Source organism: Pseudomonas sp. NY15435 (assembly GCF_048068295.1).
Lineage (GTDB): Bacteria > Pseudomonadota > Gammaproteobacteria > Pseudomonadales > Pseudomonadaceae > Pseudomonas.
Genome location: NZ_JBLUQA010000001.1, coordinates 389,485 through 500,989, shown reverse-complemented (window position 1 = coordinate 500,989; position 111,505 = coordinate 389,485). Strand labels below are relative to the sequence as shown.

108 protein-coding genes and 1 pseudogene (2 of these 109 running past the window's edge) are annotated in these 111,505 nt (G+C 65.8%); 45 read left to right on the top strand and 64 right to left on the bottom strand.

Annotated elements, in window-relative coordinates; translation table 11 throughout:
- The 21 genes from ACNFH5_RS02380 to ACNFH5_RS02280 all read right to left on the bottom strand — a co-directional run.
- Positions 1-100 carry the 5' end (the start) of a GNAT family N-acetyltransferase gene (locus ACNFH5_RS02380; protein ID WP_416743942.1) on the bottom strand. The gene continues 326 nt to the left of window position 1, outside the view, so only the first 100 of its 426 coding nucleotides appear in the window; the start codon lies at positions 98-100; its stop codon lies off the left edge, out of view.
- Positions 101-205: 105 nt separating this feature from the next.
- The gene (locus ACNFH5_RS02375; protein ID WP_416743940.1) at positions 206-520 is read right to left on the bottom strand and encodes a DUF2845 domain-containing protein; all 315 of its coding nucleotides are present in this window, start codon (positions 518-520) and stop codon (positions 206-208) included.
- An 85-nt stretch (positions 521-605) separates the two neighbouring features.
- Positions 606-1,412 carry an NYN domain-containing protein gene (locus tag ACNFH5_RS02370; protein ID WP_416743938.1) on the bottom strand — a complete coding sequence of 269 codons (807 nt, stop codon included), beginning with the start codon at positions 1,410-1,412 and terminating at the stop codon, positions 606-608.
- Positions 1,413-1,493: 81 nt separating this feature from the next.
- Positions 1,494-2,282: a biofilm regulation diguanylate cyclase SiaD gene (siaD, locus tag ACNFH5_RS02365; RefSeq protein WP_416743936.1), complete on the bottom strand. Its 789-nt coding sequence runs from the start codon at positions 2,280-2,282 to the stop codon at positions 1,494-1,496.
- A 5-nt stretch (positions 2,283-2,287) separates the two neighbouring features.
- Positions 2,288-2,668, bottom strand: a complete 381-nt coding sequence (gene siaC, locus ACNFH5_RS02360; RefSeq protein WP_416743934.1) for a biofilm regulation phosphoprotein SiaC — start codon at positions 2,666-2,668, stop codon at positions 2,288-2,290.
- 24 nt (positions 2,669-2,692) lie between these two features.
- Positions 2,693-3,235 carry a biofilm regulation protein kinase SiaB gene (gene siaB, locus ACNFH5_RS02355; RefSeq protein ID WP_416743932.1) on the bottom strand — a complete coding sequence of 181 codons (543 nt, stop codon included), beginning with the start codon at positions 3,233-3,235 and terminating at the stop codon, positions 2,693-2,695.
- A gap of 10 nt (positions 3,236-3,245) precedes the next feature.
- Positions 3,246-5,234: a biofilm regulation protein phosphatase SiaA gene (gene siaA / locus ACNFH5_RS02350; RefSeq protein WP_416743930.1), complete on the bottom strand. Its 1,989-nt coding sequence runs from the start codon at positions 5,232-5,234 to the stop codon at positions 3,246-3,248.
- A gap of 190 nt (positions 5,235-5,424) precedes the next feature.
- Positions 5,425-6,480, bottom strand: coding sequence for a protein-glutamate methylesterase/protein-glutamine glutaminase (locus ACNFH5_RS02345; protein ID WP_416743928.1), 1,056 nt, complete (start codon positions 6,478-6,480; stop codon positions 5,425-5,427).
- A gap of 15 nt (positions 6,481-6,495) precedes the next feature.
- The gene (gene cheD, locus ACNFH5_RS02340; protein WP_416743926.1) at positions 6,496-7,089 is read right to left on the bottom strand and encodes a chemoreceptor glutamine deamidase CheD; all 594 of its coding nucleotides are present in this window, start codon (positions 7,087-7,089) and stop codon (positions 6,496-6,498) included.
- A complete protein-coding gene (locus tag ACNFH5_RS02335) occupies positions 7,089-7,931 on the bottom strand; it encodes a CheR family methyltransferase (RefSeq protein ID WP_416743924.1) in 843 nt (280 codons plus the stop codon). Before ACNFH5_RS02335 ends, cheD begins: the two co-directional genes overlap by 1 nt.
- A 763-nt stretch (positions 7,932-8,694) precedes the next feature.
- Complete coding sequence (locus tag ACNFH5_RS02330) at positions 8,695-10,719, bottom strand: methyl-accepting chemotaxis protein (protein WP_416743922.1); 2,025 nt, start codon at positions 10,717-10,719, stop codon at positions 8,695-8,697.
- A gap of 21 nt (positions 10,720-10,740) precedes the next feature.
- Complete coding sequence (locus tag ACNFH5_RS02325; protein WP_416743920.1) at positions 10,741-11,226, bottom strand: chemotaxis protein CheW; 486 nt, start codon at positions 11,224-11,226, stop codon at positions 10,741-10,743.
- A complete protein-coding gene (locus ACNFH5_RS02320; RefSeq protein ID WP_416743918.1) occupies positions 11,213-13,117 on the bottom strand; it encodes a chemotaxis protein CheW in 1,905 nt (634 codons plus the stop codon). The genes ACNFH5_RS02325 and ACNFH5_RS02320 overlap by 14 nt, the downstream gene beginning before the upstream one ends.
- A gap of 11 nt (positions 13,118-13,128) precedes the next feature.
- The gene (locus ACNFH5_RS02315; RefSeq protein WP_045213473.1) at positions 13,129-13,494 is read right to left on the bottom strand and encodes a response regulator; all 366 of its coding nucleotides are present in this window, start codon (positions 13,492-13,494) and stop codon (positions 13,129-13,131) included.
- A 184-nt stretch (positions 13,495-13,678) separates the two neighbouring features.
- Positions 13,679-14,431, bottom strand: a complete 753-nt coding sequence (locus ACNFH5_RS02310) for a methyl-accepting chemotaxis protein (RefSeq protein WP_416744381.1) — start codon at positions 14,429-14,431, stop codon at positions 13,679-13,681.
- 1,046 nt (positions 14,432-15,477) lie between these two features.
- Positions 15,478-16,836 carry an 8-oxoguanine deaminase gene (locus ACNFH5_RS02305; RefSeq protein WP_416743915.1) on the bottom strand — a complete coding sequence of 453 codons (1,359 nt, stop codon included), beginning with the start codon at positions 16,834-16,836 and terminating at the stop codon, positions 15,478-15,480.
- A gap of 151 nt (positions 16,837-16,987) precedes the next feature.
- Entirely contained in the window at positions 16,988-17,671 is a 684-nt protein-coding gene (locus ACNFH5_RS02300) for an SDR family oxidoreductase (RefSeq protein WP_416743913.1), read from the bottom strand.
- Between the two features lie 48 nt (positions 17,672-17,719).
- A complete protein-coding gene (locus ACNFH5_RS02295) occupies positions 17,720-18,520 on the bottom strand; it encodes an ABC transporter permease (RefSeq protein ID WP_416743912.1) in 801 nt (266 codons plus the stop codon).
- A complete protein-coding gene (locus tag ACNFH5_RS02290; protein WP_416743910.1) occupies positions 18,517-19,110 on the bottom strand; it encodes an ABC transporter ATP-binding protein in 594 nt (197 codons plus the stop codon). Before ACNFH5_RS02290 ends, ACNFH5_RS02295 begins: the two co-directional genes overlap by 4 nt.
- A 173-nt stretch (positions 19,111-19,283) precedes the next feature.
- Positions 19,284-20,591 (bottom strand): MFS transporter, encoded by a 1,308-nt coding sequence (locus ACNFH5_RS02285; protein WP_416743909.1) that lies wholly within the window; start codon positions 20,589-20,591, stop codon positions 19,284-19,286.
- A gap of 414 nt (positions 20,592-21,005) precedes the next feature.
- Positions 21,006-21,803, bottom strand: a complete 798-nt coding sequence (locus ACNFH5_RS02280; RefSeq protein WP_416743907.1) for an AraC family transcriptional regulator — start codon at positions 21,801-21,803, stop codon at positions 21,006-21,008.
- Positions 21,804-22,374: 571 nt separating this feature from the next.
- Between ACNFH5_RS02280 and ACNFH5_RS02275 the strand changes: the two genes are divergently transcribed.
- The 4 genes from ACNFH5_RS02275 to ACNFH5_RS02260 all read left to right on the top strand — a co-directional run bounded on the left by ACNFH5_RS02275 (position 22,375) and on the right by ACNFH5_RS02260 (position 25,298).
- The gene (locus ACNFH5_RS02275) at positions 22,375-23,211 is read left to right on the top strand and encodes an outer membrane protein OmpK (protein WP_416743905.1); all 837 of its coding nucleotides are present in this window, start codon (positions 22,375-22,377) and stop codon (positions 23,209-23,211) included.
- Between the two features lie 186 nt (positions 23,212-23,397).
- Positions 23,398-23,880 carry a hypothetical protein gene (locus ACNFH5_RS02270; protein ID WP_416743904.1) on the top strand — a complete coding sequence of 161 codons (483 nt, stop codon included), beginning with the start codon at positions 23,398-23,400 and terminating at the stop codon, positions 23,878-23,880.
- Positions 23,881-24,039: 159 nt separating this feature from the next.
- Positions 24,040-24,711 (top strand): TetR/AcrR family transcriptional regulator, encoded by a 672-nt coding sequence (locus tag ACNFH5_RS02265; RefSeq protein ID WP_017517837.1) that lies wholly within the window; start codon positions 24,040-24,042, stop codon positions 24,709-24,711.
- Positions 24,708-25,298, top strand: coding sequence for an IMPACT family protein (locus ACNFH5_RS02260; protein WP_416743903.1), 591 nt, complete (start codon positions 24,708-24,710; stop codon positions 25,296-25,298). The genes ACNFH5_RS02265 and ACNFH5_RS02260 overlap by 4 nt, the downstream gene beginning before the upstream one ends.
- Positions 25,299-25,770: 472 nt before the next feature.
- Here ACNFH5_RS02260 and ACNFH5_RS02255 read toward each other — a convergent pair whose 3' ends face one another.
- The 5 genes and pseudogenes from ACNFH5_RS02255 to xdhA form a co-directional block, all read right to left on the bottom strand.
- Positions 25,771-26,499 carry a methyl-accepting chemotaxis protein gene (locus tag ACNFH5_RS02255; RefSeq protein WP_416744380.1) on the bottom strand — a complete coding sequence of 243 codons (729 nt, stop codon included), beginning with the start codon at positions 26,497-26,499 and terminating at the stop codon, positions 25,771-25,773.
- Between the two features lie 138 nt (positions 26,500-26,637).
- Positions 26,638-27,660: pseudogene (locus tag ACNFH5_RS02250) on the bottom strand (cache domain-containing protein); the annotation flags it as partial.
- A 146-nt stretch (positions 27,661-27,806) separates the two neighbouring features.
- Positions 27,807-28,661 (bottom strand): xanthine dehydrogenase accessory protein XdhC, encoded by an 855-nt coding sequence (gene xdhC, locus ACNFH5_RS02245; protein WP_416743901.1) that lies wholly within the window; start codon positions 28,659-28,661, stop codon positions 27,807-27,809.
- Entirely contained in the window at positions 28,658-31,213 is a 2,556-nt protein-coding gene (gene xdhB, locus ACNFH5_RS02240) for a xanthine dehydrogenase molybdopterin binding subunit (protein ID WP_416743900.1), read from the bottom strand. Before xdhB ends, xdhC begins: the two co-directional genes overlap by 4 nt.
- Positions 31,206-32,630 carry a xanthine dehydrogenase small subunit gene (xdhA, locus tag ACNFH5_RS02235; RefSeq protein ID WP_416743899.1) on the bottom strand — a complete coding sequence of 475 codons (1,425 nt, stop codon included), beginning with the start codon at positions 32,628-32,630 and terminating at the stop codon, positions 31,206-31,208. The genes xdhB and xdhA overlap by 8 nt, the downstream gene beginning before the upstream one ends.
- 467 nt (positions 32,631-33,097) lie before the next feature.
- Between xdhA and ahpC the strand changes: the two genes are divergently transcribed.
- Both ahpC and ahpF read left to right on the top strand, forming a co-directional pair.
- Positions 33,098-33,661, top strand: coding sequence for an alkyl hydroperoxide reductase subunit C (gene ahpC, locus ACNFH5_RS02230; RefSeq protein ID WP_037016170.1), 564 nt, complete (start codon positions 33,098-33,100; stop codon positions 33,659-33,661).
- A gap of 196 nt (positions 33,662-33,857) precedes the next feature.
- The gene (gene ahpF / locus ACNFH5_RS02225; protein ID WP_416743897.1) at positions 33,858-35,423 is read left to right on the top strand and encodes an alkyl hydroperoxide reductase subunit F; all 1,566 of its coding nucleotides are present in this window, start codon (positions 33,858-33,860) and stop codon (positions 35,421-35,423) included.
- A 163-nt stretch (positions 35,424-35,586) separates the two neighbouring features.
- Here the strand turns inward: ahpF and cls are convergent, their stop codons facing one another.
- The 14 genes from cls to zur form a co-directional block, all read right to left on the bottom strand.
- Positions 35,587-37,020 (bottom strand): cardiolipin synthase, encoded by a 1,434-nt coding sequence (gene cls, locus ACNFH5_RS02220; RefSeq protein WP_416743895.1) that lies wholly within the window; start codon positions 37,018-37,020, stop codon positions 35,587-35,589.
- A gap of 42 nt (positions 37,021-37,062) precedes the next feature.
- Positions 37,063-38,460 (bottom strand): amidase, encoded by a 1,398-nt coding sequence (locus ACNFH5_RS02215; protein WP_416743894.1) that lies wholly within the window; start codon positions 38,458-38,460, stop codon positions 37,063-37,065.
- A gap of 108 nt (positions 38,461-38,568) precedes the next feature.
- Entirely contained in the window at positions 38,569-39,150 is a 582-nt protein-coding gene (locus tag ACNFH5_RS02210) for an alpha/beta hydrolase (RefSeq protein ID WP_416743892.1), read from the bottom strand.
- Positions 39,151-39,268: 118 nt separating this feature from the next.
- The gene (locus ACNFH5_RS02205; RefSeq protein ID WP_416743891.1) at positions 39,269-39,922 is read right to left on the bottom strand and encodes a gamma-glutamylcyclotransferase; all 654 of its coding nucleotides are present in this window, start codon (positions 39,920-39,922) and stop codon (positions 39,269-39,271) included.
- Positions 39,923-40,254: 332 nt separating this feature from the next.
- Positions 40,255-40,656 (bottom strand): ExbD/TolR family protein, encoded by a 402-nt coding sequence (locus tag ACNFH5_RS02200; protein ID WP_024766994.1) that lies wholly within the window; start codon positions 40,654-40,656, stop codon positions 40,255-40,257.
- A gap of 1 nt (position 40,657) precedes the next feature.
- The gene (locus ACNFH5_RS02195) at positions 40,658-41,374 is read right to left on the bottom strand and encodes a MotA/TolQ/ExbB proton channel family protein (protein ID WP_343576229.1); all 717 of its coding nucleotides are present in this window, start codon (positions 41,372-41,374) and stop codon (positions 40,658-40,660) included.
- Between the two features lie 49 nt (positions 41,375-41,423).
- Positions 41,424-42,239, bottom strand: coding sequence for an energy transducer TonB (locus tag ACNFH5_RS02190; RefSeq protein WP_416743888.1), 816 nt, complete (start codon positions 42,237-42,239; stop codon positions 41,424-41,426).
- 406 nt (positions 42,240-42,645) lie between these two features.
- Entirely contained in the window at positions 42,646-43,428 is a 783-nt protein-coding gene (locus ACNFH5_RS02185) for a MetQ/NlpA family ABC transporter substrate-binding protein (protein ID WP_416743887.1), read from the bottom strand.
- 41 nt (positions 43,429-43,469) lie between these two features.
- Positions 43,470-44,135 carry a methionine ABC transporter permease gene (locus ACNFH5_RS02180; protein ID WP_024766991.1) on the bottom strand — a complete coding sequence of 222 codons (666 nt, stop codon included), beginning with the start codon at positions 44,133-44,135 and terminating at the stop codon, positions 43,470-43,472.
- On the bottom strand, positions 44,132-45,142 hold the full coding sequence (locus ACNFH5_RS02175) for a methionine ABC transporter ATP-binding protein (protein WP_416743886.1): 1,011 nt from the start codon (positions 45,140-45,142) through the stop codon (positions 44,132-44,134). Before ACNFH5_RS02175 ends, ACNFH5_RS02180 begins: the two co-directional genes overlap by 4 nt.
- A 323-nt stretch (positions 45,143-45,465) precedes the next feature.
- The gene (locus tag ACNFH5_RS02170; protein WP_416743885.1) at positions 45,466-45,852 is read right to left on the bottom strand and encodes a hypothetical protein; all 387 of its coding nucleotides are present in this window, start codon (positions 45,850-45,852) and stop codon (positions 45,466-45,468) included.
- A 37-nt stretch (positions 45,853-45,889) separates the two neighbouring features.
- On the bottom strand, positions 45,890-46,678 hold the full coding sequence (znuB, locus tag ACNFH5_RS02165) for a zinc ABC transporter permease subunit ZnuB (RefSeq protein ID WP_169935180.1): 789 nt from the start codon (positions 46,676-46,678) through the stop codon (positions 45,890-45,892).
- Entirely contained in the window at positions 46,671-47,471 is an 801-nt protein-coding gene (gene znuC, locus ACNFH5_RS02160) for a zinc ABC transporter ATP-binding protein ZnuC (protein WP_416743884.1), read from the bottom strand. The genes znuB and znuC overlap by 8 nt, the downstream gene beginning before the upstream one ends.
- A complete protein-coding gene (gene zur / locus ACNFH5_RS02155; protein WP_416743882.1) occupies positions 47,471-47,977 on the bottom strand; it encodes a zinc uptake transcriptional repressor Zur in 507 nt (168 codons plus the stop codon). The genes znuC and zur overlap by 1 nt, the downstream gene beginning before the upstream one ends.
- Before the next feature lie 70 nt (positions 47,978-48,047).
- On the opposite strand from zur, the gene znuA reads away from it, so the two are divergent.
- The 3 genes from znuA to ACNFH5_RS02140 all read left to right on the top strand — a co-directional run bounded on the left by znuA (position 48,048) and on the right by ACNFH5_RS02140 (position 52,262).
- On the top strand, positions 48,048-48,995 hold the full coding sequence (gene znuA, locus ACNFH5_RS02150; RefSeq protein WP_416743881.1) for a zinc ABC transporter substrate-binding protein ZnuA: 948 nt from the start codon (positions 48,048-48,050) through the stop codon (positions 48,993-48,995).
- Between the two features lie 415 nt (positions 48,996-49,410).
- Positions 49,411-51,558: an adenosylcobalamin-dependent ribonucleoside-diphosphate reductase gene (locus tag ACNFH5_RS02145; RefSeq protein WP_416743879.1), complete on the top strand. Its 2,148-nt coding sequence runs from the start codon at positions 49,411-49,413 to the stop codon at positions 51,556-51,558.
- A 14-nt stretch (positions 51,559-51,572) separates the two neighbouring features.
- Positions 51,573-52,262 (top strand): NrdJb, encoded by a 690-nt coding sequence (locus tag ACNFH5_RS02140; RefSeq protein WP_416743878.1) that lies wholly within the window; start codon positions 51,573-51,575, stop codon positions 52,260-52,262.
- A 245-nt stretch (positions 52,263-52,507) separates the two neighbouring features.
- Here ACNFH5_RS02140 and ACNFH5_RS02135 read toward each other — a convergent pair whose 3' ends face one another.
- Together ACNFH5_RS02135 and ACNFH5_RS02130 are read right to left on the bottom strand one after the other, a co-directional pair.
- Complete coding sequence (locus ACNFH5_RS02135) at positions 52,508-53,458, bottom strand: homoserine kinase (protein WP_416743876.1); 951 nt, start codon at positions 53,456-53,458, stop codon at positions 52,508-52,510.
- Positions 53,459-53,492: 34 nt separating this feature from the next.
- Entirely contained in the window at positions 53,493-53,780 is a 288-nt protein-coding gene (locus ACNFH5_RS02130) for a DUF2782 domain-containing protein (protein ID WP_024766803.1), read from the bottom strand.
- A gap of 74 nt (positions 53,781-53,854) precedes the next feature.
- Here ACNFH5_RS02130 and polA point away from each other — a divergent pair, with 74 nt between their 5' ends.
- A complete protein-coding gene (gene polA / locus ACNFH5_RS02125) occupies positions 53,855-56,605 on the top strand; it encodes a DNA polymerase I (RefSeq protein ID WP_416743875.1) in 2,751 nt (916 codons plus the stop codon).
- 277 nt (positions 56,606-56,882) lie between these two features.
- Here polA and yihA read toward each other — a convergent pair whose 3' ends face one another.
- Entirely contained in the window at positions 56,883-57,545 is a 663-nt protein-coding gene (gene yihA, locus ACNFH5_RS02120) for a ribosome biogenesis GTP-binding protein YihA/YsxC (protein ID WP_416743873.1), read from the bottom strand.
- Positions 57,546-57,725: 180 nt separating this feature from the next.
- On the opposite strand from yihA, the gene ACNFH5_RS02115 reads away from it, so the two are divergent.
- From ACNFH5_RS02115 to ACNFH5_RS02080, 8 genes are all read left to right on the top strand, one after another.
- Positions 57,726-58,016, top strand: coding sequence for a c-type cytochrome (locus ACNFH5_RS02115; protein ID WP_024766806.1), 291 nt, complete (start codon positions 57,726-57,728; stop codon positions 58,014-58,016).
- Positions 58,017-58,063: 47 nt separating this feature from the next.
- On the top strand, positions 58,064-58,669 hold the full coding sequence (locus tag ACNFH5_RS02110) for a c-type cytochrome (protein ID WP_017521245.1): 606 nt from the start codon (positions 58,064-58,066) through the stop codon (positions 58,667-58,669).
- Positions 58,670-58,847: 178 nt separating this feature from the next.
- Positions 58,848-59,489: a thiol:disulfide interchange protein DsbA/DsbL gene (locus ACNFH5_RS02105; RefSeq protein ID WP_416743871.1), complete on the top strand. Its 642-nt coding sequence runs from the start codon at positions 58,848-58,850 to the stop codon at positions 59,487-59,489.
- Positions 59,490-59,501: 12 nt separating this feature from the next.
- Positions 59,502-60,374: an endonuclease/exonuclease/phosphatase family protein gene (locus ACNFH5_RS02100; protein ID WP_416743869.1), complete on the top strand. Its 873-nt coding sequence runs from the start codon at positions 59,502-59,504 to the stop codon at positions 60,372-60,374.
- Positions 60,371-62,395, top strand: coding sequence for a GGDEF domain-containing protein (locus ACNFH5_RS02095; RefSeq protein WP_416743867.1), 2,025 nt, complete (start codon positions 60,371-60,373; stop codon positions 62,393-62,395). The genes ACNFH5_RS02100 and ACNFH5_RS02095 overlap by 4 nt, the downstream gene beginning before the upstream one ends.
- 248 nt (positions 62,396-62,643) lie before the next feature.
- The gene (locus ACNFH5_RS02090; protein ID WP_416743865.1) at positions 62,644-63,414 is read left to right on the top strand and encodes a DeoR/GlpR family DNA-binding transcription regulator; all 771 of its coding nucleotides are present in this window, start codon (positions 62,644-62,646) and stop codon (positions 63,412-63,414) included.
- Between the two features lie 15 nt (positions 63,415-63,429).
- A complete protein-coding gene (glmS, locus tag ACNFH5_RS02085; protein WP_416743863.1) occupies positions 63,430-65,265 on the top strand; it encodes a glutamine--fructose-6-phosphate transaminase (isomerizing) in 1,836 nt (611 codons plus the stop codon).
- A 523-nt stretch (positions 65,266-65,788) separates the two neighbouring features.
- Positions 65,789-67,093, top strand: coding sequence for an MFS family transporter (locus ACNFH5_RS02080; RefSeq protein WP_416743861.1), 1,305 nt, complete (start codon positions 65,789-65,791; stop codon positions 67,091-67,093).
- A gap of 14 nt (positions 67,094-67,107) precedes the next feature.
- Here the strand turns inward: ACNFH5_RS02080 and ACNFH5_RS02075 are convergent, their stop codons facing one another.
- Positions 67,108-68,580 carry an MDR family MFS transporter gene (locus tag ACNFH5_RS02075; RefSeq protein WP_416743859.1) on the bottom strand — a complete coding sequence of 491 codons (1,473 nt, stop codon included), beginning with the start codon at positions 68,578-68,580 and terminating at the stop codon, positions 67,108-67,110.
- Positions 68,581-68,946: 366 nt separating this feature from the next.
- On the opposite strand from ACNFH5_RS02075, the gene cfaB reads away from it, so the two are divergent.
- On the top strand, positions 68,947-70,131 hold the full coding sequence (cfaB, locus tag ACNFH5_RS02070; protein ID WP_416743857.1) for a C17 cyclopropane fatty acid synthase CfaB: 1,185 nt from the start codon (positions 68,947-68,949) through the stop codon (positions 70,129-70,131).
- Positions 70,132-70,262: 131 nt separating this feature from the next.
- Positions 70,263-70,739, top strand: a complete 477-nt coding sequence (locus tag ACNFH5_RS02065) for a GNAT family N-acetyltransferase (RefSeq protein ID WP_416743856.1) — start codon at positions 70,263-70,265, stop codon at positions 70,737-70,739.
- On the opposite strand, the gene folE2 is transcribed toward ACNFH5_RS02065, so the two are convergent.
- Positions 70,736-71,623 carry a GTP cyclohydrolase FolE2 gene (folE2, locus tag ACNFH5_RS02060; protein WP_416743855.1) on the bottom strand — a complete coding sequence of 296 codons (888 nt, stop codon included), beginning with the start codon at positions 71,621-71,623 and terminating at the stop codon, positions 70,736-70,738. The genes ACNFH5_RS02065 and folE2 overlap by 4 nt on opposite strands.
- 70 nt (positions 71,624-71,693) lie before the next feature.
- Complete coding sequence (locus ACNFH5_RS02055; protein WP_416743854.1) at positions 71,694-72,095, bottom strand: hypothetical protein; 402 nt, start codon at positions 72,093-72,095, stop codon at positions 71,694-71,696.
- 114 nt (positions 72,096-72,209) lie between these two features.
- Here ACNFH5_RS02055 and dksA point away from each other — a divergent pair, with 114 nt between their 5' ends.
- Genes dksA through ACNFH5_RS02040 form a run of 3 tightly spaced genes read left to right on the top strand, consistent with a single transcriptional unit; the run spans position 72,210 to position 74,469 of the window.
- Positions 72,210-72,614 (top strand): RNA polymerase-binding protein DksA, encoded by a 405-nt coding sequence (gene dksA, locus ACNFH5_RS02050; RefSeq protein WP_138519880.1) that lies wholly within the window; start codon positions 72,210-72,212, stop codon positions 72,612-72,614.
- A gap of 20 nt (positions 72,615-72,634) precedes the next feature.
- The gene (zigA, locus tag ACNFH5_RS02045; RefSeq protein ID WP_416743852.1) at positions 72,635-73,837 is read left to right on the top strand and encodes a zinc metallochaperone GTPase ZigA; all 1,203 of its coding nucleotides are present in this window, start codon (positions 72,635-72,637) and stop codon (positions 73,835-73,837) included.
- Positions 73,837-74,469 carry a DUF1826 domain-containing protein gene (locus tag ACNFH5_RS02040; RefSeq protein WP_416743851.1) on the top strand — a complete coding sequence of 211 codons (633 nt, stop codon included), beginning with the start codon at positions 73,837-73,839 and terminating at the stop codon, positions 74,467-74,469. Before zigA ends, ACNFH5_RS02040 begins: the two co-directional genes overlap by 1 nt.
- A gap of 136 nt (positions 74,470-74,605) precedes the next feature.
- Here the strand turns inward: ACNFH5_RS02040 and ACNFH5_RS02035 are convergent, their stop codons facing one another.
- Positions 74,606-74,962, bottom strand: coding sequence for an NADH:ubiquinone oxidoreductase (locus tag ACNFH5_RS02035; RefSeq protein WP_416743850.1), 357 nt, complete (start codon positions 74,960-74,962; stop codon positions 74,606-74,608).
- Positions 74,963-75,039: 77 nt separating this feature from the next.
- On the opposite strand from ACNFH5_RS02035, the gene ACNFH5_RS02030 reads away from it, so the two are divergent.
- Positions 75,040-76,002: a CobW family GTP-binding protein gene (locus ACNFH5_RS02030; RefSeq protein WP_416743848.1), complete on the top strand. Its 963-nt coding sequence runs from the start codon at positions 75,040-75,042 to the stop codon at positions 76,000-76,002.
- An 85-nt stretch (positions 76,003-76,087) separates the two neighbouring features.
- Positions 76,088-77,110, top strand: a complete 1,023-nt coding sequence (locus ACNFH5_RS02025) for an energy transducer TonB (RefSeq protein ID WP_416743846.1) — start codon at positions 76,088-76,090, stop codon at positions 77,108-77,110.
- Between the two features lie 95 nt (positions 77,111-77,205).
- On the opposite strand, the gene ACNFH5_RS02020 is transcribed toward ACNFH5_RS02025, so the two are convergent.
- The 3 genes from ACNFH5_RS02020 to ACNFH5_RS02010 form a co-directional block, all read right to left on the bottom strand.
- Positions 77,206-77,709: a nucleoside 2-deoxyribosyltransferase gene (locus ACNFH5_RS02020; RefSeq protein WP_416743845.1), complete on the bottom strand. Its 504-nt coding sequence runs from the start codon at positions 77,707-77,709 to the stop codon at positions 77,206-77,208.
- Between the two features lie 2 nt (positions 77,710-77,711).
- On the bottom strand, positions 77,712-78,794 hold the full coding sequence (locus ACNFH5_RS02015) for a calcium:proton antiporter (RefSeq protein ID WP_416743843.1): 1,083 nt from the start codon (positions 78,792-78,794) through the stop codon (positions 77,712-77,714).
- A gap of 145 nt (positions 78,795-78,939) precedes the next feature.
- Complete coding sequence (locus ACNFH5_RS02010; protein ID WP_416743841.1) at positions 78,940-79,371, bottom strand: DUF1090 family protein; 432 nt, start codon at positions 79,369-79,371, stop codon at positions 78,940-78,942.
- 261 nt (positions 79,372-79,632) lie between these two features.
- Between ACNFH5_RS02010 and ACNFH5_RS02005 the strand changes: the two genes are divergently transcribed.
- The gene (locus ACNFH5_RS02005) at positions 79,633-80,583 is read left to right on the top strand and encodes an adenosine deaminase (protein ID WP_416743840.1); all 951 of its coding nucleotides are present in this window, start codon (positions 79,633-79,635) and stop codon (positions 80,581-80,583) included.
- A gap of 177 nt (positions 80,584-80,760) precedes the next feature.
- On the top strand, positions 80,761-81,441 hold the full coding sequence (locus ACNFH5_RS02000; protein WP_416743838.1) for an SDR family oxidoreductase: 681 nt from the start codon (positions 80,761-80,763) through the stop codon (positions 81,439-81,441).
- 105 nt (positions 81,442-81,546) lie between these two features.
- On the opposite strand, the gene ACNFH5_RS01995 is transcribed toward ACNFH5_RS02000, so the two are convergent.
- Positions 81,547-82,467 carry a LysR substrate-binding domain-containing protein gene (locus ACNFH5_RS01995; protein WP_416743837.1) on the bottom strand — a complete coding sequence of 307 codons (921 nt, stop codon included), beginning with the start codon at positions 82,465-82,467 and terminating at the stop codon, positions 81,547-81,549.
- 62 nt (positions 82,468-82,529) lie between these two features.
- Here ACNFH5_RS01995 and ACNFH5_RS01990 point away from each other — a divergent pair, with 62 nt between their 5' ends.
- Positions 82,530-83,462, top strand: coding sequence for an AEC family transporter (locus tag ACNFH5_RS01990; protein ID WP_416743835.1), 933 nt, complete (start codon positions 82,530-82,532; stop codon positions 83,460-83,462).
- A gap of 241 nt (positions 83,463-83,703) precedes the next feature.
- Here ACNFH5_RS01990 and ACNFH5_RS01985 read toward each other — a convergent pair whose 3' ends face one another.
- The 6 genes from ACNFH5_RS01985 to ACNFH5_RS01960 all read right to left on the bottom strand — a co-directional run bounded on the left by ACNFH5_RS01985 (position 83,704) and on the right by ACNFH5_RS01960 (position 90,889).
- Positions 83,704-85,233: an APC family permease gene (locus ACNFH5_RS01985; RefSeq protein WP_416743834.1), complete on the bottom strand. Its 1,530-nt coding sequence runs from the start codon at positions 85,231-85,233 to the stop codon at positions 83,704-83,706.
- Between the two features lie 109 nt (positions 85,234-85,342).
- On the bottom strand, positions 85,343-86,359 hold the full coding sequence (locus ACNFH5_RS01980; protein ID WP_416743832.1) for a heme-dependent oxidative N-demethylase family protein: 1,017 nt from the start codon (positions 86,357-86,359) through the stop codon (positions 85,343-85,345).
- Between the two features lie 14 nt (positions 86,360-86,373).
- Entirely contained in the window at positions 86,374-87,342 is a 969-nt protein-coding gene (locus ACNFH5_RS01975; RefSeq protein WP_416743830.1) for a PDR/VanB family oxidoreductase, read from the bottom strand.
- On the bottom strand, positions 87,339-87,938 hold the full coding sequence (locus ACNFH5_RS01970; protein WP_416743829.1) for a dimethylamine monooxygenase subunit DmmA family protein: 600 nt from the start codon (positions 87,936-87,938) through the stop codon (positions 87,339-87,341). The genes ACNFH5_RS01975 and ACNFH5_RS01970 overlap by 4 nt, the downstream gene beginning before the upstream one ends.
- Positions 87,939-88,320: 382 nt before the next feature.
- On the bottom strand, positions 88,321-89,757 hold the full coding sequence (locus tag ACNFH5_RS01965) for a sigma-54 interaction domain-containing protein (RefSeq protein ID WP_416743828.1): 1,437 nt from the start codon (positions 89,755-89,757) through the stop codon (positions 88,321-88,323).
- Between the two features lie 10 nt (positions 89,758-89,767).
- The gene (locus ACNFH5_RS01960; protein ID WP_416743826.1) at positions 89,768-90,889 is read right to left on the bottom strand and encodes a PAS domain-containing protein; all 1,122 of its coding nucleotides are present in this window, start codon (positions 90,887-90,889) and stop codon (positions 89,768-89,770) included.
- A 359-nt stretch (positions 90,890-91,248) separates the two neighbouring features.
- Here ACNFH5_RS01960 and ACNFH5_RS01955 point away from each other — a divergent pair, with 359 nt between their 5' ends.
- Complete coding sequence (locus ACNFH5_RS01955; RefSeq protein ID WP_017521274.1) at positions 91,249-91,611, top strand: PilZ domain-containing protein; 363 nt, start codon at positions 91,249-91,251, stop codon at positions 91,609-91,611.
- A 212-nt stretch (positions 91,612-91,823) separates the two neighbouring features.
- Here ACNFH5_RS01955 and ACNFH5_RS01950 read toward each other — a convergent pair whose 3' ends face one another.
- From ACNFH5_RS01950 to ACNFH5_RS01920, 7 genes are read right to left on the bottom strand one after another with little or no spacing between them, the layout of a single operon-like run.
- Positions 91,824-93,920, bottom strand: coding sequence for a flagellar biosynthesis protein FlhA (locus tag ACNFH5_RS01950; RefSeq protein ID WP_416743825.1), 2,097 nt, complete (start codon positions 93,918-93,920; stop codon positions 91,824-91,826).
- A gap of 2 nt (positions 93,921-93,922) precedes the next feature.
- Positions 93,923-95,056, bottom strand: coding sequence for a flagellar biosynthesis protein FlhB (gene flhB, locus ACNFH5_RS01945; protein ID WP_416743823.1), 1,134 nt, complete (start codon positions 95,054-95,056; stop codon positions 93,923-93,925).
- Positions 95,049-95,849: a flagellar biosynthetic protein FliR gene (gene fliR / locus ACNFH5_RS01940; RefSeq protein WP_416743821.1), complete on the bottom strand. Its 801-nt coding sequence runs from the start codon at positions 95,847-95,849 to the stop codon at positions 95,049-95,051. The genes flhB and fliR overlap by 8 nt, the downstream gene beginning before the upstream one ends.
- Before the next feature lie 4 nt (positions 95,850-95,853).
- Positions 95,854-96,126, bottom strand: a complete 273-nt coding sequence (locus tag ACNFH5_RS01935) for a flagellar biosynthetic protein FliQ (RefSeq protein WP_045213351.1) — start codon at positions 96,124-96,126, stop codon at positions 95,854-95,856.
- A 22-nt stretch (positions 96,127-96,148) separates the two neighbouring features.
- Positions 96,149-96,916 (bottom strand): flagellar type III secretion system pore protein FliP, encoded by a 768-nt coding sequence (fliP, locus tag ACNFH5_RS01930; protein WP_416744378.1) that lies wholly within the window; start codon positions 96,914-96,916, stop codon positions 96,149-96,151.
- A gap of 2 nt (positions 96,917-96,918) precedes the next feature.
- Positions 96,919-97,290, bottom strand: a complete 372-nt coding sequence (locus ACNFH5_RS01925) for a FliM/FliN family flagellar motor switch protein (RefSeq protein WP_416743818.1) — start codon at positions 97,288-97,290, stop codon at positions 96,919-96,921.
- Positions 97,287-98,126 carry a FliM/FliN family flagellar motor switch protein gene (locus ACNFH5_RS01920; protein WP_416743816.1) on the bottom strand — a complete coding sequence of 280 codons (840 nt, stop codon included), beginning with the start codon at positions 98,124-98,126 and terminating at the stop codon, positions 97,287-97,289. The genes ACNFH5_RS01925 and ACNFH5_RS01920 overlap by 4 nt, the downstream gene beginning before the upstream one ends.
- Positions 98,127-98,599: 473 nt before the next feature.
- On the opposite strand from ACNFH5_RS01920, the gene ACNFH5_RS01915 reads away from it, so the two are divergent.
- The 16 genes from ACNFH5_RS01915 to motA all read left to right on the top strand — a co-directional run.
- Positions 98,600-99,979, top strand: coding sequence for a sigma 54-interacting transcriptional regulator (locus ACNFH5_RS01915; RefSeq protein WP_416744376.1), 1,380 nt, complete (start codon positions 98,600-98,602; stop codon positions 99,977-99,979).
- Positions 99,980-100,004: 25 nt separating this feature from the next.
- Positions 100,005-100,343 carry a flagellar hook-basal body complex protein FliE gene (locus ACNFH5_RS01910; RefSeq protein ID WP_416743814.1) on the top strand — a complete coding sequence of 113 codons (339 nt, stop codon included), beginning with the start codon at positions 100,005-100,007 and terminating at the stop codon, positions 100,341-100,343.
- Positions 100,344-100,352: 9 nt separating this feature from the next.
- On the top strand, positions 100,353-102,044 hold the full coding sequence (gene fliF, locus ACNFH5_RS01905; protein ID WP_416743813.1) for a flagellar basal-body MS-ring/collar protein FliF: 1,692 nt from the start codon (positions 100,353-100,355) through the stop codon (positions 102,042-102,044).
- Positions 102,022-103,062: a FliG C-terminal domain-containing protein gene (locus ACNFH5_RS01900; RefSeq protein ID WP_416743811.1), complete on the top strand. Its 1,041-nt coding sequence runs from the start codon at positions 102,022-102,024 to the stop codon at positions 103,060-103,062. The genes fliF and ACNFH5_RS01900 overlap by 23 nt, the downstream gene beginning before the upstream one ends.
- A gap of 6 nt (positions 103,063-103,068) precedes the next feature.
- Positions 103,069-103,767 (top strand): flagellar assembly protein FliH, encoded by a 699-nt coding sequence (fliH, locus tag ACNFH5_RS01895; protein WP_416743809.1) that lies wholly within the window; start codon positions 103,069-103,071, stop codon positions 103,765-103,767.
- A 1-nt stretch (position 103,768) separates the two neighbouring features.
- On the top strand, positions 103,769-105,100 hold the full coding sequence (fliI, locus tag ACNFH5_RS01890; protein ID WP_416743807.1) for a flagellar protein export ATPase FliI: 1,332 nt from the start codon (positions 103,769-103,771) through the stop codon (positions 105,098-105,100).
- On the top strand, positions 105,100-105,522 hold the full coding sequence (locus ACNFH5_RS01885; protein ID WP_416743805.1) for a flagellar export protein FliJ: 423 nt from the start codon (positions 105,100-105,102) through the stop codon (positions 105,520-105,522). The genes fliI and ACNFH5_RS01885 overlap by 1 nt, the downstream gene beginning before the upstream one ends.
- Before the next feature lie 101 nt (positions 105,523-105,623).
- Positions 105,624-105,908: a flagellar biosynthesis anti-sigma factor FlgM gene (flgM, locus tag ACNFH5_RS01880; protein WP_416743803.1), complete on the top strand. Its 285-nt coding sequence runs from the start codon at positions 105,624-105,626 to the stop codon at positions 105,906-105,908.
- Complete coding sequence (gene flgN, locus ACNFH5_RS01875; RefSeq protein WP_416743801.1) at positions 105,905-106,345, top strand: flagellar export chaperone FlgN; 441 nt, start codon at positions 105,905-105,907, stop codon at positions 106,343-106,345. Before flgM ends, flgN begins: the two co-directional genes overlap by 4 nt.
- Positions 106,346-106,737: 392 nt before the next feature.
- Entirely contained in the window at positions 106,738-108,087 is a 1,350-nt protein-coding gene (gene fliD / locus ACNFH5_RS01870) for a flagellar filament capping protein FliD (protein WP_416743799.1), read from the top strand.
- Positions 108,084-108,482: a flagellar export chaperone FliS gene (gene fliS, locus ACNFH5_RS01865; protein ID WP_416743797.1), complete on the top strand. Its 399-nt coding sequence runs from the start codon at positions 108,084-108,086 to the stop codon at positions 108,480-108,482. Before fliD ends, fliS begins: the two co-directional genes overlap by 4 nt.
- Positions 108,466-108,783, top strand: a complete 318-nt coding sequence (locus ACNFH5_RS01860) for a hypothetical protein (protein WP_416743795.1) — start codon at positions 108,466-108,468, stop codon at positions 108,781-108,783. The genes fliS and ACNFH5_RS01860 overlap by 17 nt, the downstream gene beginning before the upstream one ends.
- A gap of 3 nt (positions 108,784-108,786) precedes the next feature.
- Positions 108,787-109,938: a flagellar hook-length control protein FliK gene (locus tag ACNFH5_RS01855; RefSeq protein ID WP_416743793.1), complete on the top strand. Its 1,152-nt coding sequence runs from the start codon at positions 108,787-108,789 to the stop codon at positions 109,936-109,938.
- 44 nt (positions 109,939-109,982) lie between these two features.
- On the top strand, positions 109,983-110,471 hold the full coding sequence (locus tag ACNFH5_RS01850; protein ID WP_416743791.1) for a flagellar basal body-associated FliL family protein: 489 nt from the start codon (positions 109,983-109,985) through the stop codon (positions 110,469-110,471).
- Between the two features lie 6 nt (positions 110,472-110,477).
- Positions 110,478-111,218, top strand: coding sequence for a FliA/WhiG family RNA polymerase sigma factor (locus ACNFH5_RS01845; RefSeq protein ID WP_416743789.1), 741 nt, complete (start codon positions 110,478-110,480; stop codon positions 111,216-111,218).
- Between the two features lie 13 nt (positions 111,219-111,231).
- A protein-coding gene (gene motA / locus ACNFH5_RS01840) for a flagellar motor stator protein MotA (RefSeq protein WP_416743788.1) crosses the window boundary here: on the top strand, positions 111,232-111,505 show its start. Its footprint extends 599 nt past the window's final position; the window shows 274 of its 873 coding nt (coding positions 1-274); it begins with the start codon at positions 111,232-111,234; its stop codon lies off the right edge, out of view.

The window sequence follows — 111,505 nt, the reverse complement described above, 5'->3', positions numbered from 1 at the left end:
TGCGGCCCATCTGCCCGAGGTTGTAGGCGAGCAGGCCCTTGACCACGACGTCGCGGGCTTGTGGGTCGATGCCGAGGGTGAAGTTGAAGGTGGTTTGCATGGTGCCCTCCGGATTGGCGAAGGCGACCAGTCTAGGGAGATGCCGCTGCCATGGGTAGGCGTCTTTGGTAGCGGCGGGCGTGCAGGGATTTTCAGCGCGGCGCGCTTAGAGCAATTCTTTGCGAGTGGTGTTGATCAGCTGGAGCTGCGTGTCGCGGAAGAACAGGTAGCGATAGGCGCCATTGCTGGGGCCGTACATCCAGGTTTCCAATTGCGGCCGCCCGGGGATGAACTTCCCGTCCGGCCCACGACGCGGTTTTGTGGGCGGCGTGACGACACGCTTGTCCGGCTGCCCGCACTTGGCGAGCACCTCGTCCATCGGGTCGCCTTCGTTGATCAGGCTGGTGCCGCAGCGCAGGGTGCCGGCGTGCACGCCTGTCGCAGCAAGGAGGGCCAGCAGGGGGATCAGCAGGTAGCGCATGAGTCGACTCCGCAATAATGCTCACACCCGACTTTAACCGTCAGGCGCGGAGGGGGCGTTGAGCAGGAGCAGTGTCGTGATGCTCTCAGCGCGCGGCGCTCACATTGCGTACGTAAAGGTCCTTGCCGCCGGTACCACTGGTGCCGCGTGCCTGCAGCTCGAAGCGCTTGGGGTGGCCCTTGATCAGGTCGCTGAGTTTCTTGAAGCCGTAAAGGCGCGGATCGAAGGCAGGCTGCAGCTTGCTGATGTTCTGCCCGAGGGCGCCCAGTTGGACCCAGTCGTCATCGTCGCCATCGATGTCATCGAGCACTTTGGCGATGAAGTCCAGTGGGACCTTCTGCGACTTGGGTTTGGCGGCGGGCTTGGGCGTGTCGTTGGCGCTCGGTGCTGAGTTCTTGTCGGTGACGGGCACCGGTTCGACGGTCGCTTCAGGCGCTGCGCGGAGGATTTCGGTGTAGATGAACTTGTCGCAGGCGGAAACGAACGGCTTGGGCGTCTTCTCCTCGCCGAAGCCGTAAACGGTCAGCCCTTCCTCGCGCAGGCGCGCGGCCAGGCGGGTGAAGTCGCTGTCGCTGGAGACCAGGCAGAAGCCGTCGAAGCGACGGGTGTAGAGCAGGTCCATGGCGTCGATGATCAGCGCGCTGTCGGTGGCGTTCTTGCCGCTGGTGTAGGCGAACTGCTGCATGGGCTGGATGGAGTGGTCCAGCAATACCTGCTTCCACTTGCCCAGGTTGGGCTTGGTCCAGTCACCGTAGATGCGTTTGACGCTGGCGACGCCGTACTTGGCGATCTCCTCGAACAGGCCTTCGACAATGGCGGCGGGCGCGTTATCGGCGTCGATCAGGACGGCGAGATGGGTCTGCTGGCGTGGAGTGGAGGTTTTGGTGGCCATGCTGCGTCCTTTCCAGGTGTTCCAGGGACCTTAATCGGATTGGCCGGGAGATGCCACTTGCGTGGGCGCGCCGGTGCGGAGTCAGGCCGTGGCGAACTCGCACTTGTCGCGCCCGCTGCGCTTGGCGTCGAGCAGGGCGGCGTCGGCGCGGCTGAGGGTCTGCGAGTAGCTCTCGCCCGGATGATGCTCGGCGACGCCGAAGCTGGCGGTGACGGAAAGCGCGTTGGTGCCCACGCGCACGGCCAGGCAGCGGATGTCGTTGCGTACGCGCTCGATGATCGCGGCGGCATCGTTCAGGCGGGTGTCGGGGAGGATCAGCAGGAATTCCTCACCGCCCCAGCGGCCGCAAAGGTCGTACTGGCGCAGGGCCGACTCCATCGCGCGGCCGATTTCCACCAGCACGCGGTCGCCGACCTCGTGGCCCCAGGTGTCGTTGACCTGCTTGAAGCGGTCAACGTCGAGCATGGCCAGCACGTAGGACTCGCCGTGGCGCTGGGCGCGTTCGCTTTCCTCGCGCAGGCGCTCCATCAGCAGGCGGCGGTTGGCGATGCCGGTGAGGGTGTCGTGGGTCGAGGCTTCCTTCAGCGCGACGTTGAGGTCGCGCATCATGTCCTGGTAGCGGTCGGAGATGCGCGCGACCTTTTCCAGCTGGCGCAACTGCTTGTGGTATCGCTCGGACAGCGTGCTGTTCTGCTGCCGGGCCATGGACTGGAAGCCGTCGGAAATCCGCGCGATGCGCTCCAGGCGCGCGAGCTGGTCGAGGGATTGCTGGTGCTTCTGGTACAGGGCCTCGCGCAGAGGGTGCCCTTCGTACTGTGGGTCGGCCAGCAGGTCTTCGATCAGCAGGTCCAGCTCGCGCTCGCTAGTCATGGCTCTTACTCGTCGTAGGCTTGGATGACGAACGGGAAGGTACAGTCCTCGCGGAATTCCTCGGCCAGCTCGGCGACGCGCTCGTTGCGTCGGTCGTAGTGCCAGGCGACGCTGGCGCTGCGACCTTCGCGGTGGGCTTCTTCGAGCAGGTCGAAGATGTCCATCATGGCCTTGATCGAGCTGGTGTTGAGGTACAGCAGGCGCAGGTCGAGTTCCAACGGGCGCTGTTCCTGGGTGAGGAAGCGTTCGACCCATTCGATGACCTGGCCGAACAGCTCAAAGGAATTCTCCGGGTAGGAGTCGCCCTGCATCGCGAGGATGCCGGCCTGCCAGTCGCCGTGGATCTGTGGGGTGGATTGGGTACCGTTGACGTGGAGATCGCTCATGTCGGGTCTTCCTGAATTCGCAAATCAGATCACGGCGCGCAGGCTGAAGAAGGCGCGGCCGTCGGGTTGTTCGGTGAGGGAGGTCTTGAGCGGCGCGCTGGACTTGCGGGCGATGTCCAGCAGGCCAAGGCCCGCTCCGGTGGAAGCTTCCGCGTCGCGCGGGCGGCGCAGCTGCTCCTTGTAGGCCGCCTTGAGCTGGGCCTTGTCCAACCCGGCGATGGCTTCGATGCTGCGCACCAGGCCCTGGCCGTCGGCCAGCTCTACCAGGTTGCCGGCGGAGACCACGTAGTGGCCTTCGTCATCGCGGGCGATCGCCACGGTGGCTGAGGCCTCCTGGTCGTTGTAGCCGCGCTGGGTGGCGTAGTGGCGGATGTTCTGGGTCATCTCGATGTAGACGGCGAACACGTCCATCGCTTCGCTGGGATGCGCCTGCTCGGCTTGCAGGTAGTTGCGCAGCGCGTGGCCGATTTCCTCGATCAGGCTGCGCGAAATGGGCCCGTTGAAGCAGAGCAATATGCGTTGCCGGGTGAAGCTCTCGCGCATGGCCAACAGATCTAGCGATTCCATGGATTAACCCCTAGTCGAAGCGGAAAGAGAGAATGGTGATGTCGTCGCGCTGCGGCTGCTCGCCCTGGTACTGGGCGAGGGTAGCGGCAAACACGTCGGCCTGCTCGGCCAGCGGACGGCGCGCGTGGTTGCGCAGCAGGTCGGCGAAGCGGCTGTTGCCGAAGCCGAAGCCGTGCTCGCCGCCGGCCTGATCGAGGAAGCCGTCGGTGCACAGGTAATAGGTCCAGCCGGCTTCCATCGGGATTTCAACGTCCTGATAGTCGCCCTGGCGCTTGTCGCCGATGGCGCGGCGCGCGCCCTTGTATTCGCGCACGTCGTTGCCGTCGCTGGCGAACAGGGAAATCTTCGCGCCGGAGAAGTGCAGCAGCTTGCGCTGGTGGTCGACGCGCACCAGGCCCGCGTCCATGTTGGTGGCCAGCGAGTGGGTGAATTCCTCCTGGCCGAGCATGCCGCGCATCACGTGGTCGGTCTCGCGCAGGATGGCGGCCGGGTCGTGGCTCCTCACGCTGTCGATGGCGTGGTCGATGGCGGCCAGGGCGAGCATGGTCATCAGCGCGCCAGGCACGCCGTGGCCGGCGCAGTCGACCACGCCAATCAGGCTGTCGACGGGGCCTTCGCGGTAGATGTAGAAGTCGCCGCCGACCACGTCGCGCGGTTTCCACAGGACGAAGTGGTGCTCGCCCAGGGATGCCTGCAGCTGGCGGTCGGGAAGGATCGCGCGCTGGATCAGGCTGGCGTAGTCGATGGAGTCGCCGATCTTCTTCTGCGCGGCGGCCATTTCGCGGTTGGCCGCTTCGAGGGCCTGGGTGCGCTGCTGGACCTTGTCTTCGAGCTCTTCGGTGTGTCGGCGGACCTGGTCGGCCATGCTGGCGAAGGCGCTGGAGAGTTCGCCGATCTCGTCCGGGCGGGTGCGCGGCAGCGGGCTGTCGTACTGCCCGGCGGCAATCGCCTTGGCCGACTGCTTGAGGCCGCGCAGCGGGCGCAGTACCAGCAGGTCGACGGTGTAGGCGAAGCCGATCAGCAGGATCGCCAGCAGCCCGGCGAGGGTGCCCGCCAGCGGCCAGATCCAGCGGCTGTCGAGGACCTGGGCGGCATGCAGGTCGATGGCGCTGAGCACGTGCCAGCGCAGTTGCGGGATATAGGCGGTGGCCAGGAGCTGTTCCTTGCCGTCGATGGTGACCCACATCGTCTCGACTTCGCCTGGGTTGGCTTCGGCCTGGCGCAGGGTCTGGCGTAGCGCGGTGCGCTCCTGGTCATTGCCCAGCAGGTCGTAGACGTGGTGCTTGGCCTGGCCGCTGGAGCCTGAGTTGTAGGCGATCAGCCGGGTGTCCGGATGCGCCTGGATGGCGCCCTCGGGGTCGACGATCATCGGTGTCACCCCGGCCTCGCGCCGCGAGATGAACTGGTCGAGGAACTCGGTAAGGTCGAGGCCGCCGCCGGCCAGGCCGACTTTTTCGTTGCCGGCGCGCACCACCATGTTGAACCAGACCTTGGTGACCTTGAGCTTCTCGTTGTAGTCGACGTTGATGTTGTACGGCTCGTCGCGCGCGAGGGTGTCGAAGTACCAGGAGTCCTTGGGGTCGTCCCGGCTCAGGGTGTAGCGCGGGGAGTTGGAGAGCGGCGAGCTGGAGTCGTTGAAGTAGTAGTGGCGCGAGGCGTCCACCACGACGAAGTAGGAGTAGTTGTGCTGGTCCGCGCGGAAGCCTTCGGCTTCACGGAAGAACAGCGAACGGCGCGCCGGGTCGTTCTCGGCCAGCAGCCAGTCCTGCGTCACCACGGACTCGGCGAGGCGCCGCGACAGCGCCAGCTCGCGGATCACCGGTGCGATGATCTTCTGCTGGTTGAGCAGCGTGAAGTTTCTCGCGAAGGCGAGGCCGAAATGCGTGCGGATGTCCTCCATGGCCTTCCAGCCCAGCATCACTGCCGGTACCAGCGCCAGGAGACAGGCGATGAGCAGTGCCACCACCGATTTGCCGCGCAACCCCCATCTTGCCGCCATGGCTATCTTTATTCCCCGTGTCGCCCGCCGTGTGCCGGTCTTTTGGCGAAAGCTCAATTGTGCATTTTGTATACGGGCACAATCAAACCAAATTGATATCGAATCGCCATATTATTGGCGCCGGTCAATTGGCCTGAGTCTAGACTCTGTGTGAAAAGTCGCGCAGCGGTGCGGGATGATTCCCTCATAACTAGACACGGTTCCCACTTCCGCTCTGGCGTGCCTGCTGTAGGAGCGAGCCAGCTATGCGCTCCAGCGGGAGGATTTCCTTGGCCGCGCCCAACTCGACCGCTTCGCGCGGCATGCCGTAGACCACACAGGTGGCTTCGTCCTGGGCGACGGTATGGCCGCCGGCCTGGCGGATTGCCTGCAAGCCGCGGGCCCCATCCTTGCCCATGCCGGTGAGCAGTGCGGCAATGAGATTGCGCCCGGCACAGCGGGCAAGGGAGTTGAACATCACGTCCACCGCCGGGCGGTGGCCGTTCACCGCTGCCTCGCGGTGCAGGCGCACGACATAGTTGGCGCCGCTGCGCTGCACTTCCATGTGGTAATCGCCGGGGGCGAGCAGAACGTGGCCGGGGAGGATGCGGTCGCCGTCGCGGGCTTCGCGCACGGACAGGCGCGTCTGACGGTCGAGCCGATCGGCGTAGGACTTGGTGAAACCCGGCGGCATGTGCAGGGTGACGACGGTACCGGGGGAATCCGGCGGCAGGCCCAGCAGGACTTCCTTGATCGCCTCGGTGCCGCCGGTGGAGGCGCCGATGGCAAAGATCTTTTCGGTGCTCAGCAGCGGCGCGCTGCTCGTTGCCGGTGCGCCGGCGGAGGTGGCGGGGCGGGCGCGGGGCAATCGGGCACGCGCGGCGGTCTTGAGCTTGGCGCAGATTTCCTCGGCGTAGGCCTGCATGCCTTCGGCAATCCCCAGACGCGGCTTGGCGATGAAGTCGATGGCGCCCAGTTCCAGGGCGCGCAGGGTGGCTTCGGAGCCTTTCTCGGTCAGCGAGGAGATCATCAGCACCGGCGTCGGCCGGCCCTTCATCAGCTTGTCGAGGAAGGTCAGGCCATCCATGCGCGGCATCTCGACGTCGAGGGTGATGACGTCCGGCGCGTGCTGCTTGATCAGGTCGCGGGCGACGAAAGCGTCGGGCGCGGCGCCCACCAGTTGCAGCTCCGGATCGTTCTGGATGATGTCCTTGAGCAGGCTGCGAATCAGCGCCGAGTCGTCGACGATCAGGACCTTGACGGCCATCGGGCGTCCCTCCGTTCAGAACAGGTCGATGCTCCCGCCGCGCTCCCGGCGGGACAGTTGCTGGCAGTACTGCTGCTCGCGCTGCAGCACCGTGTCGTTGGCCAGGGTGCGCAACTTGCGCACCAGCACCCGGCCGCTGCCGGGGAAGAAGTAGACCTTGCGCGGGTACACGTCGAGCAGGTCCTGGGCGGCCAGCGGGATGCCCTCATCGTCCAGGTACTGCAGGACGAATTCGACGTTGCGCTGGCCGACGTCGGCGCTGAGGTTCTTCAGAACCGAGCCACCGCCGAACACCTTGGCCTCGAAGTGCCGGCGCTGGCCGCCGCGGCGCATCAGGCCGTTGATCAGCAGGTCCATGGCGTGCACGCCGTAGCGCCCGGAATTGGACATCAGGCCCTGTACGCCGGTGTCGCCGGGCAGCATGAAGTGGTTCATGCCGCCCAGCCCGCTGCTGCGGTCGCGCAGACACACCGAGACGCAGGAGCCCAGCACGGTAACCAGCATCACCGGCTCGGCGGTGACGTAGCACTCGCCGGGCAGCAACTTCACCGCTTCCATGCCGAAGCGCGGGTCGTAGTAGCGATTGGGTTGGTCCAGGGCTGCGCCCATCAGTGATTCCCCACCGCCTGGTAGGTGGTGCGGCCTACCGAACGAACCAGGTGGTTGGCGTGGACGAAGTTTTCCGAGTGCCCGGCGAAGAACAGCCCGCCGGGCCGCAGCAGGCGCACCATGCGTTCGAGCAGCCGGGTCTGGGTCGGCTTGTCGAAATAGATCATCACGTTGCGGCAGAAGATCGCGTCCAGGCTGCCGGGGATGCCCCAGTCACGGTCGAGCAGGTTGATCTGCCGGTAGTCGATCATCTGCCGCAGCTCGCGCACCACCCGTGCCTTGCCGGCGTTGCCGCCGGTGCCACGGAGGAAGAAACGCTTCTTCTGCGCGGGGCTCAGCGCTTCGATGCGCTCCAGCGGGTAGATGCCCTGGCGCGCCTGGCCGAGCACGCCGGTGTCGATGTCCGAGGCGATCAGCTCCACGGGCGGGGCGAAGCTGCCCAGTGCGTCCACCAGGGTCATGGCCATGGAGTAGGGCTCCTCGCCGGTGCTCGAGGCGGTGGACCAGAAGCGCAGCGGCTGGTGGTCCTGCAACTGTTCGGCAGCGAAGCGGCCGAGGTGGTCGAAATGGTGCTTCTCGCGGAAGAAGGCGGTGAGGTTGGTGGTCAGTGCGTTGACGAATTGCTGCCACTCTTCCTCGTGGGCCTCCAGGTAGGCGAAGTACTCGGCGAAGCTGCCCAGGCGCAGGCTGCGCAGGCGCCGAGACAGGCGGCTGTAGACCAGCTGCTGCTTGTTTTCCGAGAGGCTGATGCCGGCATGCCGATACAAGCGCTCACGTACCTGCTGGAAGTCCCGGCGGGTGTAGTGGAATTCGTGCTCGGGGGCGGGCAGGTTGATCGACATCGGGTTGTCTCGGTGGTGAGCGGGTTGCGTAGGGCGGATAACGCTTGTGGTGTTATGCGCCCTACCACATTCGGTGGTTCGGGAAACTTCTGCGCGGGGTCTTACCCTCTCCCCCGCCCTCTCCCTGAAGGGAGAGGGAGCCGTTCGACGTTGCCGGGATCGACGGTGCTCCGCTTGATGCCATACGGTCTTTCTTCCTGAAGGCAGAGGGAGCCGCTCGGCGTTGCCGGGATCGACGGTGCTCCGCTTGATGCCATACGGTTCCTCTTCCTGAAGGGAGAGGGAGTCGTTCGGCGTTGCCGGGATCTAGGGTGCTCTGCTTGATGCCATACGGTTCCTCTTCCTGAAGGCAGAGGGAGTCGTTCGGCGTTGCCGGGATCGACGGTGCTCCGCTTGATGCCATACGGTTCCTCTTCCTGAAGGGAGAGGGAGCCGTTCGGCGTTGCCGGGATCGACGGTGCTCCGCTTGATGCCATACGGTCTTTCTTCCTGAAGGCAGAGGGAGCCGCTCGGCGTTGCCGGGATCTAGGGTGCTCCGCTTGATGCCATACAGTCCCTCTCCCTGAAGGCAGAGGGAGCCGTTCGACGTTGCCGGGACCTACGGTGCTCCGCTTGATGCCATACAGTCCCCTCTCCCTTCAGGGAGAGGGTTAGGGAGAGGGGCTCTGCATGGCACAGAGTCCATCCCAGACCATCCCTGGTCCGCGCGCGGCAACCGGCCCTCCCATTGCTCCGGCCGCCGCCATCCCTCAGCCCCGCCCGATCAGAACTCTTCCCAGTCGTCTTCTTTGCCCTTGGCGCGCACCGCCTTGGCCACGCCGCGGGCGGCGCGCGAGGTGTGCGCGGCCGGTTCGGCGCGGGCCGGGCGGGCGGAAGCCAGCGGCACCACGGTGGCCGCGATGGTTTCCAGCTTGAACACCGCAACCTGCTGGTTGAGCATGCCGGCCTGCTCCTGCAGGGCCTCGGCCGAGGCGGCGGCTTCTTCCACCAGTGCGGCGTTCTGCTGGGTCATCTCGTCCATCTGCGACACGGCGCCGTTCACTTCCTCGATGCCGCTGCTCTGCTCGGCGGAAGCGGCGGCGATCTCGGCCATGATGTCGGTGACGCGCTTGATCGCCACCACGATGTCGCTCATGGTCTGGCCGGCCTGGGCGACCAGGGTGTTGCCGCTCTCGACCTTGTCCACCGAGTCGTTGATCAGCGTCTTGATCTCCTTGGCGGCGGCGGCGGAGCGCTGCGCCAGGGTGCGCACCTCACCGGCCACCACCGCGAAGCCGCGGCCCTGCTCGCCGGCGCGCGCCGCTTCTACCGCGGCGTTGAGCGCGAGGATGTTGGTCTGGAAGGCGATGCCGTCGATCACCCCGATGATGTCGGCGATCTTGCGCGCCGAGTCGTTGATCGCGGACATGGTGCCCACCACCTTCTGCACCACGCTGCCGCCTTCGGTGGCGACTTCGGAGGCGTTCACCGCCAGCGAGTTGGCCTGGCGGGCGTTCTCGGCGTTGAGCTTCACGGTGCTGGTCAGCTCCTCCATGCTCGACGCGGTTTCCTCCAGGCTCGACGCCTGCTGCTCGGTGCGGGTGGAGAGTTCGGCGTTGCCGCTGGCGATCTCGCTGGCGGCGGTGTGGATGGTGTCGGCGGCTTCGCGAATCTGCCCGAGCATGCGCGACAGGCTCTGTGCGGTCTCGTTGGCGTAGTCCTTGAGCTCGCCGAAGGTGCCCTGGTAGTCGGCGTCGATGCGCTGGGTCAGGTCGCCCTGGGCCAGTGCGCCGAGCACGCGGGTGACATCGCGCAGGCCCTTGTCGGCGGTATCCACCAGGTTGTTCAGGCCGGTGGCGATCTTCAGGAAGAAGCCCTCCTTGTTCGAGGCCTCGATGCGCTTGGTGAAGTCGCCGGCAACAGCGGCGTCCACCAGTTGCGAGACTTCCTGCTCGGCGCGGAACTCCTCGGTGCGGTCGGTCCACTGCACGGCCGAACCCAGGCGCTCGCCGGCATCGTTGAACACCGGCACCACGTCCAGGGCGAAGCGGCGGCCACCCAGGTTCAGTTCGGCCTTATGCCGCGCGGTGAGGTGCGCGAGCATGCCGCGCTGGTGCGCCGGGTTCTTGTGGAACATGTCGATGTTGGCGCCCATCAGGCGGCTGGCGTTGAAGTTCGGCAGCTGCTTGCGGATGTCGGCCTCGGCGTTGCCGAGCATCTCGGTCACCGTGCGGTTCATGTAGATGATCTCGAGGTCGTTGTTGGCGATCATCACGTTGGCCGAGACGTTATCCAGCGCGCTCTTGATCCGTGCGTTGTACTCGGCGGCATCGGCGTTGGCCTTGAGGCTGCTGCGCACGCCGTCGATGGCCTCGGTGATGATGGCTTTCTTGCCCGGCAGGCGGTCCATCTCCACCGAGTAGTCGCCCTTGCCGTAGGCGGTGACGGTGGCGACGACCCGCATCTTCACTGCGATGTGCGCGGCGACCAGGTCGTTGATGCCCTTGGCGATGCGCGCCGGGCGGCCGGCGAACTTGTCCACCGGGATCACCTCGTCGATCCAGCCCAGTTCGTGCTGGCGAGTCATCTCCACCAGGCCCGCTTCCAGGGCCTCCACCTGGGCCTGCTCGGCGCGTTGCTCGCGCAGGCTGCGCTGGATGCCGCGCAGCCCGTCGTAGAGGCGCTCATAGCCGGCGGCGGGGGCATCGCCGATGGCGAGGTCGAGGTTGCCGTCCACCAGGCTGTGGAGGATGGCGGTGATGCGGTCGGCGCGTTGCTGCGCCACGGCGTGTGCGTTGAACAGACCCATGTTGATTATCCTCGGTCGCGATCAGGCGGCGGTTTCGTCGACCAGCGCCATTTCACGGCTGGTCATGAGTTTTTCGATGTCCACCAGGATGAGCATTCGCTCACCCAGGGTGGCCAGGCCCAACAGGTACTCGGTGTCGAAGCTGGCGGCGAATTCCGGGCGCGGCTTGATCTCCTCGCCGGCCAGGGCGATCACGTCGGAGACCGAATCCACCACCGCGCCGACGATGCGCCGGCCGACGTTGAGGATGATCACCACGGTGAACTGGTCGTAGCTGATGTCGGCCAGGTTGAACTTGATGCGCAGGTCGACGATGGGAACGATGGCGCCGCGCAGGTTGATCACGCCCTTGATGAAGGCGGGGGCGTTGGCGATCGCTGTGACCTGGTCGTAACCACGGATCTCCTGCACGCGCAGGATGTCGATGGCGTATTCCTCACGGCCCAGGGTGAAGGTCAGGTACTCCTGCACCGGGCTGCTCGCTGCGCTGGCTTCAGCTGCGCTCATGGGTGGATTCTCCTTGTGCTGCCAGACGCGGCAGGGCATCGACATCGAGGATCAGGGCGACGCTGCCGTCGCCCATGATGGTGGCGCCGGCGATCCCGTCGATCCGGCGGAAATTCTGTTCCAGGCTCTTGATCACCACCTGCTGCTGGCCGACCAGTTCGTCCACCTGCAGGGCGAAGCTCCGGCCTTCGGATTCGAGGATCACCACGATCCCCTGCTCCGGTGGCACGGGCGCCGCGCCGATGCGCAGCAACTGGTTGAGGGAGAACAGCGGCAGGTATTCGCCGCGTACGCGGATCACCGTCGATTCCTCGCCGGCCAGGCCGCGCACGTCGTCGGCGCGGGCCTGCAGCGATTCGACGATGTAGGTCAGCGGCACCACATAGTTGACCTGCTCCACGGCGACGATCAGGCCGTCGAGGATGGCCAGGGTCAGCGGCAGGCGGATGCTCATGCGGGTGCCCATGCCGGGCGCCGAATCGATGTCGATGCGCCCGCCCATGGCCTGGATGTTGCGCCGCACCACGTCCATGCCCACGCCCCGACCGGACAGCTCGGTGACTGCTTCGGCGGTGGAGAAGCCCGGCATGAAGATCAGTTGCCAGACGTCCGCATCGGTCATCCCATCGTGCACCGGCAGGCCCTTCTCGCGGGCCTTGGCGAGGATGCGCTCGCGGGACAGGCCGCGACCGTCATCGGAGATTTCTACCACCACGCTGCCGCCCTGGTGGCTGGCGGCGAGCTTCACCGAGCCCTGGGCCGGCTTGCCGGCGGCCAGGCGTTCGGCGGGCGTCTCGATACCGTGGTCGATGCTGTTGCGGACGATGTGGGTGAGTGGGTCGCTGAGCTTCTCGATGACGCTCTTGTCCAACTCGGTGTGCTCGCCCTGCAGGATCAGTTCGACCTGCTTGCCCAGGCGCGCGGAGGTGTCGTGCACCAGGCGCGGGAAGCGGCTGAAAATGAAGCTGATCGGCAGCATGCGGATCGACATCACCGATTCCTGCAGGTCGCGGGTGTTGTGTTCCAGTTGCGCCAGGGCCTGCTGCAGGCGCTCGAAGTGGGTGGGGTCGAGGTCCTCGCTGAGCTGGCTGAGCATGGCCTGGGTGATCACCAGCTCGCCCACCAGGTTGATCAGGCTGTCGATCTTCTCGACGCTGACGCGGATCGAGCTGGATTCGCTGTCGGTGCGGGGTGCGGCAGCGGGTTTGCTGGCAACGGGGGCAGCCTTGGGCGCTTCGCTGGCGACCACCTGAGCCGTCGTGACAGGAGCGCCGGGTGCCTTGTCGAAGATGCCGTAGGGTTCGACGGGCGTGGTGTCCGGGGCGCCGGGTGCGTCGTCGAAGAAGCCGAAGTCATCGTCGCTTCCCGCGCTGGTTTGGCTGGCGCCGGGTGTGCCGGGCGCATCGTCGAAGAAGCCGAATTCCTCGGCGCTGCCAGGGCTGGTTTGAGCTGCCGCGGGAGCCTCCTCGAACAAGCCGAAGCCGTTATCGGCCGCCGCAACAGGCTCCACCAGCCAGGCGCGCAGGCGCTCCACGGTGGTGGCTACCGGTACGTCCGGATCGGGCACCTGGCTGCGGTGCGCATCGAGCAGGCGTTGCAATACGTCGCGGGCTTCGAGGAACACGCCGATCATGTCCACGTGCAGGGCGGTCTGCCCGCAGCGGATGCGGTCGAGCAGGGTCTCCAGCTCGTGGGTCACGGCGGTCAGGTCGTCGAAGCCGAACATGCCGCTGGAGCCCTTGATCGAGTGGGCGGCGCGGAATATGCCATTGAGCGTCTCGGCGTCCGGCTGATCGAGGTCGAGCCCGATCAGCAGGAGTTCGAGAGTCGCCAGGTGCTCATCGGTTTCCTCGAAGAAGACCTGGAGGAATTGCTCCATACCGGTAGCCATTCAGGGTTCCCCTAGGGCAGGACCTTGCGGGTCACTTCCAGCAGTTTCGGCGGGTCGAACGGCTTGACCAGCCAGCCGGTGGCGCCCGCGCTCTTGCCCTGCTGTTTCATGGCATCGCTGGATTCGGTGGTGAGCATGAGGATCGGCGTGCCACGGTAGCCGGCCATGTCGCGCAGGCTGCGGATCAGTGTCAGGCCGTCCATGTTGGGCATGTTCTGGTCGGTGAAGACCAGGTTGTAGGTCTTGCGCTGGGCCTTGCCCAGGCCGTCCTTGCCGTCCACGGCCTCGTCCACTTCGTAGCCGGCGGACTTGAGCGTGAAGCTCAGCATCTGCCGGATCGAGGCCGAGTCATCGACGATCAGAATCTGCTTTCCCATTGCGTTGGTTCTCCTCGGATTGCAATGCGTTTGTTGTCGCCAGGCGCACAGAAACTCGCGCCATCCCGGCGCGCGGAAATGGTGTGTGGGGCTCAGCCGATGAGGGCGAGATTGGCCAGCCAGTGTTCGTTAAAGCGGGCGAAGACGGACTGCAGCATGTCGGGACTCCTGCCTTGCCTTCAGTTCAGAACAGTTCGACCTCGCCAGCGCTGAGGCTGGTCTGGGCGACCGGGTTGCTCAGGGGGCGGCCGAGTTCAGCGACTTCGCCGCGCAGGCGCTCGCCCCACTCGCCGGGCTCGCGGCCATCCAGCGCGCCCAGGCCGACGGCGAGGGCGCCGAGACGGGCGCTATGCTTGCCGATCTGGCCGAGCAGCTGGCTGCTCATGTCCTGGAACTGCAGGGCGGTGACCGCGGCGTTGACGCCGTCGCCCACTTCCAGGGAGATGCGGTCCAGCTCCTGTACCACCTTCACGGTGTGCTGGTTCATGGCGTCGAGGTCATCGAGCATGTGCTGGATCTTCTGCCGCGAATCCAGGGCGAAGGTCATGTCCTTGTCGGCCAGTTGGCTGATGGCGCCTTCGGCATCCTTGATCTCGTGGTAGACCACGTCGACGTGTTCGCGGATGGCCTGGGAGAAGTGCGTGGAGCGGGTCGACAGCGCGCGCACCTCGTCGGCCACCACCGCGAAACCTCGGCCGCTTTCGCCGGCGCGGGCGGCCTCGATGGCGGCGTTGAGGGCCAGCAGGTTGGTCTGCTTGGCGATGGCATCCATGTCCTGGGTGGACTGCAGGATCTCGGCGATCTTGTGGGTCACGCGGTCCATACGCTGCACCAGTTGCTGCGAGGTGCGGCTGGTCTCCAGGGTGGCTTCGACGAACAGCCCGAGGGTTTCCTGGGTGGCGTGGATGAAGCGTTGGAAGTCGATGTCGCCGTCCATGTGGCCACGGCCGTCGTAACGCTCGATCAGCGAGTGGGACAGGCCACGCTGGGTGTCCACGCGATCGGCGAGGGCGTGGAAGCTGTCGGTCAGTTGGCGGATGGCCTGGTGCAGGATGTTGTCGATCTGGTGGGTATGGCCGTTGAGCTGGGCCAGGTGGCTTTCCACGGCTTCCTGCAATGGGTGCCAGTGCGGCAGATCGTCGTTGTGCAGGGTGGTCGCCTTGGCATCGACGGTGGTCTTGCTGGCGCCGCACAGCAGGCTGCTCAATACCAGGCTGGAGAGCCAGCCTACCGGCAGCATCCACCAGAACGGCACGCCGACCGCGCAGAGCACGGCGACCACTGCCCAGGGCAGGGACTGAATGATGAGGCGCCGCGGCCAATCGTGGCCGGTTCCTTGAACCGCCTGGGGGTTCAACTGTGAATCGCGCATGAAGTGCACTCCATTGCCGGGCGCCGGTAACCGGGCCAAACGGCTGCTGACAACGTCTTGAGCAGGAATTCGGCCCAGCGATTTAAAACTAGAGTGCCGCTCGGTGATGTCAAACTGACGGCATATTCCCGTCACCGGGGATAGACCCTTGATCTAGAGGGGTTTTCGCTGAATGGCCGTTCATCGTCGCTGTTCGGAGGGCGACGGGCGGTAGCTCGCAGGCCTTGTGTGACGCGGGCTGTAGCGATTTTTCGATGACAAAACGTGCCGGCTGGAATGGCATCCGGAGCCACTCCGGCTGTGGAGAAAAATGTTCGGCAAGGGGTGCTGGATGTTTGGTGGCCATGAGCGCGATTGCGCAGGTGGCCCGCTCCTGCAGGTGTCGAGGTGTGCGTAGGAGCGGATTCATCCGCGATCGATTTCCGGCCGCTCCGAGCAAGCCGGTTGCACATCGCGGACGGAGTCCGCTCCTACCCAAAGCCCACCCTCGCGTGGGCTGAACCCCGCACCACCGTCTCTGGTGTAGGAGCGAGCTTGCTCGCGAACCGCCCAACCTCGGTGCCGCCGGGAAATTCGTTCGCGAGCAAGCTCGCTCCTACGACGGCTGACGCTTACAGCGTCCCGAGCAGCTTGCGCGCCGCCTGGGTGTGGTCGGCGATCAGGCGCTTGAGGTCGAGGCCTTCCACCTCACCATCCACCACGCGCCAGGTGCCGCCGATCATGATCCGGTCAGCCTTGTCGGCGCCGCACAGCAGCAGGGCCGACAGCGGGTCGTGGCTGCCGGAGAAGCGCAGTTCGTCAAGCTTGAACAGGGCCAGGTCGGCCTGCTTGCCCACGGCCAGCTCACCGATGTCGCTGCGGCCGATGAGCTTCGCCGAACCTCGTGTGGCCCAGCCCAGCGCACGTTCCGGGGTGATCTGTTCGGCGCCGTAGCGCAGGCGTTGGATGTACAGGGCCTGGCGGGCTTCGAGGATCATGTTGGAGGCGTCATTGGAGGCCGAGCCGTCCACGCCGATGCCCACCGGCGCGCCGGCGGCTTCCAGCGCCACGGTCGGGCAGATGCCCGAGGCCAGGCGCATGTTCGAGCTGGGGCAGTGGCAGACGCCGGTGCCGGCTTCGCCCAGGCGGCGGATTTCCTCGTCGTTGAAGTGGATGCCGTGAGCCAGCCAGGTGCGCGGGCCGAGCCAGCCGACGCTGTCCAGGTAATCCACGGTGCGCTGGCCGAAACGCTGCAGGCAGAAGTCTTCTTCGTCGAGGGTTTCGGCCAGGTGGGTGTGCAGGCGCACGTCCTCGCGCTCGGCCAGTTCGGCGCTGGCGCGCATGATTTCCGGGGTGACCGAGAACGGCGAGCAAGGCGCCAGGGCGATCTGCACCTGGGCGCCTTCGCCGCGCTGGTGATACTCGCGGATCAGGCGCTGGCTGTCGTCGAGAATGTCCTCGGCGCTCTGCACGGTCTGTTGCGGCGGCAGGCCGCCATCGGCCTCGCCCAGGCTCATCGAGCCGCGGGTGAGCATGGCGCGCATGCCCAGCTCCTGGACCACGCCGGCCTGTACGTCGATGGCCTGCTCGAGGCCGTCGGGGAACAGGTAGTGGTGGTCGGCAGCGGTGGTGCAGCCCGAGAGCAGCAGCTCGGCCAGCGCCACCTTGGTGGCCACGCCCAGTTGCTCGGGCGTCAGGCGTGCCCACACCGGATAGAGGGTCTTCAGCCAGGGGAACAGCGGCTGGTTCACCACTGGCGCCCAGGCGCGGGTGAGGGTCTGGTAGAAGTGGTGGTGGGTGTTGATCAGGCCGGGCGTCAGCACGTGCTGGCTGGCGTCGAAAGTCTGCTGGACGGGAGTCGAGGGCTGCTGGCCGGCAGCGACCAGTTCGACGATGCGACCGTCCTGGACGACGATGCCGCCACGGGCGTCCTGATCGTTAGCGGTGAAGATGGCCAGCGGGTTGCGCAGCCAGAGACGCGGGGAAGACATGGATGAATTCTCCAAACGGACGGAGCCGTTCGTTCGAGCCGGCTCCATGGGTTCATGGGAAGCCAGCTCAGTGTTCACCCTGTCTGCTGATCCAGGTTCGCTGACTTCGGAGTCAGGCGTGGGCGCATGGTAACGCCCACGAGGCGGATCGTCACCAGTCGATCGTCGTTCCCTGGTAATCCAGGTAGAACTGCCCGCCACGACCGGCGTGGCCTTCGATCTGCTCGGCAAGGCCCTTCACGCTGGTCTGCACGTCCAGCGGCGCGGATTCGCCGCCCATGTCGGTGCGCACCCAGCCCGGGTGCAGGTTGAGCACGGTGATGCCGGTTTCGCCCAGCTCGGCGACGAAGCTGCGGGTCAGCGAATTGAGCGCCGCCTTGCTCGCGCGGTACAGCGCCATGCCGCCGGACTCGTTGCCGGCGACACTGCCCAGTTCGGAGGTCATGAAGGCCAGCACGCCGTTGTCCGCGTTCAGCCGCGGCAGCAGGCGTTCGGCCAGACGCAGCGGGGCGATGGCATTGACCATGAACAATTGGCCGACGTCGGCAAGGCTGGCGTCGATGGCCGACTGGTGCGGCGGGCCGTAGATGCCGGCGTTGATGTAGACGAGGTCGAAGTGCGCGCCGGCCAGGGCTTCGGCGAGGCGGTCCTGGGAGTGGATGTCGTCCAGCAGCAGGGCTTCGACGCGCACCGGCAGGTTGGCCAGCTCGCCGAGATGGACGACGTCGCGCACGGTGGCGGTGACGTCCCAGCCACGGTCCAGCAGCTCGCGCACCAGGCCCAGGCCGAGGCCGCGCGAGGCGCCGATGATCAGGGCGGATTTCGGGGTGGTCATGGCTGGCTCCTGTGGCGGGGAAAGGTGCTCAGCATACGCCAGCGTCGCTCAATCGTCGGCATGCAGACGATCCAGGCGCAGGCGCTCGCGCGGGTCGGTCAGCCGCCACAGCGACAGGTACACCGCGCCCAGCGCGGCGATGAAGCCGGCGCCAGCGAGCAGGAACATCAGCAGGATCTGGTAGCGCGCGGCATCCAGTGGGTCCATGCCGGCGAGGATCTGGCCGGTCATGATGCCCGGCAGGGTGATGATGCCGGCGGCGGCCATCTGGTTCAGCGTGGGAATCAGCCCGGTGTAGAGCGCGCGGCGGATCAGCCCGCTGAGCGCGGTATGGCGGTCCGCGCCCAAGGCCAGGCGCGCTTCAATGGCTGCCCGCTCGCGGGTGACGCTGGCGAATACCTGGTTCAGCGCCAGGCTGGCCGCATTCATCGCCGTGCCAAGGATGATGCCCACCAGCGGAATCGCGTGGCGCGCGTCATACCAAGGGGTTGGCCGCAGGCTGCCGGCCAGGGCAAACAGGGCGATGCCCAGGGTGGCGATGCCGACCGCGCTGCCGCCGATGCCCAGGTGCCAGAGGCCGGTCAGTCGCCGGCGCTGCCGCGAGCCGACTTCGAAGGTCGCAGCGCCAAGCATCACGGCGATTACCAGCGCCGTCAGCCAGGGCGAGGACAGTGCGAACACCTGGCGTAGGAAGAATCCCACCAGCACCAGTTGCACCACCAGGCGCGCGGCGGAGATCAGCAGCGTGCGTTGCAGGCCCAGGCGGAGCGCCCAAGACAGCGCCGCCGCCGCGACGATCAGCAACGCCGCCAGGGCCAGTTCCGGCACGCTCAATTGTAGCGGCGTCATGGGCGCAGCTCCGTCAGTCCGTTGAGGTCCAGGTGCAGCTGCCGCTCGCCGAGGCGCCGCGCCTGCTCGGCATCGTGGGTCACCACCAGCAGGCCCATGCCCTGTGCCTTGGCCGCCAGCAGCAGGCGCTCGACTTGCTCGCGATTGTCCGGGTCCAGTGCGGCGGTGGGCTCGTCCAGCAGCAGGAAATGCGGGCGTTGCACCAGGGCGCGCAGCAGGGCCAGGCGCTGCCGTTCGCCGGTGGACAGGTGCGCGACCTGCGCCTGCAGCCGCGCCGGGTCGAGATTGAGCTGCGGGAGCAGCCGGCGGGCGCCGTCGAGGTCGGAGAAGTGCGCGGCAACGTCGTCTTCCCACCAGCCGGATTCGGCCGGCACGTAGGTCACCCAGCGTCTCCAGACATGGGCCGGCTGGCTCTCGCGGTTCACCCCGCCGAGGCTGACCGCGCCCTGGTTCGGGTCGAGGTCGGCGAGCAGGCGCAGCAGCAGGCTCTTGCCGACCCCCGAAGGGCCGCTGAGCACCGTGCAGTGGCCGGGTTCCAGGTCGAGATCGAACGGCCCGCTGAGGGCGCCGCGCAGAGAGCGCGCGCTCAACGCTCCGACGGGAAAGGGGGAAGGGCTCATGGGATTGGCTATGCGACCGTGACGCTGGCGAGGATAGCGCAGCGTCGCGCGTCACCGCAGAAACGACAAGGCCCGGCATGAGCCGGGCCTTGTGGATAAAAAGCCCCGGAGAGTGTGCGCCGGGGCCTGGGCAAGGAGCCCAATCAGTCGGTGGTGATCTTCGAGTGTTTCTGGGTGTCCTTCATGGTCACGTAGACCAGCAGCGAGCAGGCGATGCACGCGGTGACGTACCAGTAGAAGCCGCTCTCCATGCCGATGCTCTTGAACCACAACGCCACGTACTCGGCGGTGCCGCCGAAGATGGACACGGTCAGTGCGTACGGCAGGCCCACGCCCAGGGCGCGGATCTCGGTGGGGAACAGCTCGGCCTTCACCACGGCGTTGATCGAGGTGTAGCCGCTGACGATGACCAGCGCGGCCATGATCAGGAAGAACGCGCCCCACCAGGTGTCGATGGTGTGCAGGGTGCTGAGGATCGGGTAGGTGAACACGGTGCCCAGCACGCCGAAGGCGATCAGGATCGGGCGACGGCCGATCTTGTCCGAGAGCGCGCCGACGATCGGCTGCAGCAGCATGAACAGGAACAGCGTGGCCGCCGAGATCATGGTCGAGTCGTTCTTGCTCATGCCCACGGTGTTCACCAGGTACTTCTGCATGTACGTGGTGTAGGTGTAGAAGGCCAGGGTACCGCCCATGGTCAGGCCGACCACGGTGAGCACTTCCTTGGGATGGCGCATCAGCGAGCGCATCAGGCTTTCCTTGGGCTCTTCCTTCTTGGTGCTGAAGGACTCGGTCTCTTCCATGCCGCGACGCAGGAACATGGCGACGACCGCGCACAGCGCGCCGATGAAGAACGGAATACGCCAGCCCCAGCTTTCCAGCTGCTCGACGCTCAGCGTCTGTTGCAGGACGATCAGCACCGCCAGGGCAATGAGCTGGCCGGAGATCAGGGTCACGTACTGGAAACTGGAGAAGAAGCCGCGCTGCTCCTTGTTGGCCATCTCGCTCAGGTAGGTCGCGGACGTGCCGTATTCGCCGCCGACCGACAGGCCCTGCAGCAGGCGCGCGAGCACCAGCAGGATCGGGGCGCCGACGCCGATGGTTTCATAGCTGGGGGTCAGGGCGATGATCAGCGAGCCGAAGCACATCAGCAGGACCGAGGCCAGCAGCGCCGCCTTGCGGCCCTTGCGGTCGGCATAGATACCCATCAGCCAGCCGCCGATCGGGCGCATCAGGAAGCCCACGGCGAAGATCGCGGCGGTGTTCAGCAACTGGGCGGTCATGTCGCCCTGGGGGAAGAACGCCTTGGCGAAGTACAGCGAGAAGGCGGCGTAGACGTACCAGTCGTACCACTCGACCAGGTTGCCGACCGAGCCACTGAAGATCGACTTGATGCGCTGGGAAGTCGTGCGGGGTGCGGCAGAAGCGGAGACGGCGCTTGCGCTATCCATGGGTATTCCTCTTGTCGTTGTTGTCGTCAGGCGTGCGGACTACTCGAAAACGTCACGCCGGCGCGCCGCGAGGGCGGCGCAGTGTCGAGGGCGATAGCAGGCAGCGTGCCAAGGCTCGAAAGCCGCGTGGCAGAAGGGTTTCAGTGGTTTTCTGTCGGGTGATGGCAGGCGAAGCGGCGCCGATTGGCGCGGGTCTTGAGCGGAAATCCGCCGATGCATGTATCTGTAGGAGCGAGCTTGCTCGCGAACGAATTTCCCGGCGGCACGAGGTTGGGCGGTTCGCGAGCAAGCTCGCTCCTACACAAGACGCTGCGGCGCGGGAGCCAACCCATCGCGGACGGAGTCCGCTCCTACGCGGGGGTGGGCTTTGGGTAGGAGCGGACTCCGTCCGCGATCGGTACCCACCGGCACGGTCTACCGCTGCCGGAACAGATCGCCGGGCGTAAACCCGAACAACCCCTTGAACGACGCGATATACGCCGAGGTGGAGTCGTACCCGCAATCCAGCGCCGCCGCGGTCACGCTGTCGCCGGCCTCCAGTGAGCCGAGCGAGGCAAGCAGGCGCTGGCGCTGTCGCCACAGGCGGAAGGTCATCCCGGTCTCGCGCTGGAACAGCCGCGACAGGGTCTTCTCCGAGGTGCCGATGCGCTGCGCCCAGTCACCCAGAGTGTGGCTGTCGGTCGGGTGGTCGATCAGCGTCTGGCATAACTGCAGCAGCCGGCCCTCCTGCGGCATCGGCAGGGAGAAGGCGACTTCCGGCAGGTCGCGCAGCTGGTCCAGCAGCACTTCCACCAGCCGCGATTCAGCGCTGTCGCCCTGTGGATAATCCACCGGCAGCTCGCAGAAGCTCTTGATCAGCTCGCGCGCCAGCGGCGTCACCTCCAGCACCCGGCAGCGGTCCGGCGCCCAGCGGCAGGCGTCGTCGCGGATGTACAGGCTGCGCATTTCCGCCTGGGTCGAGGTCACCACTTCATGATCGAGGAAGGCCGGAATCCAGATGGCCCGCTGCGGCGGCGCGAAGAAGCTGCCCTCAGCGGTGTGCACACCCAGTACGCCGGTGATGGCATAGGACAGTTGCACCCAGGCGTGATGATGCCGGCTGGTCCAGGAGCCCGCGCGCAGCCGTTCGGCCCGCGCATAGACCGGCCGCGGCAGGCGCTCTAGCACCGGGATCAGGCGTTGCAGTTCGGGAGCTTGTCCTTTCATCGGCATATCTTGGAAGAGTATCGCTGGTTGGCAAAGTCTGGCAGGCCGCCCCGCTTGTCTCAAGCCGGAGCAGAGGCGCTCGCGGTGGAATCGACTTTTGTTGCAGCGCTGACGGAAACGTCCGGAAGCTCGACCGCCCGGCGGTCCGAGGCACTCTGGCAGGTGTGGTAAATGCCCTTGTCTGGCATTATCCGCGCCCGGAAAAACGCGTGGTGTATTCCGACGGCTGTTGTGTAGATTTCCCACAAGGGAGTTGTATACACAATTTGTGTTGATTCGTTTCAACACAGGTTTGTCATGTATCCAATCTTCTGGTTGGCAATCGCCATTGCGGTGCTTCCTGCTGGGGCCGACGCCCTCTAAACAGGCGAAGTTGTCCTGTGAGTCAGGAAATGGCCCGGCCCGTGCACCTGCGTCTTCTCTGCCAAAGGAGCGAATCCGAAGGGGTTCGTCATAAAAGTGGAACATCTGGTCAGGATTGGCGCCAATCTTGCTTTTCCTCGCCAGGCCTGACCGACCGGACAGGTTCCACCGACAATTAAAAACGCAACACGACTGCACTGATTAGGAGCAACGCATGACTCGCACTCTCGCATCCCTGCTGCTCGCCGGCGGGCTGCTCGCGGCCGGGCAGGCCATGGCTGGCGGTGAAGACCTGGAGCCGGCCAAGGCCGTCAACGATGGCCCGCTGATCTGGCACAACGAAAGCCTGTCCTACCTGTGGGGCAAGAACTTCAAGGTAGACCCGCCGATCCAGCAGACCTTCACCTTCGAGAGCGCGAGCGCCTGGACCTGGGGCGACATCTGGTTCTTCGTCGACCAGATCAACTACAACGGCAAGGAAAGCGCCACCAACGGCAAGAACACCTACTACGGTGAGTTCAGCCCGCGCCTGTCGTTCGGCAAGATCACCGGCACCGACCTGTCCTTCGGCCCGGTCAAGGATGTGCTGCTGGCCACCACCTACGAATTCGGCGAGGGCGACGTCGAGTCCTACCTGGTCGGTCCGGGCTTCGACCTGGCACTGCCGGGCTTCGATTACTTCCAGCTGAACTTCTACTACCGCAAGCCCGATGGCAACCGCGTGCCGTCCGGCGCCTGGCAGATCACCCCGGCCTGGGCCATCACCATCCCGGTGGGCAACTCCGATATCCTGTTCGACGGCTTCATGGACTGGGTCGTGAACAACAAGGACGCCAGCTCCAGCCACCGCAACCAGTCGGACTACCACGCCAACCTGCACTTCAACCCGCAGCTCAAGTACGACCTGGGCAAATCCCTGGGCTACGAGGCCAAGCACCTGTACGTGGGTATCGAGTACGACTACTGGTCCGACAAGTACGGCATCAAGGATTCGCAGTACTTCACCACCGACCAGAACACCGTCAGCGCGCTGGTCAAGTACCACTTCTGACGCTCTTGACGACCCCGCCGCCCGGCGGGGTCGTTGTCTCAGGCACTGCCCCCTTCCTCGCTCCAGTCCCTTTGCTTTCACAAAATTCGGAAATTGCCCACGCTCTATCCCGGCCCCGGCCAATTGGTCGCGGGCGCCCGTGCCTCTAGCGTTGCCTCTCCTTGCTTCACCATGGAGATTCGAGCAATGAAAAGATTGTTGATCGTGGCAATCGCCGTGAGCGTCAGTGCGCCGTTGCTGGCTGCGCCTGTGGCGCAGGACGGCATTCCGCCCACCAGGGTTCACAAAGAAACGCATGCCGGTGGCTTCTACCAGGACGTAGTAGTCCGGTCCCAGCCGGCCGCGCCGCAGGAGCCCGAGAAGGAGCACAAGGCTGTGGTCGCAACCACGGAGTGCGCCCCGCTGTGGGGTGGCGGCAAGTCTGACGAGCAATCGCAGCAGGCACGCAACACCGCAGGAAACGAGGAGGAGAACCGTGATGGTGCGGCCATCGTTCCGGTTCCGGATGGTTGTGCAGGCCTGGGGCTGAGTCGCCCGCTGTACGGCAATATGTCCGTGGGCGCAGCTGTCGGCATCGGTGCCGCGATCGTCGCGGTGGGTGCTGCCATCGGCAACCATGGTGGTGGTGGCCACCACAGCTCGTCCGGTACCACGGGTACCACCAAGTAAGGGGCTTCCCCGGCGCTCGCCGGGGCAGGGCCGCTTGCCGGCGGGGATCGGTTGCCAGGCTGGCACCGGTTCCCGCCCTTTTTCATGCCTTGTGCTTGAATCCCGCCACCCGCCTGGGTTATCCATGCAGCGCCCCCGCTCAATGCACGGACAACCCGCATGACCCTCCAGGTACCCGCCCACACTGCGCCCAACGGCGAAAAGCCCGCCGGCCGTATTCGCCAGAAGAACGAGGAAGCCATCCTCGCCGCCGCCGAGGAGGAGTTCGCCCGCCACGGTTTCAAGGGCACCAGCATGAACACCATCGCTCAGCGCGTTGGCCTGCCCAAGGCCAACCTGCACTACTACTTCAGCAACAAGCTGGGGCTGTACGTGGCGGTGCTGAGCAACATCCTCGAACTGTGGGACAGCACCTTCAACCACCTCACCGTGGACGATGATCCGGCCGCTGCCCTGGCGACCTATATCCGCGCCAAGATGGAGTTCTCCCGTCGTTACCCGCAGGCCTCGCGAGTGTTCGCCATGGAGATCATCAGCGGCGGCGAATGCCTCTCCGAGCATTTCAGCCAAGACTACCGCACCTGGTTCTCCGGCCGTGCCGCGGTGTTCCAGGCCTGGATCGACGCCGGCAAGATGGATGCGGTGGACCCGGTGAACCTGATCTTCCTGATCTGGAGCAGTACCCAGCACTACGCCGACTTCGCCACCCAGATCGGCTTCGTCACCGGCCGCAAACGCCTGTCCAAGCAGGATTTCAGCGACGCCAGCGACAATCTCATCCGCATCATCCTCAAGGGTTGCGGGCTGACGCCGCCACCGGCCTCGGCATGAGTTTCACCCTCGCCGGACCTGCGGTTTACGAGGAAGACATCCGCAAGAGCCGCTTCCACTGCGTCGCCGCCCCGATTGCCAGCGAAGCCGAGGCCCAGGCCTTCCTCGCTAGGCACCGTGACCCCAGCGCCGGGCACAACTGCTGGGCCTGGAAGCTGGGCAACCAGTACCGTTTCAGCGACGACGGCGAGCCCGGCGGCACGGCCGGCCGGCCCATGCTGGTCGCCATCGAGGGGCAGGACATGGACCGCGTCGTGGTCGTGGTCAGCCGTTGGTTCGGTGGCATCAAACTCGGCACTGGCGGCCTGGCCCGCGCTTACGGTGGCTGCGCGGCGAAATGCCTGCAGGACGCCGAGCGCATCGAACTGGTGCCCAGCAGCCGACTGGCTTTCGACTGCAGTTTCGCCGAGCACGCGCTGTTCAAGGCGCGGGTGCTGGCACTTGGCGCCAGCATCGAAGACGAAGCCTTCGGTGCGCAAGGCGTGCGCATGACGCTGAACCTGCCGACTACTCAGGTCGAGCCCTTGCAGAAGCTGCTCAACGACCTCAGCCGTGGTCGTACCCAGGCGCAGTTGCTGGACGCCTGATTCTTCTCCCCAATTGCCGTGGAACCGCCTGTGGATAACCTGTGGCCGGAGCGCTCCTGGCCCCGCCGTCCGCTGCTTGCAGCGCCTCGCTCATTTTCTGATCAATCGGACGCCAGCCTGTTGAGCAAAATATGAACAAGCTGTGGAAAAGATGTGGGTGAAATTTCACCTGAACATCGTCAAGTGCGCCTTCTGACCATTCGGTGAGTTATTCATCGGATTGATGCAGGGCTTGCTGGGCCTGGGCTTGGGATTTTCATCGGTTGTGCGGGTTGCGCCCGGAGGGTTGTGGGTAAGTTTCTGGACAATCTGTGCGCAACGTGTGGGAAAGGTGTCTCGCTGACGAGACACTTCGTGCGCTGATCGGCCGTGATCAGCCACCGGCCATGGCGGAAAGCCTGCCGTTTCGCTTGGAAAATCTGTGGATAACATTGGGGAAAAGGCGCCGGCGCAAGCCCGGCGCTAGAGCCGTTCAAAGTCGGAACTGCGCCATCTGCCGCGCCAGGTCATCGGCCAGGGTGCGCAACGCGCGGCATTGCTCGCGGCCATGCTGCACTTCGCGCGTGGTGGCGTGGGCCAGGTCGGCGATGCCCTGCACGTTGCGGTTGATCTCCTCGGTTACCGCCGACTGCTCTTCGGTGGCCGTGGCGACCTGGTGGTTGATGTCGCTGATGCGCTCCACCTGATCGGCGATAGCGCCCAGCGAGGCGCCGGCCTGTTCGCTGGCAGCCAGGCTCTGCCCGGTGGTCTGCTGGCTGGATTGCATCGAGCGCACCGCTGCCTCCGCGCCGCCCTTCAGGCGCTGGATGATGGTGAGGATTTCGTCGGTCGAGCCCTGGGTGCGGCTGGCCAGCGTGCGCACCTCATCGGCGACCACGGCGAAGCCGCGACCCAGTTCACCGGCGCGCGCTGCTTCGATGGCCGCGTTGAGCGCGAGCAGATTGGTCTGCTCCGAGACGCCACGGATTACCGCCAGCACCTGGTCGATGCTCGCCACCTGTCCGGCCAGCTCGCCCACGGCGCCAGCGGCCTCGCCGATCTCCCCGGACATGCGCTGACCGACCTGCAGCGAACCGCCCACCACGCGGCGTGCTTCGCCGGCTTCCTCGCGGGCCTGCTGCGAGGCACTCGCGGCCTGTTCGGCGTTGCGGGCGATTTCCTGCACCGTGCTGCCCATCTCGTTCACCGCCGTGGCGACCATGTCGGTCATTTCCTGCTGGCGGCCGGCACGCTCGGCGGTGTTGTCCACCACCTGCGCTACCTCGCCTACGGTGCGCAGCAATTGCTGGCTGGTGCCGAGCACGGCGCCGATCAGTGCGCGCTGGCCTTCGAGGAAGCGGTTGAAGCCACGGGCGAGGTCGCCCAGTTCATCCGCGCGGCTGTCGTCCAGGCGGCGGGTGAGGTCGCCGCCGCCGCCGCCGATTTCCAGCAGCGCACCGGTGACCTGGCGGATCGGCCTGGCCAGGCTGCGCGCCATCAATACGACCAGCGCCAGGCAGAGCAGGGCGACCACAGTCCCGGCGAGGCCGGAGAAGGCCAGTGCCTCGCGGGCGTCGGCGTAGATTTCCGCTTCCGGGACTTCACTCACCAGGGTCCAGCCCAGGTCATGCAGCGGCAGGCTGGCGGCCAGGTAGTCCTCGCCGTCGCGCTCGAAACGCGCGCTGTGGAAGCCTTGCTGGCCGAGCAGCGCGCCGGCGGCGCTGGCACCGATCAGGTCGCCAAGGTTGCGCCCCTTGGGCAGCGAGGCATCGGGGTGGATCTGCACCTGGCCGTCGTTCTTCACCAGGTACACGCGGCCGGACTGGCCGAAGCGGAAGTCGCGGATCAGCGTCGACAGCTCGCGCATTTCCAGGCCCAGCCCTGCGATGCCCAGCAGCTTGCCGCCCTTTTCCACGCGCTGGTCGATGAACAGCGCCAGTTCGCCGGTGCTGCCGTCGGTGTCGATGTTCCACATGCGCGGCTTGCCGCTGTCGATGAACTGGAAGTACCAGCTGTCCTTCGGCTCGCTGCGGCTCAGCGTGCGTTCCTTGCCCTTGTCGCTGTAGTAGGCGCCGCTGGCGTTGGAGGTGATCAGCGCGGAGAAGGCCTTCTGGGAGGCACGGATACCGCTCAGATAGCGGGTGAATTCGGCCAGTTTCTCCGGGCTCTCGCCGGCTGCCAGCCAGTCCTGCACCAGGGTGTTGTCGGCGATGCCTGCCGCCGCGGTGATGGGGCCGGTGAGGCGCTTCTCGAAGTCGTTGGCAATCGCCTGGATGCTCGCCGGCAGCGCCTGTTCGAGCAGGTAGCGCTCGCTCAGGCGATTGACCAGCACGGCATACAGGCCGAGGACGATGAGCAGGCTGATGAGCAGGGCAGCGCCCATGCTGAGGATGAGTTGGGTCTGGATACTTCGCAGGCGCATTTTCTTGTTTTCCTCCGAACGCACAACGAAACGCCCGACAGAGGCGGGCGAAGAGACGGGGTCGTTGAGTGTATCGGCGGGGGTAGGAAAAACTGTTGTCCAATCGGTCAGTTTTTTATGTCTGCTGGTGCGTCGCTGCACGAGCCTTCACCACACAGCTCGGCCCATTCCACTCCTTCGCGCGTCTGTCGGGCAGGGGCGTCCTGGTGATAGCGGGCGATGACCTGGGCGGCGACCGAGATGGCCACTTCCAGCGGGCGTTTGCCGGGCACTTCGGACAGGCCGATGGGGCAATGCATTTGCTCGATCACCTCCTGTGGATAACCGTGCTGTTCCAGCCGCATCTGGAAGCGCCGGGCCTTGGTGCGCGAGCCGATCATGCCGAGGAAGCCGGCGTCGCCGCGCTTGAGCACCGCTTCGGCGATGGCGTAGTCCTGCGGGTGGTTGTGGGTCATGACCAGGAAGTAGCTGCCCGGCGATGCCTCGTGCACCGCGTCTTCCGGCTCTTCCAGCAAACGCATGCGTACACCTTCGGGAACGGACTGGGGGAACTGGGCCGCACGACTGTCCACCCATTCCAGGCGCAGCGGCAGCCCCGCCAGCAGTGGCGCGAGCGCACGGCCCACATGGCCGGCACCGAACAGCACGACCTGCGGCCCGCGTGCGGCGAAGCATTCGAACAGCAGGCTGGCGCGGCCGCCGCAGCATTGGCCCAGTCGCGCGCCGAGCGGGAAGTGTTCCAGCGCCTGGCTGTCCTTGCCGGCTAGTAATAGCTGGCGGGCGTGCTCGATGGCGGCGAATTCCAGGTGGCCGCCGCCGATGGTGTCGAAGGTTTCCCCGGCGGTCACCAGCATCTTGCTGCCGGACTCGCGGGGCGTGGAGCCCTGCACGCCGACCACGGTGATCAGCACGTAGCTTTCAGCGCTGTCGCGCAGGCGGGCGATGGCGTCCATCCAGGTCATGGCTTGAACTCCTCTGCTGGCTGTTCACCCTCTCCCCAGCCCTGGCTGCGCGCCCCGCTCCGAAGGGAGAGGGGGCGGTTCGGTGCAGGATAGGAGGATGGTCTTTTCACGGACAGCGCAACTGCCGGCTGAAGACCCGGAGGAGCGTCGCGCCGATCGGTCCCCTCTCCCGCTTGCGGGAGAGGGTCAGGGTGAGGGCGCTCTTGCCCTGCGCAACGCATCGCCTCACAGGCCCAGAGTACCCGCTCCGGCGTCGCCGGCGTATCCAGGTCGGGGCTCAGCCGGTAGTCCGCGAGGCTGGCGATGGCGTCGCGCAGCGCCGACCACACCGAGATCGCCAGCATGAACGGCGGTTCGCCCACCGCCTTGGACAGGTACACGCTGTCCTCCTCGTTGGGCCGCTCGAACAGCGCCACGCGAAAGTCTTCCGGCGCGTCGCTCACCGCCGGGATCTTGTAGGTGGCCGGTCCCACGGTGAGCAGCTTGCCCGAGTCGTCCCAGCGCAACTCCTCGGTGGTCAGCCAGCCCATGCCCTGGACGAAGCCGCCTTCGATCTGGCCAATGTCGATCGCCGGGTTCACGCTGCGGCCGACGTCGTGGAGGATGTCCACGCGAAGCACGCGGTATTCGCCCGTCAGCGTGTCGACTTCCACCTCGGATACCGCCGCGCCATAGGCAAAGTAGAAGAACGGGTGGCCCTGGCTCTTCTCGCGGTCATAGAAGATCTTCGGCGTGCGATAGAAACCGGTGGCGGAGAGTTGGATACGCGCGAAGTAGGCGGCCTGGACGACTTCGGTGAAACCCAGATGCTGCGCCCCGACGCTCACGCCGCCGTGCTCGAAGCGAACCTCCTGCGGTTTCACGCCATCGCGTTCGGCGAGGAAGTCGATGAGGCGCTTCTTCAGCGTGCGCGCGGCATCGCGGGCAGCCATGCCGTTCAGGTCGGTACCACTGGAAGCTGCGGTGGGCGAGGTGTTGGGTACCTTGTCGGTGCGCGTGGCGGTAATCACCACGCGCTCCAGCGGCACCTGGAATTCCTCGGCGACGATCTGCGCAACCTTGGTGTTCAGGCCCTGGCCCATCTCGGTGCCGCCGTGGTTCAACTGGATGCTGCCGTCGGTGTAGAGGTGGATCAGCGCGCCGGCCTGATTCAGGTGCTGCGCGGTGAAGGAAATGCCGAACTTTACCGGCGTCAACGCCAGGCCCTTTTTCAGCACCGGGCTCTGCGCGTTGAACTCGTGGATCGCCGAACGACGCGTGGCGTAGCCGCTGCTCTGCTCCAGCCGCGCGATCAGTTCGCCCAGCAGGTTGTGCTCTACCTTCTGGTGGTAGGGCGTCAGCTCGCGCCCTTTCTCACTTGAAAGTAAGCCGCCGTAGAGGTTCAGCTTGCGCACCTCCAGCGGGTCCTTGCCCACCGCGCGGGCGATGTCGTCCATGGCGCGCTCGATGATCATCATCCCCTGGGGCCCGCCGAAGCCGCGGAAGGCGGTGTGCGAGACGATGTTGGTGAAGCTGCGGTAGCCGGAGATGGCCACGTCGGGGATGAAGTAAGCGTTGTCGGCATGGAACATCGCGCGGTCGACGATGGCGTCGGAGAGGTCCGGCGAATGCCCGCAGTCGCCCACCACTTCGAGCTGCGCCGCGAGCAGTCGGCCCTCGCCGTCGAAGCCGATGCGGTAGCGGTTGTGGAAGGGATGGCGCTTGCCGGTCAGGCGCATGTCGTCAGCGCGCGGCAGGCGCAGCTTCACTGCGCGACCGGTCTTGTGCGCGAGCAGCGCGGCGAGGCAGGCGAAGGGCGCGGCCTGGGTCTCCTTGCCACCGAAACCGCCGCCCATGCGGCGCACTTCCACGGTGACCTTGGCCAGCGGAATCGCCAGTACTTCGGCCACCAGCTTCTGCACTTCGCTGGGGTGCTGGCTGGAGGTGTGCACCAGCATGCCGCCGTCATCGCCGGGCAGGGCGAGCGAGGCCTGGCCTTCGAGGTAGAAGTGCTCCTGGCCGCCGATGAACTGGCGCGCCTCCAGCACGTGCGGAGCGCCCTCCAGTGCAGCCTGCGCATCGCCCCGGCGCATGTGGTGTGGTGGGCGTACGAAGCGTTCCTCGGCCTTGGCCTTCAACGGATCAATCAGCGGGTCTTCCTGCGCGTATTCAACCTTCGCCAGGCGCACCGCGCGGCGCGCCTGGATCAGGCTTTCGGCGGCGACGGCGAACAGCGCCTGGCCGTGGTACTTCACCCGCTCGCCAGCCAGCAGCGGGTCGCCGGGGAACACCGGGCCGATGTCGGTGTGACCGGGCGCGTCGTCCAGGGTCAGCACGGCCACCACGCCGGGCGCGCTGCGCACGGCGTCGAGGTCGAGCGAGCGCACGGCGCCACAGGCGATTTCAGTCAGCCCGACAGCGGCATGCAGCAGGTCGCGTGGCTCCTTCAGGTCATCCACGTAGCGTGCAGCGCCGCTTACGTGCAGCGCGGCGCTATCGTGCTCGCGGGGCTTGCCCGCGCTGTGGGTGGCGACCGTGACGCCATTGCTGGCCAGCGGTGGCAGGCTACGCATGGCGCACCTCCGCAGCATTGTCGGACCACTCCAGTAGTGCGCGCTGCAACAGGTTCTGCGCCACCTTCAGGCGATAGGCGGCGCTGGCGCGCAGGTCGTCGATGGGCTGGAAATCCTGCGGGATCGCCGCTTGTGCGGCGGTCACGGCAGCGGCGTCGAAACGTCTGCCACGCAAGGCCGCTTCGCTCTGTGCGCCGCGCAAAGGCGTAGCGGCCATGCCGCCGCAGGCGAGGCGTGCGTCGGTGACGATGCCGGTGTCGTCCAGGTCCAGTCGCAGGGCCAGGCAGACGGCGGAGATGTCGTCGTCACGCCGCTTGGATACCTTGTCGACGCGGAACCGCTGATTGCTGCGCAAGCGCGGGATCAGCACCGTTTCGATGTATTCGCCGGGCAGCAGGATTGTCTTGCGGTACCCGGTGAAGAACCCGTCGATGGAGACTTCACGCATGCTCCCCGCCCTGCGCAGACGCAACCGGGCGTCCAGTGCCAGTAGCAGCGGGGGCATGTCGCCGATGGGCGAGGCGTTGGCGATATTGCCGCCCAGGGTGCCGCGCTGGCGGATCTGCAGCGAGCCAAGGCGCTCCAGCAGGGCGGCGAGGCCGGGGAATTCCTGCAGTGCTTCGAGGCAGTCGGCATAGGTCCGTGCAGCGCCGATCAGCAGGTGGTCGGGGTGGGCTTCCAGGCGCTGCAATTCGCTCACCCGATCAAGGTGGATCAGCGCCGGGAAGGTCTTAAGATTCTGCGTGGCTTCCAGCGCCAGGTCGGTGCCGCCGGCGATCAGTCGGGCAGTCGGCTGGCTTTGCAGGAGGGCGTCCAGCTCATCCAGCGAGGCGGGTAACCAGGCCTGCGCCTCGCCTTCGCGCAGGGCGCCGGCTGTGGATATCTGCCGTAGGCGGGCAACGGTGAGGGCGGTGTTCTGCTCGAAAAGGTCGTGACAGGGCTGCCCGGCGATCTGTGTGGCAGCATCGAGGATCGGCCGGTAGCCGGTGCAGCGGCACAGGTTGCCGGACAGCGCGGTCAGCGCCGTCTCGCGGTTGTGCGGCGGCGGCGAGTGGTGCCAGGCGAACAGCGACATGACGATGCCTGGCGTGCAGAAGCCGCACTGCGACCCATGGCAGTCCACCATCGCCTGCTGCACCGGGTGCAGCGCGCCGGGTTCGCCGAGGTTCTCCACGGTCAGCACCTGGCGCCCGTGGACCGCTCCCAGCAACGTGATGCAGGCGTTCACTGCGCGGTAGCGCAGGGTTTCGCCCTCGGGTTCGGCGAGCACCACGGTGCAGGCGCCGCAGTCGCCCGAGGCGCAGCCCTCCTTGGTGCCGGTGCGCGCGCGGTGGATGCGCAGGTAGTCGAGCAGGCTGGTCTCGGGTGCCAGGCCGTCGACCTGGATGGCTTCGTCGCCGAGCAGGAACTGGATCATCGGGAGTCCTCGTCGTCAGGCGTGCGGCGTAGCGCTTCGCGAAGGCTGTCCGGATACGCGAGAGCCCCCCGGCAGCAGCCCTCACGCACAAGCATAGGCTCGTAGGCGGGCAGGGCAAAAAGGCGAAGGCTGGGAGAGGGGGCAGAGGACCGTACGTCGCATCCGCCGTTGCCCTCCCGTGGCTTTCGCGCCAAGGTGTCAGGACCGGTGCCAGCCGCCGGACTCAGGGGGGAAGGGCTTGAGGCCGCCAGGCAGAGCCCTCGAAGCAAGCATCCAGCGGTAGGATGCGCCGTTTCGCTTGATAGGAAACTTCTTCCTTCTATAAGCACCCTCATAGAAAGACTCAATATTCCTAATGCCCTAAATCAATGGGCCTTTTCTGTCATCAGACGATAATCTTCTACCTGTCGAATTTCTAACGATCGACCCACTCGATTAAACGACAACTCTCTACGAGGAATTGCCTAATGAACCTGATCAACACCCAAGTCCAACCGTTCAAGGTCAACGCTTTCCACAATGGCAAGTTCATCGAAGTCACCGAGCAGTCCCTGAAGGGCAAGTGGTCGGTACTGATCTTCATGCCGGCAGCCTTCACCTTCAACTGCCCGACCGAGATCGAAGACGCCGCCAACAACTACGCGGCGTTCCGTGACGCTGGTACCGAGGTTTACATCGTGACCACCGACACCCACTTCTCCCACAAGGTGTGGCACGAAACCTCCCCGGCTGTTGGCAAGGCTCAGTTCCCGCTGATCGGCGACCCGACCCACCAGCTGACCAACGCTTTCGGCGTGCACATCCCGGAAGAAGGCCTGGCCCTGCGCGGCACCTTCGTGATCAACCCGGAAGGCGTGATCAAGACCGTCGAAATCCACTCCAACGAGATCGCTCGTGACGTCGGCGAAACCCTGCGCAAGCTGAAAGCTGCCCAGTACACCGCCGCTCACCCGGGCGAAGTCTGCCCGGCCAAGTGGAAAGAAGGCGAGAAGACCCTGGCTCCTTCCCTGGACCTGGTCGGCAAGATCTAAGAACGGCCGGGAAGCGGTTGCGCGGTGGCTCCCGCCGCGCAACCTCCGGGCGCTCGCCCGACGGCTTCCCCCACCGTTTTGCAACACCCCGAGGATGCCTACCGGCATCCTCCCTACCTAAAGCCAAAAGCGTGCGTAGGGTGGGCCCGAGGGCTCGCCGGGGAACCCCTTTGCTCAAATTTCGAGGATCTGGATCATGTTGGACGCCACTCTTAAAACCCAGTTGAAGGCTTACCTGGAAAAGGTTCAGCAGCCGTTCGAGATCGTCGCGTCCCTCGATGACAGCGACAAATCCCGCGAGATGAGCGAACTGCTGCACGAAATCGTCGGCCTGACCGACAAGATCACCCTGCGTGAAGATGGCAGCGACGCTCGCAAGCCTTCCTTCGCGCTGAATCGCCCGGGGGCGAACATCGGCCTGGCTTTCGCCGGCATCCCCATGGGCCACGAATTCACCTCCCTGGTGCTGGCGCTGCTGCAGGTCGGCGGCCACCCGTCCAAGCTCGACGCGCACGTGATCGAGCAGATCAAGGGCATTCAGGGTTCGTTCGAGTTCGAAACCTACTTCTCGCTGTCCTGCCAGAACTGCCCCGACGTGGTGCAGGCGCTAAACCTGATGGCCGTGCTCAACCCGAACATCCGCCACGTCGCCATCGACGGCGCGCTGTTCCAGGAGGAAGTCGAGCGCCGCCAGGTGATGGCTGTCCCGAGCATCTACCTCAACGGTGAAGTGTTCGGCCAGGGCCGCATGGGCGTGGAAGAAATCCTCGCCAAGATCGACACCGGCGCCGCTGCCCGCGAAGCCGAGAAGCTGTCGGCGAAAGAAGAGTTCGACGTGCTGGTCGTCGGCGGTGGCCCGGCCGGCGCTGCGGCTGCCATCTACGCCGCGCGCAAGGGCATCCGCACTGGCGTTGCTGCCGAGCGTTTCGGCGGCCAGGTGCTGGACACCATGGCCATCGAGAACTTCATCTCGGTGACCGAGACCGAAGGCCCGAAACTGGCGCGCCAGCTGGAAGAGCACGTCAAGCACTACGACGTCGACATCATGAACCTGCAGCGCGCCAGTGCGCTGATTCCGGCGAAGAGCGCCGGCGGCCTGCACGAAGTGCAGTTCGAGGGTGGCGGCAGCCTGAAGGCCAAGTCCGTGATCCTGGCCACCGGCGCCCGCTGGCGTGAAATGGGTGTGCCGGGCGAGAAAGAGTACAAGGCCAAGGGTGTGTGCTTCTGCCCGCACTGCGATGGCCCGCTGTTCAAGGGCAAGCGCGTGGCGGTGATCGGCGGCGGTAACTCCGGCGTCGAAGCGGCCATCGACCTGGCCGGTATCGTCTCCCACGTGACCCTGCTGGAGTTCGACAGCAAGCTGCGCGCCGATGCCGTGCTGCAACGCAAGCTGTTCAGCCTGCCGAACGTGGACGTGATCACCAGCGCGCTGACCAGCGAAGTGAAAGGCGATGGCCAGAAGGTCACCGGCCTGGTCTACAAGGACCGCAACTCGGAAGAGTTCAAGTCCATCGACCTGGAAGGCATCTTCGTGCAGATCGGCCTGCTGCCCAACAGCGAATGGCTCAAGGGCACCATCGAGCTGACCCCGCGTGGCGAGATCATCGTCGACGCTCGCGGCGAGACTTCGCTGCCGGGCATCTTCGCCGCCGGTGACGTGACCACCGTACCGTACAAGCAGATCGTGATCGCGGTCGGCGAAGGCGCCAAGGCGTCGCTCTCCGCCTTCGACCACCTGATCCGCTCCTCCGCGCCAGCCTGATGACCTCGCGCTAGAGAAAGAAACGCCCGGTTCACGAGAGTGAGCCGGGCGTTTTCCTTTGTGCGGGGAAAGCGTTCGCGAGCAAGCTCGCTCCTACAGTGGGAGGCGCGATCCGCTCTTCGTAGGAGCGAGCTTGCTCGCGAACATCGCCTCACCCAAAGCTTCAGAGAATCGGCGACACCAGCCGCGCCACCCGCATCCCCAGTTGCTGCAGTCGGTGCACGCGTCTGCGGTCGTCCAGGGTCATCTCCACCGACTGCGCGAAATCCTCTTCCAGCATGTTCTCCACGTCGCGGGCGAAGCCTTCGCCGACGGTGATCACCATGATCTCGAAGTTCAGGCGGAACGAGCGGTTGTCCAGGTTGGCGCTGCCCACCGCGGCGCTGTCGTGGTCGATGAGGATCACCTTCTGGTGCAGGAACCCCGGCTGGTAGCGGAACACCCGCACACCCGCGCGCACGGCCTCCAGCGCGTAGAGGCTGGACGCGGCGTAGACCGTCTTGTGGTCGGGCCGCGAGGGCAACAGGATGCGCACGTCCACGCCGCGCAGCACCGCCAGGCGCAGCGCGGCGGCGACGGCTTCATCCGGCACGAAGTAAGGCGTGGTGATCCACACCCGCTCCACCGCCGCGTTGATCGATTCGACGAAGAACAGCGAGCAGGTCTCCTGGGTGTCTGCCGGGCCGCTGGCCACCACCTGGCAGAGCATCCCGGCGTCGTCGTAGCCATCGGGCAGGATCAGCGTCGGCAGCGCGTGGGTGGCCCAGAACCAGTCCTCGGCAAAGCACTCCTGCAGGCACGCCACCGCCGGGCCGTGCAGTTCGATGTGGGTATCGCGCCAGGGCGCCAGCGGTGGCTTCTCGCCCAGGTACTCGACGCCGACGTTATGCCCACCGACGAAGCCACGCACGCCGTCGACCACCACGATCTTGCGGTGGTTGCGGAAGTTCACCTGGAAGCGGTTGATCATCCCGCTGCCGGTGCTGAAGGCATGCACCTGCACGCCGCCCTGGCGCAGGCGCTCGATGTAGCGGCGGGACAAGGCATGGCTGCCGATGCCGTCATACAGCAGGAACACGTCAACGCCATTCGCCGCGCGCTCCAGCAGCAGTTGCGCAAGGCGCTGGCCGAGGGCGTCGTCGCGGATGATGAAGAACTGCACGAGGATCACTTTCTGCGCGCTGGAGATCGCCTCGAACATCGCGTCGAAAGAGGTCTTGCCGTTCACCAGCAGGCGCACCTTGTTGTTGGCCAGCGTCGGCATGCGCGCCAGCCCGACCATGGCCTTGAGCGACTTGTAGGCGTGGTACTGGCGGGCGGCGAGGGCTTCCTCCACCCAGGGGCGCCAGTCCAGCTCGGCGGCGGCCACGTGCATTTCCTCGTTGGCCTGCCGGCGTGCGCCGATGTAGGCGTCGAAGCGGCTGCGACCGAACACCAGGTAGGGCACCAGGGTCAGCAGCGGCATGAACACCAGGGAAGTCGCCCAGGCAATGGCGCCCTGCGCGGTACGCACGCTGAGTACCGCATGGACGGCGGCGATGATCCCCAGCAGCTGGATGACCACCAGGAAATGGGCGATGTAGGCGGAATACTGCATGGGCGCGCGATCGGTTCCTTGTGGTCGGCGGTGGCTTTGAGCCTAGTTGACTCCCGGCGGCTGCGGCCAGCGGCTGACGGGGCCGCGCCAGTGTTCGTAGGTCTTGCCCAGGCGCAGCACCTCGATGTCGGCGAAGCGCGGGCCGACGATCTGCAGGCCGATGGGCATGCCGGCGCTGGTGAAGCCGCAGTTGATTGAGAGTGCCGGTTGCTCGGACATGTTCCATGGCACGGTAAAGCCGATGTGCTCGAAGGGCAGGGCCGGGTCGTTGGTGGGCGAGGCCCATTCGGCCGGGAAGGCGGCGACCTGGTTGGTCGGCGAGAGCAGGAAGTCTACTTCGTGGAATTGCTCGGCGGCCCGTCGACGCATGTCGAAAGTGCGGTTGTAGCCGCGCACGGCGTCGGCGCCGCTGACCGAGGCGCCACCCTCGGCCCACTGGTAGATGTAGGGCAACACCTTGGCCTGGCGCTCCCGAGGCAGGTTCTCCAGCTCGGCCCACAGCCGCGCGCGCCAGAATTTGTCGAGACCATCGAGCAGCTCGCGGTCGAGGATCGGCTGGACCTCGACGACCTCCGCGCCGGCGTTGGCGAAGCGCCGTGCAACCGCCTCGACGGCGGCACGGACTTCCGCGTCCGGCTGCAGACCGCAGCCAGGGTCGAGCTGCAGGCCGATGCGCAGGCCCTGCACATCCAGCGGTTCGATGTGCCAGTCCAGGTCCGTCGGCGGCAGTGACGTGGCGTCGCGCCAGTCCGGGCGGGCGAGGTGTTTCATCATCAGCGCCGCGTCATCCAGCGTGCGGGTCATGGGGCCGGCGCAGCGCCCGGTGTAGTAAGGGTCGATCGGAATGCGCCCGAAGCTCGGCTTGAAGCCGACCAGACCGCACCAGCCCGCCGGCAGACGTACCGAGCCGCCGATGTCGGTGCCGATGTGCAGCGGCCCGTAGCCGGCCGCGGCGGCCGACGCGGCACCGGCGCTGGAGCCGCCGGGATTCATGCGCAGGTCCCAGGGGTTGCGCGCCAGTTCGTGGAAGCTGGAGAGCCCGGAGGACAGCATGCCGAAGTCCGGCACCGTGGTCTTGCCCAGCAGGATCGCGCCAGCCTCGAACATCCGCGCAGCAGGCGGTGCGTCGCCGGTGGAAGGTTGCAGCAGGGTGGCAGCACTGCCCTGGGGAATCGGGTCGCCACGGGTGGCGATCAGTTCCTTGATGGTCACCGGCACGCCATCGAGTTCGCCGCAGGGCGCGCAGCGAATCCAGCGTGCCTCGGAGCGCCGCGCCTGCTCCATCGCTCGCTGCGGATCGAAGGCGTAGAGCGCGCAGAGCTGCGGCTCCCAGCGGTCGATATGAGCGATCAGGTGTTCGAGGTACTCGACGGGGGAAAGCTGGTGCGAGCGGTACAAGGCCAGCAGTTCGACGGCGGACAGGTCGTGCAACGGGGGCATGGCGGTCTCCGGCGTGGGGCTATGCCTCACCCTAGCCGAATCCACGCCAAGAGGGGATAGGCGCGGTCGTCACACCGCGCTCCATGCTCCGCTAATCAGGAGACGGAATCAGGCGCGCTGGCGCGATTGCTGGTCGATCAGGTACTGCAGGCGATACAGATGACGGTAGCCCGATTCCCAGGCGCCGTGGCCGGATTTCACGTTGATGTGCCCGGCGGACGGCAGGATCACCGTCTCGGCGCCCCAGGTGCGGCCCAGTGCCATGGCGCGTTGCGGGCTGCAGGCGGCGTCATTGTCCGAGCCCACCAGCACCGTCGCGAACGGCAGGGCCTGGACGGCGATGGGCGCGAAATTGCGCAGGGCCTCGTGGCAGGTTTCCCGCTCCACGTCGGCCGGTGCCACCAGCAGGGCGCCGGCAACCTGGGCGAGAGCGCGACGGTCGGCGCGGGAGGCCCAGGAGGCGACGGTGACGCAGCCCAGGCTGTGGGCGATCAGCACCACGCGGCCGGGCTCGCGGCGGATTTCGCGGTCGAGTTCGGCAACCCAGTCATTGTGCTGCGGGGTGATCCAGTCCTGCTGCTGCACCCGCGCGGCGTTCGGCAGGGCGCGCTGCCAGTGGCTCTGCCAGTGGGCATCGTCGGAACCGTGCCAGCCCGGCACGATCAGGTAGCGGATGCGTTCGTTGCGCATGGAGCGGCCCTCTCGAATCGTCATGAGAAGGCATTCTAGGGAGGGTTTTAATATTCGTTAAGGAATAAGAAATTCTTTGCTTATGCAGTATTTCTATCTAACGAATGGCGATAAGGCGTCAGTCCTGCGCCCGGCGCAACGGGCAGCAGCGCGCCAAAATGCCCTCCAGATTGAGGTCGGGCATGGCGTATTCACGCAGCGCGCGGGCAGTCTGCTCGACGTAGTCGCGGGTAGTGCCGAAATGGCCCTGGGCGCTGGCCAGGACGTGCTCGACGACGGTATCGGGCAGGGAGCCGGCATAGCTGGGCAGGTGGCGTTCGAGGACAAAGCCCAGGGCGCGCACGCGGCTGCCGTCGTCCAACCGGCAATTCAGCCATTCCGGGCGGTAGGAGGCGTAGGGCATCTCCCGTTCCCAGAGCGCATAGAGGTTGGCGTCGAGGTGGTCTTCGGGCAGGCGGAAGGCGAAACCGGAGCAGGAGCCGCCACGGTCCAGGCCGAGCACCAGACCCGGCGCTTCCGGGGTGCCGCGGTGGGTGAGGGACCACAGGTAAAGCCCCCGATGGTAGCCGTGCACCCGCGCGCGGCGTGCCTCGGCCACCGGGAACTCCGGGCGCCAGATCAGCGAGCCGTAGGCGAACAGCCACACCGGGCCGGCGCCATGTTCGCTCATGGTGATGTCGAGCGAGGCGCGCAGCTGTTCGGGTGTGAAGCGTTCCGGCACCCCCAGTGTCGGTGGATAGAACGGGCCTTCCGAAGCGGGAGACGATGTCATGCGGTACCCCTCAGGTCTCCAGACTGTCATCAACTTAGTAGAACTGCGGCGGCCACGGAAGGGCCTGAAAGGCATAGGTTTATTGCCGGGGCGGGGATGACGACGAACGGCGGTGGACGGATCAGGGGCGGTTCGCGAGCAAGCTCGCTCCTACAAAGAGCGCTCCCGGCCCAAACCTGCAGGAGCGAGCTTGCTCGCGAACCCCGACGTATGTCGGGAATAAAAAAAGGCCGCTCACCCCTGCCTGAGTATTGGGAGAGCGGCCTTGAAGCTCGGTACGTTGTGGAGGTCCCTTTCTACACCCGCTCTGTTTCAGGTGTCTTACAGGTGCCTCAGCGCGCGGTGATCACCGCCAGCTTGGTAATGCCCGCCTTCTCGATGGAGGCCATGGCCTTGGCCACCTGGCCGTAGTTCACGGTTTCATCCGCCTGAAGCTGCACACGGACCTCGGCGTCCTTGGCCTTGGCCGCCGCCAGATTGCTTTGCAGCAGGTCCGGCTGAATCTCGTCCTTGTTGATGAACCACTTGCCGGCGCCGTCGATGCTCACCACCAGCGGGTCCTTCTGCTCCGGCGGGGCGACTGCCTCGGTCTTGGGCAGGTTGATCGGGATGGCGTTGGTTAGCAGCGGCGCGGTGACGATGAACACCACCAGCAGCACCAGCATCACGTCCACCAGCGGGGTGACGTTGATCTCGGAGAGAACCTCGTCGCTGTCCTGGGTCGAGAAGGCCATGTCAGCTCGCCTCCTTCACGCTGGCGCCGGCAGACGGTTTGCGTGCGGCGGTGGGCAGGGCGACGACGCGGAAGGCGCTCTTCTGCGCGAGGCTGTAGAAGTCGTGGGCGAAGTCGTCGAGGTCGGCCGCCGTGAGCTTCAGGCGACGGAGGAAGTAGTTGTAGACCAGCACCGCCGGCACGGCGACGGCGATACCCACCCCGGTGGCGATCAGTGCGCTGCCGATAGGGCCGGCGACGGTTTCCAGGCTCGCCGAGCCGGCTGCGCTGATGCCCTTGAGCGCTTCCATGATGCCCCACACGGTGCCGAACAGGCCGATGAAGGGCGACGTGGAACCGATGGAGGCGAGCACCGCCAGGCCCGATTCCAGGGAGCGGCGTTCGCGCTGGATCTGCTGGCGCAGGGCGCGTTCGAGGCGGTCCTGGTGGTTGATCGACTGGGCGAGGTCCGGCTGGCCGTTGTCCTGCACCTGGATGGCGGCGAAGCCAGCCTGGGCGACACGGGCGCCGGCGCCGGGCTTGCCGGCGGCCTGGTCACCAGCCGATTCGAGGCTGGTGGCGCTCCAGAACTGCTTCTGGAAGCGCTTGTCCTGGGACTTCTGGCGGGTGAACTGGACGCCTTTCACCAGGGCCAGGGCCCAGGTGACGACGGAGAAGCCGACCAGCAGCCAGATGACTGCGCCTTCGACGGATTCCAGGGGGTTCAGGGGCAGACTCATGGGTGTTCTCCTTCCGCGTTTCTCGTGCGGCTGATCTGGGCAAGTTGAATCAATGCAATTTGAAATCGATGGGTACGCTGACCCAGCCGTCCTGGGCCACGTCGCCGCGCTTGGCGGGGACGAAGCTCCAGCGTTTCACCGCGCGCACCGCCGCATCGTCGAGGGCGTCGCGGCCGCTGCTCTTCTGCACCTGGATCTCGCTCGGGCTACCGCTTGCGAGGACATGCACGCGCAGCAGCACGGTGCCTTCCCAGCCACGGCGCTGGGCCAGTGGTGGGTATTCCGGCGCCGGGTTCTTCAGGTAGCCGGCGTTGGCCGAGGGCGGTGTCAGCGGGGCCGGAGCCGGCGCTGGCGGAGCGGGTGGTGCCGGTTGCGGCGGCGGGGTTTCGGCCTTGGGCGGCGTAGGTTGCTCGACCGGCTTGGGCACGGGCTTGGGCATGGCGACCGGTTTCGGCTTGGGTTTGGGGATCGGCTTGGGCGGCGGCGGTTTCACCGCGTTCTCGTCCACCACCGGGGGCGGTGGTTCCTGCACAACCGGCTCGGGGATCGGCTCGGGTGGCGGCGGTTCGACGACCGGCGGGGTGGGTGCAGTGAATTCGATGGTCATCGGCGGCACCTGCGGTGGCACCTCCGGCAGCTTCGGCGTGGGCTGCTGGCTCAGCCAGTAGATCACCGCGCCGTGCAGCGTCAGGGCGAACAGACCGAGCAGGACGGCTTCGCGGCGGCTCAGCGCACGGGCTTTTGCCGGCACATGGCGGCCCAGCTCCAGCGCGTGGCGCAGCGGGCGGCCGAGATCGACCAGGTCGCCGCCGGGCACGTGGCGCAGGAAGGTATCCGGCGCGAGGGCATGCTGGGGTTGAGCCATGAACGATCTCCTTGCAGGTCTGCGCGGCTCTACGACGCGCTTGAAACGGACCTGCATGATTGGCGGAGCGTCTTAGCTCTTGAAGTGATTGTTTCTCTTATTTAAATAACTTTTGGTGCTATATGTTTTTGACGTATCGCTGCAGGCACCGTCGTTCGTGGCTTTAAGCGAGGTCGAGAAAAATCGATGCCTTTGCGGCATGGAAAATATGCAAGGAAGGTTGGCGAAAAAATGCTCAAACCTGTTCTGTAGGAGCGAGCTTGCTCGCGAACACGCCCAATGTCGGTGCCCTCGGCGTGTCTTGTTCGCGAGCAAGCTCGCTCCTACAAAAGAATTGAAGCCAAAAGCCAGAAACGAAAAAGCCCGGTCATTCGACCGGGCTTTTCAGGGGGATACTTCGCGGCGATCAGAACGCCGGAACGACAGCACCCTTGTACTTCTCGAGGATGAACTGCTTCACCTCGGGGCTGTGCAGGGCGGCGGCCAGCTTCTGCATGGCGGCGCTGTCCTTGTTGTCCGGACGGGCAACCAGGATGTTCACGTAGGGCGAGTCGGCGCCTTCGATGGCCAGTGCGTCCTTGGTGGGGTTCAGCTTGGCTTCCAGGGCGTAGTTGGTGTTGATCAGGGCGAGGTCGACCTGGGTCAGCACGCGCGGCAGGGTGGCCGCTTCCAGCTCACGCACCTTGATGTTCTTCGGGTTCTCGACGATGTCTTTCGGGGTGGCGGTGATGGACTTGTTGTCCTTGAGCTTGATCACGCCGGCCTTGTCCAGCAGCAGCAGCGCGCGGCCGCCGTTGGTGGCGTCGTTGGGGATCACCACGGTGGCGCCCGAGGGCAGCTCGTCGAGCTTCTTGAACTTGGTGGAGTAGGCGCCCAGCGGCTCGATGTGCACGCCGGTGACGGCGATCAGGCTGGTGCCCTTGGTCTTGTTGAACTCATCCAGGTACGGCTGGTGCTGGAAGAAGTTGGCGTCCAGACGCTTCTCGGCGACCTGGGTGTTGGGCTGCACGTAGTCGGTGAATTCCTTCACTTTCAGCTCTACCCCTTCCTTGGCCAGGATGGGTTTGACGAAGTTGAGGATCTCGGCGTGCGGCACCGGGGTAGCGGCGACGGTCAGGCTGTCGGCGGCCTGGGCCAGCGGGGCAGCGATGACGGCGGCGGCAGCGAACGCGGCGAACAGTTTCTTCATGGTTGGCTCCTTGGTCGGCCCGCATCCGGCGGGCCTTGTGGTTATTTGCGCGAGTAATGGACCACCAGCTTGTCGCCGACGGTCTGCAGGATCTGGACGAGTACCACCAGCATCACCACGGTGAGCAGCATCACGTCGTCCTGGAAGCGTTGGTAGCCGTAGCGGATCGCCAGGTCGCCGAGGCCGCCGGCGCCGACCACGCCCGCCATCGCGGTGTAGGACACCAGGGTGATGGCGGTAACGGTAATGGCGGCGATGATGCCCGGACGGGCCTCGGGCAGCAGCGCGTTCCAGATGATCTGGCGGGTGCTGGCGCCCATCGCCTGGGTGGCTTCGATGATGCCCTTGTCCACCTCGCGCAGCGCGGTTTCCACCAGGCGCGCGAAGAACGGCGTGGCACCCACCACCAGCGGCGGGATGGCCCCGGCAACGCCCAGCGAGGTACCGACCAGGATCACCGTGAGCGGGATCAGTACGATCAGCAGGATGATGAACGGCAGCGAGCGCAGCACGTTGACGATGAACGCCAGCACGCCGTAGATGCCGCGGTTGGCGAACATCTGTTTGGGCCCGGTGAGGAACAGCAGCACGCCCAGCGGCAGGCCGAGGATGACGGTGAACAGCAGCGAACCGCCGAGCATCCAGAAGGTGTCGAGGCTGGCCTGGAGAATCTCGGACCAATCGATGTTTACAAAAAAGTCGCTCATGCGCGCAGCACCTCCACATGGACTTCGGCGGCGTTGAGCTGCGCCATGGCGGCCTCGATGTCACCGCCCACTAGGGACAGGGTGAGCTGGCCGTAGGGCTGGTCCTTGATGCGGTCGATGCGGCCGGCGAGGATGCTGTAGTCCACGCCGGTCTGGCGCGCGACGGTGCCCAGCAGCGGCGCGTAGGTCGCCTCGCCACGGAAGGTCAGACGCAGGATGCGGCCCGGCACGTGGGCGAAGTCATCGTGCTGCTCGTCCTCGTCGACGCGCTCGGCCTCGAAGACGAAGCGGCGGGTGGTGTCGTGCTGCGGATGGAGGAATACGTCGGCGACCTCACCCTGTTCGACGATGCGCCCGGCATCCATCACCGCGACCTGATCGCAGACACGGCGGATCACGTCCATCTCGTGGGTGATCAGGACAATGGTCAGCTTCAGCTCGCGGTTGATCTCGGCGAGCAACTGCAGGACCTGGCCGGTGGTCTGCGGGTCGAGCGCACTGGTGGCTTCGTCGCAGAGCAGAATGGTCGGTCGGCAGGCCAGGGCACGGGCGATGCCGACGCGCTGCTTCTGGCCACCGGAGAGCTGCGCCGGGTATTTGCGGGCGTGGTCCTTGAGGCCGACGCGCTCGAGCAATTCATCCACCCGCGCGCTGATTTCGGTGGCGCTGAAGGTGCCGGCGAGTTTCATCGGCATGGCGATGTTGTCGGCGACGGTCTTGGAGGCCAGCAGGTTGAAGTGCTGGAAGATCATCCCGACGCGCTGGCGGAAGCGGCGCAGGCCGTCGGCGTCCAGGGCGGTGATGTCTTCGCCGTCGATGACGATGCGCCCGCCGCTGGGCTCTTCCAGGCGGTTGATCAGGCGCAGCAGGGTACTTTTACCGGCGCCGGAATGGCCGATCAGGCCGAACACCTGGCCACCCTCGATGGACAGGTGGGTCGGCTGCAGGGCCGGGATATCGCGTCCGGCGACGCGATAGGTCTTGTGGACGTCGTGGAATTCGATCACGTAGCAAACCTTGTGGGTACGGCGTATGGGAACCTGTTTATGGCGTGCTGCGCGTCGGCATTACTGCGTTGAAAACAGGCGAGAAATGCTCATTTACGCGTCAGTAGACTTCGCTTTCTCGCCTGTTTTCGCCTTGTACTGCTCTAGCTCGCAAGCCCTAAACAGGTTCGGGACCTACTAAGTTGTCGAGGGATAGACGACAAACGTAGGCGATCAGCCAAAACCGCGCATTTTAACCTGCTTTTTTATGGCTGATTAATCTTTGTTCAGCTAAGCACGGAACAAAAGGAAATAACGAGCGCCGCGGACGGGCGCCCGAGGGCTTAGGGTGTGCAGGTCGGCTGGACGGCCGGGGCTGCTGGCGCGGCGGGCTTCTGCAGGCCGCTCACGTCGGCGGCTACGCCGGGTGCGCGGGGCATCAGCGAGCGGGCGCGGGTCAGGGCGGTGGTGGCGCCGTTGACGTCGCCCTTGGCCAGGGCTTCACGGCTGCGCTCCAGGTACGCGTCGGCCAGGCGCTTGCGGCGCTCGGCGAGCTGGGTGGCGTCTTCCTGCTCGGAACCCAGCGCGAGCTGCGCGGATTCCAGACGGCCGGCGGCCAGTTCGGTCTCGAAGCCACTGCTGGCGGGCGGATTGCTCGCGGTGCTCTGGCAGGCCACAAGGGCCAGCGCCATGGCCATCAGCGCGAACAGGCGGATGACGAACGACTTCATGCGTCAGGGTCTCTTTTGATCAAAAAATCGCCAAATTCTACACCGTCCGGCGCGGCAGGACAAAACTCAGCAGGAACAGGGCCGCCGCGCTGACCACGATGGAGGGACCGGCGGGGGTGTCCTTGAACCAGGACAGCGAGAGCCCGGCGCACACCGCCACCAGACCGATCAGACTCGCGCCGAAGGCCATTTGTTCAGGGCTGCGCGCGTGCCGTTGGGCGGCGGCAGCGGGAATGATCAGCAGCGAGGTGATCAGCAGCACGCCGACGATCTTCATGGCCACGGCGATGACGATGGCGATCAACAGCATCAGCGCCAGGCGGATGGCGGTCACCGGCAAGCCTTCGACCCGCGCCAGTTCCTCGTGCACGGTGATTGCCAGCAGCGGTCGCCACAGCCAGCAGATCAACCCGAGCACCAGGGCGCTGCCGGCAATGATCCACAGCAGGTCGGTCTGGCTGACGGCGAGCAGGTCGCCGAACAGGTAAGCCATCAGGTCGACGCGCACTTCCTTCATGAAGCTCAGGGTCACCAGGCCCAGCGACAGCGTGCTGTGCGCGAGGATGCCCAGCAGGGTGTCGGCGGCCAGTGGCTGGCGCTGCTGCAGGGTGACCAGCAGGACGGCGAGCAGCACGCAGCCGACGGTCACCGCCAGCGTCGGGCTGACGTCCAGCAGGAAGCCGAGGGCCACGCCGAGCAGGGCGGCGTGGGACAGGGTGTCGCCGAAATAGGCCATGCGTCGCCAGACGACGAACGAACCCAGGGGCCCGGCGACCACCGCCAGGGCCAGCCCGGCGAGGAGGGCGTTGAGCAGAAAATCAGCCATGGTTGCAGTCGGGGCCGTGCTGGTGGACCGGAGTGAAGCGGGTGCCGGCGGGGAAGGCGGGTTTCACCACCTCGCCGTGCAGGTCGTGGGAGTGGTCGTGGTGGTGGTGATAGACCGCCAGGCTGCGGGCATCCTGGCCGAACAGCTCGACGAAGGCCGGGTCGCCGCTGACCTGTTCCGGGTGCCCGGAGCAGCAGACGTGACGGTTCAGGCAGACCACCTTGTCGGTGGCGCTCATCACCAGGTGCAGGTCGTGGGAGACCATCAGCACACCGCAGCCGAGGCGGTCGCGCAGGCGGCCGATCAGGCGGTACAGCTCGGCCTGGCCGGCGACGTCGACGCCCTGCACGGGTTCGTCGAGCACCAGCAGTTCCGGCTTGCGCAGCAGGGCGCGGGCCAGCAGCACGCGCTGCAGCTCGCCACCGGAAACGCTCTGCAGCGGCTTGTCGATCACGTGGGCGGCGCCGACTTCCTTCAGCGCGTCGAGCGCCTGGGTGCGCTGCACGCCGGGTACCAGGCGCAGGAAGCGGAAGACTGTCAGCGGCAGGGTCGGGTCGACGTGGAGCTTCTGCGGCATGTAGCCGATGGACAGCTTCGGCTGGCGCCAGACGCTGCCGGTATCGGGCTTGAGCAAGCCGAGCACGCTGCGCACCAGGGTCGTCTTGCCGGCGCCATTGGGGCCGATCAGGGTGACGATTTCGCCCGGAGCGATGGTCAGGTCAACGTTCTGCAGCACTGCCTGGCCGGCGTAGCTGACGCCGACGCCTTGCAGGCGGATCAGGGCGTCGCTCATCACGCCTCTCGCTGGGCGGGGGCGCAGGCGCCGCAGAGGCCGACGATCTCGACGGTCTGGGTTTCCACGGCGAAGCCGACGCCCTTGGCCCCAGCGACAATCGCCTCGCTGATGGCCGGCTGTTCCAGTTCGATGGCGGTGTGGCAGGCGCGGCAGATCAGGAACTGGCCTTCATGGGCGTGTTCCGGGTGCGCGCAGCCGATGAAGGCGTTGAGCGAGGCGATGCGGTGCACCAGACCGTTTTCCAGGAGGAAATCCAGCGCGCGGTAGACCGTCGGCGGGGCTGCCTTGCGGCCGTCTTCCTCGCTCAGCACGGCAAGGATGTCGTAGGCGCCCAGCGGCTTGTGGCTCGCCCAGACCAGCTCCAGCACGCGCCGGCGCAGCTCGGTCAGGCGCACACCCTGGCGCGCGCACAGCGCGTCGGCGTCGGCCAGGGCACTGGCCACGCAGTTGGCGTGGTCGTGCGGGCGGCAGGCGAGGGGAGTCTTGGGGGCGATCTTGTACATGCGCGGCGACGCTCGGGTTCAGAGACGTTATTATATTACTCTTTCATGTCTCCCCTGTGTGAGTGCCGCCGTGTCCTTCCGTCCCGTCGCCCTGCTGACCGCCGCCTGCGCGCTGCTGCTCAGCCTTCCCGTACGTGCTGAGGTCAGCGTGCTGACCAGCATCAAGCCACTGCAACTGATCGCCGCCGCCATCCAGGACGGCGAGGGCACGCCGGACGTGTTGCTGCCGCCGGGCGCCTCGCCGCACAGCTACTCGCTGCGCCCGTCCGACATCCGCCGCGTGCGCGATGCGCAGCTGTTCTACTGGGTTGGCCCGGACCTTGAGAACTTCCTGCCCAAAGTCCTGGACAGCCGCAAGGGCCCGAGCGTGGCGCTGCAGGACCAGGCCGGCATGCACCTGCGCAAGTTCGCCGACTTCAGTGAGTCCAACCACCCGGACCATGATGACCATGATTCGGGGCAGGATGACCTGGGCCACGATCACGATCACCGCCCCGGCATGATCGACGCCCACCTCTGGCTGCTGCCGGCCAACGCCCAGGTGATCGCCGCGCGCATGGCCGAGGACCTGGCCATCGCCGACCCGGCCAACGCCAGCCGCTACCAGGCCAATCTGAAGGCCTTCGACGAGCGCATGGAGCAGCTCAATACCCGCCTGCAACAGCGCATCGATCCGCTCAAGGGCAAGCCGTTCTTCGTCTTCCACGAGGCATTCGATTACTTCGAGGAAGCCTACGGTCTGCGTCACGCCGGCGTATTCGCCGTGTCCGCCGACGTGCAGCCGGGCGCCCGCCATGTCGCCATGATGCGTGCGCAACTGCAGAAGGCCGGGCCGTCCTGCATCTTCAGCGAACCGCCGATCCGCCCGCGCCTGGCCGACACCCTGAGCCAGGGCCTGCCGGTACGCCTGGCCGAGCTGGACGATCTGGGCGTTGGCGTGAAGGTCGACGCGCAGGGCTACGAGCATCTGCTGGGCAACCTGGCGGATGAGTTTGCGGGGTGTCTGGAGAAGCTCTGATCGGGCTCACGGGAAACTTCTGTGCCGGGGTTTCCCCTCTCCCCAGCCCTCTCCCTTCAGGGAGAGGGGAATCCCCATCCCCAGACCTTCGCGTAGGAGCGGACTTTGACCGCGCTGTTTTCCCGCGCGAGGCAAGCTCATCGCGGACAAAGTCCGCTCCTACGAAAGCCCTCCCCCCGCGCCTGATCGTCGCACTGCTCTCGCCTGAAATTTCCTACTTTTCCTGCCATCAATGCCCCGCCAATCGTCGGCTTTACGCATCTTTTCCTACGCCTTCGGCTCAACCGTCTATCGTTTCCGTCTGGGGTCTCCTGACACAAGATATTGATGGTGATCAGGAATCTATGCCTACATATGGGGTCTACTCGCGCTCCATTTGCGCCTGCCACCCAACCGACAGGAGGTTATTTCTCGGATGGCCAAGACCGATGCGCGCCAACGCGGCGCCGACCAAGGAGTTCTCGCCCTGCAGCCTGCCTCGCAGGACATCTGGGACAGCAAGTACCGCCTCAAGCACAAGAGCGGCAAACCTATCGATGGCAGCGTCGACGAGACCTGGCAGCGCGTCGCCCGTGCCCTCGCCGACGTCGAGGCCAACAAGGCACTGCGCGAACACTGGTACGAGCGCTTCCTCTGGGCCCTGCGCAACGGCGCCATTCCGGCCGGGCGGATCATCTCCAACGCCGGTGCCCAGGGGCACAAGCCGGCCACTTCGACCATCAATTGCACCGTCTCGGGGATCATCCGCGACTCCATGGACGACATCCTGGAGAAGGTCCACGAGGCTGGACTGACCCTGAAGGCCGGCTGCGGCATCGGCTACGAATTCAGCACCCTGCGCCCGCGCGGTGCCTACGTCTCCGGCGCCGGTGCGCACACCAGCGGGCCGCTGTCGTTCATGGATATCTACGACAAGATGTGCTTCACCGTCAGCTCCGCCGGCGGGCGGCGCGGCGCGCAGATGGGCACCTTCGACGTCAGCCATCCGGACGTGCGCGAGTTCTTCCGCGCCAAGCGCGAAGACGGCCGTCTGCGCCAGTTCAACCTCAGCCTGCTGATCACCGACGGTTTCATGAACGCCGTCGAGGACGACGAAGACTGGCCGCTGGTGTTCCCGATCCACCAGAAGGAACGCGACGAAGTCGACCTGAACGACGCCGAGGCAGTGGTCTGGCGCGACTGGCCGTTGCACGACGACTACCTGGTGGGTGACGACGGCCGTGTGGCCTGCAAGGTCTACGGGCGAGTCAAGGCGCGGCACCTGTGGGACATGATCATGGTGTCCACCTATGACTACGCCGAGCCGGGCTTCATCCTGATCGACCGGGTCAATGAGATGAACAACAACTGGTGGTGCGAGGCGATCCGCGCCACCAACCCCTGTGGCGAGCAACCGCTGCCGCCCTATGGCTCGTGCCTGCTGGGCTCGGTGAACCTGACCACCTTCGTGGTCGACGCCTTCGGCGACAACGCGCGCTTCGACTGGGAGCGCTACCGCGAAGTGGTTCGCGTGTTCACCCGCATGCTCGACAACGTGGTTGAGATCAACGGCCTGCCGCTGGAGCAGCAGCGTGCGGAAATCCTCGGCAAGCGTCGCCACGGCATGGGCTTCCTCGGCCTGGGCTCGGCGCTGACCCTGCTCAAGCTGCGCTACGGCAGCCCGGAAGCCTGCGTGTTCACCGAAGAAGTGGCGCGCGAGATGGCCCTGGTGGGCTGGGAAGTGGCGCTGGAACTGTCCCGCGAGAAAGGCCCGGCGCCGGTGTTGGTGAAGGAATACGAGGTCACCGCCGAGATGCTGCGCAAACGCCCGGAAATGAAGGCCGATGGCCTCAAGGTCGGCGACAAGGTGGCGGGCCGCGTCCTGCACGCCAAGTACTCGCGCTACATGCAGCGCGTCGCCGAGCACGCGCCGCAGCTGATCGAGGAGCTGGCCGAGCACGGTGCGCGCTTCACCCACCACAGCTCCATCGCGCCCACCGGCACCATCAGCCTGAGCCTGGCCAACAATGCCTCCAACGGCATCGAGCCGAGCTTCGCCCACCATTATTCGCGCAACCTGATCCGCCCCGGCCGCAAGACCAAGGAAAAGATCTCGGTCTTCAGCTACGAGTTGCTGGCCTACCGCGACCAGGTGGACCACCACGCCGTGCCGGGTGCGGAAGAAGAGAAGCACCGCCTGCCGGACTACTTCATCACCGCCGACGACATCACCCCGCAGCAGCACGTGGATATCCAGGCCGCCGCGCAGAAGTGGATCGACTCGTCGATCTCCAAGACCGCCAACGTCCCCACCGACTACCCGTTCGAGGACTTCAAGGACATCTACCTCTACGCCTGGCGCCAGGGCCTGAAGGGCTGCACCACCTTCCGCTTCAACCCGGCTGCCTTCCAGGGCGTGCTGGTGAAGGAATCGGACCTGGAGAAGACGGTGTATCGCTTCGAGCTGGAAGACGGCAGCGTGGTGGAGCTCAAGGGCAACGAGGAAGTGGAGTACGACGGCGAGATCCATACCGCCGCCAATCTTTTCGACGCCTTGAAAGAAGGCTATTACGGCAAGTACTGATACCCCTGGAGAAAGTGATGAGCGTCAAGATCAACCAGAAGATCAAAGGCTTCCAGGTGGTGGACGTGGCCGAGGAAAAGGCCCGCGTGGAAGCCGCCGCGGCAGCCGCCGTGGTGAAGATGGATGAAACCCTGCAACGGCCGGAGCTGCTGGTCGGTGCGACCTACAAGATCAAGTCGCCGCTGTTCGAGCACGCGCTGTACGTGACCATCAACGACGTGGTGCTCAACCCGGATACTCCGTACGAGCAGCGCCGGCCCTTCGAGATCTTCATCAACTCGAAGAACATGGACCACTTCCAGTGGATCGTCGCGCTCACCCGGATCATGTCCGCAGTGTTCCGCAAGGGTGGCGACTGCACCTTCCTGGTGGAGGAGATGAAGGCGGTGTTCGACCCGCGTGGTGGCTACCTGAAGCGCGGCGGCATTTATATGCCGTCCATCGTTGCCGAGATCGGCGCGGTGATCGAGCGCCATATGGTCGCCATCGGCCTGATGGAAGGCCCGCAACTGGACGAGGAGCAGCGCCTGTACCTCGCCGAGAAGCGCGCCGCCTATGAAGCCGCGCAGGGCACCAACAAGGCCGAACCCGGCGAAGGCTTCCCCGCCGGCGCTCAACTGTGCGGCAAGTGCAACACCATGGCGGTGGTGCAGATGGATGGTTGTGCCACCTGCCTGAACTGTGGGCACTCGAAATGTGGGTGAGCCCGCTCAAAACGCATGCGTTTTGAAGGGCGAACGACCGGCCATGGATGGCCGGGCCGGGGTTGACCTTGAGCGGAGGAGCGCCGGCAGGGATGCCAGCTCCGAGCTAGATATTTACGCCCCCCCCCGCTTCACACCGGACTGCTCTTCTGTAGGAGCGAGCTTGCTCGCGAACCAAACCCACTCCGGGGCCGTTCGCGAGCAAGCTCGCTCCTACAGGTCCCGCGTCGCGATCAAACCCAGGGTCACAACGCAAACGGCAGATGAATTCCCACCGTCTGCCGCTGCGCCAGGCGCCGCTCGAACTCTTCCGGATCATGGATCAGCACGTCCTGCCCGGCGAATGCCTCGGCCGCGATCAGCCGCGACAGCCAGAAGCGCACGCAAGCCACCCGCAGCATCTCCGGCCATAGCTCGGCTTCCAGCGCGGTGAACGGCCGCTTGGCCGCATAGGCCGCCAGCAGGGCGCGGGCGCGCGGACTGTCGAGGGCGCCGTCCTCGGTCGAGCACCAGTCGTTCACGGTGATCGCCAGGTCGTAGAGCATCCAGCCGGAACTGGCGTTGTAGAAGTCGATCACTCCTGCCAGGTGCGGGCCGTCGAACAGCACGTTGTCGCGGAACAGGTCGGCGTGCAGGTTGGCGCGCGGCAGCGCCGGTTGTTCGGCGAGCAGGCGGGCTATTTCTTCCAGGGCATCGCCCAGCAGCGTGGCCGCAGCGCCGGAAAGGTGCGACTGCATCGTCTCGCCCTCATGCAGCATCCAGCTCAGGCCGCGGTCGCTGGGGCGTTCGATGATCCGTTCACGGGTCGCCAGGTGCAGGCGCGCCAGCAGGTTGCCGACTTCCTGGCAGTGATGGTTGTTCGGCGAGCGTTCGTGACGGCCGGACAGGCGCGGTTGCAGCAGCGCCGGCTTGCCTTCGAGCTGGCGCAGCGCTTCGCCCTCTTTCGTGCGCAGGGCATAGGGGACCGGCAGATCGGCTTCGTGCAGCACGTCGAGCAGTTCGATGAAGAACGGCATTTCCTGCACAGGGCCGCGTTCCACCAGGGTCAGGACGAACTCGCCCTGCTCCAGGCTGACGAAGAAGTTGCTGTTTTCCGACCCTTCGGCGATGCCGCGGAAATCGCGCAGGCGGCCAAGGCCGTAGGGGGCGAGGAAGTCTTCGAGAACCGGACGGTCCAGAGGCGTGAATACCGACATGCTCAAACCTCTGGAGCGTCGTGGGTGGATGGGGTTACCAGCTGAAGATCTGCCACTGCGGAATCAGCTTGTCGGGCTGGTCCGAGCGGATGAAGTTGCCGTCGCTGCCGTCCTGGCGCACCAGGAAGTACGGCTTGCCGTGCTTGGGCACGACCTTGATGGCGTAGAGGAATCCGTTCACGCGGTATTCCTGGATGGTCTTGTCGCCCTCCTGGCGGATGGTCACATCCGGCTCCGGCGTCGGGGCGTCGTCCGCCGCCATGACGGAAGTCGCGCCAAGACCCAGTAGAGCGGCGAGCAACAGGCGGTTCAACGTACGCATGATAACCTTGTCCCTTTGTCGAATTGGCTACGGACATTTTAGCCCGAGCCCTTCTGAAAAGGTTGATTCCCCTCATGAGCCAAGCACCCCTCGTCCTCGTGGACGGCTCGTCCTATCTGTATCGCGCTTTCCATGCCCTGCCGCCGCTGATGACCTCCACCGGCATGCCCACGGGTGCGGTGAAGGGCGTGCTGAACATGCTCAAGAGCCTGCGCAAGCAATACCCGGACAGCCCCTTCGCGGTGGTCTTCGATGCCAAGGGTGGGACCTTCCGCGACGAGATGTTCGCCGAATATAAGGCCAACCGCCCGTCGATGCCGGACGACCTGCGCGTGCAGGTTGAGCCGTTGCACGCCACCGTGCGCGCCCTCGGCCTGCCACTGCTCTGCGTGGAAGGCGTGGAAGCGGATGACGTGATCGGCACCCTGGCCCGGCAGAGCGCGGCCGGAGGCCGGGCGGTGGTGATCTCCACCGGCGACAAGGACATGGCACAGCTGGTCGACGGGCACATTACGCTGGTCAACACCATGACCGGTAGCACGCTCGACGTGGATGGCGTGAAGGAGAAATTCGGTGTCGGTCCTGAGCTGATCATCGATTACCTGGCGCTGATGGGCGACAAGGTCGACAACATTCCCGGCGTGCCCGGTGTCGGCGAGAAAACCGCCCTCGGCCTGCTCACCGGCGTGGGTGGCGGCCTGGATGTGCTCTACGCCAGCCTGAACAAGGTGCCCGAGTTGCCTATCCGCGGCGCCAAGGGTCTGCCGGCCAAGCTCGAAGAGCACAAGGACATGGCCTACCTGTCCTACAAGCTCGCCACCATCAAGTGCGATGTCGAACTGAACATCGAGATCGATGCTCTGCACCCCGGCGAGCCGGACCGCGAGGCGCTGACCGAGCTGTACCGCACCCTGGAATTCAAGACTGGGCTGGACGACCTTCAGCGCCAGGCGGCCAAGGCCGGAACTCCCCAGCTGGCACTGGAGGAAGCCCCGGCTGCCGCAGCGGAGAAACGTTACGAGATCGTTCTGGAACAAGCCCAGTGCGACGCCTGGCTGAAGAAGCTGGAAGCCGCCGACCTGATCGCCTTCGATACCGAGACCACCAGCCTCGACCCGCAGCAGGCGCAGGTCGTCGGTGTGTCCTTCGCAGTAAAAGAAGGCGAGGCCGCCTATGTGCCTCTGGCCCACAGCTACATGGGTGTGCCGGCGCAGTTGGACCGCGACGCCGTGCTCAAGGCCCTCAAGCCGCTGCTGGAAGACCCGAAGAAGCGCAAGGTCGGCCAGCATGCCAAGTACGACATGAACGTCCTGGCCAACGCCACGACGCCTATCGCTGTGCAGGGCATCGCCTACGACACCATGCTCGAATCCTACGTGCTGGACTCCACCGCGACCCGCCACGACATGGACAGCCTGGCGCTGAAGTACCTGGGCCACAGCACCATCCGTTTCGAGGATATCGCCGGCAAGGGCGCCAAGCAGCTGACCTTCGACCAGATCGCCCTGGAACAGGCCGGCCCCTACGCCGCCGAAGACGCCGACGTCACCCTGCGCCTGCATCAGACCCTCTGGCAGAAACTGGAGGCCATCCCGTCGCTGGCCAAGGTCCTGACCGAGATCGAGATGCCGCTGGTGCCGGTGCTGGCGCGTATCGAGCGCAACGGCGCGCTGGTCGATGCCAACCTGCTGGGCAAGCAGAGCGTCGAGCTGGGCGAGAAGATGGTCGAGTTGCAGCGCCAGGCCTACGACCTGGCGGGTGAGGAGTTCAACCTCGGCTCGCCCAAGCAACTGGGCGCCATCCTTTATGAAAAGCTCGGCCTGCCGGTGCTCTCCAAGACCGCCACCGGCCAGCCATCCACCGCCGAGAACGTTCTTGCTGAGCTGGCCGAGCAGGATTACGAACTGCCCAAGGTGATCATGCAGTACCGCTCCATGAGCAAGCTCAAGAGCACCTACACCGACAAGCTGCCGGAGCAGATCAACCCGCGCACCGGGCGCATCCACACCAGCTACCACCAGGCGGTGGCAGCGACCGGTCGGCTGTCCTCCAGCGACCCGAACCTGCAGAACATCCCGATCCGTACCGCCGAGGGGCGGCGCATCCGCCAGGCCTTCGTCGCGCCCAAGGGCTACAAGCTGCTGGCGGCGGACTACTCGCAGATCGAGCTACGCATCATGGCCCACCTGGCCAAGGACGAAGGTCTGCTGGATGCCTTCCGTCATGACCGCGACGTGCATCGCGCCACCGCCGCCGAAGTCTTCGGTGTGCCGCTGGACGAGGTCACCGGCGACCAGCGCCGCAGCGCCAAGGCGATCAACTTCGGCCTGATCTACGGCATGAGCGCCTTCGGCCTGGCCAAGCAGATCGGCGTCGAGCGCAAAGAGGCGCAGGCCTATATCGACCGCTATTTCGCCCGCTACCCAGGCGTGCTGGCCTACATGGAGCGCACCCGCGCCCAGGCCGCCGAGCAGGGTTTTGTCGAGACGCTGTTCGGCCGCCGCCTGTACCTGCCGGAAATCGCCTCGAAGAACGGCGCCATGCGCAAGGCGGCCGAGCGCACCGCGATCAACGCACCCATGCAGGGCACGGCGGCGGACATCATGAAACGCGCGATGGTGGCTGTGGATAACTGGCTGCAGGAGAGCGGCATCGATGCCCGCGTCATCCTCCAGGTGCACGACGAACTGGTGCTGGAAGTGCGCGAAGACCTGCTCGAACAGGTCCGTGATGGCATTCGGCCGCTGATGAGCGGTGCAGCGGAACTGGACGTGCCGCTGGTCGTCGAAGCCGGTGTGGGAGCGAATTGGGACGAGGCACACTGACGACTGGACGAACGGTCACAAGGCCCGCCAGCCGGGCCTTCTGGCACGATTGTTCAGGCACTTTCAGTCCGCCCCGAAAAAATCTTTTGTGACCTGCTGAACTTTCCCGCGAGGAGCCGAGTCAGAACTCGTGAATGGCTGGTGAAGCCCTTCGATGCTCCTTTGCAGTGTTTAGTGTTGGCAGATTACTGGACCCCGCCCTAGCGGTCCGGACTTAAACCCCGAACTTCCCCCTCCCCATACGAAGCTCGGGGTTTTTTTTGCCTGCGATTTGGCCTCAGGCCTCCTCGCTGGTCTCCTCTTCTTCCTCGTCCAGCAGTCCCAGCCAGCCGGCCAGGACCAGCTGCGCCTCCTCCACGCCCTGGCGCTTGGGCGCCGAGAACAGTTGCAGCGTGGCGACATCGCCCCAGCCGTCGAGGATTTCCTTGCGGGTCTTGAGCAGCGCGTTCTTCGCCGCGCCATAGGCCAGCTTGTCGGCCTTGGTCAGCAGCACGTGGATGGGCAGCTGGCTGGCCTGCGCCCAGTCGAGCATCAGGCGGTCAAAATCGGTCAGCGGATGGCGGATATCCATCATCAGCACCACACCGGCTAGCGCATTGCGGCTGGAGAGATAAGCTTCCAGGTGCTGCTGCCAGTGCAGCTTCAGCGGGATCGGCACCTTGGCGTAGCCGTAGCCGGGCAGGTCGACCAGGCGGCGTTCGTCATCCAGGCGGAAGAAGTTCAGCAACTGGGTGCGGCCGGGAGTCTTGGAGGTCCGCGCCAGGTTCGCGTGGGTCAGCGCATTCAGCGCGCTGGACTTGCCCGCGTTGGAGCGGCCGGCGAAGGCGACTTCCAGGCCGGAGTCTTCCGGGCATTGGTTCACCTTGGCGGCGGAAATGAGGAAAGTGGCCTGTTGGCAGAGGCCGAGAATCGGGTTTTTCGTAGCGTTATTCGAGGGCATGGGTAACTTCGCGGCGGGTGCGACGCGGTGTCGCGGGGGGCGGTTTCGTTTCCGTTTGGGCATCTGAAGTATATAATGCCGCGGATTTTGTGTGCGCTTTATCCCCCAGGGTCGAGCCACACGGGAACGTTGGAGTCCGCGCAATCAAGAACGCGGATGTTCCCTGCGATGAGGATAATCATGAAGAAACTGCTGTTCGCAGCCATCGTTGCCGCGCTGGCGTCCAGCGCCCTGGCGGCCCAGGATCCGGAAGCCGTTTTCAACAGAGCCTGTGGCGCCTGCCACAATGGTCAGTTGCCAATGGCGCCGAAAAAGGGCGACGCCACCGCTTGGAAGCCACGCCTGGACAAGGGCATGGACACGCTGGTGCAACATGTGACCAACGGTTTCAACGCGATGCCGCCTCGCGGCCTGTGCACCGACTGCAGCGCCGAGGATTACCAGACAATTATCCAGTGGATGTCGAAGTAACTTCTCTGGCCTTACTCTTTCACCCTTAGCCGTTATTGGATTAGCTGATGAACAAATTGATCGTGAGTCTGCTGTTGACCCTGGGTCTTGTCGGTGTGGCGCACGCCGCTGGCGATGCCAAGGCCGGTCAGGCGAAAGCTGCTGTCTGTGGTGCCTGCCACGGCGCCGATGGCAACAGCATGGCGCCCAACTTCCCGAAACTGGCCGGGCAGGGTGAGCGTTACCTGCTCAAGCAGATGCACGACATCAAGGACGGCAAGCGCACCGTGCTGGAAATGACCGGCCTGCTGACCAACCTGAGCGATCAGGACCTGGCAGACATCGCCGCCTACTTCTCCAGCCAGAACGGCAGCGTCGGCGCCGCCGATCCCAAGCTGGTCGCGCAGGGTGAAGCCCTGTTCCGCGGCGGCAAGCTCGCCGAAGGCATGCCGGCCTGCACCGGTTGCCACAACCCGGCTGGCCAGGGCAACGCCGAAGCCGGCTTCCCGCACCTGGGTGGCCAGCACGCCGCCTACACCGCCAAGCAGCTGACCGCGTTCCGCGAAGGCGAGCGCACCAACGACGGCGACGCCATGATCATGCGCAGCATCGCTGCCAAGCTGTCCAACAAGGACATCGCCGCGATCTCCAGCTACATCGAAGGCCTGCACTAAGCAGCCGTCGGGCGGTAACGCCAGATCGAAAAATCGCTTCGAAAAAAAGGGTGGCCTCGGCCACCCTTTTTTGCACCCGCCCCCACTACAATGCTGGAACCGTGTCTGGCCCCTCCGGTCAAACCGCTTCATCCCGTCGCGCACAGCGTGGCGGTTCCGTTCAGCCAAGGAGTGAACCATGCGTAACCTGATTTTCACCGCCGCTCTTGCCTTCGCCGGCCTGTTCGCCGTCAACGCGAACGCCGCCGACTTCGAAGCGGGCAAGAACTACACCGAGCTGAACCAGGCCGTCCCGGTCTCCCAGCCCGGCAAGATCGAGGTGGTGGAGCTGTTCTGGTACGGCTGCCCGCATTGCTACGCCTTCGAACCGACTATCAATCCGTGGGTCGAGAAGCTGCCGGCCGACGTTCACTTCGTGCGCCTTCCGGCCATGTTCGGCGGCCTGTGGAACATCCACGGCCAGCTGTTCCTGACCCTGGAATCCATGGGCGTGGAGAAGAAGGTGCACCACTCGATCTTCGAGAAGCTGCACAACAACCCCAAAGCCCTGACCACCCCGGAAGAAATGGCTGAGTTCGTCGCCGAACAGGGCGTGGACAAGGACAAGTTCCTGAGCACCTACAACTCCTTCGCCATCAAGGGTCAGATCGAGAAAGCCAAGAAACTGGCGATGGCCTACCAGATCAGCGGCGTGCCGACCATGGTGGTCAATGGCAAATACCGCTTCGACATCGGCTCCGCCGGTGGCCCGGACGAGGCGCTGCAACTGGCCGACCAGCTGATCGCCAAGGAACGCGCCGGCGCCAAGGCTGCCCAGTAAGGTCCGACGACGATGCTGCGCCGGCGGACTCGTGATCGTGTCGCAGGGGCCTGCGTCCCGCGGGTGAATGCTGCCCACGGGACCGCCGCCGGCCTGCCCGATGATGGCCGTCTCCGCCTGCTCAGCTTCAACATCCAGGTGGGCATCAGTACCGAAAGGTACCGCCATTACCTGACCCGTGGCTGGCAGCACCTGCTGCCGGCCGCCGGGCGCGCCACCAACCTGCAGCGCATTGGCGAACTGCTCCACGACTATGACGTGGTCGCCTTGCAGGAAGCCGACGGCGGCAGCATCCGCTCCGGCAACATCAACCAGGTCGAACACCTGGCCCAGCTCGGTGCCTTCCCCTACTGGTACCAGCAGCTCAACCGCAATCTCGGGCGCATCGCCCAGCACAGCAACGGCCTGCTCAGCCGCCTGCAGCCCACCGCCCTGGAAGACCATCCGCTGCCCGGCCCGCCCGGACGCGGTGCGATCCTCATGCGCTTCGGCGAAGGCAAGGACGCGCTGGCCGTGGTGATGATGCACCTGGCCCTTGGCGCGCGGACCCGCACCCGCCAGCTCGCCTACATCCGCGAGTTGCTGCAGGACTACCGCCATCACGTGCTGATGGGCGACATGAACACCCACGCCACCGACCTGCTGGAAAGCTCGCCGCTGCGCGACCTCCAGCTCATCGCCCCGCAGGTCGAGGCCACTTTCCCCAGCTGGCGCCCACAGCGCTGTCTGGACCACATCCTGCTCAGTTCCGAGCTGGCGCTGGAGCGCGTCAGTGTCCTCCCGCACCCGATTTCCGACCACCTGCCCGTGGCCGTGGAAATCCGCCTGCCGGATGCCCTGCGTTCGTCCTCGTCGCTCGCCTTGCGCGGCGAGGCCCCTGAATGAGTCGCGACGACGACCAACGCTGGAAACAGAAGTACCTGGACAACCTCGAGCAGCAGGAGAAGCTCGAGCGCCGCTGGGACGCCCGACTGGACCTGCTGCGCCGCGGTCTGGTGCGCAGCAGCCTGGCCGCCGAAGGCAGCGACAAGGCAGTGGATGCCTGCATGAAGGAGCTGCGCGAAGTGCTGCGCCGCGACGACATGGACGCCGGCCTGTCGCGCCTGATCCCGCAGCTGGAAAAGGCCGTGCTCGACTCCGAGCAGCGCCGCCAGCAGCGCATCGAACAGAATGTCGCCGCGCTCAGCCAGCTGTCGCAGCAACTGCTATCCCTGGATATGCCGGGAGACGTGCGCAAGCCGCTCAAGCGGCTGTCCAAGGACATACCCAGCCGCGGCAGCTCCTCCCGCGAGCTGCCTGCACTGCTCAGCGAGCTGAGCCGCCTGCAGCGCCAGGTGCTGGATCATTTCGGCGATGGTGGCGGCGAGCAACGCCCCGGCCTCCTGCAGCGACTGTTCGGCAGCCGTGACAGCGATGCAGCGGACGAGTCTGAGTCGGTGCCCAGCACCCCGGCGGCCCCGGCAGTGGCCGCCGTTGTAGCCGAAGCAGCGGTAGACGCGCCCGTGCCGGCCGAGACCCAATCCCCTGCACCTGCACCTGCACCTGCACCTGCACCTGCACCTGCACCTGCACCTGCACTGGCGGATGTCGCCGTTGCTGAACCCGCTCAGCCGGTGGCGCAAGTCGCAGAGGCAGCCATCGCCCTGGCGCCCGAACCTGCGCCCATGCCCGAGCCGGCTGAACAGCCAAAGCCGCGCGCCCTGACGGAGGCGGTCAGTCCGGCTCCTGTCGCAGAACCTGTCGCCCACGGCGATTGCGCGCTGCTCGACAGTCTGCCCGTGCCGCCTGGGCTGTTCGGCACGCCGGAAGACGCGCAGCAGGCCAACGATCCCTATGCCTTGCCGCCGCGCCCCGAGCCCGGCTACAGCGCCGTGGCGCCGCACATCGAGGCGAGCCTGCTGCGCCTGCTGGACGAAATGCACCTGCCGGCGGCCCAGCAGATCCAGGCCGACGCGTTGCGCTCGCGCATCCACGGCAGCCTCAATTGGTACGAACTGGTGCCGGTGCTGGATGACCTGGGCATGCTCGTGCTGTCGCTCAACGACAGTGGCCAGCACGAGTTCGAAGGCTACCTGCACCAGCTCAACGAACGCCTGGGCGCCTTCCTCGACGGTCTGCAGGCGGTGCAGGAGAACCACAGCGGCTCCAGCTCCAGCGCCCGCGACCTCGACGACACCCTGCGCGAACAGGTCAGCGGCCTGAAGGAAAGCGTGCTGGAGGCCACCGACCTGGAAGGCCTCAAACGCAATGTCGAATCCCGCCTGCAGGGCTTGGTCGGCACCATGGACCGCTTCCGCGAGGAGCGGGAGGTCCGTGAACGCGAAGTGGGCGAGCGCATCCAGTCGCTGGTGACCCGCGTCGCCAGCATGGAAGAGGAAGCCCGCACCTTCCAGGCGAACATCGAAGACCAGCGCCAGAAGGCCATGACCGACGCACTGACCGGCCTGCCCAACCGCGCGGCGCTGACCGAACGGCTGGACCTGGAAGTCTCGCGCTGGCAGCGCTACGGCGGCGACCTGCTGCTGGCGGTGCTGGACGTCGACCACTTCAAGCAGATCAACGACGATTTCGGCCACCTCGCCGGCGACAAGGTGCTGAAGATCATCGCCAACGAACTGGCCAAGCGTGTGCGCAAGACCGATTTCATCGCCCGCTACGGCGGCGAGGAGTTCGTCGTGTTGCTGCCCGCCACACCTCTGGACGGCGGGCAGCAACTGCTCGACGTGCTGCGCGGCGCCATCGAAGCCTGCCCCTTCCACTTCAAGGGCGAACGCCTGAGCATCACCTGTTCGGCGGGCCTGACGGCATTCCGCGAAGGCGAGCGCGCCGACACCGTCTTCGAACGGGCCGACCAGGCGCTCTACCGCGCCAAGCGCGGCGGACGCAACCGCCTCGAAGTCGATTGAGTTCACGCCACTTCCTGTAGGAGCGAGCTTGCTCGCGAACCGGGCCATCGCGGACAAAGTCCGCTCCTACAAGAGCTGCATACCTCGTAGAGCGGACTTTGTCCGCGATGATCGTCGGCAGCGACGAGTTCGCGAGCAAGCTCACTCCTACAGAAAAGCGTCTCCGCCCATGCGGGAAATTCTTGACGAACGAAAGAACTTGGGTTTTGATTCGCACAAATATCTTTCGAATCGAAACTTAATCGTCCATGTCGAAACGCAATACGCCCCAACGCCGCCACGACATCCTGGCGCTGCTCGCCGAACAGGGCGAGGTCAGCGTGGACGATCTCGCGCGCCGCTTCGCCACCTCCGAGGTGACCATCCGCAAGGACCTGGCCGCCCTGGAAGGCAACGGCCTGCTGCTGCGTCGCTACGGTGGCGCGGTGCCGATGCCCCATGAACTGATCGCCGAGCCAAGCCAGCCGCTGTCGCGCTACAAGCAGGCCATCGGCCGTGCGGCAGCCGCCTGCATTCGCGAGCATGCGCGGATCATCATCGACAGCGGCAGCACCACCGCCGCGCTGATCCCGGAACTGGGCCGCAAGCCCGGCCTGGTGGTGATGACCAACTCCCTGAGCGTGGCCAACGCCCTGCGCGAACTGGAGCGCGAGCCGGTGCTGCTGATGACGGGTGGCACCTGGGACCCGCACTCCGAGTCGTTCCAGGGCCAGGTGGCTGAGCAGGTGCTGCGCTCCTACGATTTCGATCAGCTGTTCATCGGCGCTACCGGGCTCGATCTCGAGCGTGGTACGACGACCTTCAACGAACTGCTGGGCCTGAGCCGGGTCATGGCCGAGGTCGCCCGCGAGGTGATCGTCATGGCCGAGGCCGACAAGCTGGGCCGGCGCATTCCCAACCTGGAGCTGCCCTGGAGCAGCATCCAGACCCTGATTACCGACGAACGCCTGAGCGATGAAGCGTTCGAACTGATCCAGGCGCGCGGCGTGAAAGTGATCCGCGCGCGCTGCGAAGACTGACAGGAGATCCAAGCCATGTGTGGAATCGTAGGCGCCATCGCCGAGCGCAATATCACCCCGATCCTCGTCGAAGGCCTCAAGCGCCTGGAATACCGTGGCTATGACAGCGCCGGTGTGGCGGTGATCCAGGCCGACGGCTCGCTGGACCGCCGCCGTCGCGCGGGCAAGGTTTCCAGCCTCGAGCAGGCCATCACCGAACAGCCGCTGGTGGGCCGCCTGGGCATCGCCCACACCCGCTGGGCCACCCATGGCGCGCCCACCGAGGCCAACGCCCACCCGCACTTCTCCCACGGCGAAGTGGCGGTGGTGCACAACGGCATCATCGAAAACTTCGAGCCCCTGCGTGAAATGCTCAAGGCGCGTGGCTACGAATTCACCTCGCAGACCGACACCGAGGTCATCGCCCACCTGCTGCACCTGCGTCTGGGCGAGCTGGGCGACCTGACCGTCGCGCTCAAGGCCGTGGTCAAGGAACTGCATGGCGCCTATGGCCTGGCGGTGATCAGCAGCAAGCAGCCCGACCGCATCCTCGCCGCCCGTAGCGGCAGCCCGCTGGTGGTGGGCCTGGGCCACGGTGAGAATTTCCTCGCCTCTGACCAGCTCGCCCTGCGCCAGGTGACCGACCGCTTCATCTATCTGGAAGAAGGCGACATCGCCGAAATCCGTCGCGACGGCCTGCAGCTGTGGGACGTCAACGGCAACCCCGTGCAGCGCGAGGAAGTGCGCTATCACGAGGGCGCCGAGGCGGCGGACAAGGGCGGCTACCGCCACTTCATGCTCAAGGAAATCCACGAGCAGCCGGCCGTGGTGCAGCGCACCCTGGAAGGCCGCCTGGGCGCCCAGCAGGTGCTGGTGGACAACTTCGGCCCGCAGGCCCGTGAGCTGCTGGCCAAGGTGCGCACCGTGCAGATCGTCGCCTGCGGCACCAGCTACCATGCCGGCATGGTCGCCCGTTACTGGCTGGAAAGCCTGACCGGCATTCCCTGCCAGGTCGAAGTCGCCAGCGAGTTCCGCTACCGCAAGGTCGCGGTACACCCGGACTCCCTGTTCGTCACCATCTCCCAGTCCGGCGAGACTGCCGACACCCTGGCCGCGCTGCGCTACGCCAAGGAACTGGGCTTCCTCTCCAGCCTGGCGATCTGCAACGTCGCCACCAGCTCGCTGGTGCGCGAGTCGGACATGACCCTGCTGACCAACGCCGGCCCGGAAATCGGCGTGGCTTCCACCAAGGCCTTCACCACCCAGTTGGTCGCCCTGCTGCTGCTGACCCTGGGCATCGGCCAGGTGCAGAAGCGCCTGAACGACGGCGTCGAAGCCGAGCTGGTGAACGAACTGCGCCGCCTGCCGACCCACCTGGAAGAAGCCCTGTCCATGGACAAGGTGGTGGAGAAGATCAGCGAGCTGTTCGCCGAGAAGCACCACACCCTGTTCCTTGGCCGTGGCGCGCAGTACCCGGTGGCAATGGAAGGTGCGCTGAAGCTCAAGGAAATCTCCTATATCCACGCCGAGGCCTACCCGGCCGGTGAGCTCAAGCACGGCCCGTTGGCGCTGGTCGACGCCGACATGCCGGTGGTCACCGTCGCGCCGAACAACGAGCTGCTGGAGAAGCTCAAGTCCAACCTGCAGGAAGTCCGCGCCCGTGGCGGCGAGCTGGTGGTCTTCGCCGAAGGCGGCAGCGGCATCAGCGATGGCGAGGGCACCCACGTGGTGGGCATGCCGGCAATCCATGACTGCCTGGCGCCAATCCTCTACACCGTGCCGCTGCAGCTGTTGTCCTACTACGTTGCCGTGCTCAAGGGCACCGACGTCGACCAGCCGCGCAACCTGGCCAAGTCAGTGACGGTGGAGTAAGTCGGTGTCGGTGGAATAAGCCGATCAGCGCCCAGGCGTAACGAGAAAGGTCCCTTCAGGGGCCTTTTTTCGTTTCAGGGTGCGGAATTGGGAGAAGAAGCGAGGGGAAGATCAACATTCCCCCGGTGCCTGCACGTCCGGGGGTGTGGACGGGGCACCGAGGCCAGGCGGCTTGAGCCGCTACACGAGGGGAATGGAAATCGACCTTGTCTTGTGGACAAGGTCGGGCTCCGGCCCTGCGAGGGGTACCTGACAAGTCTCCCGCAGGGCGGGGAGCGGGGCCAACGATAGAAGCTGGCTACTGGCCGGTCAATCGGAAACGACAAACGCGCGTTTGTGAGTGTCCGATATTCGAACCGAAAGGCCCGGTCCAGGCCGCGGATTTCGTTAGCCGGCTATCGGAAGCGTCTATACTGTTTCTGATTGTGTCAGTGGAAATGGCCTTGCGGCGATTCACTGGCAAGGGCGGCGAGGGAGTTCCGTCCTCACGTCCGGGATGCAGTAAACCGACAAGAGAATCCCCATGAACGCACCTGCCGCACCGCAGTATTCCGCCCACGAGCGCCGCTCGCGCATCCTCGCCATCGTCGGCGCCTCCTCGGGCAACCTGGTGGAGTGGTTCGACTTCTACGTCTACGCCTTCACCGCCCTGTACTTCGCCCACGCCTTCTTCCCGTCGGACGATCCGACGGTGCAACTGCTCAATACCGCCGGGGTGTTCGCCGCCGGCTTCCTGATGCGCCCCATCGGTGGCTGGCTGTTCGGCCGCATCGCTGACAAGAAGGGCCGCAAGACCGCGATGATGATCTCGGTGCTGATGATGTGCGGCGGCTCGCTGGCGATTGCGGTGATGCCGACCTATGCCACCATCGGCGTCGCGGCGCCGGCGTTGTTGCTGCTGGCGCGGCTGTTCCAGGGCCTTTCCGTAGGCGGCGAGTACGGCACCAGCGCGACCTACATGAGCGAAGTGGCGCTCAAGGGGCAGCGCGGCTTCTTCGCCTCCTTCCAGTACGTGACCCTGATCGGCGGGCAGTTGTTGGCCGTGCTGGTGGTGGTGATCCTGCAGCAGTTGCTGACCACCGATGAACTGAAGGACTGGGGCTGGCGGATTCCCTTCGTGGTTGGCGCCATCACCGCGGTGATTGCCTTCTACCTGCGCCGCTCGCTGAGTGAAACGGCCAAGGAATCCAACCTCAACCGCAAGGAGTCGGGCACGCTCACCGAGCTGTTCACCCACCACAAGCGCGCCTTCTTCACCGTGCTCGGCTTCACCGCCGGCGGCTCGCTGATCTTCTACACCTTCACCACCTACATGCAGAAGTACCTGGTGAACACCGCCGGGATGGACCCGAAGGTGGCCAGCGGCGTGATGACCTTCGCACTGTTCTGCTACATGTGCATGCAGCCGCTGTTCGGCGCGTTGTCCGACCGCATCGGCCGCAAGACCTCGATGCTCTGGTTCGGCGCCCTGGGCATGCTCTGCACCTGGCCGATCCTTGCGGCGTTGAAGACCGTCAGCAGCCCCTACGCGGCGTTCGGCCTGATTATCCTGGCGATGGCCATCGTCAGCCTGTACACCTCCATCAGCGGCCTGATCAAGGCAGAGATGTTCCCGCCGCAGATCCGCGCCCTGGGCGTGGGCCTGTCCTACGCGGTGGGCAACGCGATCTTCGGCGGCTCCGCCGAATACGCCGCGCTGGGCCTGAAGAGCATCGGCCAGGAAGAGGTGTTCTACATCTACGTCTCGGTCATGTGCGGCGTGGCGCTGCTGGTCTGCCTGCTGCTGCCGGACCTGCGCAAGGTCAGCTACCTCAACGACGAGGACTGACCCTGCGCTATTCGCTAGTCGTTGCCCCGCCCGCGCAAGGCGTGGTCGGGCAGCGACAGGGCGATCAGCAGGGCCAGGGCGCCGAAGCCTGCGTTGATCAGGAACAGGTGCCCGAACACTCCATCCAGCGTGAGCCGCTGCGCCTCGTGGCCGGCTCCGCTGAGGCTGGCCAGCAGCGCGCTGGCCGACAGCCCGTGACCCGCCTCGCCCGCCAATGGCTGCAGCATTGCCAGCAGCAGCGCGGACATCAGTGCGATCCCCACCGCGCCGCCCAGTGAGCGGAACAGCGTGATATTGCTGGTCGCCACACCCAGGTGCTTCGTCTCCACCGCGCTCTGCGCCGCCACCAGGCTGGTGGGGAACTGCGTGCCGGCGGCGATGCCGGTCAGCAGCATGCAGATTCCCGAAACGAGGTAGGCACTCGGTGGTGTCAGTGCCAGACCGGCAATCGCCAGGGGCATCAGCAGACCGCCACCGACGATTTGCGGCTTGTAGCGGCCGATGATCGCGGTAAGCCGGCCGCAGCAGTAGGCGCCGATCGGCACGCCCATGGCCAGCGGCAGCAGGTGCAGCGCCGCGTTGTCCGCGCCGGCGCCGGTCACCGACTGGAAGCGCAGTGGCACCAGCACCGACAGCGAGATGACCTGGAAGCTGGCGAAGAAGCTGATCAGCCAGCTGAGGGTGGCTGCGCGAATACCGAACAGATGCATCGGCACCAGCGGCTCCGGCGCGCGGCGCTCCTGCAGTACGAACAGTGCGATGAGCACCAGCGCGGCGGCAAACAGCGCGAGCATCTGCGGGTCGTTCCAGCGCGCGCCCTGGCCGACCTCGGTGATCGCCAGCAGCAGGCTGCCCAGGCCCGCGATCATCAGCATCGTGCCGAGGTAGTCGATCACCGGCTTGCGCCCCGGCACCGGCAGGCCGCGCAGGGTGCGGCGCGAGACGGCGAGAGCGACCAGGCCCACCGGCAGGTTGATCAGGAATACCCAGCGCCATGACAGGTATTCGGTGAGTACGCCGCCCAGCACAGGGCCGGCGATGCTCGCCACCGCGTACATGCTGCTGAAGTAACCCTGGTAGCGGCCACGTTCGCGGGGCGGGACGATGTCGCCGATGATCGCCTGGCTCACCGACATCATGCCGCCCGCGCCGATGCCCTGCAGGACGCGGGCGAGCACGAGCTGCTCCATGCTCTGGGCGGCGCCGCAGAGCAGCGAGGCGACGGTGAACAGGCCGATAGCGAACAGCATCAGCACGCGCCGGCCGTAGAGATCGCCGAGCTTGCCGTAGATCGGCATGGAGATGGTCATCGCCACCATGTAGCCGGAGATGACCCAGGCCAGCAGGTCGAAGTCGCCGAAGCCGGCGGAGATCGCCGGCAGGGATACGGCGACGATGGTCTGGTCGAGCGCACCGAGGAAGATCGCCAGCATCAGCCCCACCAGCACGGTGCGAACCGCCGGACGTGGCTCGGAGAAGGTAGTCAAGACAGCCCCCTTGGACGGCAGAGGTCCTCCGGTCGGAATGCGCGCGGAGGGGGCCACAGTGTAGTGCAATGGAGTGATGATCCGTCACACCGGCGTCATCGTTACTGGTCAGGAAAGGCTCTATCTCAGGGATGGCAACGATAGGTGGCGAAGCGGCTGCTACGCTTGCGTAGCGAACTATTCTTTCGTGCAAGGACCTGTGCACTCTTTTTTGGAACGCTTGCGCGCGACGCACGCTCCATTGCAGAGAATCGACAGGTCCGCCGCTGCGGTCGGAGCCCGATAGTTTTTCGCGGGCCAGGCCATAGGCGAAGGCTATGGAGGTGCTGGTCTATAGTTCTTCAGCCCTGTGACCAGGAGGTGTGCATGAAAGCCAATCTGCCCTCTGAGTTGCTGTCCCTGCAGTTGCCGTTGCGTATCCGCATCGGCGAGGCCCAGGCGTTCGACCTTGGCCCCGATCCGCAGGTAACTCTCGTTGTGCGCGACCCTACGCTGCTGACCGAGATCACCCACCCCAGCCTCGATATCCTCGGTCGCGCCTATGTGGAGAACCGCATGGACATCGAAGGGCCGATGCAGGAAGTGATCGCCACTGCCGATGCCCTGAGCGCGGCGCTGGGCGATGACGACGGCGATACCGACTACGTGCGCGAAAGCCACGACAAGGCCACCGACGCCGAAGCCATCCACTACCACTACGACCTGTCCAACGCGTTCTACCAGCTCTGGCTCGATCCGGAGATGGTGTATTCCTGCGCCTACTACGAGACCGGTACCGAGGACCTGGCCACCGCCCAGTTGGCCAAGCTGCGCCACCTCTGTCGCAAGCTGCGCCTGAAGCCAGGCGAGAAGCTGCTCGACGTCGGCTGCGGCTGGGGCGGGCTGGCGCGCCTGGCAGCGCGAGAATTCGGCGTGGAGGTGCATGGCATCACCCTCAGCGAGGAGCAGCTCAAACTCGGTCGCGAGCGGGTCAAGGCCGAGGGCCTGGAAGGCAAGGTGACCCTGGAGTTGCGCGACTACCGCGACCTGCCGCGTGACGGCCGCTACGACAAGGTGGTCAGCGTCGGTATGTTCGAACACGTCGGCCACGCCAACCTGGGGATCTACTTCCAGCACCTGTACGATGCGGTGCGGCCGGGCGGGCTGGTGATGAACCACGGCATCACCTCCAGCAACACCGACGGGCGTCCGGTGGGGCGCGGTGCCGGCGACTTCATCGACCGCTACGTATTCCCCCACGGCGAGCTGCCGCATCTGTCGCTGGCCGTCGCCCGCATGAGCGAGGCGGGGCTCGAAGTGGTCGACGTCGAAGGGCTGCGCCTGCACTACGCGCGCACCCTGGACTTCTGGAGCGCCAACCTCGAAGCCAAGCTGGCCGACGCGGCCAGACTGGTGCCCGACCAGGCCCTGCGCATCTGGCGCCTGTATCTCGCCGGTTGCGCTTACGGCTTCAAGAAGGGCTGGATCAACCTGCACCAGATTCTCGCCAGCAAGGCGCATACCGACGGCGGCCATGAGGCACCCTGGAGCCGCCGCGACATCTACGCCTGAGCCTGTTCAGGGACCGCCATCGGGCCCGGCTTGCCGGGCCCGATGCGTTTCCGGCACGGAGCAAAAGGCTTGCATCGAGCAGCTCGGGAAGCTAAACCCCCTTTCCCCACTGACTCTTTGGTAGATGAATCATGGTGAACTTCTTCCCGGACCTGTCCCTCGTCGAACTCTCGCCCGCACAGGCGCCCTGGCCGTTGCTGCTCAAGGCCGACCCCAGCCGCGAACAGATCGAGAGCTATCTGCGCGACTCCCGCCTGCTGGCGCTGAACGAGGCGGATTCCGTGCGCGGCGTGCTGACGCTGACTCCCCGTGAGCCCGGCGTCGCCGAGATCACCAGCCTTGCGGTGGAAGACGAATGGCAGGAGCGCGGCCTGGGCCGTCGCCTGTTGCTGGCGGCCATCGAGCAGGCACGCGAGGCCGGCCTGCAGCGCCTGACCATCGCCACCGGCAACTCCAGCCTGGCGCAACTGGGCCTGTACCAGCGCCTGGGCTTCCGCATCGTTGGCATCGAGGCGGATCACTTCGTGCGGCATTATCCCGAGCCCATTTACGAGAACGGCATCCAGTGTCGCGACCAGATTCGCCTGGCGCTCGACCTCGGCGCCTAGTCGCGCCTCCAGCGACTCACCGCTACCGCATCATGGGCGTGCAGGCTTTCCGCATGCACCACGCGCACCTCGAAGCCTGACACCTCGTTGCGCTGCAGCAGCGCTCGGTGCAGCCGGCGTGCGGCGTCCTCGCAGAACATCAGGTTCTGCCCATTGGCCAGGGCGAAGGCCTGTTCGTCGGCACGCTTCACCGCCGTCTGCACGGCGGTGCCGAGGGCGTCTTCGGCGTGGTCGATCAGCTCGCTGAACGCGAATGCCTGTGCGGTCGGGTCGAGTTGCAACGTCAACTGTGCCTCGCTGCGCTGGCTGTGCGGCGTGGCGACTATGCCCTGCGGGCTGCCGAGCCAGGCGCGAACCTCACTGGCCTTCAGCGGACTCGCGGCGAAGTCGGCGTCGAAGCGCTCCTGGATCAGTTGGCGCGCCAGTGCTGCCGAGCAGGGGCAGGTCGCGGAATAGGGCAGGCTCAGACGCAACTCCAGCTGCAGCGCGTCGTCTTCCAGTTGCGCGTGGACCTCGCAGGGGTAGCGCTTCCAGCCATTCAGCGGGCTGACCAGCGCCGGTCGGCGCAGCAGCAGTTCGAAACGCAGGGCCAGGTTGGCGCGCCGGGAAAGCTGCGCGTGGCTCCTGAGGAACTGTGTGAGAAGGTCACGCAGTAGCGTGGGTGAAAGCTCCGCATCTGCCAGCACGTCCAGCGCCAGGTACAGCCGTGACATGTGGATGCCGCGCGCCTCGGCTTCGTCGAGGCTGACACCGGCGTCGGCATACGCGGCAACGCGCTCGCCAGTGATTTGCAACGCAACGGCGATGCCCTGCATGCCGACCCAGTCGAGCGGGATGGGCAGGCGGGTGGATTGGCAGGCGATATCGGGGAGCAGGGCGGTCATGGGCGGGTCACGGGCTGGCGATTGTTATGATATAACGTATTCGCTTCCCGCCGATCGCGCAATGGCCTCCTCAACGCTCCTGTTGCTTGCACCCGCTGACCCGGCCGCAGGTCAGGCGAGCGCTGTCGCCCGAGGAGCTGCTGAAGCGGCTGATGTTGGTCCAGCCGATGCCGCGGCTGGTGCCGACCCACACCTGGCCGTTGCTGGTCACGCCGCTGAAGAAGGTCAGGCTGCCATAACGCGTGCCCGTCTGCGCCCAGCGCCGTCCGCTGCTTGCCTCGACACCACGCAGGTAAGTGTCGTGGCCCTGGGTGGCGACGCTGTAGAGATTCCCCGAATCGTCCATGCAGGCCAGTACCGAAGCTGACCAGGCGCAGCGCGCCGGTTCCTCGCCGGGGAAGGGCAGCGGCGCGGAGCCGCTGGCGTGGGCGAAGGGGGCAAACAGGCACAGCAGCAGGGCGCGGCGCAGCATCGAAGGTCTCGGCAGGCGGGTGGAGCAGGGTTCGGTATCGCACGTCGGCAGGCTATTGTCGAGCGTGCATTGTTATAATATAACATAAAAGATCACTCCCTTCCGGAGACGGTCATGACCGAACAGGAACTGCTCGCCCAGCCTGGCGAGGCCTACATGAGCGAGGCGCAACAGGGCTATTTCCGCGCACTACTGCTGGATCAGCGCGACGAGCTGCAGGTCCGCATCGAAGAAGAGTTCCAGGCACTTCAGGACCCCGAGCGGGCCAGCGACGAAGCCGATGTCGCCAGCCGCGAGGAGTCGCGCCAGTGGCAACTGCGCCTGCTGGAGCGCGAGAAGAAGCTGCTCGACAAGATCGACCAGGCGCTGGAGCGCCTGGCCCGGGGCGATTACGGCTGGTGCGAGGAAACCGGCGAACCGATCGGCCTGCGCCGCCTGCTGCTGCGCCCCACCGCCTCGCTGTGCATCGAGGCCAAGGAGCGCCAGGAACGGCGCGAACTGCACGTCCGCGAAGCCTGAATTTCCTGGAGAAGCCCACCGTGAACGCCCCACTCCCCGTAACTGTCCTGTCCGGCTTCCTTGGCGCCGGCAAGAGCACGCTGCTCAACCATGTGCTGAAGAACCGCGAGGACCTCAAGGTCGCGGTCATCGTCAACGACATGAGCGAAATCAACATCGACGGCCGCGAGGTGCAGCGTGACGTCAGCCTCAACCGCGGCCAGGAGCGCCTGGTGGAGATGAGCAACGGCTGCATCTGCTGCACCCTGCGCGAGGACCTGCTGGAAGAGGTCAGCCGACTCGCCGGCGAAGGTCGCTTCGACTACCTGCTGATCGAGTCCACCGGCATCTCCGAGCCGCTGCCGGTGGCCGAGACCTTCACCTTCCGCGATGAGCAGGGCCGCAGCCTGTCGGACCTGGCGCGGCTGGACACGCTGGTGACGGTGGTCGATGGGCTGAACTTCCTCGCCGACTACCAGGGCGCCGACAGCCTCGCCGAGCGTGGCGAAACCCTCGGCGAGGACGACGAGCGCTCGCTCAGCGACCTGCTGGTGGAACAGGTGGAGTTCGCCGATGTGATCCTGGTGAGCAAGATCGACCTGATCGGCAGCGCCGAGCGTGACGAGTTGCTGGCGATCCTGCGCCGTCTCAATCCCGATGCCGATATCCAGCCCATGGTCATGGGCCAGGTGCCGCTGGCGCGTATCCTCGACACCGGCCGCTTCGACTTCCAGCGCGCCGAGCGCGCGCCGGGATGGCTCAAGGAGTTGCGTGGCGAACACCTGCCGGAGACCGAGGCCTATGGCATCTCCTCGGATGTCTACCGGGCGCGCCGGCCGTTCCACCCGCAGCGCTTCCATGACTTTCTCGCCCAGCCCTGGAGCAACGGCCGGCTGCTGCGCTCGAAGGGGTTCTTCTGGCTCGCCAGCCGCTATCGCGAGGCCGGCAGTTGGTCCCAGGCCGGCGGCCTGATGCGCCATGGCCTGGCCGGGCGCTGGTGGCGCTTCGTCCCGCGCGAACATTGGCCGCAGAACACCACCGAGCTGCAGGGTGTGCTGCGCCACTGGCGCGAGGACAGCGGTGACTGCCGTCAGGAACTGGTGTTCATCGGCCAGAACCTGGACTTCCAGCGGCTGTTCGGCGAGTTGGACCACTGCCTGCTGGATGATGACGAGATGGCCGCCGGCACTACTGCCTGGAAGCGCCTGCCCGATCCCTTCGAACCCTGGGAGGCCGGCGCCTGATGCTCGCCCTCCAAGCCCCCGCCTGGCCACGCCAGGTGCTTGGCGATGATCCCCAGGTGCTCGCCGAAGTGCTCAAGGAAGACGTCAACCTGGCCGTCTGGCAACGCACGCTGTACCCGGAAATCAGTACCTTCGCGGGTTGGTTGAGCACCCAGGGGCTGGACCTCAAGCAAAGCCTGGAAGTGCTCGATGAGCGCGTCGAGCTGGGTGAGATGTTGCGCCAGTACGCCATGCTCGACGGCTGCACCCTGTTTCGCAGTGATCTGCAATGGCTCGCCGAAGCCTTCGCCTGCCTGACTGGTGCACGGCGCATCGGCCTGCGCCTGCGCAGTCTGGACAAGGCCATGTGCCCGCGCTTCCACGTCGATCATGTGCCGCTGCGCCTGGTCACTACCTATGCAGGGCCGGCCAGCCAGTGGCTGGAGGAGTGGGCGATGGCGCGCGCGAAGCTGGGCGATGCGGCGGCCGAACCGGTCAGCCGGGCCGAGGTGCGCCAGATGAGCGCCGGCGACGTGGGGCTGTTCAAGGGCGAGAAATGGGCCGGCAATCTGGGGGCCGGCATCGTCCACCGCTCGCCGCTGCCGGCGCCGGGTGAACGCCGCCTGCTGCTGACGCTCGACTGGCTTGGCTGAGGTTTCCCGCGGGCAAAAAAACAGGCCACCCGGAGAGGGTGGCCCAATTCACCAAGATCATGTCCGGCGTGGGGTGCCGGGAGGGTGTGAGGTACCCGTCGACAGTAGGCCCGAGCCGTGTGACAGGGCGATGACGCTACTGCGGTTTGCGCCAGTGGCCGTTGCTCTGCTGCTCGCAGAACGGCTGGAGGACGCGCGCGTCGCTGGCCACGCCGTAGTAGTGGATGTCCTGGCGGTAAGGCACGCCCTGGGTCTGGGCGTTCTCGCAGACGCCGAAGGCGCCGCTGGGGCAGCTTTCTGCGTAGGTCACCTCGACCTTCTGGTCTTTGAGCTGCGGCTGGCAGAAGCCCTCGCGGAAGAGTTTTTCCGGGATGGTGCGGTTCTGCTGGCAGACCTTCACGTCAATGTCCTTGCCCTGGGTATGCACCACGCAGGCCTCGCCTTGGGCGAGCAGGGGCAGGCAGGAGAGGGCGAGAGACAGCAACAGGCGCATGGTCGATCCGGGGTTGGTGTGAGAGAGCCGCGACTCTAGCGCTTTTCCCGGCGAGCGTCAGGCGGCACCATGGGCGAATGTTGAAGCAGATCCCGACTCATCTCATCGCCGGCCCCCTCGGGGCGGGCAAGACCAGCCTGCTGCAGAACTTGCTGGCGCAACGCCCGGCGGGCGAGCGCTGGGCCGTGCTGGTCAACGAATTCGGCCAGGTCGGCCTGGACGCCGCGCTGTTGTCCCGCGACGAGGACGGTATCACCCTGGGCGAAGTTGCCGGCGGTTGCCTGTGCTGCGTGAATGGCGCGCCGTTCCAGGTTGGCCTCGGCCGGCTACTGCGCAAGGCCAGGCCGCAACGGCTGTTTATCGAGCCGTCAGGCCTTGGCCATCCCGCGCAACTGCTGGCGCAACTGCGCGCCGCGCCCTGGACGGGCGTGCTGGCCGTACAGTCGATGGTGATGGTGCTCGATGCCGCGGCTCTGGCTACCGGGCAGCGATTGCCCGAGGCGCAGCAACGGGCGCTGGGCGAGGCGGCGCTGCTGCTGATGAACAAGTCCGAAACCCTGGATGACGCAGCCCGTGCGGGCCTGGCGGCGCGCTTGCCGGGGATGTCGTTGCGCTGGACGAGCCACGGCCACCTGTCGCTCGGCGAGCTGCCGAATACTCCGATTGAAGCGGCGGGCGCTGATTTGCCGCAGGGCGCCTTGTCTGGCGAACCGGCGATGCTGTTGCGCCGCGAATCGCCGTTGCGCCAGGTGCGCGTCGAAGAGGGCCGACAGGCGGTTGGCTGGCGCTTCCACCGTGACTGGCGTTTCCGCACGGCCGAGCTGGACGCCTGGCTGGCCGGGCTTTGCGGACTGTTGCGGGCCAAGGCAGTGGTGCACGGCGAGGATGCCTGGCTGGCCTGCAATCGCACTGTCGGTCCGGCGCCGTGGACACCCAGCGCCTGGCGCAAGGACAGCCGGATAGAGCTGATCCTGGCCGCCGAGGCCGATCCGCAGGCCCTGCAGGACGGGCTTTTGCGCTGTGCCAGCGCACCCGCCTGACAGATAAGGTTGCCCTCGTGTAACGAGTGAATGATAATAATTATCAGCAGATACTGCTTCGTGAACTCTTCCCGCAGGCTTTCTCATGTCGTTACCCCAACCGCGCAAGGCGGCGGACGCCAGTCCAGCCTTAGACGCTGAGGAACAGCTGTTCACTTCCGCCACGGCGGATGACGGCGCCCATTTGCCCAGCGTGAACGCCCAGCGCGTCAATGAGGCCACCTTGCGACTCGTCAGTTGCGCAGGCCCCCGCCGCGACGAGGAAGTGGTTCCCGAGGAAGTCATGATTCCCTACGCCGCGCCGGTCGAAGGCGTGGAAGACGGCGAGCAACCGCCGCCCCCCGGTGGCTGGTGGAAATCCTCGGGCCTGGCGATCGCCATGCACGTGGCCATCGTCGCCGCGCTGGTCTGGGTGATGCCCACGCCGGCCGAGCTGAATCTGGGCGCCGGCGAAATGCCCAAGGCCATGCAGGTGAGTGTCGTTACCCTGCCGCCCAAGCCTGAAGTCCAGCAGCCGCCTGCTGCCGCGCCAACCCCGCCGCCGCCGGAGCCCGAGCCGCCCAAACCGATCGAGCCGCCCAAGCCGGTGGAAAAGCCCAAGCCCAAACCCAAGCCGGTCGAGAAGGCCGTGCCCAAGGTGTCGCCCAAGCCCAAGCCGAAACCCAAGCCTGAGCCGGACCCCGAGCCTGCCGAAGAGGCCGCCGCGCCACCGACCCCGGCCGCACCGCCGCCGCCCGCCGCGCCCACCGTCGGCCAGTTCACCCAGGGCGCCCAGGCCGCGCCGACCGGCTCGCAGGGCCCCGCCGGCCTGCCCACCGGCAGTCTGAACGACAGCGATATCAAACCGTTGCGCATGGACCCGCCGGTCTACCCGCGCATGGCGCTGAACCGTGGCATCGAAGGCCGGGTGAAAGTGCTGTTCACCATCACCAGCGATGGCCGTATCGCCGACATCCAGGTGCTGGAATCGTCGCCGCCACGGATGTTCGACAACGCCGTGCGTGACGCTATGGACAAGTGGCGCTTCGAACCCCGCGTCAGCGGCGGGCGGATCGTCGCCCGCCAGGCGACCAAGGTGTTCTTCTTCAAGCTCGAAGGCCGTCGCTGATCACCCTGGCGAGCCAAACAAAAAACGCGCCCCAGGGCGCGTTTTTTATTTCCGGCGCATGGCTCTTGGTAGGAGCGAGCTTGCTCGCGAACCGCCTACTGCAGCAGCTCCGCGCGCAGCAGTTGCAACGCTTCCCTGGGCCCGCCCACGGCGATCTTCGCCGGCACGCCGAGCATCAGGTTCAGCGGCAGGCCGAAGCCTTCGATCTGGTTGCCATCGCGATCGCGTCCCGGCTCGTCGCCTTTCCATTCGCACGGCAAGCGCTCGGCGCAGCTGCCGCCCTCGTCGAGATAGCCGAACAGCGGCTTGCCCAGCGCGGCGGCGTAGCCCAGTTCGAAGGCGGTGCCGCTGTCCGGCTCGGCGCCGCGGAAGGGATTGAGGTTGGCCAGCACGGCGTCAGCCTGGCGGATCAGGTCGAGGTTTGCCTGGTAGATCCAGCGCGCCTGCTCGGCGGGCTCGACGATGCCCTCGGGCACCGAATGATCCAGCGGGTACAGCCCCTGCACGGCGAATTCGGCGCACAGGGCCTTGAGCCGCTCGCCCTGCTCGAAGGCATCGGGGCGGAACACGTCGGGGCCGGCGAGGTACAGCTTGAGCATGGTCAGAGTCCCATGAACGACAGCATCAGGAAGGTGGCGAACAGCACGAAGTGAGTCATGCCTTCGATGGCGTTGGTCTTGCCGTCATGCAGGTTGTAGCCGGCGACCATCAGCGTGATGAACATCATGCCGGTCTGCAGCGGGGTCATCGCCATCTGGATCGGCTGGCCCTTGAACAGCGCCAGGGCCTCGATCACCGGCACGGTGAGGATCACGGTCGACAGTGAGGCGCCCAGGGCGATATTGACCACCGGTTGCATGCGGTTGGCCATGGCCGCGCGCAGGGCGGTGAGGATTTCCGGGCTGGCGGAGATCGCCGCCACCAGCAGTGCCGGCACGATGGGCGGCACGCCGCTGCCTTCCAGGCCGACGTCCAGGGCCTTGGACATCACCTCGGCCAATGCGCCGATCAGCACGACGCCGACCACCAGCAGGCCCATGGACTGCTTGCTGCTGCCGGGGGCCTCGTGGCCTTCGGGGTGTTCGCCGTGGGTGGCGTAGTTGTAGCTGAAGAAGTAGCTGTGCTGGCCGGTCTGCATGCGCAGGAACAGTGCGTAAAGCATGACCATGCAGCCGATGGTGAAGAACGAGTAGAGCTTCCACTGCTCGGCCGGGATCAGCTCCGGGACCACCATGGAGATGCCCACGGCGGTGAGAATCATGGTCACGTAGGTCTTGCCCGAGTCGTCGTTGTACGACTGCTCGCCGTGCTTCAACCCGCCGAGCAGCGCGGCCAGGCCGAGGATGCCGTTCATGTCGAGCATCACCGCGGCGTAGATGGTGTCGCGGGCCAGGGTCGGGGAATGGTTGTGGCCCATCATGATCGCCAGGATCACCACCTCAACCAGCACCGCCGCCAGGGTCAGGATCATGGTGCCGTAAGGCTCGCCGACCTTCTCTGCGAGGATTTCGGCGTGGTGCGCCACGCGCAGCGAGACGCCAATGATCACCGCCAGCAGCGCGCTGGCGGTGATCCCCGCGAGCAGCTTGCCGCCGCCCAGCAGGCTGTGCTCCAGCGGATAGACCGCAATGGCCACCAGCAGGGCGAGGAGGAGGAATTTTTCTTCTTTGAGCGCGCGCAGCATCGAGGGGGATGTCCATTCCGTGGGAGGTCGAGTGCGCCATCTTAGGCAATCGCCGCGGGGAATTCATTTGCCCATCGACGTCGGCGTATCGGATCGGCCATGAAAAAGGCGCCGAAGCGCCTTTTTCCGTGCGGCGACGTTACGACTAGCCGGTGAGGTCCGCTCGGGCTCTTTGCAGCTCTTCGGCGATTTCATTCGCCTCGGCTTGTTTGTCGCGCAGCTTGTTCTGCGCCTTGGTCACTTTCCGGGCATCGCCTTTGGCTTGGGCTTTACGCAGGTCGGCCTGCGCATCCCAGATGTCTTCCTGCTTGTCGCGCAGCTTGTCTTCGAGCTTTTCTACCCAACGCTGCGCACCGCTGTTGCGGTCGGCGGTGCTGTAGTCAAGGCAATAGGCGTTGGTCTTGCTCAGTGCTCTTTTCAGCCCGGCGACACGATGGGGATTGCCATATTGCTGGGCTTTCTGAAGTTGGTATTCCAGTGCAGCACGCTTGTGCGCGCAATCTGCCGATGCCAATGAGGTGAATCCCGCCGAAACGGCCAGCAGCAGGGAAATCGCGGAGAGTTTCGCGGTGGTCATGGTGACGCTCCTCAAATGATTCAGAGGTGATTTAGGTGTTTCTCCATGACTCGATGTTGGACGTTGGTGCCAGGTTGCGGTACCGCCTGAAGGCCAAGATGTCGCCTGAAACCATCCCGAATTCTGTAGGTTGATTCCTGTATTGCCGCACTCCATTGCAGTCAGCGAAGGCGTGGCCGTGCTATTCGCCGATATTTGCCCTGCGCCGGGCAGGGCTCGTGCGATAATTTTCGCGATTGCCTGAATAACGAGACCTCACCCATGTACGACTGGCTCAATGCCCTGCCCAAGGCCGAACTGCACCTGCACCTGGAAGGTTCGCTGGAGCCTGAGCTGCTCTTCGCACTCGCCGAGCGCAACAAGGTCGCCCTGCCCTGGGGTGACGTCGAGAGCCTGCGCAAGGCCTATGCGTTCAACAACCTGCAGGAGTTCCTCGACCTCTACTACGCCGGTGCGGACGTGCTGCGCACCGAACAGGACTTCTACGACCTGACCTGGGCGTACCTGCAGAAATGCCAATTGCAGAATGTCATCCACGTCGAGCCCTTCTTCGACCCGCAGACCCACACCGACCGTGGGGTGCCCTTCGAGGTCGTGCTGCGCGGCATCCAGGGCGCGCTGAATGACGGTGAGAAGCAACTGGGCATCAGCCATGGCCTGATCCTCAGCTTCCTGCGCCACCTGTCCGAGGATGAAGCGTTCAAGACCCTCGACCAGGCCATGCCGTTCCGCGAGGCCTTCATCGCCGTCGGCCTGGACAGCTCCGAAGTCGGCCACCCGCCTCGCAAGTTCCAGCACGTGTTCGACCGCGCCCGCAGCGAAGGCTTCCTGACCGTCGCACACGCTGGCGAGGAAGGCCCGCCGGAGTACATCTGGGAAGCCCTGGACCTGCTCAAGATCGAGCGCATCGATCACGGCGTGCGTGCCATCGAGGATGAGCGGCTGATGCAGCGCATCATCGACGAGCAGATCCCGCTGACTGTCTGCCCGCTATCCAACACCAAGCTGTGCGTGTTCGACCACATGCGCGAGCACAACATCCTCGACATGCTCGAGCGTGGTGTGAAAGTGACGGTGAACTCGGATGACCCGGCGTATTTCGGCGGCTACGTCACCGAGAACTTCCACGCCCTGCACGAGCACCTGGGCATGACCCAGGAGCAAGCCAAGCGGCTGGCGCAGAACAGCCTGGATGCGCGGTTGGTGAAGTAATGAGGTCCGGAGTCGGCCTGTAACACCCTCTCCCTGAAGGGAGAGGGCATCGCCCAATGCCAGATTCCGAACTGGAAACCCCGTCCCGATCCGTCCCCTCATCTGGCGCCCGCGACCTTTCGTACAACCCCTGCTACCCCTATAAGAACGCCTCTCCCACCGTCACGAGGTAGCAGCATGAACAGGATCGTCGCCATCACCGGCGGTTTCGGCCATCTGGGCAGCGTGGTCGGCCAGGCTTTCGCTGACGCCGGCTGGCAGGTCGCCCTGCTCGACCGTGCCGTCGGGCCGCGTTATCCACAGGCCGGTGCGCTATCCATCGGCGGCATCGACCTCACCGATTCGGCTGCTGCCCGCGCAGCGCTGGACCAGGTCAGCGAGCATTTCGGCGGCCTCGATGCGCTGATCAACGTGGCCGGCGGCTTCCACTGGGAAACCCTGGCCGACGGCGACGTCGACACCTGGGACCTGATGTACCGCATCAACCTGCGCACCGCCGTGGTCTCCAGCCAGGCCGCGCTGGCGCACCTGAAGGCGCGCGGGCATGGGCGCATCCTCAACATCGCCGCCGCGGCCGCCACCCGTGCGGCGCTGGGCATGGGCGCCTACGCCGCGTCCAAGGCCGGCGTCATGCGCCTGACCGAAGCGCTGGCGGAAGAGCTGAAGGATGCGCGCATCACCGTCAACGCGTTGATGCCGAGCATTATCGATACCCCGCAGAACCGTGCCGACATGCCCGACGCCGAATTCGACCGCTGGGTGCGGCCGGAGCAGTTGGCGGCGACGCTTTTGTTTCTCGCCTCGGATGCGGCGTCAGCCATTACTGGCGCGTGCATCCCGGTGACCGGGCGCGTCTGACCGCGTGTGGCTTTTCGTAGGAGCGAGCTTGCTCGCGAACGGACTCCCGGCGGCGTCGGTGCAGGAGCGGTTCGCGAGCAAGCTCGCTCCTACCGGGAAAGTCCTTCAGTTGTCGGTAGCCCCGACGCTACGCAGGAAAGCCGCCAGGCAGGGGTTGTCATTGTGCGGGCTCCAGGCCGCGCCGTACTCCACCTGCGGCGACTGGCCGATGGCGCGGAAGGCCACACCGGGCAGCTGCATGCGCCGCATCGAGTCCGGTACCAGCGACACGCCCAGCCCCTCGGCTACCAGGTTGATGATGGTCTGCTGCAGGTGCGTCTCCATGCGCACCGCTGGGGCGAAGCCATGCTGGCGGCAGCAGTTCATCACCGACTCGTGCAGCGCCGGCGCGGTGGCGGGCGGGAAGGTGATGAAGGGTTCGCCGGCCAGCTTCGTCACGTCCAGTTCTGCGTCCTGCGCCAGGCCATGATCGGCCGGCAGCACTGCGCACAGCGGCTCGCGCTGCAGCGTGCGGTAGAGCCGCTGGCCCGGATCGCGCTCGGGGAAGGTCAGGGCGACGTCCACTTCGCCGCTGTCCAGCGCCGGGCCCAGATCGCGCGGGAGCATCTCGTTGAGCACCAGCTTCACCTCGGGATGGCCGTCGGCGAAGGCCTTCAGCAAGCGCGGCAGTAGCGTCCAGGCGGCAAGCATGGTGAAGCCGATGCGCAGTTCTCCACGCTCCCCACGCGCTGTGGCGCTCGCCGAACGCACAGCGAGGTCGAGGCCGGCGAGCAGTGCGCGCGCGTGCTGCTGGAAGTCGCGGCCGGCGGCGGTCAGCTCCACTGAGCGCGAATGCCGGGCGAACAGCGGCGTGCCCAGCTCCTCTTCCAGCGCGGCGATCTGCCGGCTCAGTGGCGGCTGGGTGATGTGCAGCGCCTCGGCGGCGCGGCCGAAGTGCAGGTGCTCGGCGAGGGCGAGGAAATAGCGCAGTTGGCGGAAGTCGATCATCGATACGGAAAGGGTATGGATTGGTGCTTTAGTAAGCATTGGACGGTATCGATTGGCAACCCTATGCTCGCCTGCCGCTCCCGCTCTCCAGGTTCCCAGCCATGCACACCGTGTTCGCCGTCGTCCAGCCGATCTTTGCGTTGATCCTGGTCGGCTGGCTGTGCCGGCGCACCAACCGCCTCGGCCCGCAGGCGGCGTCGGAAGTGAACAAGCTGGTGGTCTGGCTGTGCCTGCCGGCGCTGCTGTTCAAGGTCACCGCCACCGCGACCTGGGCGGAAATCTGGCAGCCGGGCTTCCTCGCTGCCTTCACCGGCGGTTGCCTGCTGGTGTTTTTCGCCACGCTGGTCTGGCGCCTGCTGCAGGGCCGCCCGCTGCCGGCGGCGAGCATCGACGGGCTCAGCGCCTCCTACGCCAACACCGGCTACATGGGCATCCCGCTGTGCCTGCTGGTGTTCGGCCAGGACGGCCTGGAGCCGGCGCTGATTGCATCCCTGCTGGTGGTCTGCGTGCTGTTCGCCATCTCGGTGGTGTGCATCGAGGTCGGCCTGCAGACCGAGAAGCATATCGGCCGCGCCGTCTGGGTGGTGACCAAGGCGCTGGGCAAGAACCCGCTGGTGGTGTCGCCGATCATCGGCGGGCTTTGGGCGGTGACGGGCATTGGTCTGCCGGCGCCGCTGCTGCACTTCCTCGATATGCTTGCCGCCGCTACCACGCCGTGTGCGCTGGTCTCCCTCGGCCTGTTCCTGGCGCAGCGTCAGGAGGGCGGCGAGCAGGTCGGCGCCTGGCCGCTGGTGATGATCAAGCTGATCGGCCAGCCGCTGCTCACCGGTTTCCTCGCCTACAAGGTCTTTGACCTGCCGCCGTTGTGGGCCGACTCGGCGCTACTGCTCAGCGCGCTGCCCACCGGTACCGGGCCGTTCATGCTCGCCGAGTACTACCAGCGCGAGGCTGCTGTGGTGTCGCGGAGCATTCTGGTGTCTACCCTGGGCTCGCTGGTGACGCTCTCCCTGTGCCTGCTGTGGATTGCCCGATAGTAGCCTTTGCGTAGGAGCGGACTCCGTCCGCGATCGACTCCCGTCCACTCCGAGCTGGCCGATGGCACATCGCGGACGGAGTCCGCTCCTACAAAAACGATACGCCGGGCATAAAAAAACGGACCGGCCATCGCGGGGATGGCGGGTCCGTTGCGCAAACGCAGGGGAGCGTCACCGGGGAAAGGTGACGCTCCAGACGCAGCCCCTCAGGCGTATGGCCCGAATTGCGTCAACGTTGCGATCAAGCCGGTTCGGACAGCGCGCCAGTTGCGCGCACGGATGATTGGCGGCGGGAGATCCGGTGGGCGTCGCCCGCCGGTGCCGTGCCCTTGTCGTAGGGCTTGGCCAGCAGCATGTAGAGCAGGCCGGCGCCGAGCACGATCGCCGTGGTGAGGATCATCGAGTAGTTCATGTACCAGGGTGCGTCCGGGGTGCGTGGCCAGACCATATTGGTGATCGCCGCCACGCCATAGATCAGCGCGGCGACGTTCACCGGCACGCCCCACTTGCCCAGCGTGAACTGGCCACCCGGCGCCCAGCCCTTGGCGCGGGCGATCAGCGCGGCAACGACGATCAGCTGGAACGCGATGTAGATGCCAATCGCGGCGAAGCCGACGATGGTGGCCACCGCATCAGCCATGAACAGACCCACGCAGACAATGGCTGCCGGCATCACGCCTGCCACCATCAGTGCGACCGCCGGTACGTGGTTGGTGTTGAGCTTCGACAGGGCCTTGCTGCCGACGATCATCTCATCGCGGGCATAGGCGAACAGCAGGCGGCTGGCGGCAGCTTGCAGGCTCAGTACGCAGGACACGAACGACACCATCACCACTGCCATCACCAGCTTCGAACCCACCGGGCCGAAGGCATTGGCCAGGATGGTAGTGACCGGATCGGTGTCTTCGCCGTTGATCACGCGCTGGATATCCGGCACCGAGAGGATCAGCGCCAGGCAGGCGAACATCGCCGCCGCACCGCCGATGTAGATGGTCATGCGCATGGTCTTGGGGATCATCTTGCCGGGGTTCGGGGTTTCCTCGGCGACGTCACCGCAGGCCTCGAAGCCGTAGTACTGGAACAGCCCCGCCAGGGATGCGGCGAGGAAGGCCGGCCAGTAGCTGCCGTCGACCTTGATGTCGAAGGTGTTGAACAGCACGCTGAAATCGTTGTGACGCTCGAAGATCAGCAGGTAGCCGCCGACCAGCAGCGCACCGCCCAGTTCGCAGATGAAGCCGAACATGGCGACGCGGGCCAGCAGTTTGGTGCCGGACAGGTTGAGCACGGTGGACAGGGCGATCAGGCCCAGGGCGATGCCGATGGCGGCGTTGCCGTGCATCTCGAAGCCGAGCATGGCGGCCATGTACGGGCTGGCGCCCACGGCGATGCCGGCGATGGAGGTACACAGCGCCCAGGCATACACCCAGCCGACCATCCACGCCCAGCGCTTGCCCACCAGGCGACGCGCCCAGGGGTAGACGCCCCCGGAGATGGGGAATTGCGAGACCACTTCGCAGAACACCAGGCACACCAGCAGTTGGCCCAGGCCGATCAGCAGGTAGGTCCAGAACATCGGCGGACCACCCGCGGCCAGGCACAGGCCGAACAGTGTGTAGACGCCGACGACCGGCGACAGATAGGTGAAGCCCAGGGAGAAGTTCTCCCACAGGCCCATGCTGCGTTCGAAGTTGGAGCTGTAGCCGAGGGCAGCGAGCTGCTCGGCGTCATGATCGGTAGCGCCAGCGGCACGCTTGGCAGGGGACCCACTCATCGTTGTTTCCTCTCAGGGGGTTGATGGGCAGAAGGCAATCGGCCGGCGGGCCTCACGACGCCCGCCGGTTCCCTTTTCGGGTGTGTTTCTTATGGGTAAAAAGTGACGGTCACTGGCCGTCATCGAACTGCGAGAGCCACTCCACGGCTTGCCGGTGGTAGCGGGTGAAGCCCTTGTAGTCGACCAACTGCTGGTCGAGGGACTTGAGCACGCGGTGCATGCGCTTGGCCCACGCCGGGTTGGTGGCGATGTCTTCCAGGCTCAGCAGGTAGGTGCGGATCGGGAACACGATGGCGTTGCTGCGCGGCAGACGGTGCAGCGGTTGCAGTTCGATGCGCAAGTAGACCTTTTTCCCGGCGTTCTCGGCGGTCACCGTGGTGCGGTCCGGCGCCCACTCGGGCAGGGACTCGGCAGAGACATCCAGGCGCGGGTTGACGGTCAGCGACCAGTTCAGGCGACGCACCGGGTGGCCGTTGCGCAGGCGCAGGAGGAACTTCAGCGCGCGGTCGAGCATGCCGGTTTCCTTCACCAGCGGCACCGGGCCGTGGAACTCGTGCCAGGCCATGCCCAGGTTGAAGCGCAGCGAATAGTCGGCGCGCTGGGTGGCGATGCCCGCGCCCCAGTACAGGGTGCCGTCGCGCTCTTCCTGCAGGACCCAGTCGCCCTGGGCCTGGCGGGTGACGTACTCCATCGGTTCAAAGGGCAGGGTCGACGGATCACCGAAGGTGAAGGTGTCGTCGATGTTCAGCAGCTTGTTGGTCCAGTGCCAGCGGGTGCCGTCCTTCTCCAGGGAGAAGTACTCCGGGTAGTCCTTGGCGTAGGACTCCATGATCAGCTCGAGCAGGTCCCACTGCGCCTCCATCATGTGCGGCGCGGAGACGTAGTGCATGCCCGGGTCCTTCTCCAGGGTGATCGCTCGGTCGCGGCACTCGCTGATGTAGTGCTCGTCGATGTCGAACACCGCGCGGAAGGCATCGTTGCCTACGCTGACGTGCGGCTCCAGGTTCATCGAGTACATGTACTCGTCGTCCGGGAAGGGCCAGGGCGCGCGGTCGATGCAGGCCTGGCTGTTGGCGTAGGTGTAGTCGTCGCGGTAGGTTTCGTCGGGGCGGAATTGGATGGTCATGGTCGTTCTCCGGCTCAGCAGTCGATGACCAGCCGCGAGCACTTGGCACGCGACACGCAGGGCATGATTTTCTTGTTGGCGGCCTTGTCCTCGTCGGACAGCCAGTCGTCGGTGTGGAGGATTTCGCCATCCAGTTCGAGGACGTTGGTCTCGCACATGCCGCAGGCGCCGCCGCGGCACAGGTACGGGATTTCATGGCCGGCGGCCTCGGCGGCTTCCAGCAGGCTCTGGTCAGGCGAAACCTGGATGGTCGCGCCGCTGCGCGCCAGGGTGACCTGGAACGCCTCGCCGACGCTGCCCTGTTCGAGGAAGCGTTCGTAGTGGATGTGGCTGTCGGTCCAGCCGTGGGCGTGGGCGGCGGAGAGGGTCGCCTGGATCATGCCCTCGGGGCCGCAGACGTAGACGTCGCTGCCCAGCGGTCGGTCGGCCAGCACTTCGGCAATGTTCAGGCGCTCGCCGCGGTCGTCGCGGTAGAGGTGCACGGCATCGCCGTATTCGCGCAGCAGCTCTTCACCCAGGCGCGCATGGGCATCGCCGCGCACCGCCAGGTGCACTTCGAAGGGCGTGCCACGCAGGCGCAGTTCGGCCAGTTGCGAGCACACCGGGGTGATGCCCACGCCGCCGGCGATGAACAGGTGCAGGCGCGCGTGCTTGCTCAGCGGGAACAGATTCACCGGGCGGAGGATTTCCAGCTCGTCGCCTTCCTGCACCACGTCATGCATGTGCCTGGAACCACCACGGCCTTCTTCCACGCGGCGCACGGCAATCTGGTAGGCGCTGGCGTCGTAGGGCGAACTCATCAGCGAGTAGGCGTTGCGGTAGGTGCCGCTGGCGTGGGGCATCAGCACCACGATGTTGCTGCCGCCGGAGAAGGGCGTCAGGTGCGCGCCGTCGGTGGAGGCCAGGGTGAAGCGCTTGATCTCCGGGGTCACCTGCTCGATGCGGGTGACGCGGACATTCAGGGTTCCGTTGGACTGGCTCATGTGTCGAGCTCCTCGGCTTCGGGCAGTTCGCCGGGGACTTCGGCGTCGGCCTTCACCGCCTGGAATGCGGCGAGGCGGCGGGAGTAGTGGTCGCGGACCACCAGGGTGCGGGCGCAGTGCGGGCAGTCGAAAACGCGCTGGGTGACGTTCTCGGTGTAGCCGTCGCAATGCACGCACCAGACACGGCGCACGAAGGACCCGGCGTGCTCGCGCAGCACTTCGTCCTTGTTCAGGTTGATCGCGTCGGCGGCCTGCATGGCGGTGCCGATGAAGCTCTCGGAACCGGCCAGGTACAGGCGGGTACCCATGCGCGACTGCCCCAGCAGGGCGTGCAGGTCATCGACCAGCGCGCGGTTGCTCGGGTAGATCGACAGTTCGACATCAGTGATGTCGCGCAGCGCGGCGAGGTGATCCTGGCCGGAGAAGGATTCGCTGGAATACAGCACGCGGATGGGCGCGGTGCGCGGCATTTCGGCGAGCAGGCGGAGCATGGCGCCGCCGCCGCTGCCCTGGCCGGCGATGATGTGGTGGTTGCCACCGGTGAGCGGGCGCAACTGGTCGTAGACCGGCCGGCTCTTGATACCTGTGATGAGCATTATTCTTGTGCCTCCAGAACTGCCGGCGCTCTGTGGTCAGAACGCCGACGCGATTCGAGGACCCGTGCACGGTCACGGGTCGAAGGAGACAGGGCACAGACTGTGCCAAATAGTTAAGTAATTGAAATTTAAAGGAAAAATAAAAATACGAGATCAGGGGTGTAAGCAGAAATGACAACGCCTGTAGGCAGGCTTGCAGCGGTGGATTGTCGCAGGGGATTTCTCTCGGGTGCGGGAACCCCCGGTGACCAATCGGTCTTGCACCGGGAGGTGGGTCTCGGGTAGGAGCGGACTTTGTCCGCGATCGATTGCCGGCTGCTCGGAGCCGGCCTGTTGCACATCGCGGACAGAGTCCGCTCCTACGAAGGCTCTTCGGGGCGCGTCAGTCGTCGCGCTGCAGCTTGCGGATCAGCGTACCGACATCGATGCCCAGGTGGATCGCCGCCTTGCGCTTGCTGCCGCACAGGCGCACCGCGCGCAGGATGACCTGGCGTTCGTAGCGCTGCACCTGGGCCTTGAGCGGCTGGTCGTCGATGGTCGCAGCCGGATCGTCGGTGGCGATGGGGCTGCCGGCCGGCGGTGCGCCGAGCAGTTCCGGCGGCAGGTGCAGTTCTTCCGCCACATCGTCGGCCAGCACGGCGAGGCGCTCGAAGATGTTCACCAGCTCGCGGATGTTGCCGGGGTAGTCGTAGCCCAGCAGGCGCTCGCGGCAGCCCGAGGCGAGCCGCAGCGGCGGCTGGCGGTCGCGGTTGATGCGCGCGAGGAGGATGTCCATCAGCACCGGCAGGTCGTCACGGTGGGCGCGCAGCGGCGGGATTTCCACCGGCAGCACGGCCAGGCGGTAGTAGAGGTCGGCGCGGAATTCGCCGGCTGCCACCTGGGCGCGCAAATCCTTGTTGGTGGCGGCGATCACCTGCACCTGGACCTGTTTCGACAATGGCGAGCCCACCGGCTGGATGGTGCCGTCTTCGAGGAACTTGAGCAGCTTGGCCTGCACTTGCAGCGGGATCTCGCCGATCTCGTCGAGGAACAGCGTGCCGCCCGAAGCGCTTTCGATATAGCCGCGCTTGCCCGATTGCAGCGCGCCGGTGAAGGCGCCGCGCTCGTAGCCGAACATCTCCGATTCGAACAGGGTTTCCGGGATGCTCGCGCAGTTCACGTCGATGAAGGGCCGGTCGCCCCAGCCGGCGGCGCGGTGGATGTGCCGGGCGATGGCGGTCTTGCCCACGCCGGGCTCGCCGAGCAGCAGCAGGCGCGCGCGGCGACGGAAGGCGCGCACGCCCATGTCGGCGATGGAGGAGAGCAGCGGCGACATGTGCAGGGCGTTGTCCTGCGGGTCGCCCAGGCCCTGCAGGTCGGTGGTCGAGGCGCGCCCGGAAGGGCTGCGCAGGCTGCCCGCCGTGCCCGGCTCGTACTCGCGCTGGATCAGCAGGCTGTAGGGCTTCTCGTAGGCGCCGGTGGGTACCGCCTGGGCGCGGGTGAGGAACACCCGGCCATCGCGCGAGCGGGTCAGCGCGCTCTTGCCACCACGGCGCAGGGCCTGCTGGAAGTCGTCGAACTGCAGCGCCGAGCGCTGGAAGAAGTCCACGTCCGGCAGGCCCAGCACGTCGACGCGGGTGACGCGGTTGACGCGCTCCGCCGCGAGGTTGATGAAGCGCACCCGCGAGTCGCCGTCGCAGACGATCAGCGCCTCGCTGAAACTGTCGAGCAGGGCATGCAGCGCTGGCGTCTCCAGTAGCGCCGAGAGCATCTCCCCCGACGCGCTGACCGACGAGCGCATGCCCATGCGCAGCGGCGCAAAGAAGCCTTCTTCGCTCATGCTTCTTTGCTCATGGATGCAGCTCCGTCGCCTTGTTCGCCAAGCGCAGCACGAAGACGCGCCAGGCCACGCCCTCGCGGATGAGGATGCGCGAGCAGTGGCTGTTGAAGGACTGGTAGTTGCCGAACTGGTCGGGCAGGTCGAGCACCTGCCAGGTGCGTTCGGGCAAGGGCATGCGGTTCAGCGTCGAGGCCAGCCCGGCCGCACGGGTGATGCCGAAGGTTTGCTCGAAGGCAGCGTTGCGCCATTGCGGCTGGGCGGCTTCGTCGATCACCAGCACGGCGTCGGGCACGGCGTCGAATACGCGGCGCAGCGCTTCGATGCGTTGCTCGGCGTCGTGCTGCATGCGCAGTTCCTGGCTGACATCGCGCAGGCTGCCCCACATGCGCAGCATGCGACCGTTGTGGATGCTGGCGCGCACGTCGTTCTCCACGTAGGCCGGCGAGCCGTCATGGCGACGGTCCACCGACAGTGCGCCATCGACGTGGAACTCCGCTTCGATCAGGCGCCGCACGAATTCTTCGTTGGCCGGGCTGCGCGGCCAATACAGGCGCACCGGCTGCTCGCTGAAGTCGACGTCGGCGGGCATCTCGTAGATGTTGGCCATGGCGCGGTTGCACATGCGCCAGTAGGAGCGGTTTTCGAACACCTGGCGGACGATCTCGTCGGGTGTCTCGCGCACGTCCACCGACTCGGCGAACTCGATGCACCAGTAGGCCACCCGCGCGCTGAAGAGCATCTGGCTCATCACTTCGTTGGCGCTCTGCAGCTCGCCCAGGCGGCGGCTGACCGGGCCCAGCGGCATCTTCACCAGATGCAGGCGCGCCGGCTCGCCGTCGCGCCATTGCAGCACGCCGCTGGCGAGCACCGGCAGCAGGCCGCCGTTGTGGCGGATCAGGGTCAGCTCCAGGTCCTGCACGCGCTCATCGGCCGGTGGGCTGGCGAACAACTGCATCAGCGCGTTCAGCGAGTCGGCGGTGTAGATCAGCTCGGCGCCCTGGCCGTCCAGGGATCCCGGTGCATAGCCGAGCTGGTCTGTCTGCTCGGCGGAGACCTCGATGAAGCGTCCCTGGGACGTCAGGCTGTCGGACAGCAACAGGCCCCTGTCCAGCAGCAGTTTTAGCGGGTCCATTTTTCCCTCCAAGGCAGATCTCCAAGGCAATTTCCCAACACGGCGGCGTGGCCGCCAAGCGGCCAGCGGAATGAGCAAGGCATGTTGCATGCCAGCCTGAAACGCCCAGGCACCGTGGGGTGGCGCAGAGGGGTGTGTGCAAAATCGCAGCACTGCGGGCAATCGCGCAGCGCAGATTGCAGAGTATCCGCTGCATGGCTGCAGCGGTGCGCCGGGCGATGGAAGGCGCTCGATTTCCTGCTCAGTGCTGGCCAGTTGATAGCTTTTGAGTTCGTTTGAGGTGCCGGCGCTGCTAGGATGCGCGCGCGTTTCGTTGCAGAAGCGCCCGTCCCAGAGCCCGTTCTCTACAAGAGGCCCCCATGCGCAAGCACCGTCGTTTGACCTTCCGCCACATCGGCCAGATCAACGTGACCAACCGCCTGAGCGGCGACCCCATGGGGGTGGTCCTGGACGTCTCGATGGGAGGCCTGCGGCTGGTGACGGAGGAGCCGCTGGCGCCGGGCAGCTGTTACGACATGCGCCTGGAGATACCGGTACGCGAGGATCACACGCGCTCGGTGGACATCACTGCCATCTGCCAGTGGTCGAAGAAGGACGCCAAGAATGCGCGCTTCGAACAGGGCTTCAAGCTGGATCGGCCGAGTGCGGCGTTTACCGAGCTGGTGACGTCGATGTCGGTGAGCTTCAACCGCAGTTTGTTGGGGCGAGCGCGGTTGTCGTGATGGGGGGGGCTGGGTGCGGTCTGTTGCACCCTCTCCCCAGCCCTCTCCCTGAAGGGAGAGGGGGCCGTTCGGCATGCTGGGGTTGTTTAGGAGTCAGCCGGCGTGCGTTGAATCTTCAGCCCAGCCGGGACAGTCCCCTCTCCCTTCGGAGCGGGGCGCGCAGCCAGGGTTAGGGAGAGGCCAGCCCCAACGCCCGAATCTCCCGAAACGCCTTACCCCAGCGTCCCCAGAATCTGCACCCCCACCCGCTCCGGAATCTCGTTCTGCGACAGCACGTGCAACCCTGGGCTGAACACTCGCGCATAACGTGCCAGCAGCGGGCGGAGCTGCGGCATCACGGTGAGGATCGGCGGGTGGCCTTCCTTGCGCAGCTTTTCCTTCACCACCGGCATGCTGTGCTGCAACTGGTTGAGCAGGCTGGGCTCCACCGGGATGTTGTCCAGGCTCACCGGGCCGGCCTGCTGGGCGATGCTCAGGGCGCCGAGCAGGGTGTTCTCCAGGGCATTCTCCAGCACGAACACGCTCAGCTCCGGGCGGTCGCCGGCAATCGACGACACGATGCTGCGGCGCAGCGCATAGCGCACGTCGGAGGCCAGCAGCACCGGGTCCTTGGTGGTCTCGCTGCCTTCGAGCAGGGCACTGGCGATGGTGACGATATCCTTGAGCGCGACCTCTTCCTGGAGCAGCTGGCGGAACACCCGATGCTGCTGTGAATAAGTGAGCTGCGCCTTCAGCGATTCGGCCAGCTTGGGCGCCTGCAGGGTCAGGCGTTGCATCAGGTGCTCGACGTCGTCGTGCTTGAAGATGTCCGGCAGGTGCTCGCGCACCACCTTGTTCAGGTGCGTGGCGACCACGCTGGCGCAGTCGATCACCTGGTAGCCCAGGTTCAGCGCGCGGGACTTGTCCGCCGGCAGAATCCACACCACCTGCATGCGGTACGCCGGGTCGACGCCGAGGATGCCGTCGATCTCGCCATAGAGCTCCGGCGAGGGAATCGCCATCAGCCGGTCGGCGTGGATTTCCGCGCCGTCGATGCGCTCGCCGTTGATGTGGATGGCGTATTGCGAGGCTTTCAGGCGCAGGCTGTCGCGGATCTGCACTTCCGGCAGGAGGAAACCGAGGTTCTCCGAGAGCGTCTGGCGTACCCCGCGAATCCTCTGCGGCAGCGGCGCGCCGCTGGCTTCGTTGACCAGGCTGACCAGCTTGTAGCCCAGCGAGATCGACAGGCGCTCCACCAGTGGGATGTCTTCCCAGCCCAACTGCTGGGCGCGCTCCTGGTCCATGGCGTGCGTCAGCGCCTGGGTCTGCTCCAGGGTCTGCGCTTCGATCGGCGGGCCGGCCAGCGACAGGCGCCAGGCGATGAAGGCCACCAGCGCGGCGAAGGCGAAGAACGCCATGTGCGGCATGCCCGGCACCAGGCCGAGCACGACCAGGATGCCGGCGACGGTATAGAGCAGCGACGGCGAGGCCAGCATCTGCTTGCGCACCAGGCTGGTGATTTCCGCCGATTCGTTGACCCGTGTGACGATGATCGCCGCCGCAGTGGACAGCAGCAGCGCCGGGATCTGCGCCACCAGGCCGTCGCCGATGGTCAGCAGGGCGTAGCGCTGGAAGGCCGCGCCGGCGGGCAGGTCATAGACGAACACGCCGATGGCCAGGCCGCCGAACAGGTTGATCAGCAGGATCAGGATGCCGGCGATGGCGTCGCCGCGGACGAACTTCGAGGCGCCGTCCATCGCGCCGTAGAAGTCGGCTTCCTTGGCCACTTCCGAGCGCCGGCGCTTGGCTTCGTTCTGGTCGATCAGGCCGGCGTTGAGGTCGGCGTCGATGGCCATCTGCTTGCCGGGCAGGGCGTCCAGGGTAAAGCGCGCAGTCACCTCGGAGATGCGCTCGCCGCCTTTGGTGATGACCATGAAGTTGATGATCATCAGGATCACGAAGACGATCAGGCCGACGATGAAGTTGCCGCCGATGACCACGTGGCCGAAGGCTTCGATCACCTTGCCCGCCGCGCCGGTGCCGGTGTGGCCGTCGAGCAGCACCACGCGGGTGGAGGCGACGTTCAGGGTCAGGCGCAGCAGCGTGGTGACCAGGATCACCGTGGGCAGCAAGGAAAAGTCCAGCGGACTCTTCGATGACACGCTGACCAGCAGCACCAGGATCGCCACGACGATGTTGAAGGTGAACAGGGCGTCCAGCACCAGTGGCGGCAGCGGCAGGATGATCATCGAGAGGATCGACAGGATGATCAGCGGGATGCCGATGCGGCCGCTCTGGAAGGTCGGCAATAGTGACTGCAGTAGGCGCATGGTCAGACTCTGTTCAGCAGTTCTTCGGGAATGGGGACGTTGCGTATCAGCTCCGGGCGTTCACGACGCCCGGAGCGCCAGGCCTTGAGCTGGAGGATGTAGGTGAGGACGTGGGCCACGGCCTTGTACAGCTGCGCAGGAATCTGCTGGTTCACCTGGGTGGTGGCGTAGATGGCGCGGGCCAGCGGCGGCAGTTCGAGCACTTCCAGATCGTGAGCCTTGGCCATCTTGCGGATGTACAGCGCGGTCTCGTCCAGGCCCTTGGCGACCACGTAGGGCGCCTGGGCCTTCTTCGGGTCGTAGCGCAGCGCCACGGCGAAGTGCACCGGGTTGACGATCACCACATCGGCGGTCTTGATCGTCTTGCTGATCTGCCGGTGCACCAGCTGGCGCTGTAACTGGCGGATGCGCGCCTTCACTTCCGGGCGGCCTTCCTGGTTCTTGTGTTCTTCCTTGCGCTCCTGCTTGGTCATGCGCAGCTTCTTCTTGAAGAAGAAGTACTGGATCGGGATGTCGATGACCGAGAACAGGATGAACACCACCAGCAGAGAAAGCGTGATGTCGTAGAAGGTGCCGAAGGCCGTGGCGATGGCCGTGCGCACGTCGCCGCGCTGCAAGGCGAGCAGGCCGGGCAGGGCACCGTGCAACTGGTAGAGGGCGACGGCAATCAGCACGGCGATCTTCAGCAGCGACTTGGCCAGCTCGGTCCAGTTCTGCAGCGAGAAGATGCGACCCAGCCCGGTGATGGGGTTGAGCTTGGAGAACTTGGGCATGAAGTTCTTGCTGGAGAAGATCCAGCCGCCGGGGATCATCGAGAACAGCACCACCAGCAGCGGCGTGACCAGCAACGGCAGCAGTGTGGTGATGAACAGCACCAGGTGATGACCGAGCACCAGCGGCAGGTCGTTCAGGCCGATCTCGCTGTTGCGCAGATCGATGAAGGACAGCGCGAAGCCTTGCTTCAGGCCGTCGTAGAAATGCTCCACGCAGAATTTCAGGGCGATGAGCGTGGCCAGCAACGAGAGCGTGGTGGAGAGGTCCTTGGAGCGGCTGACCTGGCCATCCTCGCGGCTCTTCCTGAGTTTCTGCTGGGAGGCCTCTTCCGTCTTTTCCTGGGCGCTGTGCTGGTCAGCCATGGCGCCCCTCGCGGAAGATCACGCCGATGGCGTCGAGCAACTGGCGGGTGAGCTTCAGATAGTTCTCGGGGATGTCCGGCAAGGTCAGCCAGATGCACGCAAGGCCCGCCAGTATCGCCATCGGAAAGCCCAGGGAGAACAGGTTGAGCGCTGGCGAGATGCGGTTCAGCAGGCCGAAGCAGAACTGCACCAGGGTCATGCAGAACACCACCGGCAAGGTGATCAGCACGGCGGCGGAGAACACCCAGGCGAGGCTGCCGACCACCGATTCCAGCCCCAGGTAATGCAGCCCGCTGCCTACCGGCCAGTAGACGAAGCTCTGGTAGAGGATGCTCACCACCAGCAGGTGGCCGTCGATGGAGAGGAACAGGAACACCAGCAGGATGAAGTACAGCTGGTAGAGGATCGAGGACGACGACACGCCGTTCATGGGGTCGTTGTAGACGGCCATGCTCAGGCCCAGCTGGGTGGAGATCACGTCACCCACCAGGGTGAACACGGTGAACACCAGCATCAGCGAAAGCCCGAGCATCAGGCCGAAGGCAATCTGTTCCAGCGCTACCAGCAGGCCCTGGGCGGACAGCGGATCGATGGCCGGCGGGCGCGGCAGCGCGGCGCCGAGGGCGACGGTCAGGGCCAGGCCGAGGAGGATGCGCAGGCGCATGGGGATCGCCTTGTGGCTGAAGATCGGCGCCAGGGCGAACACCGCCATGATCCGGCAGAAGGGCCACCACCAGGCCTGCAGCGTTTGCAGGTAGTCGAAGGCCTGCAGGAAGGATGCGCCTTGCTGCATGGCATCAGCCGACCAGGCGGCCTGCCTGGTGGAACGACTCGATGAACAGCTCGGACAGGGTGCGCAGGATCCAGTGGCCGGCGAACACCAGCATCCCCAGGGTGATCAGCAGGCGCGGCAGAAAGCTGAGCATCTGCTCGTTGATCTGCGTGGCCGCCTGGAAAATGCTCACCAGCAGGCCACCGATCAGGCTCGGCACGATCAGTACGCAGACGATCAGCGCGGTGATGTGCACGGCGTTGGAAACGATGTCGACGGCGCTTTCCGGAGTGAGCATCTGTAGTGTTCCGTCAGGGCCGCTAGAACGGCTGCACGCTGCTGGTCAGCGTGCCCATCATCAGGGCCCAGCCGTCCACCAGCACGAAGATCATCAGCTTGAACGGCAGCGAGATCATCATCGGCGAGAGCATCATCATGCCCATCGCCATCAGTACGCTGGCCACCACCAGGTCGATCACCAGGAACGGGATGAAGATCATGAAGCCCAGCTGGAAGGCGGTTTTCAGCTCGCTGAGCACGAAGGACGGCAGCAGCAGGGAGAAGTCCAGGTCTTCCAGTTTTTCCGGCACCGTCTCGCCGGCCAGGCTGACCATGGTCTCCAGCGAGGTGCGGTTGGTCTGCGCCAGCATGAAGCGGCTCAGGGTCTGCTTGGCGCGGCCCATGCCGTCTTCCAGGCTGATCTGGTCGGCCTCGAAGGGTTGGTAGGCGTTGGCGTAGATGTCCTGCCAGACCGGGCGCATCACCAGCAGCGTCATGATCAGCGCGATACCCACCAGCACGTTGTTCGGCGGGCTCTGCTGCAGGCCGATGGCCTGGCGCAGGATGGCCAGCACGATGACGAAACGGGTGAAGCAGGTCATCAGCATGAGCATGGCCGGGAGGAAGCCCAGCAGGGTCATGACGATGAGAATCTGCAGCTTGACGCTGAAGGCCTGGCCGTCCGCCGTGTCGTGCAGGTTGAACAGCGTGACCTCGCCGCCGGCCGCCTGTGCGTAGAGCGGGCAGAGCGCGGCGACGAGCAGGCCAAGCGCGGCCAGCGATCTGCCTGTCAGGGAGCGGCGCAACATCATCAGGCAGTCAGGGCGTCGAGGCTGGCGCCGCACAGTTCCAGCACGCGCAGGCCGTAATTGCCGTTCATCACCACCACTTCGGCCTTGGCGAACAGCGCACCGTTGACCTTCACGTCCAGCGGTTCGCCGGCGAGCTTGTCGAGGATGATCACGCTGTTGGCATCGACGTCCATCAACTCCTTCAGCGAGATTTCCACCGAGGCGACTTCCAGGGTGACGTTCACCGGAATCTTGCCGAAGAAAGCCAGGTCCTGCTGCGGCAGCGACGCGCGCACGGGTTCGGCGGGGATGTCGGTGACGTCCTGGGTGAGGCCCAGGTCGCCGTCGTTGATCAGCGACTCGAACTCGGAGTCGGAGAGAGAACCGGTCATGGGTTTTTCACGCTTTCCAGGGAGGAGAGGAAGAGGGTGCCGTCGTCTTCGAAGATGGCGCCGCGGAACAGCTTCTGCTGGTTGACCCGCACTTCGACGCGCTCCAGCGGGCGGATGGTCAGCACATCGCCCGGCTCAAGGGCCAAAACCTGCGACAGCGGCAGGCGCGCGGCGGCGACCACGCAATCCAGGCGCAGCGGCAGGTGCTTGATGTGTTCCACCGGGTTGCCGGTGAGGCGCGGTGGCGGCGGGCCGGCGAGGCGGCGGGTCAGTTCGTCCGCCAGCGGGTTGTCCAGGTAGAGGTAGAGCGAGGAGCGTTGGCCGGTCAGGTGGCTGACGTAGCTGAACTCGGCGACGTACTCCCACTGCACCTCTTCATAGGTGGGGTCGATCTGCTGCAGGCGGCCGACCGATTCGCCCATCAGCAGGGCGCGGCCGAACAGGTCCACCACGTCCAGACCGAGGCGATCGAGCATGCGCTGCTCGGAGCTGCTGATCGGCGGCGTGTCGCGATTGGCGACCACGGTGCCGCCGTAATAGCACTCGATGACTTCGGTGAGCAGGGCACGGTCCATGGCGAAACCGAACTTGCCCAGGGGCGAATCGAATAAACATTCCAGTTCACGGGGAAGTTCCTCGTGAATGGTCAGGTTGTCCAGTTCGAGATTGATTCGATAATGCCGCAGGAAATAGTCGCTGATGATTCGCGGATATTTTCCGGAGATCTCTTTGATGTACTGCGGGATCTTGTGATAATGCCGGCCGAGTTTCTGCGGTTTCAGTCGAATCAGACTATCGGCGGGCACGCCATGGTGGACTTTTGATTTACCAGTCATGCTCAGCGTCGTACTTCCAGGTTCGATCTGCCATCTGCCCAAGGACACGGGAGGTGTCATGACCGCCGGGATCGGCTGATCGTTGCTCGCGGCATGCTCTGTCTGTCAGAGGGCCCGTGTCTTCTGCGTCACAGGCTGCTGACGTGGCGCAATGATAGCGATCTGAGGTCGTCCGATTAAATCAATAGATATCAAATGCTGTTTTTGACGGAACTTTTTGTCTATTGATTTAAATTAATCGGCGGGAAGCTATGGCGTAGTGCTGGCACTTGTTAGTGTGGGTGAGTTAGTTACAGGTTGCAGCGATTCGCATATGACGAAGTTGTTGCAATGCCACCCGTGAGATACCCGTTCTGTTAAGAAGTTCCGCAGTCGCCGATATAGGTTTCGGCTGATGCTGGCGTTGAGCGACGACAAGGGTTTTCGAACGCACTAGCGAATGGAAAGTTGCGGTGAACAGTTTAAGCCAGTCGATCGATCAATTATGTGAAACGCTGCTCGAAGAGCGGCCTGCGCAGAAAAAAGTTGCGATCATCGGGCCGTCCTCGGACGCCGCTCACGCTCTCCTTTTGCAGACGCTGCTGGCTGAAGGCTGTCGCGTCGAGCGCTTCTCCGGCTTCGCCGAACTGGCCCGTGCACGCAGCGACGCTTCCCTGCTGTTCATCCTTGCTGGTGCCTTCCCCGCCCCTGACCTTTATGCTCAGGTCGGCGCGCTGCTCAGCGATGGCCGCGAGCGCGATGTGGTGCCCATTGTCGGTTATGAAGAGCAGGACAAGGCCGCCACCCTGCTCGACCTCGGCTGCGTCGACTATCTGTTGTCTCCCTTCGGTGCTGGCCAGCTGGCCGCGTTGCTGCGTCGCCAGGAAGCTTCCAGCGCCGCCCAGGAACTGTTCGTTTCGCGCTCCCAGGCTGGCCGCCGCCTGCTGGCCATGGCGCAACGCGTCGCGCAGACCCGCGCGCCGATCCTCATCAGCGGCGAAACCGGCACCGGCAAGGAGCTGCTGGCCCGCTACATCCACGGCATCGCCAGCCCGGACGCGCCTTTTATTGCGGTGAACTGCGCGGCGATCCCCGAGGCGATGCTCGAATCCATCCTCTTCGGCCACGAACGCGGCGCCTTCACCGGCGCGGTGAATGCCCAGCCGGGCAAGTTCGAACTGGCCAACGGCGGCACCCTGCTGCTGGACGAGATCGGCGAGCTGCCGCTGGCCCTGCAGGCCAAGCTGCTGCGCGTGCTGCAGGAGCAGCGCGTGGAGCGCCTGGGCGGGCGCCGCGAGATCGAACTGGACGTACGCATCATCGCCGCCACCAACCGTGACCTGCAGGCCGAGGTCAGCGAGGGCCGCTTCCGCGCCGACCTGATGTTCCGCCTCGACGTGCTGCCGTTGCACATCTCGCCCCTGCGCGAGCGCAAGGAAGATGTACTGCCGCTGGCGCGCCGTTTCATCCGCCAGTACGCCCCGCAGGACGCCGAACAAGACCTGCTCACCGAGTCCGCCAGCCGCGCGCTGCTGCAGCATGACTGGCCGGGCAACGTGCGCGAACTGGAGAACACCCTGCAGCGCGCGCTGGTGCTGCGCAACGGCCTGTTCATCCAGCCCCGCGACCTCGGCCTGGCCGCGCCGGATGCGCCCATGGCCACCGTTGCCGCGGTGATCCCGCTGGCGGCCGAAGGCGGCCGCGCCGCGCTGCGCGCCAGCGGCAAGCTCGCCGAATACCAGCACGTGATCGACACCATCCGCCGATTCGGCGGGCACAAGACCAAGGCCGCCGAGAGCCTGGGCATGACCACCCGCGCGCTGCGCTACCGACTCAACGCGATGCGCGAGCAGGGCGTGCAGGTGCAGTTCTGATTTCGTTTCCCAGGGGAGCCCTTCCATGAGTTCGATCATGCAGGTACAGCAGGACATGCTGGACCGGATGAACCGTTACGCCGATCTGGCCAGCGGGCCGGCTGTGCGGCCTGCTGCGCAGCTCGCCACGCAGCTCGACGAGAGTCAGGGCATCGGCGCCAGCTTCGAGCAGGCGCTGCGCTCGGTGGACGCCGAACAGCACCAGTCCAGCGCCGCCATGGCCGCGGTGGACAGCGGCCAGAGCGACGACCTGGTCGGCGCCATGATCCAGAGCCAGAAGGCCAGCGTGTCGTTCTCCGCGCTGCTGCAGGTGCGCAACAAGCTCACCGGCGCCTTCGACGAAATCATCCGCATGCCGCTGTAAGGACTGACAGTGCTGCAGAATCTCAAAGGGCGCCTGCCGCTCGACAAACTCAAGCTCGACCCGCGCCTGGGGCTGCTCGGCATTGCCCTGGGTGCCGCGCTGCTGGCTGCTGCCGTGGTCTTCTACCTGTGGCGCGACCAGGGTGCCTACCGCCCGCTGTACGGCGCAGGCGAGGCTTACCCGGCTGCCGACGTGATGCAGGTGCTGGACGCCGAAGCCTTCGACTATCGCCTGCACCCGCAGAGCGGCCAGGTGCTGGTACGCGAGGAAGACCTGGCGCGCGCACGCATGCTGCTGGCAGCCAAGGGCGTGAAGGTGTCCATGCCGGCCGGCTACGAGCTGTTCGACAAGGATGAGCCGCTGGGCACCAGCCACTTCCTCCAGGACGTGCGCTTGAAGCGCAGCCTGGAAGGCGAGTTGGCGCGCACCATCATGGGCCTGAAAGGCATCGAGCAGGCGCGCGTGCACGTCGCCCGGGAAGACAGCAACTCCTTCGTGGTCGGCCGGCGTGACCCGGCCAAGGCCTCGGTGCTGCTGCAACTGGCGCCCGGCCAACGGCTGAGCCCGGAGCAGGTCGGCGCCATCGTCAACCTGGTGGCTGGCAGCGTGCCGCAGTTGAAGCCCGAAGACGTCAGCGTGGTGGACCAGAGCGGCGTGCTGCTATCGCGCGGCATCACCGGTGCCGGCGGCCCCTCGCAGAACTGGCAGGCGGTGGACGAGTACCAGCGCAAGGCCGTGGGCAATGTCGAGGAAGTGCTGGCGCCGGTGCTCGGCCTGGGCAACTACCGCATCAGCGTGTCCGCCGATATCGACTTCAGCCAGAAGGAAGAAACCCAGCAGGCCTACGGTGAGGCGCCGCGTCTGCGCAGCGAGGTGCTGCGCAACGAGAGCACGCTGGACCAGCTCGCCCTCGGCGTGCCCGGTTCGCTGAGCAACCGTCCGCCGGAGCCGCCGCCGCAAGCGCAGCAGGGGCAGGCGCAGAACGCCAACGTTCAGGCCGGCAACGGCAAGGTCGCCAGCACCGACAACAAGGCTGCCACATCTACCCGCGAGGAAGCCACCCGGCAGAACGATTTCGACCAGCGCGTCACCCACATCAAGTACCCGGCCTTCGCCCTGCGCCAGCAGAGCGTGGCGGTGGTGATCAACGCCAGCGCGGCGCCCGAAGGCGGCTGGACCGACAAGGCCCGCGCTGACCTGGAAGCCATGGTGAAAAGCGCTGTCGGCTTCAACGCCCAGCGCGGCGACCTGATCACCGTCAGCGTGTTCCCGTTCGCCGCCACGCCGGTGGAAGAGTCTTCCGCCAGCTGGTGGGAGAGCAGCGCCCTGCAATCCCTGGTGCGCTACACCGTGCTCGGCCTGATCGCCCTGCTGTTCCTGCTGTTCGGCGTGCGCCCGGCTGTGCGCAGCCTGGCCCAGCGGGCGCAGCCGACGGCTACCGCTGCGTTGCCCGAGGGTAGCGCCGAGTATCCGCTCGCCCTGGACGCCGAGCGGCGCCTGGCGCTGGGCAGTGAAAGCGTCGGCGGGCTCAACGTGCTCGGCGAGCTGAACCCGCTCTCGGAAATCCGCCTGCCGGCGCCGGGTTCGGGGCTGGAACACCAGATCGAGCATCTGCAGATGCTGGCGAAGAACGACCCGGAACGGGTCTCGGAAGTGATCAAGCACTGGATTGGCCGCAATGACCGACACGAGCCTGCCTGAAGAACCGAAAAAGCGCGGCCCGCAGATGCGCGCCGTGAGCTCCCTGGAACAGGCGGCGATCCTCATGCTGAGCATGGGTGACGAAGCCTCCGCGGGCATCCTGCGCAACTTCAGCCGCGAGGAGATCGTCAGCATCAGCCAGGCGATGGCGCGGCTGTCCAACGTCAAGCAGAACACCGTCTCCGACGTGATCGGGCGCTTCTTCGACGACTACAAACTGCAGTCCAGCATCAAGGGCGCCTCGCGCTCCTACCTCGCCGGCATGCTCGGCAAGGCGCTGGGCAGCGACATCACGCGCAACCTGCTGGACAGCATCTACGGCGAGGAAATCCGCGCCAAGATGGCGCGCATGGAGTGGATCGATCCCAAGCAGTTCGCCGCGCTGATCGCCAAGGAACACGCGCAGATGCAGGCGGTGTTCCTCGCCTTCCTGCCACCGGGCATGGCCACTGATGTGCTCGAAGCCATGCCGCCCGAGCGCCAGGATGAGTTGCTGTTCCGCATCGCCAACCTGAGCGAGGTGAACAGCGATGTCATCGCCGAGCTGGAGCAACTGATCGACCGCAGCCTGCGCGTGCTCTCCACCCAGGGTTCGCAGGTACGCGGGGTCAAGCAGGCGGCGGACATCATGAACCGCTTCAAGGGCGACCGTAACCAGATGTTCGAGCTGTTGCGCGCCCACAACGACGACCTGGTCGGCAGGATCGAAGACGAGATGTACGACTTCTTCATCCTTTCCCGGCAGAACCAGGAAGTGCTGCAGACCCTGCTGGAAGTCATCCCGCTGGACGAGTGGGTGGTCGCGCTGAAGGGCGCCGAACCCGAGCTGGTACGCGCCATCCAGGGCGCCATGCCGAAGCGCCAGATGCAGCAGATGGAGTCGATCAACCGCCGCCAGGGCCCGGTGCCGCTGAGCCGCGTGGAGCAGGTGCGCAAGGAGATCATGGGCGTGGTCCGCGACCTGGCCGCCGAAGGCGACCTGCAGGTGCAACTGTTCCGCGAGCAGACGGTGGAGTAACCGCGCATGGCGATCAAAGTCATCAAGGCCGACACCCGCGCCTGGCGCCCGTACCGCTTCCCGCCGCGCTGCGCCACCGCCAGCGCCGACAACCATGGCTGGGACAGCGACCCGGCGGCACGCCAGCGCGCCATCTCCGAAGGCTTCCAGGAAGGGCTGGAGAAAGGCTACCAGGACGGCGTCGGTGAAGGCCGTGAAGCCGGCCTGCGCGAAGGCTTCGAGGCCGGTCGCCAGGACGGCCTGCGCAAGGGGCGCGAGGAAGGCCGCGCGCTTGGGCGGCAGGTATTCGACGAAGCCAGCGCACCGCTGCAGGCCGCCGTCGAAGCCTTCGGCGAATACCACCAGGCCTTCCAGCGCAGCCGCCAGAAAGAGCTGCTGGAGCTGGTGCAGAAGGTGGCGAAGCAGGTCATCCGTGTCGAGCTGACACTCAACCCGACGCAACTGCTGACCCTCGCCGAGGAAGCCCTGGCCGCCATGCCGGGTGAGCAGGGCGATGTGCAGATCCTGCTCAACCCGGAAGAATGCGCGCGCATCCGCGAGCTGAACCCCGAGCGCGCCGCCAAGTGGCGACTGGTGCCGGACGAGCGCCTGGCGCTGGGTGAGTGCCGCGTCGTCACTGCCCAGGCCGAAGCCGACATCGGCTGTCAGCAGCGCCTGGACAGCTGCATGGAAGCCCTGAGCGCGCACCTGCAGGACGAAGACTGACATGGCCCTGGGCGACGGCTTCAAGCTCGAAGAAGCGCTGCGCTCACTGGACTCGGTCCAGCTGGCGCGGGTCAGCGGTCGCCTGGTACGGGTCTCCGGCCTGCTGCTGGAGAGCCTCGGCTGCCGGCGCATGACCGGCCAGCGCTGCTACGTGGAAGTCGCCGACGGCGAGCGCCTGGAGGCGCAGGTGGTCGGCTTCAACCGTGACATCACCTACCTCATGCCCTTCAAGAAACCCGTCGGCCTGACCTCCGGCTCGCGGGTCTTCCCGGCGCCGGACGAAGCCGTGCTGCACATCGATCATTCCTGGCTGGGGCGCGTGGTCAACGGCCTCGGCGAACCCCTGGACGGCCTCGGCAAGCTTGCCGGTCGCCACCCGTTGCCCACCGAGTTGCCGCAGGTGAACCCACTGCGCCGGCGCCCGGTGTCCGAACCGCTGGATGTCGGCGTGCGCGCCATCAACGGCCTGCTGACCCTGGGCAAGGGCCAGCGCGTCGGCCTGTTTGCCGGCAGCGGCGTGGGCAAGAGTGTGCTGCTGGGGATGATCACCCGGCAGACCAAGGCCGACGTGGTGGTGGTCGGGTTGATCGGCGAGCGCGGCCGCGAGGTGCAGGAATTCATCCTGCATTCCCTCGGCCCGGAAGGCTTGCAGAAAGCCGTGGTGGTGGTGGCGCCTGCCAATGAATCGCCGCTGATGCGCCTGAAGGCCACCGAGCTTTGCCACAGCATCGCTGCGTATTTCCGTGACCAGGGCAAGGACGTGCTGCTGCTGGTGGATTCGCTGACCCGCTACGCCATGGCCCAGCGCGAGATCGCCCTGGCGCTGGGCGAGCCGCCGGCCACCAAGGGCTATCCACCGTCGGTGTTCGGCCTGCTCCCGGAGCTGGTGGAAAGTGCCGGCAATGGCGAGGGCGAGACGGGCAGCCTGAGCGCTATCTACACCGTGCTGGCGGAGGGCGATGATCACCAGGACCCGATCGTCGACTGCGCTCGCGCCATCCTCGACGGGCACATCGTGCTGTCGCGCCGGCTGGCGGACGTCGGGCACTACCCGGCGATCGACATCGGCGCCTCGGTCAGCCGTTGCATGAGCCAGGTGGCGGACCCGGTGCATCTCTCCGCGGCGCGCCAGTTCAAGGAGTTCAGTGGCACCTATGAGCGCATCAAGGAGCTGATTCCGCTGGGTGGCTATACACCGGGCATGGATGTGAAGACCGACCGGGCCGTGCAGCTGGCGCCCATGCTGGAGCGCTACCTGCGCCAGGAAACGGCCGACGGCGCCGAGCTGGGCAACAGCGTCGCCACCCTGCAAAGCATCGTCGGGAGCCGCTGATGAAGGCGCAGATCGACATGCTCGGGCGCCTGGCCGACGTGCGCGGCGGCAAGGTCCGCGAGCTGTTGGGGCGGGTGAACTACCAGCAGAGTCTCTGCCAGCGTTACCGCAACAACATCGCCGGGCTGGATCGCCTGTGCGGCTTCAGCGTGGCCACCAGCACGCCGCTGCAGCGGCACAACCAGCAGCAGTACAAGGCGACCCTGCACAAGATGCTGCAGTTGCAGCGCCGCGAGCTGGAGGTCGCAGAGCAGACCCTGGCGCGCATCCAGGGCGAACTGATGGCGGCCATGCGCAGCGAGAAGGTGCTGGCCCAGGTGATCGAGGCCAAGGTCGGCCAATGGCAGCTGCAACTTGCGCAGCAGGAACAGAAAATCCAGGATGGCCTCGCCGCGCAGTCCTGGTGGCGGGCGCGGGGGTGACATCCGCCGGCTGTTTGGTGAACTCGCGCTATGGCATTTAAGTTTTCCTCCGGGGCGGTCGCCCTCTGAGGGAAAGCCCAAAAAATACTCGGATACACACCATGGAAATCACCCGGCAACTGACCAGCGTTGCGCTGGCCACCAGCGAGTCCGCCAAGAGCGCACGCAGCGAGCGTGCCGCCCCGGTGGCCGAGACCAGCGCGAGCGCGCCGGTCAACGATTCGCTGCGCCTGGACGAAATGCAGGAAACCCTGCGCGCCATGCCGGACGTGGACCAGAGCCGCGTTGCCCAGATCCGCCGCGCGCTGATGAATGGCGAACTGCAGAACGACACCAGCGTGCTCGCCACCAGCATCCTCTCCTACCATCGCGGCAGCGACGCATGACCCAGCGCGCGCGGCTGCTGCAGGTGATCGAGCAGGACATCCAGCAGGATGGCCGCGACTGCCTGGCGCTGCGCGACCGCCTGCAGGAGCTGTACCGCCACCTGCTGGCGCGGGACAGCGCGCAGATCGAAGCGCTGAACCCGGACATCCAGGCGCTGCTCGACTCCGTCGCGGGCCGCGCCCAGCGCCGCAGCCGCGTGCTGCGCGCCTTCCACCTGCCGATGGACGCCGACGGCATGCGCACGCTGCTGTCCAACTACAAGCCGCCGCACCGCGAGGAACTGCAGCAGGAGTGGCAGCAACTGGGCCAGCTCACCGCCCAGTGCAAGCGCCTCAACGAACGCAACGGCAAGCTGCTGGCGATGCACCACGACATCCTCAGCCAACTGATGGGCGATCCGCGCGAACAGCCGGTGTATTCGCGGCAGCCTTACTGACGAGCGCCTTTGGGCTGGACATTGTTCGCGAGCAAGCTCGCTCCTACAACGAGCGCTCCCCTGTAGGACCGAGGGGGACGCCTAGTCCTTGCTCGCGAACCGCACGGCACCATCGCCAGCGCGGACGAAGTCCGCTCCTACGGCGACGTTTGTGTCTACGACTCTCCCCGAAAATCACCTCGTCAACTTCCTTAACGAATCCCTCTCCACGGTCGCCCTTCCTCTGCATCAGGGCGCGTGCCCGGCAGGCGGAAATGCCGCTTCCCGCTGCGCGCCAAACCACGCCGGGCGGAAGTTGGACTTCTCCCTGGTCAACCCGCAAAGCCCCGTGCGACGGGCCTCCCGGCATTGGCACCGTAATTGCTCTGCCGGGATGAAAGAGGTGGATTCAGATGGCGACCATAGATTCCGATTACGTCAAAAGCATGGCCCAGCAGCTGGCCACGTACGAAGTGCAGAACGGCCTGAACAAGGCTGACCGCAACAAGTCCTCGTACCAGTCCCAGCTGACCGCAGTGACCTCCCTGGAGTCGGCGCTCAAGACCTTCTCCTCGGCGGTGAAAAGCCTGCAGGGCGTGACCGGCAGCAACACCAGCATGCTGGTCAACAGCGCCACCACCAGCAAGGACGGCTACCTCACCGCCAAGGTGGACAAGAACGCCGTGCCCGGCAGCTATGACTTCTTCGTCGAGCAGCTCGCCACCAGCCACCAGCTGTCCTTCTCCGGCCTGCAGGCCGGCGATATCGACACCCAGGGCACCCTGACCCTGACCCAGAACGGCAAGTCCTTCGATATCGACCTGAGCAAGATCGACACCGACGGCGACGGCAGCAACTCGCTGGACGAGCTGGCCGCGGCGATCAACAAGGCCACCGACAACACCGGCGTGAAGGCCACCCTGGTACGCAGCAACGGCCAGGTATCGCTGGTGCTGGGCGCCGAGAAGTCCGGCGCGGAGAACGCCATCAGCCTGTCGCTGAGCGGCACCGACAGCGCCAACAGCGCCTTCGAGAACGCCATGGGCAATCCGCAGGAACTGTCCAAGGCGCAGGATGCACGCGTCCGCCTGGGTGGCGAGAACGGCATGCTGCTGACCAACGCCAGCAACACCTTCGACAACATCATCGACGGCGTCAGCGCTACCTTCACCCAGGCGCAGAAATCCGGCGAACAGGCCATCCGCCTGACCGTCGCCCAGGACCAGAGCGAAACCAAGAAGAAGGTGCAGACCTTCATCGACGCCTTCAACGCCCTGGCCAGCACCATCGACAGCCTGACCGCCGCCGGCGACCAGAACGGCAATTCCCGTGGCGCCCTGGCCGGCGACTCCAGCGTGCGCGCCATCGAGAACGCACTGAACCAGATGGTTCGTACCAGCTTCGGCGGCGCCAACCTGATCACCCTGGGCATCAGTGCCGACCGCAGCGGCAAGCTGACCCTCGATGCGACCCGTTTCGAGAAGGCCATCGCCAGCGATCCCGAGGCCCTGGACAAGCTGTTCATGGGCAAGGGCAACCTGCTCGACAGCCTGGACAAGGGCGTCGCGGTGTACACCAACAGCACCAATGGCGTCATGAAGAACCGCAAGGACGCCCTGAACAACAGCCTGCGCCGCGTCGACGATGACTACGACAACCTGCAGAAGCAGTACGACACCTACTACGCGCGCTACCTCAAGCAATACACCTCGATGATGCAGACCATGCAGTCGATGGACCAGACCAGCGGGATGTTCGGATGAGCGCCTACGGCATGAACGAAAGCTACGACAGCTACCGGATGATCGACCTGGAGTCCAAGGCCGCCTCGTCCTCGCCCTACGAACTGGTGCTGGTGCTGTTCGACGGCCTGCTCGACGAACTGGCCCGCGCCCGCGGGCACATCGAGCACAAGCGCTACCAGCAGAAGGGCCGCTCCCTGGAGAAGTGCCTGAACATTCTCAACGGCCTGAATGGCGCGCTCGACTACGAGAACGGCGGCGAGACCGTGCAGGGCCTGGCGCGCCTCTACGACTACTGCATCTACCGGCTCTCCGACGTCAGCGTGTCGCTCGACGTCGCCGGCATCGACGAAGTGGTGCGCCTGCTGGGCATCCTGCGCGAGGGCTGGGAGGGCGTGAGTGCCGCACGTGGATGATCGCCGGCGCCTGCTCGAGCTGTACGAACGGCTCGGCTCGGCGCTGCAGCGCAAGGACTGGAAAGCCATGGGACAGGTTGACCTGGCGATCCGCGCGCAACTGGTGGCGATGTCGTCGCAGACCGGGCTGGCGGCCGACGTGCTGCTGGCCAGGAAACATTTGAAGCGCCTGCACGAGCAGGCGTCGCAGGCCTGCGCCGAGGAGTGCGAGCGCTTGCGCCGCCTCCTGCTTTCGCACCTGGAATACGCCGAGGGACGCTCGGCGTACATGCAGGTGGACACGTACCAGGAGGGTCGATAGACCGTGATCCAGCTACCGACCCAATCCCTGCCCACTGCCAGCCGCGATGTAGCTCCGGTGGCCGAGGCTCGCCCGCAGGATTCGCGCCGCGATGCCCCCGACGTTGCCAGCTTCCGCGACCAGCAACTGGCGCAATCGAATGCCGGTGAGCGGAGCATTACGGTGCAGTCCTTCCTCGCGCAGTTCGATACCGCGCAGGTCGATGAGCCTGTGCAACAGCCCGGCACTGTGCGGCCGGTGCTGCCCGAAGAGCTGCCCGCCGAAACCCGCGACAGCGATGCACAGGGCCGGCAAACCGAGCAGGCCTCACCCTCCGGTGCAGAGAACTGGCTGGCCGGCATGCTCAGCCAGGCCGGGCTGGTGGTGCAGGCGCGGGACAATCCGCCGGCGCAGACTGCCGCGCAGGTATCCGGGTTCGCTACCCCGCCCATCGATTCTTCCGCCCAGCCAGCGCCTGCCGCGGTGAAGCCGGAAGACATGCTGCTGCCACCCGCCGAGCTCTCCGAAGAGCCGGCCAAGGCCACGCCGCCGGCCCCCCGCGAGGCAACCCAGAGCCAGGCACAGACCCTGCTGCAACAGCACCTGGCCGCCAGTGCCCAGGGGCCGGAATCCGCCGCGCCGCAACTGCCGGCGGTAGCGCTCGAGCATCGTCTTCCGGCGGCTGACAACGGTGCACCGCCCGCGCCCAGCGCGCCGGCGACGCCGTTGTTCGACAAGCCGCTGCACCTCAAGGGCAACAACGATGCCCACTGGGGCGAGCAGATGGTCAGTGCCCTGCGCGACAACGTCGAACTGCAACTCGGCCAGCGCGTGCAGAACGCCACGATCCGCCTCGATCCCCCGGAGCTGGGCGCCCTGGAGATTCTCGTGCGGCATGAGGCCGGCCAGCTCAACGTGCAGATATCGGCCAGCAATGGCGACGTCGTGCGTCTGCTGCAGAACACCAGCGAGCGCCTGCGCCAGGAGCTGGTCGGGCAGAACTTCCTGCAAGTCAACGTGCAGGTCTCGTCCGATTCGCAGTCCGGCCAACAGGGCCAGCAGAACCGCCAGCGCTTCGCCGAGGAACAGCTCGCGGTCGCCGCCAACCCGCGTGATACGCAGGCGAGCGAGGGTGCCGCGCCGCGTGGCGACAGCGACGTACTGATTACCGTGTAGGCCCTCAGCGGCCCGCATTCCCACAGGATTTTTCGAGAAACCCCATGTCCACGCCGCGTCTCGTTCTACTGATGCTCATCGTGAATATCGCCGTCGTGCTGGGCGGCGTGTTCGTCAATTACAGGATGATCAAGGCCGCCAGCCTTGCCCCGGTGGCTGCGGTTGCCGACAAGGACGGCGGCAAGGAAGAAGCCAAGGAAGAGGAGGAGCAGGAAAGCGCCGAATACCTCTTCGTGCCGGTGGAGAAGATCATCGTCAGCTCCCGTGGCGAAGACCGCGAACACTACTTCGTGATCGATCTGGTGCTGCAGGCCAAGGCCGAGCAGGAGCGCAAGAAGCTGGAAAGCGTCGCGCCCATGGTGCGCAGCTCGGTGGTTGCGAACCTGACCCCGGAGAAGTTCGAAGTGCTGCGCGCCATGCCCATCGGCGAGGTGCAGGCGCGCCTGGAAAAGGCGGTGATCGACGACTTCGCCGCGCGCAAGGTGGTGGTGCCCTTCGAGCACGTGATGCTCAGCAAGATGATCGTCCAGTAAGCCGCCATGCACGCCCTTCGCGATCCCGCGCACGACTACGCCGGCGAGAACGGTGGCCATGCCCGCCTGTCGCCGGCGGCCGAGCAGCGCTGGATGATGCAGTACCTGCCGCTGGTGCGACGCATCGTCAGCCAGCTGTCGCTGCAGGCCAACCAGGTGCTGGATCGCGAGGACATGGAGCAGATCGGCCTGATGGGTCTGCTTGAGGGCCTGCGCCGCTACGGCGAGCCGGACGAGCAGTTCGGCCGCTTCGCAGCACTGCGCATCCGTGGCGCCATCCTCGACGAGCTGCGCCGCCAGGACTGGCGCCCGCGACAGGTGCGGCAGCAGGCGCACAAGGTGCGTGATTCGATTCGCGCGCTGGCTCGCCAGCTTGGTCGCATGCCCAGTGACGAGGAAGTACTCGCCGCTACGGGTCTCGACGACGCGGGCTACCAGGATTACCTGCGCGCCGAGTCGTCCGAGGCCATCGAGAGCTTCGACGCACTGCTGCAAAGCGGCCACGACGGCGTGCAGGGCAGCGGCGACGCGCTGGAAGAGCGGGTGCTCAAGGAGCGTCTGCTGGCCCAGGCGCTGGAGCGCCTTAATGAACGCGAGCGATTGATCCTCAACCTGTACTACCAGCACGAACTCAACCTCAAGGAAATCGCCCTGGTGCTGGAGCTGACCGATGCACGCATCTGCCAGTTGATGAAGCAGGCGATCGGCAAGTGCAGCCGTTTCCTCAACGACCCCGACACACTGTGAAGAACCCATAACCATGCAGAAAATCATCGGCGCCCTGATCATCATCGCTGCCGTGCTCGGCGGCTACGCCATGGCCCATGGCGACATGCGCGCACTCTGGCAGCCGGCGGAGATGCTCATCATCCTCGGCGCCGGTCTGGGCTCGCTGGTCGTTGCCAACCCGCGCGAAGTGCTGCTGGAGATGTGCTCGCAGATCAAGGGCGTATTCGTATTCAAGCGTCGTGGCGAGGAGTTCCAGCGCCAACTTCTCATGCTGCTCTACGAGCTGCTGGAGATGGTCGATGTCG

Excerpts from the sequence above, each read along its gene's own strand:
- xdhC (WP_416743901.1), bottom strand. The coding sequence starts at position 28,661 with ATGACCTGGATGGACGCCATCGCCCGCCTGCGCGACAGCGCTGAAAGC.
- ACNFH5_RS02180 (WP_024766991.1), bottom strand. The coding sequence starts at position 44,135 with ATGAGCGACTTTTTTGTAAACATCGATTGGTCCGAGATTCTCCAGGCC.
- cls (WP_416743895.1), bottom strand. The coding sequence starts at position 37,020 with ATGCAGTATTCCGCCTACATCGCCCATTTCCTGGTGGTCATCCAGCTG.
- ACNFH5_RS01935 (WP_045213351.1), bottom strand. The coding sequence starts at position 96,126 with ATGCTCACTCCGGAAAGCGCCGTCGACATCGTTTCCAACGCCGTGCAC.
- fliS (WP_416743797.1), top strand. The coding sequence starts at position 108,084 with ATGAGCGCCTACGGCATGAACGAAAGCTACGACAGCTACCGGATGATC.
- fliP (WP_416744378.1), bottom strand. The coding sequence starts at position 96,916 with ATGTTGCGCCGCTCCCTGACAGGCAGATCGCTGGCCGCGCTTGGCCTG.
- ACNFH5_RS02200 (WP_024766994.1), bottom strand. The coding sequence starts at position 40,656 with ATGGCCTTCTCGACCCAGGACAGCGACGAGGTTCTCTCCGAGATCAAC.
- ACNFH5_RS02195 (WP_343576229.1), bottom strand. The coding sequence starts at position 41,374 with ATGAGTCTGCCCCTGAACCCCCTGGAATCCGTCGAAGGCGCAGTCATC.
- ACNFH5_RS02040 (WP_416743851.1), top strand. The coding sequence starts at position 73,837 with ATGCTCGCCCTCCAAGCCCCCGCCTGGCCACGCCAGGTGCTTGGCGAT.
- ACNFH5_RS02310 (WP_416744381.1), bottom strand. The coding sequence starts at position 14,431 with ATGGACGGCGACATCGACTTCCAACGCTTCATCCACGCCACCCAGGAA.
- znuC (WP_416743884.1), bottom strand. The coding sequence starts at position 47,471 with ATGAGCGACGCCCTGATCCGCCTGCAAGGCGTCGGCGTCAGCTACGCC.
- ACNFH5_RS01980 (WP_416743832.1), bottom strand. The coding sequence starts at position 86,359 with ATGACCATCCAATTCCGCCCCGACGAAACCTACCGCGACGACTACACC.
- ACNFH5_RS01925 (WP_416743818.1), bottom strand. The coding sequence starts at position 97,290 with ATGACCGGTTCTCTCTCCGACTCCGAGTTCGAGTCGCTGATCAACGAC.
- ACNFH5_RS02375 (WP_416743940.1), bottom strand. The coding sequence starts at position 520 with ATGCGCTACCTGCTGATCCCCCTGCTGGCCCTCCTTGCTGCGACAGGC.
- znuB (WP_169935180.1), bottom strand. The coding sequence starts at position 46,678 with ATGGCTGATTTTCTGCTCAACGCCCTCCTCGCCGGGCTGGCCCTGGCG.
- fliI (WP_416743807.1), top strand. The coding sequence starts at position 103,769 with ATGGCCCTGGGCGACGGCTTCAAGCTCGAAGAAGCGCTGCGCTCACTG.
- ACNFH5_RS02190 (WP_416743888.1), bottom strand. The coding sequence starts at position 42,239 with ATGGCTCAACCCCAGCATGCCCTCGCGCCGGATACCTTCCTGCGCCAC.
- ACNFH5_RS01985 (WP_416743834.1), bottom strand. The coding sequence starts at position 85,233 with ATGAGTGGGTCCCCTGCCAAGCGTGCCGCTGGCGCTACCGATCATGAC.
- flhB (WP_416743823.1), bottom strand. The coding sequence starts at position 95,056 with ATGGCTGACCAGCACAGCGCCCAGGAAAAGACGGAAGAGGCCTCCCAG.
- ACNFH5_RS02255 (WP_416744380.1), bottom strand. The coding sequence starts at position 26,499 with ATGGTCGCCACGGCGGTGAACGAGATGGGCAGCACGGTGCAGGAAATC.
- ACNFH5_RS02080 (WP_416743861.1), top strand. The coding sequence starts at position 65,789 with ATGAACGCACCTGCCGCACCGCAGTATTCCGCCCACGAGCGCCGCTCG.
- ACNFH5_RS02030 (WP_416743848.1), top strand. The coding sequence starts at position 75,040 with ATGTTGAAGCAGATCCCGACTCATCTCATCGCCGGCCCCCTCGGGGCG.
- ACNFH5_RS02170 (WP_416743885.1), bottom strand. The coding sequence starts at position 45,852 with ATGAAGTCGTTCGTCATCCGCCTGTTCGCGCTGATGGCCATGGCGCTG.
- ACNFH5_RS01900 (WP_416743811.1), top strand. The coding sequence starts at position 102,022 with ATGACCGACACGAGCCTGCCTGAAGAACCGAAAAAGCGCGGCCCGCAG.
- ACNFH5_RS02270 (WP_416743904.1), top strand. The coding sequence starts at position 23,398 with ATGAAAAGATTGTTGATCGTGGCAATCGCCGTGAGCGTCAGTGCGCCG.
- ACNFH5_RS02285 (WP_416743909.1), bottom strand. The coding sequence starts at position 20,591 with ATGGATAGCGCAAGCGCCGTCTCCGCTTCTGCCGCACCCCGCACGACT.
- ACNFH5_RS01885 (WP_416743805.1), top strand. The coding sequence starts at position 105,100 with ATGAAGGCGCAGATCGACATGCTCGGGCGCCTGGCCGACGTGCGCGGC.
- ACNFH5_RS02035 (WP_416743850.1), bottom strand. The coding sequence starts at position 74,962 with ATGCGCCTGTTGCTGTCTCTCGCCCTCTCCTGCCTGCCCCTGCTCGCC.
- ACNFH5_RS02325 (WP_416743920.1), bottom strand. The coding sequence starts at position 11,226 with ATGAGCGCAGCTGAAGCCAGCGCAGCGAGCAGCCCGGTGCAGGAGTAC.
- fliR (WP_416743821.1), bottom strand. The coding sequence starts at position 95,849 with ATGCAGCAAGGCGCATCCTTCCTGCAGGCCTTCGACTACCTGCAAACG.
- ACNFH5_RS01990 (WP_416743835.1), top strand. The coding sequence starts at position 82,530 with ATGCACACCGTGTTCGCCGTCGTCCAGCCGATCTTTGCGTTGATCCTG.
- ACNFH5_RS01975 (WP_416743830.1), bottom strand. The coding sequence starts at position 87,342 with ATGAGCCAGTCCAACGGAACCCTGAATGTCCGCGTCACCCGCATCGAG.
- ACNFH5_RS02105 (WP_416743871.1), top strand. The coding sequence starts at position 58,848 with ATGCGTAACCTGATTTTCACCGCCGCTCTTGCCTTCGCCGGCCTGTTC.
- ACNFH5_RS02330 (WP_416743922.1), bottom strand. The coding sequence starts at position 10,719 with ATGGGTCTGTTCAACGCACACGCCGTGGCGCAGCAACGCGCCGACCGC.
- cheD (WP_416743926.1), bottom strand. The coding sequence starts at position 7,089 with ATGGGCGCAGCCCTGGACCAACCCAATCGCTACTACGACCCGCGCTTC.
- ACNFH5_RS01955 (WP_017521274.1), top strand. The coding sequence starts at position 91,249 with ATGCGCAAGCACCGTCGTTTGACCTTCCGCCACATCGGCCAGATCAAC.
- zur (WP_416743882.1), bottom strand. The coding sequence starts at position 47,977 with ATGTACAAGATCGCCCCCAAGACTCCCCTCGCCTGCCGCCCGCACGAC.
- ACNFH5_RS01850 (WP_416743791.1), top strand. The coding sequence starts at position 109,983 with ATGTCCACGCCGCGTCTCGTTCTACTGATGCTCATCGTGAATATCGCC.
- fliH (WP_416743809.1), top strand. The coding sequence starts at position 103,069 with ATGGCGATCAAAGTCATCAAGGCCGACACCCGCGCCTGGCGCCCGTAC.
- ACNFH5_RS02020 (WP_416743845.1), bottom strand. The coding sequence starts at position 77,709 with ATGCTCAAGCTGTACCTCGCCGGCCCCGACGTGTTCCGCCCCGATGCC.
- xdhB (WP_416743900.1), bottom strand. The coding sequence starts at position 31,213 with ATGCGTAGCCTGCCACCGCTGGCCAGCAATGGCGTCACGGTCGCCACC.
- ACNFH5_RS02320 (WP_416743918.1), bottom strand. The coding sequence starts at position 13,117 with ATGGCTACCGGTATGGAGCAATTCCTCCAGGTCTTCTTCGAGGAAACC.
- ACNFH5_RS01960 (WP_416743826.1), bottom strand. The coding sequence starts at position 90,889 with ATGGACCCGCTAAAACTGCTGCTGGACAGGGGCCTGTTGCTGTCCGAC.
- siaA (WP_416743930.1), bottom strand. The coding sequence starts at position 5,234 with ATGGCGGCAAGATGGGGGTTGCGCGGCAAATCGGTGGTGGCACTGCTC.
- ACNFH5_RS02130 (WP_024766803.1), bottom strand. The coding sequence starts at position 53,780 with ATGCGTACGTTGAACCGCCTGTTGCTCGCCGCTCTACTGGGTCTTGGC.
- ACNFH5_RS02185 (WP_416743887.1), bottom strand. The coding sequence starts at position 43,428 with ATGAAGAAACTGTTCGCCGCGTTCGCTGCCGCCGCCGTCATCGCTGCC.
- ACNFH5_RS02315 (WP_045213473.1), bottom strand. The coding sequence starts at position 13,494 with ATGGGAAAGCAGATTCTGATCGTCGATGACTCGGCCTCGATCCGGCAG.
- ahpC (WP_037016170.1), top strand. The coding sequence starts at position 33,098 with ATGAACCTGATCAACACCCAAGTCCAACCGTTCAAGGTCAACGCTTTC.
- ACNFH5_RS01965 (WP_416743828.1), bottom strand. The coding sequence starts at position 89,757 with ATGAGCGAAGAAGGCTTCTTTGCGCCGCTGCGCATGGGCATGCGCTCG.
- ACNFH5_RS02010 (WP_416743841.1), bottom strand. The coding sequence starts at position 79,371 with ATGACCACCGCGAAACTCTCCGCGATTTCCCTGCTGCTGGCCGTTTCG.
- ACNFH5_RS02280 (WP_416743907.1), bottom strand. The coding sequence starts at position 21,803 with ATGCCGATGAAAGGACAAGCTCCCGAACTGCAACGCCTGATCCCGGTG.
- siaB (WP_416743932.1), bottom strand. The coding sequence starts at position 3,235 with ATGGAATCGCTAGATCTGTTGGCCATGCGCGAGAGCTTCACCCGGCAA.
- ACNFH5_RS01920 (WP_416743816.1), bottom strand. The coding sequence starts at position 98,126 with ATGACTGGTAAATCAAAAGTCCACCATGGCGTGCCCGCCGATAGTCTG.
- ACNFH5_RS02300 (WP_416743913.1), bottom strand. The coding sequence starts at position 17,671 with ATGACCACCCCGAAATCCGCCCTGATCATCGGCGCCTCGCGCGGCCTC.
- glmS (WP_416743863.1), top strand. The coding sequence starts at position 63,430 with ATGTGTGGAATCGTAGGCGCCATCGCCGAGCGCAATATCACCCCGATC.
- ACNFH5_RS01910 (WP_416743814.1), top strand. The coding sequence starts at position 100,005 with ATGAGTTCGATCATGCAGGTACAGCAGGACATGCTGGACCGGATGAAC.
- ACNFH5_RS01995 (WP_416743837.1), bottom strand. The coding sequence starts at position 82,467 with ATGCTTACTAAAGCACCAATCCATACCCTTTCCGTATCGATGATCGAC.
- ACNFH5_RS02110 (WP_017521245.1), top strand. The coding sequence starts at position 58,064 with ATGAACAAATTGATCGTGAGTCTGCTGTTGACCCTGGGTCTTGTCGGT.
- ACNFH5_RS02090 (WP_416743865.1), top strand. The coding sequence starts at position 62,644 with ATGTCGAAACGCAATACGCCCCAACGCCGCCACGACATCCTGGCGCTG.
- ACNFH5_RS02275 (WP_416743905.1), top strand. The coding sequence starts at position 22,375 with ATGACTCGCACTCTCGCATCCCTGCTGCTCGCCGGCGGGCTGCTCGCG.
- ACNFH5_RS02205 (WP_416743891.1), bottom strand. The coding sequence starts at position 39,922 with ATGACATCGTCTCCCGCTTCGGAAGGCCCGTTCTATCCACCGACACTG.
- ACNFH5_RS02210 (WP_416743892.1), bottom strand. The coding sequence starts at position 39,150 with ATGCGCAACGAACGCATCCGCTACCTGATCGTGCCGGGCTGGCACGGT.
- ACNFH5_RS02145 (WP_416743879.1), top strand. The coding sequence starts at position 49,411 with ATGGCCAAGACCGATGCGCGCCAACGCGGCGCCGACCAAGGAGTTCTC.
- ACNFH5_RS02025 (WP_416743846.1), top strand. The coding sequence starts at position 76,088 with ATGTCGTTACCCCAACCGCGCAAGGCGGCGGACGCCAGTCCAGCCTTA.
- folE2 (WP_416743855.1), bottom strand. The coding sequence starts at position 71,623 with ATGACCGCCCTGCTCCCCGATATCGCCTGCCAATCCACCCGCCTGCCC.
- ACNFH5_RS02345 (WP_416743928.1), bottom strand. The coding sequence starts at position 6,480 with ATGGCCGTCAAGGTCCTGATCGTCGACGACTCGGCGCTGATTCGCAGC.
- ACNFH5_RS02215 (WP_416743894.1), bottom strand. The coding sequence starts at position 38,460 with ATGCCCCCGTTGCACGACCTGTCCGCCGTCGAACTGCTGGCCTTGTAC.
- siaC (WP_416743934.1), bottom strand. The coding sequence starts at position 2,668 with ATGAGCGATCTCCACGTCAACGGTACCCAATCCACCCCACAGATCCAC.
- dksA (WP_138519880.1), top strand. The coding sequence starts at position 72,210 with ATGACCGAACAGGAACTGCTCGCCCAGCCTGGCGAGGCCTACATGAGC.
- flgM (WP_416743803.1), top strand. The coding sequence starts at position 105,624 with ATGGAAATCACCCGGCAACTGACCAGCGTTGCGCTGGCCACCAGCGAG.
- polA (WP_416743875.1), top strand. The coding sequence starts at position 53,855 with ATGAGCCAAGCACCCCTCGTCCTCGTGGACGGCTCGTCCTATCTGTAT.
- ACNFH5_RS02260 (WP_416743903.1), top strand. The coding sequence starts at position 24,708 with ATGAGTTTCACCCTCGCCGGACCTGCGGTTTACGAGGAAGACATCCGC.
- flgN (WP_416743801.1), top strand. The coding sequence starts at position 105,905 with ATGACCCAGCGCGCGCGGCTGCTGCAGGTGATCGAGCAGGACATCCAG.
- xdhA (WP_416743899.1), bottom strand. The coding sequence starts at position 32,630 with ATGATCCAGTTCCTGCTCGGCGACGAAGCCATCCAGGTCGACGGCCTG.
- ACNFH5_RS02115 (WP_024766806.1), top strand. The coding sequence starts at position 57,726 with ATGAAGAAACTGCTGTTCGCAGCCATCGTTGCCGCGCTGGCGTCCAGC.
- cfaB (WP_416743857.1), top strand. The coding sequence starts at position 68,947 with ATGAAAGCCAATCTGCCCTCTGAGTTGCTGTCCCTGCAGTTGCCGTTG.
- yihA (WP_416743873.1), bottom strand. The coding sequence starts at position 57,545 with ATGCCCTCGAATAACGCTACGAAAAACCCGATTCTCGGCCTCTGCCAA.
- ACNFH5_RS02295 (WP_416743912.1), bottom strand. The coding sequence starts at position 18,520 with ATGACGCCGCTACAATTGAGCGTGCCGGAACTGGCCCTGGCGGCGTTG.
- ACNFH5_RS01970 (WP_416743829.1), bottom strand. The coding sequence starts at position 87,938 with ATGCTCATCACAGGTATCAAGAGCCGGCCGGTCTACGACCAGTTGCGC.
- ACNFH5_RS02370 (WP_416743938.1), bottom strand. The coding sequence starts at position 1,412 with ATGGCCACCAAAACCTCCACTCCACGCCAGCAGACCCATCTCGCCGTC.
- ACNFH5_RS02100 (WP_416743869.1), top strand. The coding sequence starts at position 59,502 with ATGCTGCGCCGGCGGACTCGTGATCGTGTCGCAGGGGCCTGCGTCCCG.
- ACNFH5_RS01950 (WP_416743825.1), bottom strand. The coding sequence starts at position 93,920 with ATGCGCCTACTGCAGTCACTATTGCCGACCTTCCAGAGCGGCCGCATC.
- siaD (WP_416743936.1), bottom strand. The coding sequence starts at position 2,282 with ATGACTAGCGAGCGCGAGCTGGACCTGCTGATCGAAGACCTGCTGGCC.
- ACNFH5_RS02000 (WP_416743838.1), top strand. The coding sequence starts at position 80,761 with ATGAACAGGATCGTCGCCATCACCGGCGGTTTCGGCCATCTGGGCAGC.
- ahpF (WP_416743897.1), top strand. The coding sequence starts at position 33,858 with ATGTTGGACGCCACTCTTAAAACCCAGTTGAAGGCTTACCTGGAAAAG.
- ACNFH5_RS02065 (WP_416743856.1), top strand. The coding sequence starts at position 70,263 with ATGGTGAACTTCTTCCCGGACCTGTCCCTCGTCGAACTCTCGCCCGCA.
- ACNFH5_RS02335 (WP_416743924.1), bottom strand. The coding sequence starts at position 7,931 with ATGTCGATCAACCTGCCCGCCCCCGAGCACGAATTCCACTACACCCGC.
- ACNFH5_RS02095 (WP_416743867.1), top strand. The coding sequence starts at position 60,371 with ATGAGTCGCGACGACGACCAACGCTGGAAACAGAAGTACCTGGACAAC.
- ACNFH5_RS02135 (WP_416743876.1), bottom strand. The coding sequence starts at position 53,458 with ATGTCGGTATTCACGCCTCTGGACCGTCCGGTTCTCGAAGACTTCCTC.
- fliD (WP_416743799.1), top strand. The coding sequence starts at position 106,738 with ATGGCGACCATAGATTCCGATTACGTCAAAAGCATGGCCCAGCAGCTG.
- ACNFH5_RS02005 (WP_416743840.1), top strand. The coding sequence starts at position 79,633 with ATGTACGACTGGCTCAATGCCCTGCCCAAGGCCGAACTGCACCTGCAC.
- ACNFH5_RS02015 (WP_416743843.1), bottom strand. The coding sequence starts at position 78,794 with ATGCTGCGCGCGCTCAAAGAAGAAAAATTCCTCCTCCTCGCCCTGCTG.
- ACNFH5_RS01845 (WP_416743789.1), top strand. The coding sequence starts at position 110,478 with ATGCACGCCCTTCGCGATCCCGCGCACGACTACGCCGGCGAGAACGGT.
- ACNFH5_RS02305 (WP_416743915.1), bottom strand. The coding sequence starts at position 16,836 with ATGTCTTCCCCGCGTCTCTGGCTGCGCAACCCGCTGGCCATCTTCACC.
- ACNFH5_RS02265 (WP_017517837.1), top strand. The coding sequence starts at position 24,040 with ATGACCCTCCAGGTACCCGCCCACACTGCGCCCAACGGCGAAAAGCCC.
- ACNFH5_RS02055 (WP_416743854.1), bottom strand. The coding sequence starts at position 72,095 with ATGCTGCGCCGCGCCCTGCTGCTGTGCCTGTTTGCCCCCTTCGCCCAC.